General features: G+C 44.3%; 123 protein-coding genes, 2 other RNA genes, 2 pseudogenes and 1 riboswitch (2 of these 128 cut by a window edge). Of the genes and pseudogenes, 95 read left to right on the top strand and 32 right to left on the bottom strand.

All coding sequences use genetic code 11. From position 1 onward, the window contains the following. From AC1WMD_RS07440 to AC1WMD_RS07370, 15 genes and pseudogenes are all read left to right on the top strand, one after another. A protein-coding gene (locus tag AC1WMD_RS07440; protein ID WP_043904993.1) for an NAD(P)-dependent malic enzyme crosses the window boundary here: on the top strand, positions 1-931 show its 3' portion. It extends 281 nt beyond the left edge of the window; the window shows 931 of its 1212 coding nt (coding positions 282-1212); its start codon lies beyond the left edge, outside the window; its stop codon occupies positions 929-931. Between the two features lie 52 nt (positions 932-983). Then, positions 984-1226 (top strand): annotated as a pseudogene (locus AC1WMD_RS07435) (fumarylacetoacetate hydrolase family protein); the annotation flags it as partial. An 85-nt stretch (positions 1227-1311) separates the two neighbouring features. Then, complete coding sequence (locus AC1WMD_RS07430) at positions 1312-2094, top strand: IclR family transcriptional regulator (protein WP_043904991.1); 783 nt, start codon at positions 1312-1314, stop codon at positions 2092-2094. Between the two features lie 99 nt (positions 2095-2193). Next, on the top strand, positions 2194-4461 hold the full coding sequence (locus AC1WMD_RS07425; protein ID WP_494256509.1) for a DEAD/DEAH box helicase: 2268 nt from the start codon (positions 2194-2196) through the stop codon (positions 4459-4461). 5 nt (positions 4462-4466) lie between these two features. Next, the gene (locus AC1WMD_RS07420) at positions 4467-5771 is read left to right on the top strand and encodes a ribonuclease H-like domain-containing protein (protein ID WP_043904989.1); all 1305 of its coding nucleotides are present in this window, start codon (positions 4467-4469) and stop codon (positions 5769-5771) included. Between the two features lie 303 nt (positions 5772-6074). Next, positions 6075-6308: a CotD family spore coat protein gene (locus tag AC1WMD_RS07415; protein WP_494256508.1), complete on the top strand. Its 234-nt coding sequence runs from the start codon at positions 6075-6077 to the stop codon at positions 6306-6308. A gap of 64 nt (positions 6309-6372) precedes the next feature. After that, positions 6373-6915, top strand: coding sequence for an SLOG family protein (locus AC1WMD_RS07410; protein ID WP_494256507.1), 543 nt, complete (start codon positions 6373-6375; stop codon positions 6913-6915). Positions 6916-6987: 72 nt separating this feature from the next. After that, positions 6988-7284 (top strand): cell division regulator GpsB, encoded by a 297-nt coding sequence (gene gpsB, locus AC1WMD_RS07405; protein WP_043904987.1) that lies wholly within the window; start codon positions 6988-6990, stop codon positions 7282-7284. 117 nt (positions 7285-7401) lie between these two features. Then, an RNA gene (gene rnpB, locus AC1WMD_RS07400) (RNase P RNA component class B) lies at positions 7402-7798 on the top strand. 141 nt (positions 7799-7939) lie between these two features. Continuing rightward, the gene (locus AC1WMD_RS07395) at positions 7940-9655 is read left to right on the top strand and encodes a putative bifunctional diguanylate cyclase/phosphodiesterase (RefSeq protein WP_494256505.1); all 1716 of its coding nucleotides are present in this window, start codon (positions 7940-7942) and stop codon (positions 9653-9655) included. 23 nt (positions 9656-9678) lie between these two features. After that, positions 9679-10827, top strand: coding sequence for a THUMP domain-containing class I SAM-dependent RNA methyltransferase (locus tag AC1WMD_RS07390; protein WP_494256504.1), 1149 nt, complete (start codon positions 9679-9681; stop codon positions 10825-10827). A gap of 91 nt (positions 10828-10918) precedes the next feature. Further along, the gene (locus AC1WMD_RS07385; protein WP_186003853.1) at positions 10919-11089 is read left to right on the top strand and encodes a hypothetical protein; all 171 of its coding nucleotides are present in this window, start codon (positions 10919-10921) and stop codon (positions 11087-11089) included. 202 nt (positions 11090-11291) lie between these two features. Then, positions 11292-13232, top strand: coding sequence for an ATP-dependent DNA helicase (locus tag AC1WMD_RS07380; protein WP_043904984.1), 1941 nt, complete (start codon positions 11292-11294; stop codon positions 13230-13232). Positions 13233-13518: 286 nt separating this feature from the next. After that, positions 13519-15087 carry an SSO2105 N-terminal domain-containing protein gene (locus tag AC1WMD_RS07375; protein WP_494256502.1) on the top strand — a complete coding sequence of 523 codons (1569 nt, stop codon included), beginning with the start codon at positions 13519-13521 and terminating at the stop codon, positions 15085-15087. 221 nt (positions 15088-15308) lie between these two features. Then, positions 15309-16817, top strand: a complete 1509-nt coding sequence (locus tag AC1WMD_RS07370; RefSeq protein ID WP_043904983.1) for a carboxypeptidase M32 — start codon at positions 15309-15311, stop codon at positions 16815-16817. Positions 16818-16854: 37 nt separating this feature from the next. Here AC1WMD_RS07370 and AC1WMD_RS07365 read toward each other — a convergent pair whose 3' ends face one another. Genes AC1WMD_RS07365 through AC1WMD_RS07355 form a run of 3 tightly spaced genes read right to left on the bottom strand, consistent with a single transcriptional unit; the run spans position 16855 to position 19151 of the window. Continuing rightward, on the bottom strand, positions 16855-18504 hold the full coding sequence (locus AC1WMD_RS07365) for a b(o/a)3-type cytochrome-c oxidase subunit 1 (protein WP_043904982.1): 1650 nt from the start codon (positions 18502-18504) through the stop codon (positions 16855-16857). Beyond that, on the bottom strand, positions 18501-18974 hold the full coding sequence (locus AC1WMD_RS07360; RefSeq protein ID WP_043904981.1) for a cytochrome c oxidase subunit II: 474 nt from the start codon (positions 18972-18974) through the stop codon (positions 18501-18503). The genes AC1WMD_RS07365 and AC1WMD_RS07360 overlap by 4 nt, the downstream gene beginning before the upstream one ends. A 21-nt stretch (positions 18975-18995) precedes the next feature. After that, positions 18996-19151: a cytochrome c oxidase subunit 2A gene (locus AC1WMD_RS07355; protein ID WP_043904980.1), complete on the bottom strand. Its 156-nt coding sequence runs from the start codon at positions 19149-19151 to the stop codon at positions 18996-18998. 444 nt (positions 19152-19595) lie between these two features. Beyond that, a riboswitch (purine riboswitch) is annotated at positions 19596-19697 on the top strand. Between the two features lie 126 nt (positions 19698-19823). Here AC1WMD_RS07355 and AC1WMD_RS07350 point away from each other — a divergent pair. The 19 genes from AC1WMD_RS07350 to AC1WMD_RS07260 all read left to right on the top strand — a co-directional run bounded on the left by AC1WMD_RS07350 (position 19824) and on the right by AC1WMD_RS07260 (position 35150). Continuing rightward, positions 19824-20411, top strand: a complete 588-nt coding sequence (locus tag AC1WMD_RS07350; protein WP_043904978.1) for a xanthine phosphoribosyltransferase — start codon at positions 19824-19826, stop codon at positions 20409-20411. Continuing rightward, positions 20408-21715 (top strand): nucleobase:cation symporter-2 family protein, encoded by a 1308-nt coding sequence (locus tag AC1WMD_RS07345; RefSeq protein ID WP_043904977.1) that lies wholly within the window; start codon positions 20408-20410, stop codon positions 21713-21715. The genes AC1WMD_RS07350 and AC1WMD_RS07345 overlap by 4 nt, the downstream gene beginning before the upstream one ends. 774 nt (positions 21716-22489) lie before the next feature. Continuing rightward, positions 22490-23020 (top strand): GNAT family N-acetyltransferase, encoded by a 531-nt coding sequence (locus AC1WMD_RS07340; RefSeq protein ID WP_043904976.1) that lies wholly within the window; start codon positions 22490-22492, stop codon positions 23018-23020. A gap of 351 nt (positions 23021-23371) precedes the next feature. Beyond that, positions 23372-24352: a glycoside hydrolase family 17 protein gene (locus AC1WMD_RS07335; RefSeq protein WP_494256500.1), complete on the top strand. Its 981-nt coding sequence runs from the start codon at positions 23372-23374 to the stop codon at positions 24350-24352. A gap of 280 nt (positions 24353-24632) precedes the next feature. Then, complete coding sequence (locus tag AC1WMD_RS07330; protein WP_494256498.1) at positions 24633-25706, top strand: type III polyketide synthase; 1074 nt, start codon at positions 24633-24635, stop codon at positions 25704-25706. A 41-nt stretch (positions 25707-25747) separates the two neighbouring features. After that, positions 25748-26272, top strand: a complete 525-nt coding sequence (locus AC1WMD_RS07325) for an isoprenylcysteine carboxyl methyltransferase family protein (RefSeq protein ID WP_494256694.1) — start codon at positions 25748-25750, stop codon at positions 26270-26272. A gap of 90 nt (positions 26273-26362) precedes the next feature. Next, positions 26363-30052: a dynamin family protein gene (locus tag AC1WMD_RS07320; RefSeq protein ID WP_494256497.1), complete on the top strand. Its 3690-nt coding sequence runs from the start codon at positions 26363-26365 to the stop codon at positions 30050-30052. Continuing rightward, positions 30049-30795, top strand: a complete 747-nt coding sequence (locus AC1WMD_RS07315; protein WP_494256496.1) for a nucleotidyltransferase domain-containing protein — start codon at positions 30049-30051, stop codon at positions 30793-30795. Before AC1WMD_RS07320 ends, AC1WMD_RS07315 begins: the two co-directional genes overlap by 4 nt. 14 nt (positions 30796-30809) lie before the next feature. After that, positions 30810-31001 (top strand): hypothetical protein, encoded by a 192-nt coding sequence (locus AC1WMD_RS07310; RefSeq protein WP_043904970.1) that lies wholly within the window; start codon positions 30810-30812, stop codon positions 30999-31001. Further along, entirely contained in the window at positions 30994-31257 is a 264-nt protein-coding gene (locus AC1WMD_RS07305; RefSeq protein ID WP_043904969.1) for a YpbS family protein, read from the top strand. Before AC1WMD_RS07310 ends, AC1WMD_RS07305 begins: the two co-directional genes overlap by 8 nt. 12 nt (positions 31258-31269) lie before the next feature. Next, positions 31270-32106: a sulfurtransferase gene (locus AC1WMD_RS07300; protein WP_494256494.1), complete on the top strand. Its 837-nt coding sequence runs from the start codon at positions 31270-31272 to the stop codon at positions 32104-32106. Positions 32107-32173: 67 nt separating this feature from the next. Continuing rightward, the gene (gene ypzF / locus AC1WMD_RS07295; protein WP_166909330.1) at positions 32174-32326 is read left to right on the top strand and encodes a protein YpzF; all 153 of its coding nucleotides are present in this window, start codon (positions 32174-32176) and stop codon (positions 32324-32326) included. Positions 32327-32514: 188 nt separating this feature from the next. Continuing rightward, positions 32515-33030 carry a redoxin domain-containing protein gene (locus AC1WMD_RS07290; protein WP_494256492.1) on the top strand — a complete coding sequence of 172 codons (516 nt, stop codon included), beginning with the start codon at positions 32515-32517 and terminating at the stop codon, positions 33028-33030. A gap of 138 nt (positions 33031-33168) precedes the next feature. Beyond that, positions 33169-33300, top strand: a complete 132-nt coding sequence (locus tag AC1WMD_RS07285; RefSeq protein WP_017437392.1) for an FbpB family small basic protein — start codon at positions 33169-33171, stop codon at positions 33298-33300. Positions 33301-33355: 55 nt separating this feature from the next. Beyond that, a complete protein-coding gene (locus tag AC1WMD_RS07280) occupies positions 33356-33499 on the top strand; it encodes an acid-soluble spore protein N (RefSeq protein WP_043904966.1) in 144 nt (47 codons plus the stop codon). Between the two features lie 56 nt (positions 33500-33555). Beyond that, positions 33556-33786 (top strand): small acid-soluble spore protein Tlp, encoded by a 231-nt coding sequence (gene tlp / locus AC1WMD_RS07275; RefSeq protein WP_043904965.1) that lies wholly within the window; start codon positions 33556-33558, stop codon positions 33784-33786. A gap of 206 nt (positions 33787-33992) precedes the next feature. Beyond that, a complete protein-coding gene (locus AC1WMD_RS07270) occupies positions 33993-34409 on the top strand; it encodes an acyl-CoA thioesterase (protein ID WP_043904964.1) in 417 nt (138 codons plus the stop codon). 14 nt (positions 34410-34423) lie between these two features. Further along, complete coding sequence (locus AC1WMD_RS07265; RefSeq protein WP_494256490.1) at positions 34424-34723, top strand: hypothetical protein; 300 nt, start codon at positions 34424-34426, stop codon at positions 34721-34723. Positions 34724-34745: 22 nt separating this feature from the next. After that, positions 34746-35150: a hotdog fold thioesterase gene (locus AC1WMD_RS07260; protein WP_494256489.1), complete on the top strand. Its 405-nt coding sequence runs from the start codon at positions 34746-34748 to the stop codon at positions 35148-35150. Positions 35151-35360: 210 nt separating this feature from the next. Here AC1WMD_RS07260 and AC1WMD_RS07255 read toward each other — a convergent pair whose 3' ends face one another. Continuing rightward, a complete protein-coding gene (locus AC1WMD_RS07255; protein WP_043904961.1) occupies positions 35361-35648 on the bottom strand; it encodes a HesB/YadR/YfhF family protein in 288 nt (95 codons plus the stop codon). A 140-nt stretch (positions 35649-35788) separates the two neighbouring features. Between AC1WMD_RS07255 and AC1WMD_RS07250 the strand changes: the two genes are divergently transcribed. Next, the gene (locus AC1WMD_RS07250; RefSeq protein ID WP_186003852.1) at positions 35789-35926 is read left to right on the top strand and encodes a hypothetical protein; all 138 of its coding nucleotides are present in this window, start codon (positions 35789-35791) and stop codon (positions 35924-35926) included. Positions 35927-36193: 267 nt separating this feature from the next. Continuing rightward, on the top strand, positions 36194-37132 hold the full coding sequence (locus tag AC1WMD_RS07245) for a magnesium transporter CorA family protein (protein ID WP_043904960.1): 939 nt from the start codon (positions 36194-36196) through the stop codon (positions 37130-37132). Between the two features lie 19 nt (positions 37133-37151). On the opposite strand, the gene AC1WMD_RS07240 is transcribed toward AC1WMD_RS07245, so the two are convergent. After that, the gene (locus tag AC1WMD_RS07240) at positions 37152-37748 is read right to left on the bottom strand and encodes a DUF502 domain-containing protein (RefSeq protein WP_043904959.1); all 597 of its coding nucleotides are present in this window, start codon (positions 37746-37748) and stop codon (positions 37152-37154) included. Positions 37749-37929: 181 nt separating this feature from the next. Here AC1WMD_RS07240 and AC1WMD_RS07235 point away from each other — a divergent pair, with 181 nt between their 5' ends. The 5 genes from AC1WMD_RS07235 (at position 37930) to yodN (ending at position 42789) form a co-directional block, all read left to right on the top strand. Then, the gene (locus AC1WMD_RS07235; protein ID WP_043904958.1) at positions 37930-39369 is read left to right on the top strand and encodes an NAD(P)/FAD-dependent oxidoreductase; all 1440 of its coding nucleotides are present in this window, start codon (positions 37930-37932) and stop codon (positions 39367-39369) included. A 234-nt stretch (positions 39370-39603) separates the two neighbouring features. After that, positions 39604-40602, top strand: a complete 999-nt coding sequence (bioB, locus tag AC1WMD_RS07230) for a biotin synthase BioB (RefSeq protein WP_494256487.1) — start codon at positions 39604-39606, stop codon at positions 40600-40602. 106 nt (positions 40603-40708) lie between these two features. Further along, positions 40709-41608 carry an NAD(P)/FAD-dependent oxidoreductase gene (locus AC1WMD_RS07225; protein WP_043904956.1) on the top strand — a complete coding sequence of 300 codons (900 nt, stop codon included), beginning with the start codon at positions 40709-40711 and terminating at the stop codon, positions 41606-41608. Between the two features lie 200 nt (positions 41609-41808). Continuing rightward, positions 41809-42027 (top strand): YozE family protein, encoded by a 219-nt coding sequence (locus AC1WMD_RS07220; RefSeq protein WP_043904955.1) that lies wholly within the window; start codon positions 41809-41811, stop codon positions 42025-42027. A 117-nt stretch (positions 42028-42144) separates the two neighbouring features. After that, positions 42145-42789, top strand: a complete 645-nt coding sequence (yodN, locus tag AC1WMD_RS07215; protein WP_043904954.1) for a germination protein YodN — start codon at positions 42145-42147, stop codon at positions 42787-42789. Here yodN and AC1WMD_RS07210 read toward each other — a convergent pair. Next, positions 42771-42893, bottom strand: a complete 123-nt coding sequence (locus AC1WMD_RS07210; RefSeq protein ID WP_494256486.1) for a hypothetical protein — start codon at positions 42891-42893, stop codon at positions 42771-42773. The genes yodN and AC1WMD_RS07210 overlap by 19 nt on opposite strands. A gap of 134 nt (positions 42894-43027) precedes the next feature. On the opposite strand from AC1WMD_RS07210, the gene AC1WMD_RS07205 reads away from it, so the two are divergent. Further along, positions 43028-43210 (top strand): YozD family protein, encoded by a 183-nt coding sequence (locus tag AC1WMD_RS07205; protein ID WP_043904953.1) that lies wholly within the window; start codon positions 43028-43030, stop codon positions 43208-43210. Between the two features lie 16 nt (positions 43211-43226). Here AC1WMD_RS07205 and AC1WMD_RS07200 read toward each other — a convergent pair whose 3' ends face one another. Then, positions 43227-44315 (bottom strand): DUF2515 domain-containing protein, encoded by a 1089-nt coding sequence (locus tag AC1WMD_RS07200; protein WP_494256485.1) that lies wholly within the window; start codon positions 44313-44315, stop codon positions 43227-43229. A gap of 452 nt (positions 44316-44767) precedes the next feature. Between AC1WMD_RS07200 and AC1WMD_RS07195 the strand changes: the two genes are divergently transcribed. After that, positions 44768-45085: a YodL domain-containing protein gene (locus tag AC1WMD_RS07195; protein WP_043904951.1), complete on the top strand. Its 318-nt coding sequence runs from the start codon at positions 44768-44770 to the stop codon at positions 45083-45085. A gap of 118 nt (positions 45086-45203) precedes the next feature. Then, the gene (locus tag AC1WMD_RS07190; RefSeq protein WP_494256483.1) at positions 45204-45362 is read left to right on the top strand and encodes a hypothetical protein; all 159 of its coding nucleotides are present in this window, start codon (positions 45204-45206) and stop codon (positions 45360-45362) included. Between the two features lie 59 nt (positions 45363-45421). Here AC1WMD_RS07190 and yoyE read toward each other — a convergent pair whose 3' ends face one another. Next, on the bottom strand, positions 45422-45580 hold the full coding sequence (yoyE, locus tag AC1WMD_RS07185) for a protein YoyE (RefSeq protein ID WP_166909282.1): 159 nt from the start codon (positions 45578-45580) through the stop codon (positions 45422-45424). Positions 45581-45886: 306 nt separating this feature from the next. On the opposite strand from yoyE, the gene AC1WMD_RS07180 reads away from it, so the two are divergent. The 6 genes from AC1WMD_RS07180 to AC1WMD_RS07155 all read left to right on the top strand — a co-directional run bounded on the left by AC1WMD_RS07180 (position 45887) and on the right by AC1WMD_RS07155 (position 49477). After that, positions 45887-46294: a hypothetical protein gene (locus AC1WMD_RS07180; RefSeq protein ID WP_043904950.1), complete on the top strand. Its 408-nt coding sequence runs from the start codon at positions 45887-45889 to the stop codon at positions 46292-46294. Between the two features lie 309 nt (positions 46295-46603). After that, positions 46604-47314, top strand: a complete 711-nt coding sequence (gene deoD / locus AC1WMD_RS07175) for a purine-nucleoside phosphorylase (protein ID WP_494256482.1) — start codon at positions 46604-46606, stop codon at positions 47312-47314. A gap of 121 nt (positions 47315-47435) precedes the next feature. Then, positions 47436-48317 carry a M15 family metallopeptidase gene (locus AC1WMD_RS07170; protein ID WP_494256693.1) on the top strand — a complete coding sequence of 294 codons (882 nt, stop codon included), beginning with the start codon at positions 47436-47438 and terminating at the stop codon, positions 48315-48317. Between the two features lie 85 nt (positions 48318-48402). Next, the gene (locus AC1WMD_RS07165) at positions 48403-48609 is read left to right on the top strand and encodes a hypothetical protein (protein WP_043904948.1); all 207 of its coding nucleotides are present in this window, start codon (positions 48403-48405) and stop codon (positions 48607-48609) included. Positions 48610-48749: 140 nt separating this feature from the next. After that, positions 48750-49022, top strand: a complete 273-nt coding sequence (locus tag AC1WMD_RS07160) for a DUF6414 family protein (RefSeq protein ID WP_043904947.1) — start codon at positions 48750-48752, stop codon at positions 49020-49022. A 32-nt stretch (positions 49023-49054) separates the two neighbouring features. Then, positions 49055-49477 carry a GNAT family N-acetyltransferase gene (locus AC1WMD_RS07155; protein ID WP_043904946.1) on the top strand — a complete coding sequence of 141 codons (423 nt, stop codon included), beginning with the start codon at positions 49055-49057 and terminating at the stop codon, positions 49475-49477. 114 nt (positions 49478-49591) lie between these two features. Here the strand turns inward: AC1WMD_RS07155 and AC1WMD_RS07150 are convergent, their stop codons facing one another. After that, a complete protein-coding gene (locus AC1WMD_RS07150; protein ID WP_494256480.1) occupies positions 49592-49858 on the bottom strand; it encodes a hypothetical protein in 267 nt (88 codons plus the stop codon). Positions 49859-50351: 493 nt separating this feature from the next. Between AC1WMD_RS07150 and AC1WMD_RS07145 the strand changes: the two genes are divergently transcribed. From AC1WMD_RS07145 to AC1WMD_RS07120, 6 genes are all read left to right on the top strand, one after another. Then, a complete protein-coding gene (locus tag AC1WMD_RS07145) occupies positions 50352-51233 on the top strand; it encodes a cation diffusion facilitator family transporter (protein ID WP_494256479.1) in 882 nt (293 codons plus the stop codon). Between the two features lie 145 nt (positions 51234-51378). Continuing rightward, positions 51379-51468, top strand: coding sequence for a YjcZ family sporulation protein (locus AC1WMD_RS07140; RefSeq protein ID WP_260676063.1), 90 nt, complete (start codon positions 51379-51381; stop codon positions 51466-51468). A 19-nt stretch (positions 51469-51487) separates the two neighbouring features. After that, positions 51488-51619, top strand: a complete 132-nt coding sequence (locus AC1WMD_RS07135) for a YjcZ family sporulation protein (protein ID WP_088124164.1) — start codon at positions 51488-51490, stop codon at positions 51617-51619. Positions 51620-51721: 102 nt separating this feature from the next. After that, positions 51722-52657, top strand: a complete 936-nt coding sequence (rarD, locus tag AC1WMD_RS07130) for an EamA family transporter RarD (RefSeq protein ID WP_494256477.1) — start codon at positions 51722-51724, stop codon at positions 52655-52657. A gap of 135 nt (positions 52658-52792) precedes the next feature. Further along, the gene (locus tag AC1WMD_RS07125) at positions 52793-52891 is read left to right on the top strand and encodes a YjcZ family sporulation protein (protein ID WP_494256476.1); all 99 of its coding nucleotides are present in this window, start codon (positions 52793-52795) and stop codon (positions 52889-52891) included. A gap of 34 nt (positions 52892-52925) precedes the next feature. Next, positions 52926-53069: a YjcZ family sporulation protein gene (locus tag AC1WMD_RS07120; RefSeq protein WP_494256691.1), complete on the top strand. Its 144-nt coding sequence runs from the start codon at positions 52926-52928 to the stop codon at positions 53067-53069. Between the two features lie 319 nt (positions 53070-53388). Here the strand turns inward: AC1WMD_RS07120 and AC1WMD_RS07115 are convergent, their stop codons facing one another. From AC1WMD_RS07115 to AC1WMD_RS07085, 7 genes and pseudogenes are all read right to left on the bottom strand, one after another. Then, the gene (locus AC1WMD_RS07115; protein ID WP_494256475.1) at positions 53389-54750 is read right to left on the bottom strand and encodes an MATE family efflux transporter; all 1362 of its coding nucleotides are present in this window, start codon (positions 54748-54750) and stop codon (positions 53389-53391) included. Between the two features lie 183 nt (positions 54751-54933). Next, positions 54934-56199 carry a two-component system sensor histidine kinase NtrB gene (locus tag AC1WMD_RS07110; RefSeq protein WP_494256474.1) on the bottom strand — a complete coding sequence of 422 codons (1266 nt, stop codon included), beginning with the start codon at positions 56197-56199 and terminating at the stop codon, positions 54934-54936. 27 nt (positions 56200-56226) lie between these two features. After that, the gene (locus AC1WMD_RS07105; protein WP_494256473.1) at positions 56227-56439 is read right to left on the bottom strand and encodes a hypothetical protein; all 213 of its coding nucleotides are present in this window, start codon (positions 56437-56439) and stop codon (positions 56227-56229) included. After that, the gene (locus tag AC1WMD_RS07100) at positions 56417-57625 is read right to left on the bottom strand and encodes an alanyl-tRNA editing protein (protein WP_494256472.1); all 1209 of its coding nucleotides are present in this window, start codon (positions 57623-57625) and stop codon (positions 56417-56419) included. The genes AC1WMD_RS07105 and AC1WMD_RS07100 overlap by 23 nt, the downstream gene beginning before the upstream one ends. Positions 57626-57728: 103 nt before the next feature. After that, complete coding sequence (gene tnpB, locus AC1WMD_RS07095) at positions 57729-58877, bottom strand: IS200/IS605 family element RNA-guided endonuclease TnpB (protein WP_494256470.1); 1149 nt, start codon at positions 58875-58877, stop codon at positions 57729-57731. A 48-nt stretch (positions 58878-58925) separates the two neighbouring features. Then, positions 58926-59015: pseudogene (locus AC1WMD_RS07090) on the bottom strand (transposase); the annotation flags it as partial. A 246-nt stretch (positions 59016-59261) separates the two neighbouring features. Continuing rightward, positions 59262-60407, bottom strand: coding sequence for an MFS transporter (locus tag AC1WMD_RS07085; RefSeq protein WP_043904939.1), 1146 nt, complete (start codon positions 60405-60407; stop codon positions 59262-59264). Between the two features lie 86 nt (positions 60408-60493). Here AC1WMD_RS07085 and AC1WMD_RS07080 point away from each other — a divergent pair, with 86 nt between their 5' ends. Together AC1WMD_RS07080 and ilvA are read left to right on the top strand one after the other, a co-directional pair. Beyond that, positions 60494-61723, top strand: a complete 1230-nt coding sequence (locus AC1WMD_RS07080; protein WP_494256469.1) for an MDR family MFS transporter — start codon at positions 60494-60496, stop codon at positions 61721-61723. Between the two features lie 68 nt (positions 61724-61791). Then, a complete protein-coding gene (ilvA, locus tag AC1WMD_RS07075; protein ID WP_043904937.1) occupies positions 61792-63000 on the top strand; it encodes a threonine ammonia-lyase in 1209 nt (402 codons plus the stop codon). A 44-nt stretch (positions 63001-63044) separates the two neighbouring features. On the opposite strand, the gene AC1WMD_RS07070 is transcribed toward ilvA, so the two are convergent. Further along, positions 63045-63296, bottom strand: coding sequence for a DUF6154 family protein (locus tag AC1WMD_RS07070; protein ID WP_494256468.1), 252 nt, complete (start codon positions 63294-63296; stop codon positions 63045-63047). A 122-nt stretch (positions 63297-63418) separates the two neighbouring features. On the opposite strand from AC1WMD_RS07070, the gene AC1WMD_RS07065 reads away from it, so the two are divergent. After that, positions 63419-64204 carry a GNAT family N-acetyltransferase gene (locus tag AC1WMD_RS07065; RefSeq protein WP_494256466.1) on the top strand — a complete coding sequence of 262 codons (786 nt, stop codon included), beginning with the start codon at positions 63419-63421 and terminating at the stop codon, positions 64202-64204. A 47-nt stretch (positions 64205-64251) separates the two neighbouring features. Here AC1WMD_RS07065 and AC1WMD_RS07060 read toward each other — a convergent pair whose 3' ends face one another. Beyond that, positions 64252-64386, bottom strand: coding sequence for a hypothetical protein (locus AC1WMD_RS07060; protein ID WP_260676062.1), 135 nt, complete (start codon positions 64384-64386; stop codon positions 64252-64254). Positions 64387-64391: 5 nt separating this feature from the next. Beyond that, positions 64392-64640, bottom strand: a complete 249-nt coding sequence (locus AC1WMD_RS07055) for a hypothetical protein (protein ID WP_043904934.1) — start codon at positions 64638-64640, stop codon at positions 64392-64394. Positions 64641-64784: 144 nt separating this feature from the next. On the opposite strand from AC1WMD_RS07055, the gene AC1WMD_RS07050 reads away from it, so the two are divergent. Together AC1WMD_RS07050 and AC1WMD_RS07045 are read left to right on the top strand one after the other, a co-directional pair. Continuing rightward, a complete protein-coding gene (locus AC1WMD_RS07050) occupies positions 64785-65543 on the top strand; it encodes an alpha/beta hydrolase (RefSeq protein ID WP_494256464.1) in 759 nt (252 codons plus the stop codon). Between the two features lie 41 nt (positions 65544-65584). Next, entirely contained in the window at positions 65585-66097 is a 513-nt protein-coding gene (locus tag AC1WMD_RS07045) for a GNAT family N-acetyltransferase (RefSeq protein ID WP_494256463.1), read from the top strand. An 11-nt stretch (positions 66098-66108) separates the two neighbouring features. Here AC1WMD_RS07045 and AC1WMD_RS07040 read toward each other — a convergent pair whose 3' ends face one another. Further along, positions 66109-66654, bottom strand: coding sequence for a flavodoxin family protein (locus AC1WMD_RS07040; RefSeq protein ID WP_494256689.1), 546 nt, complete (start codon positions 66652-66654; stop codon positions 66109-66111). Between the two features lie 151 nt (positions 66655-66805). Here AC1WMD_RS07040 and AC1WMD_RS07035 point away from each other — a divergent pair, with 151 nt between their 5' ends. The 15 genes from AC1WMD_RS07035 to AC1WMD_RS06965 all read left to right on the top strand — a co-directional run bounded on the left by AC1WMD_RS07035 (position 66806) and on the right by AC1WMD_RS06965 (position 82043). Then, entirely contained in the window at positions 66806-67456 is a 651-nt protein-coding gene (locus AC1WMD_RS07035) for a TetR/AcrR family transcriptional regulator (RefSeq protein ID WP_494256461.1), read from the top strand. A gap of 128 nt (positions 67457-67584) precedes the next feature. Next, positions 67585-68727, top strand: a complete 1143-nt coding sequence (locus AC1WMD_RS07030) for an acyl-CoA dehydrogenase (RefSeq protein ID WP_043904929.1) — start codon at positions 67585-67587, stop codon at positions 68725-68727. Between the two features lie 53 nt (positions 68728-68780). Then, a complete protein-coding gene (locus tag AC1WMD_RS07025) occupies positions 68781-70415 on the top strand; it encodes an AMP-binding protein (protein WP_043904928.1) in 1635 nt (544 codons plus the stop codon). A gap of 74 nt (positions 70416-70489) precedes the next feature. Continuing rightward, on the top strand, positions 70490-71842 hold the full coding sequence (accC, locus tag AC1WMD_RS07020) for an acetyl-CoA carboxylase biotin carboxylase subunit (protein ID WP_043904927.1): 1353 nt from the start codon (positions 70490-70492) through the stop codon (positions 71840-71842). 23 nt (positions 71843-71865) lie between these two features. Then, the gene (locus tag AC1WMD_RS07015) at positions 71866-72078 is read left to right on the top strand and encodes an acetyl-CoA carboxylase biotin carboxyl carrier protein subunit (protein WP_043904926.1); all 213 of its coding nucleotides are present in this window, start codon (positions 71866-71868) and stop codon (positions 72076-72078) included. A 14-nt stretch (positions 72079-72092) separates the two neighbouring features. Beyond that, positions 72093-72992 (top strand): hydroxymethylglutaryl-CoA lyase, encoded by a 900-nt coding sequence (locus AC1WMD_RS07010; protein ID WP_043904925.1) that lies wholly within the window; start codon positions 72093-72095, stop codon positions 72990-72992. A gap of 16 nt (positions 72993-73008) precedes the next feature. Then, positions 73009-73791: an enoyl-CoA hydratase gene (locus AC1WMD_RS07005; protein ID WP_043904924.1), complete on the top strand. Its 783-nt coding sequence runs from the start codon at positions 73009-73011 to the stop codon at positions 73789-73791. Positions 73792-73818: 27 nt separating this feature from the next. Further along, positions 73819-75363, top strand: a complete 1545-nt coding sequence (locus AC1WMD_RS07000; RefSeq protein WP_409994241.1) for an acyl-CoA carboxylase subunit beta — start codon at positions 73819-73821, stop codon at positions 75361-75363. Positions 75364-75489: 126 nt separating this feature from the next. Then, a non-coding RNA gene (ssrS, locus tag AC1WMD_RS06995) (6S RNA) lies at positions 75490-75681 on the top strand. Positions 75682-75901: 220 nt separating this feature from the next. Then, the gene (locus AC1WMD_RS06990) at positions 75902-76237 is read left to right on the top strand and encodes a hypothetical protein (RefSeq protein ID WP_043904922.1); all 336 of its coding nucleotides are present in this window, start codon (positions 75902-75904) and stop codon (positions 76235-76237) included. Between the two features lie 561 nt (positions 76238-76798). Then, the gene (locus AC1WMD_RS06985) at positions 76799-77239 is read left to right on the top strand and encodes a MarR family winged helix-turn-helix transcriptional regulator (protein ID WP_043904921.1); all 441 of its coding nucleotides are present in this window, start codon (positions 76799-76801) and stop codon (positions 77237-77239) included. A 4-nt stretch (positions 77240-77243) separates the two neighbouring features. Continuing rightward, entirely contained in the window at positions 77244-77882 is a 639-nt protein-coding gene (locus tag AC1WMD_RS06980; protein WP_043904920.1) for an HlyD family secretion protein, read from the top strand. 10 nt (positions 77883-77892) lie between these two features. Next, positions 77893-79596, top strand: coding sequence for a DHA2 family efflux MFS transporter permease subunit (locus AC1WMD_RS06975; RefSeq protein WP_494256458.1), 1704 nt, complete (start codon positions 77893-77895; stop codon positions 79594-79596). 59 nt (positions 79597-79655) lie between these two features. Next, positions 79656-81797, top strand: a complete 2142-nt coding sequence (locus AC1WMD_RS06970) for a transglycosylase domain-containing protein (RefSeq protein ID WP_088124243.1) — start codon at positions 79656-79658, stop codon at positions 81795-81797. Positions 81798-81893: 96 nt separating this feature from the next. After that, a complete protein-coding gene (locus tag AC1WMD_RS06965; RefSeq protein ID WP_088124162.1) occupies positions 81894-82043 on the top strand; it encodes a YflJ family protein in 150 nt (49 codons plus the stop codon). A gap of 268 nt (positions 82044-82311) precedes the next feature. On the opposite strand, the gene AC1WMD_RS06960 is transcribed toward AC1WMD_RS06965, so the two are convergent. Both AC1WMD_RS06960 and AC1WMD_RS06955 read right to left on the bottom strand, forming a co-directional pair. Continuing rightward, positions 82312-82467 (bottom strand): hypothetical protein, encoded by a 156-nt coding sequence (locus AC1WMD_RS06960; protein ID WP_186003849.1) that lies wholly within the window; start codon positions 82465-82467, stop codon positions 82312-82314. Positions 82468-82681: 214 nt separating this feature from the next. Then, on the bottom strand, positions 82682-83887 hold the full coding sequence (locus tag AC1WMD_RS06955; protein ID WP_043904918.1) for a S8 family peptidase: 1206 nt from the start codon (positions 83885-83887) through the stop codon (positions 82682-82684). Positions 83888-84422: 535 nt separating this feature from the next. Here AC1WMD_RS06955 and AC1WMD_RS06950 point away from each other — a divergent pair. Beyond that, complete coding sequence (locus AC1WMD_RS06950) at positions 84423-84692, top strand: hypothetical protein (RefSeq protein WP_043904917.1); 270 nt, start codon at positions 84423-84425, stop codon at positions 84690-84692. Between the two features lie 234 nt (positions 84693-84926). After that, a complete protein-coding gene (locus AC1WMD_RS06945; protein WP_088124161.1) occupies positions 84927-85115 on the top strand; it encodes an NETI motif-containing protein in 189 nt (62 codons plus the stop codon). Between the two features lie 30 nt (positions 85116-85145). Here the strand turns inward: AC1WMD_RS06945 and AC1WMD_RS06940 are convergent, their stop codons facing one another. Next, complete coding sequence (locus AC1WMD_RS06940) at positions 85146-85319, bottom strand: hypothetical protein (protein WP_186003848.1); 174 nt, start codon at positions 85317-85319, stop codon at positions 85146-85148. 159 nt (positions 85320-85478) lie between these two features. On the opposite strand from AC1WMD_RS06940, the gene AC1WMD_RS06935 reads away from it, so the two are divergent. Then, the gene (locus AC1WMD_RS06935) at positions 85479-85694 is read left to right on the top strand and encodes a DUF6501 family protein (RefSeq protein WP_043904915.1); all 216 of its coding nucleotides are present in this window, start codon (positions 85479-85481) and stop codon (positions 85692-85694) included. A gap of 117 nt (positions 85695-85811) precedes the next feature. On the opposite strand, the gene AC1WMD_RS06930 is transcribed toward AC1WMD_RS06935, so the two are convergent. The 4 genes from AC1WMD_RS06930 to AC1WMD_RS06915 form a co-directional block, all read right to left on the bottom strand. Further along, the gene (locus AC1WMD_RS06930; RefSeq protein ID WP_043906577.1) at positions 85812-87023 is read right to left on the bottom strand and encodes an MFS transporter; all 1212 of its coding nucleotides are present in this window, start codon (positions 87021-87023) and stop codon (positions 85812-85814) included. 156 nt (positions 87024-87179) lie between these two features. After that, positions 87180-88322: a Ger(x)C family spore germination protein gene (locus tag AC1WMD_RS06925; RefSeq protein ID WP_043904914.1), complete on the bottom strand. Its 1143-nt coding sequence runs from the start codon at positions 88320-88322 to the stop codon at positions 87180-87182. Then, positions 88319-89845 (bottom strand): spore germination protein, encoded by a 1527-nt coding sequence (locus AC1WMD_RS06920; RefSeq protein WP_494256457.1) that lies wholly within the window; start codon positions 89843-89845, stop codon positions 88319-88321. The genes AC1WMD_RS06925 and AC1WMD_RS06920 overlap by 4 nt, the downstream gene beginning before the upstream one ends. 2 nt (positions 89846-89847) lie before the next feature. Then, on the bottom strand, positions 89848-90933 hold the full coding sequence (locus AC1WMD_RS06915) for an endospore germination permease (protein WP_043904912.1): 1086 nt from the start codon (positions 90931-90933) through the stop codon (positions 89848-89850). Between the two features lie 307 nt (positions 90934-91240). On the opposite strand from AC1WMD_RS06915, the gene AC1WMD_RS06910 reads away from it, so the two are divergent. Together AC1WMD_RS06910 and AC1WMD_RS06905 are read left to right on the top strand one after the other, a co-directional pair. Beyond that, positions 91241-92173 carry a DMT family transporter gene (locus AC1WMD_RS06910; RefSeq protein ID WP_043904911.1) on the top strand — a complete coding sequence of 311 codons (933 nt, stop codon included), beginning with the start codon at positions 91241-91243 and terminating at the stop codon, positions 92171-92173. Continuing rightward, positions 92154-93083 carry a DMT family transporter gene (locus AC1WMD_RS06905; protein ID WP_043904910.1) on the top strand — a complete coding sequence of 310 codons (930 nt, stop codon included), beginning with the start codon at positions 92154-92156 and terminating at the stop codon, positions 93081-93083. The genes AC1WMD_RS06910 and AC1WMD_RS06905 overlap by 20 nt, the downstream gene beginning before the upstream one ends. 44 nt (positions 93084-93127) lie before the next feature. Here the strand turns inward: AC1WMD_RS06905 and AC1WMD_RS06900 are convergent, their stop codons facing one another. Continuing rightward, complete coding sequence (locus tag AC1WMD_RS06900; RefSeq protein WP_043904909.1) at positions 93128-94384, bottom strand: sensor histidine kinase; 1257 nt, start codon at positions 94382-94384, stop codon at positions 93128-93130. Between the two features lie 204 nt (positions 94385-94588). Between AC1WMD_RS06900 and AC1WMD_RS06895 the strand changes: the two genes are divergently transcribed. The 4 genes from AC1WMD_RS06895 to AC1WMD_RS06880 all read left to right on the top strand — a co-directional run bounded on the left by AC1WMD_RS06895 (position 94589) and on the right by AC1WMD_RS06880 (position 98382). Continuing rightward, on the top strand, positions 94589-95266 hold the full coding sequence (locus AC1WMD_RS06895) for a YetF domain-containing protein (protein WP_494256456.1): 678 nt from the start codon (positions 94589-94591) through the stop codon (positions 95264-95266). Between the two features lie 126 nt (positions 95267-95392). After that, on the top strand, positions 95393-95809 hold the full coding sequence (locus AC1WMD_RS06890) for a GntR family transcriptional regulator (protein ID WP_494256454.1): 417 nt from the start codon (positions 95393-95395) through the stop codon (positions 95807-95809). Next, complete coding sequence (locus AC1WMD_RS06885) at positions 95775-96674, top strand: ABC transporter ATP-binding protein (protein WP_494256453.1); 900 nt, start codon at positions 95775-95777, stop codon at positions 96672-96674. The genes AC1WMD_RS06890 and AC1WMD_RS06885 overlap by 35 nt, the downstream gene beginning before the upstream one ends. Next, entirely contained in the window at positions 96649-98382 is a 1734-nt protein-coding gene (locus AC1WMD_RS06880; RefSeq protein WP_494256451.1) for an ABC transporter permease, read from the top strand. The genes AC1WMD_RS06885 and AC1WMD_RS06880 overlap by 26 nt, the downstream gene beginning before the upstream one ends. A gap of 45 nt (positions 98383-98427) precedes the next feature. On the opposite strand, the gene AC1WMD_RS06875 is transcribed toward AC1WMD_RS06880, so the two are convergent. Next, positions 98428-98652: a YczF family membrane protein gene (locus AC1WMD_RS06875; protein WP_043904904.1), complete on the bottom strand. Its 225-nt coding sequence runs from the start codon at positions 98650-98652 to the stop codon at positions 98428-98430. Positions 98653-98779: 127 nt separating this feature from the next. Between AC1WMD_RS06875 and AC1WMD_RS06870 the strand changes: the two genes are divergently transcribed. The 8 genes from AC1WMD_RS06870 to AC1WMD_RS06835 all read left to right on the top strand — a co-directional run bounded on the left by AC1WMD_RS06870 (position 98780) and on the right by AC1WMD_RS06835 (position 109109). Beyond that, on the top strand, positions 98780-100411 hold the full coding sequence (locus tag AC1WMD_RS06870; protein ID WP_043904903.1) for a spore germination protein: 1632 nt from the start codon (positions 98780-98782) through the stop codon (positions 100409-100411). After that, positions 100408-101616, top strand: a complete 1209-nt coding sequence (locus AC1WMD_RS06865) for a Ger(x)C family spore germination protein (RefSeq protein WP_043904902.1) — start codon at positions 100408-100410, stop codon at positions 101614-101616. Before AC1WMD_RS06870 ends, AC1WMD_RS06865 begins: the two co-directional genes overlap by 4 nt. A gap of 13 nt (positions 101617-101629) precedes the next feature. Further along, positions 101630-102733, top strand: coding sequence for a GerAB/ArcD/ProY family transporter (locus AC1WMD_RS06860; RefSeq protein WP_494256687.1), 1104 nt, complete (start codon positions 101630-101632; stop codon positions 102731-102733). Positions 102734-102917: 184 nt separating this feature from the next. After that, positions 102918-104366: a SpoIIE family protein phosphatase gene (locus AC1WMD_RS06855; RefSeq protein ID WP_043904901.1), complete on the top strand. Its 1449-nt coding sequence runs from the start codon at positions 102918-102920 to the stop codon at positions 104364-104366. A 42-nt stretch (positions 104367-104408) separates the two neighbouring features. Next, on the top strand, positions 104409-104858 hold the full coding sequence (locus AC1WMD_RS06850; protein WP_043904900.1) for an ATP-binding protein: 450 nt from the start codon (positions 104409-104411) through the stop codon (positions 104856-104858). Then, positions 104833-105264 carry an STAS domain-containing protein gene (locus AC1WMD_RS06845; protein ID WP_494256447.1) on the top strand — a complete coding sequence of 144 codons (432 nt, stop codon included), beginning with the start codon at positions 104833-104835 and terminating at the stop codon, positions 105262-105264. Before AC1WMD_RS06850 ends, AC1WMD_RS06845 begins: the two co-directional genes overlap by 26 nt. Positions 105265-105592: 328 nt before the next feature. Beyond that, a complete protein-coding gene (locus tag AC1WMD_RS06840; RefSeq protein WP_494256445.1) occupies positions 105593-107332 on the top strand; it encodes an ABC transporter ATP-binding protein in 1740 nt (579 codons plus the stop codon). Continuing rightward, positions 107313-109109 (top strand): ABC transporter ATP-binding protein, encoded by a 1797-nt coding sequence (locus tag AC1WMD_RS06835; RefSeq protein WP_494256443.1) that lies wholly within the window; start codon positions 107313-107315, stop codon positions 109107-109109. Before AC1WMD_RS06840 ends, AC1WMD_RS06835 begins: the two co-directional genes overlap by 20 nt. Positions 109110-109148: 39 nt before the next feature. Here AC1WMD_RS06835 and AC1WMD_RS06830 read toward each other — a convergent pair whose 3' ends face one another. The 3 genes from AC1WMD_RS06830 to AC1WMD_RS06820 form a co-directional block, all read right to left on the bottom strand. Next, the gene (locus AC1WMD_RS06830) at positions 109149-109793 is read right to left on the bottom strand and encodes an MOSC domain-containing protein (protein ID WP_494256442.1); all 645 of its coding nucleotides are present in this window, start codon (positions 109791-109793) and stop codon (positions 109149-109151) included. Continuing rightward, positions 109794-110807, bottom strand: a complete 1014-nt coding sequence (locus AC1WMD_RS06825) for an LLM class flavin-dependent oxidoreductase (RefSeq protein WP_494256440.1) — start codon at positions 110805-110807, stop codon at positions 109794-109796. It lies immediately after the preceding gene. A 211-nt stretch (positions 110808-111018) separates the two neighbouring features. Continuing rightward, entirely contained in the window at positions 111019-111645 is a 627-nt protein-coding gene (locus AC1WMD_RS06820; protein WP_494256439.1) for a hypothetical protein, read from the bottom strand. Between the two features lie 142 nt (positions 111646-111787). Between AC1WMD_RS06820 and AC1WMD_RS06815 the strand changes: the two genes are divergently transcribed. Then, a complete protein-coding gene (locus AC1WMD_RS06815; RefSeq protein WP_043904894.1) occupies positions 111788-112345 on the top strand; it encodes a thioredoxin family protein in 558 nt (185 codons plus the stop codon). Positions 112346-112543: 198 nt separating this feature from the next. Beyond that, positions 112544-112720 carry the 5' portion of a cold-shock protein gene (locus tag AC1WMD_RS06810; RefSeq protein WP_043904893.1) on the top strand. 24 nt of this gene lie beyond the right edge of the window, so the window shows 177 of its 201 coding nt (coding positions 1-177); its start codon is at positions 112544-112546; its stop codon lies beyond the right edge, outside the window.

Here is a 112720-nt window from a genome sequence, read left to right as displayed (position 1 = left end):
TTTATTTAAAGCATTTGCCGGCATTGACGCCGTGCCGCTTTGCATTAATACGAATGACCCGGAACAAATTATTCAAACGGTAAAATTGCTTGAACCGACATTTGGCGGCATTAATTTGGAAGACATTGCCGCGCCAAACTGCTTTTTGATCGAGGAACGCTTAAAGCAAGAGCTGTCGATACCGGTATTTCATGATGATCAGCATGGCACAGCGATTGTGACAGCCGCGGGGTTAACGAATGCATTAAAGGTCGTACAGAAGCGTTTAAACGAGTGCAAGGTGGTCATTAACGGAGCCGGCGCTGCTGGTATCGCGATTACGAAGCTGCTTCTTTCTATGGGAGTGAGCGATATCATTTTATGCGACTCTAAAGGGGCGATTTATGAAAATCGTCCATACGGAATGAATGCGATGAAAGAAACGATCGCAAAGCAAACAAATCGCACACGCGCCCAAGGAACGTTAAAAGATGTCATTAAAGGCGCTGATATATTTATTGGGGTTTCGGTTGGCGGCGCGCTCACGCCGGAAATGGTTCGCTCGATGAACGACAATGCTATTGTGTTTGCTCTCGCGAACCCGGTTCCGGAAATTATGCCGGATGAAGCCAAAGCGGCTGGAGCGGCCATCGTCGCCACGGGACGATCCGATCTGCCAAACCAAGTAAATAATGTCCTCGCTTTTCCAGGAATTTTTAAAGGAGCGCTACGGGTGCGTGCCTCTGAAATTAATGAAGAGATGAAGCTAGCAGCGGCTAGTGCGATTGCCGGCTTAATCGGACCGGAAGAATTGACGAATGATTATGTGATTCCAAATCCATTTGATAAGCGTGTAGTGGAAGCGGTAGCGGAGGCGGTAGCGCGCGCGGCCATCAGAACAGGAGTCGCCAGAAGCGGGGATATGGAAAAAGAACGGGAAAACGTTATGTGAAAGGAATGGCATCATGAAATTTGCTAGATTTACTGCAGATGGAAAAACATAAGCGAGATTAAACGGAGTCGAAAAGCAAAACAGCCCGACAGAACTGATGATTATTCCAATCAGCAAGATGATTTCTTATTTGACGAATGTGATGACATTGAAGCCGGGAGATGTTATTTTGACAGGAAGTCCCGTCGGCGCCGAGCTGGTTGGCGCCGGCGATGTGATTGAATGTGAAATAGTGGGGATCGGTACGCTGCGCAATACGTTTGTAGCGGCTCGGGAGCGGGCGAAAACATGTTAATGGCGCAAACTGTACCATTATATGTGAAATGCCCGGCTGTTGGTGTATAATGGCAGTGGACGAAGGAATAGTCGAGGTGAACACGATGGAAAGAGAAAATATAGTAAAATCTGTGAGCCGGGCATTACATATTATTGATATCGTTAGTTCGAAAAAAGAGGGGTTAGGCGTCACCGAAATCGCGAATCAAATGGATATTAATAAAAGCTCCGTCTATCGCATTTTATCAACGCTTGTTCAGTATGGCTATATCGAACAAGATAAAGAGACCGAGCGGTATAAACTTGGTTATAAATTTTTGGAAATTAGCTCCAAATTACTTGAATCAATTGACTTACGGAAAGAAGCAAAACCGTATTTACAAGAGTTAGAAAAAGAAACAAATGAAGTTATTCATCTTGTCGTGTTTGACCAAGGCGAGGTTATCTATATCGAAAAATTAGAAGGAACAGAAACGCTGCGCATGCATTCGAAAGTAGGAAAACGGGCGCCGATGCATTGCACCGCCGTCGGAAAAGCGATTCTTGCCCATTTGCCGCTTCATACAGCATTAGAGATCATCGATCGAAAAGGATTGCCCAAGCATACCGATTTTACGATTACGGACAAGAATGAATTTCTCAAAGAATTAGAAGAAGTGAAACAAAAAGGATATGCGTTGGATTTAGAGGAGAATGAGTACGGCATTCGCTGCATTGCTGTTCCGATTTTCGATTACTCTGGCAGCGTCGTCGCTGCCGTCAGCATTTCCGGACCGACGATCCGCATGACAGATGAGCGCATTCGAACATTACAGGAACGCATACAGACGATCGGCAAACAAATATCCGCCCGGCTTGGATTTCGGAATAAACACGTCCAGTCTTGATGACTGGGCGTTTTTTATGGTGAGAACATCGTTTTTCGTGGCAATTCCCTCATCGTTTCTATTAAAATAATAGAAGTGAAATCGTTGAGGTGAGCATGGATGAAGAAAAAGAACCTACATGAATTGATCGAACAATTGCGCAAAGATCCTAATGTCGTGTATTGGCATGAAATTGAGCCGCGGGAAGCCAATACGGTTCCAATGCCAGATAGCCTTGACGCGCGCCTCAAAGTGGCGCTTGAGAAGCGCGGCATTGCTTCGCTTTACACCCACCAGGCGGCAGCGTACGAAGCAGTGCGAAACGGCGAGCATATTGTCGCCGTGACGCCGACGGCTTCCGGGAAAACGCTTTGCTACAATTTGCCTGTATTGCAGGCGATTGCCGAAGCGGAACATAGCCGCGCACTTTACTTATTTCCGACCAAAGCGCTCGCCCAGGACCAAAAAAGCGAATTGCACGAAATCATCGAGGAAATGGGTGTGCCGATTTATAGCTATACGTATGATGGCGATACCGCCCCAGGCATTCGCCAAAAAATCCGCCAGGCGGGCCATATTGTCATTACCAATCCCGATATGCTTCATTCGGCAATTTTGCCGCACCATACGAAATGGGTATCTTTATTTGAAAACTTGCGCTATGTTGTCATCGACGAGCTCCATACATATCGCGGCGTGTTTGGCAGTCATGTCGCCAACGTCATCCGCCGCTTAAAGCGCATTTGTTCGTTTTACGGAAGCAAGCCGATCTTTATTTGCACATCGGCAACGATTGCCAATCCGAAAGAACTGGCCGAACATTTGACGGGAGAATCCATGACATTAATTAATAACAACGGAGCGCCGCGGGGAAGAAAACATTTTGTTTTTTATAATCCCCCGGTAGTCCATTCCTCTTTTAACATCCGTGCAAGCGCAACCGCCGAAGTGAACCGGTTGGCGAAACAGTTTTTGGAAAACGGCATTCAAACGATTGTTTTTGCCCGCAGCCGCGTGCGCGTCGAGTTGATTTTAAGCCATTTGCAGACGCTCGTAAAAGACCGGTTGGGACCGAAGACGATTCGCGGCTATCGCGGCGGCTATTTGCCGAAAGAAAGACGGGAGATCGAAAAAGGGTTGCGCAGCGGGGAAATTATCGGGGTGGTGAGTACGAATGCGCTCGAGCTTGGTGTGGATATCGGCCAGCTGCAAGTATGCATCATGACCGGGTACCCCGGCACTGTGGCAAGCACGTGGCAGCAGGCCGGACGGGCGGGAAGGCGCCATGGCGATTCCGTCGTCATAATGGTGGCGAGCTCTAATCCGATTGACCAGTACATTGTGCAGCATCCGGAATATTTCTTTGACCGCTCTCCGGAGACGGCTCGCATCAACCCAGATAACATGCTGATTCTCGTCGATCATCTCAAATGTGCAGCATATGAACTTCCTTTCCGAAAGGGAGAAAAGTTTGGCGACCTCGAAGTGGAAGAAGTGCTAGAGTTTTTAACAGAGCAAAAAGTCCTGCACTACCGCGCCGGTAAATGGTATTGGATGAACGATGCATTTCCGGCCCATAATATCAGCCTGCGCTCCGCTTCACAGGAAAATGTTGTCATTATCGATATTTCTGAAACAGCGAACCATCGCGTCATCGGCGAAATGGACCGTTTCAGCGCAATGACGCTGCTGCATGAGGAAGCGATTTATCTTCATGAAGGAGTGCAATACCAAGTAGAGAAGCTCGATTGGGAAGAAAAGAAGGCATATGTCCGCGAAGTGAGCGTAGAATATTTTACGGATGCGAATTTAGCGGTGCAGCTTCATGTTCTAGAAGAAGACCGCAGCGAGCAAAGGCAGCAGTTAAGCCTGCATTATGGCGATGTCTCTGTAAGGGCGATGGCGACGATCTTTAAAAAAATTAAATTATCGACATTTGAAAACATTGGTTCTGGACCGATTCATTTGCCGGAAGAAGAATTGCATACATCGGCGACATGGATCGAACTGGGAGATGAGCTGTCTGGCCTCGACGCGCCGCTGCTTGAACAAGCCTTGATTGGCATAGCGAATGTTCTCCGTCATCTTGTTCCAATGTTTGTCATGTGTGACCGGTCGGATATTTATGTTGTACCGCAAATAAAAGCACCGCATTCGGGAAGGCCGACGATTTTTATTTATGACCGTTATCCGGGCGGGGTCGGTTTATCGGAAGCCGTTTTTGAACGGTATGATGAAATGATGGAAAAAGTGAAGCAATGGGTGGAAAACTGCCCGTGTAAAAGCGGCTGTCCTTCTTGCATCGGCATTGTCGAGGGACAGCACCGTTTGGCGAAACAGCGCATCATTGCCTTTTTGCGACAATTGCTGGCCAATGAGAAAGGATGAACATGATGTCAATGAAGCAAAAACTAGCGAGATGGAAGGAGCAGCTGGCATCCCGCCACAGCGTCGCTTCCGAACAAGCAGACTCCTCCGCTCTAGGGCAGCACAGCTTGGAAATTCCGTTTTTGGATGAATGGCGAAACAAACAAGTGCAGCCGTTCTTTTTTGAAGAGGATTACTGCCTCATTCGCGAAGTGGTATACCCGCTCGATTATCGGCACGGACGCTACCAGCTTGGAGAATTGCATCATGTCCATCAGCGGTGGCAGTCTGCTCCTTTTGCCCATCCACTTTCTTGCAAAGGATTTGCAGCGAGCGATTTGTTTTTCTTTGATACGGAAACGACCGGGCTTAGCAGCGGAACAGGACATGTCATTTTTTTGCTCGGCCATGCCCGCGTGTATGCCGACCGGGTTGTCGTTCGGCAACATTTTTTGCCGCACCCGGGGGCGGAAGTGGCTTTGTACCAAAGTTTCCTATCGGAAGTCGATTATACAACACTCGTTACATATAACGGGAAAGCGTTCGATTGGCCGAAAGTAAAAACGCGCCATACGCTGATTCGCGATGCCGTTCCAAAACTGCCGGCGTTCGGTCATTTCGATTTATATCATGCCTCAAGGAGAATGTGGAAACAAAAACTCGAATCGGTTCGCCTTTCTGAGGTAGAAAAAGAAATATTGCAAGTGGAGCGGAAAGAAGATGTCCCCGGCTTTTTGGCGCCGATGATGTATGCCGATTTCCTGTCTACGCCGCATCCAGACCGCATTTTTCCGGTGTTTCAGCATAACGAGCGTGATATTTTATCGTTAATTTGTCTTTATATTCATTTATCCAATCAGTTATTGGACGCCGAAGAGCTAGACGATGCGCTCGAGCAGCTAGAAACGGCGCGCTGGCTAGAATCATTGGGAGAAACCGCTGCCGCCAAGCAAGTGTATCATCATGTCACCGAAAAAGAAACAAAAGAAGCGTGGCAGGCAAAATGGCAGCTGTCGCTTCTACATAAAAAAGAAAAGCAGTACGAAGAGGCCGCAGCGATTTGGTTGGAGCTATGGGAGCATGGAAGCGATACATGGAAGATAAAAGCCGGATTGGAGCTGGCCAAGGCGTACGAACATTATTTTCGCGATGTTTACGAAGCTTATCGCTACGCTACCAATGCCTATGAACGATGGAAAACGCTGTTCCGAACATATAAACAGGGGAACCGTGCTCAAGAGTCGGAGTGGACGAAACGACTCGAGCGCCTCAAGAGGAAATTAAATGATAAAAATATTTCCTTGGCAAGCGCAAAATGTGACAGAAAATAAAAAAAACTTACTTTTCTATTTCGAATCTTGTAGAAAAACCAAAAAATGTGTACAATTTCATCGGAATCAATAAAAATGAAACAATGGCGGGGAGAAAGCGATGCGGAGCATGTATAAAAAAATTTTCTATTTGTTTTTTATCGTCATATGCTTAACATTTGTCGTTTTTACCAATTTAACGTAATGTTAGCGTGCATTGTCGACAGACAGGAAAAATGGGTATCTATACTAGTACATGTCCGCTCCTTTCATCATAGGCTAGTATTGTAAAAAAGAAGCCTATGAAAAGAAAGGAGAATGGATATGTATTGCAGACCACAGGTATTAGCACCGATTGTGCATCCGCCAATATGTTGTGTACAACATCATTTCCAAGCAACGATCGTACCACACATTCATCCGTCGCATACGACACACGTCAACCATCATCTTTTCCAACATCAACATTATTTCCCGCATACGGAGTCAGTTGTCAACGAAGTAGCCAACCAACATTGCCATTTTCCTGGTCCTGCTCCGTTCCCATGGGGATTTTAATCCCGATGAAACAGGAGCCGCCAAGGCGGTTCCTGTTTTTTGCCATGAAAAGGGGGATAGAACAATGAGGGTGCTTGCGGTCACAGGATATAAACCGTATGAGCTAAATATTTTTTCAAATAATCATCCAGCTGTCTCCTATATCAAGGCAGCGATTCGCCAACGATTACTTTCCCTATTAGAAGAAGGACTGGAATGGATTGTTATTAGCGGGCAATTGGGGGTAGAACTTTGGGCAGCGGAAACAGCATATGATTTACAAGTGGAATACCCTCAATTACAAGTTGCTATTCTTACGCCGTTTTTGAATCAAGAAGAACGATGGAATGAAATGAACCGTGAATATTATGAATGGATTGTATCGCAAGCGGATTTTGTCGACAGCATTACGAAAAGGCCATACGAAAGTCCTGCACAGTTTCGCTGGAAAAATGAATGGATCGTTCGAAAAACTGATGGTTTGCTTATCGTCTATGACGAGGAAAAAGAAGGAACCCCGAAATATATATTAGAAGTTGCGAAACGAAGAGAAAATTATGCCATTTTTCCCATTACGTTTTCCGATTTACAAGCTATTATAGAAGAAGCGCAGATAAATGAACCGTAAATTGACAATCGATTTGATTTCTGAAAAAATAAAGTAAAGACCATAGCGGAATGTGGAATTGAGGTGAAAGTGATGTTAGCCGGTCGTATTAAGTTAACGCCAAAAGAAATTTTAGAAAAAGAGTTTAAAGTAAGCATGCGGGGGTACAATCAAGACGAAGTCGATCAGTTTTTGGACATTATTATTAAAGATTACGAAACGTTCCAACAAGAAATTGAACAGCTGCAGCAAGAAAACGCCCGCCTGAAACGGCAAGTGGAAGAGCTGCAAAAGCGGCCGTCTGCGCAAGCGGGAACAACGAACTATGATATTTTGCAACGGTTATCTAATTTGGAAAAACATGTATTTGGCAATAAATTATACGATTAATTTTTTATGAATGTCAAGCACTGTGTGTTGTATTGTAAAATACATATGATTGGAAAAATTTGCTATTGAAATAACCTGAAAAATAAACTATACTACAATGTGCAAACGACGTTAATAATGTTCGGGTAATCGCTGCGGCAGCATTGCCGTAGAGGAAAGTCCATGCTCGCACGGTGCTGAGATGCCCGTAGTGTTCGTGCCTAGCGAAACCATAAGCTAGGGCAGTCTGGCGCAATGCTGGGCTGACGGCGGGGAAAGAACCTAAGTCCCAGTGGGATATGGTTCGATTACCCTGAAAGTGCCACAGTGACGTAGCTCTAAGGGAAACCTTAGAGGTGGAACGCGGTAAACCCCACGAGCGAGAAACCCAAATGATGGTAGGGGCACCTTCCCGAAGGAAATGAACGGAGGGAAGGACAGATGGAGCTTTTCCATCTGTAGATAGATGATTACCGCCGGAGTACGAGGCGACAAGCCGCTTGCAGTACGAAGGTACAGAACATGGCTTACAGAACATTATTAACGTCGGAAATGGTATAATGAAAAAGCTCTCCTGCATAGGAGAGCTTTTTCATTGTTTAAAAAATGACTATAGTCACAGTATGAATATTTTTTTATAATTGGATAGTGATTAAGGGAAAGGGAGAGAAAATAATTGTATGATCATCAAAAACTAATAGATATACATACATTTGCTGAAATTGCAAAAAATGTTTTTGAATATTCTGGCGAAAGCATTATTATTACAGATGAGCAAAATAGAATTTTATTCGTCAATCCGGCATTTGAAATTATCACCGGATACAGTGCAGAAGAAGTAATTGGTAAAAATCCACGCATTTTGCAGTCTGGAATGCATAATAAGCAATTCTATGAAAAAATGTGGAATGATATAAAACAACATGGAGTGTGGAAAGGGGAAATATGGAATAAGCGAAAAGATGGAGAATTGTATCTTGAATGGCTGACGATTAGTGTGGTAAAGGACCAAAAGGGAAGTGTGACAAATTATGTGGCCCTTTTTTCCGACATTACAGAACATAAACGGAATATGGAGCGATTAACGAGACTAGCGCTTTATGATACATTAACAAACGTGCCGAATCGGCATTTGCTTGAAAAACGATTAGAAAGTATTATTCGAATGTCCAAAAAACACAATCAGTCATTTGCTTTATTATTTTTAGATTTAGATCGCTTCAAAAACATTAATGATACGTTAGGCCACCGCGTGGGAGATATATTATTGAAAGAAACGGCGCAACGTCTTAAAGGGCTGTTGCGAAAACAAGATACGATCGCAAGGTTTGGCGGTGATGAATTCGTCATTATTTTACCGAATTTAAAACATATTCGCGAAGCGGTATATATGGCGGAAAAAATTGTTGAATCATTGAAAAGACCATTTTGTCTTAACCATCAAGAAGTGTATATATCCACTAGCATTGGGATTAGTGTTTATCCATATGACGGAACAGATAAAGAAACGTTAATACGCATGGCCGATCTTGCGATGTGCCAAGCAAAAAAGAATGGAAGAAATCAATACGCTTTGTATCATGATGGAATGCATCGCAACGACAAACAATTGTTTCAACTTGAAACCGAATTGTGGAAGGCGCTTGATAGAGGAGAATTTGAACTTTACTATCAGCCGCAATTAGATATAAAAACGAAACAAATTCGTGCGGTAGAGGCGCTAATACGATGGAACCATCCAGAAAAAGGATTTATTTCTCCAGGAATGTTTATTCCGCTTGCCGAAGAATCGGGTTTAATTACGCCGATTAGCGATTGGGTTATGATGCAAGCATGCGAACATTTGAAACAATTGCAGTTGCATTATCCTTATGTAAAAATGAGCATAAATATTTCTCCTATCTATTTTCAACAAATTGATTTTTTGGAGAAATTGCAAAAAACGATAGAATCGGTAAACGTGAATCCGCGTTTGATCGAGCTGGAATTGACGGAAAGCGGCGTTATGCCTCGCGCTGAACAGTCAGTGGAGAAACTCACCATGTTAAAAATAATGGGAATAAGCATTGCCATCGATGATTTTGGAACGGGATTTTCCTCGTTAAGTTATTTGCATCGTTTTCCAATTGATATATTAAAAATTGATCGAAGTTTTATTAAGCAGTTAACTCATTATCAAGACGATTTTGCGATTGTAACAGCCATTATTACTATGGCACACAGTCTAGGAATTCGAGTGGTTGCTGAGGGAGTTGAAACGGAAAAACAGTATAAAACACTGAAAAAACAAGATTGTGATTTTATACAAGGATATTTTTTGTCTAAACCACTTTCGATTAGCGAATTGTATAAATTTTTAGATGAACAAAATCAATGGAATCATCAAGAGTGAAAATAAAAACCAGGAGGAATAAAATGGGATCTCTTGCTTTAATCGCTACAGCAGCGATGGGAGTAGAATCGATCGTTGCCGATGAGGTGCGCCGCCTCGGCTATGAGTGCCAAGTGGAAAATGGAAAAGTAACGTTCGAGGGTGATGAGCTGGCGATTTGCCGTGCGAATTTATGGCTGCGCACCGCAGATCGCGTGAAATTAAAAGTCGGGGAATTTAAAGCGACGACGTTTGAGGAGCTGTTTGAGCAAACAAAAGCGTTGCCGTGGGCGGACTACTTGCCGGTGAATGCCAACTTTCCGGTGATCGGAAAATCGGTAAAATCCACGCTTTTTAGCGTCCCAGACTGTCAGGCGATTGTAAAAAAAGCGGTGGTGGAAAGTTTAAAAAAACATTACCATGTTTCCTGGTTTGAAGAAACCGGACCGCTTTACCGCATTGAAGTCGCGCTTCATAAAGATATCGCTACGCTGACGATTGACACGAGCGGAGCTGGTTTGCATAAACGCGGCTATCGCGTCCACCAAGGGGAAGCGCCGTTAAAAGAAACGTTGGCGGCCGCGCTTGTGCAATTGACAAATTGGACGCCGGACCGTCCGTTTGTCGATCCGTTTTGCGGATCGGGAACGATTCCGATTGAAGCGGCGCTGATTGGGCAAAATATCGCGCCAGGATTTAATCGCGATTTTGTATCTGAACAATGGGGATGGATTAGCGAAAAAACATGGGAGCGAGCGCGGGAGGAAGCGGAAGATTTGGCCAACTATGACCAGCCTCTCGATATTTCCGGATTTGACATTGACCATCGCATGGTGGAAATCGCAAAGGCAAACGCACTGGAAGCCGGATTTGCCGATTTAGTGTCATTTAAGCAAATGCAAGTAAAAGATTTTCGCACGCGCAAAGAGTACGGCGTGATCGTCGGCAACCCCCCGTATGGCGAGCGGCTCGGCGAGCGTAGGGAAGTAGAAGCAATGTATCGGGACATGGGCAAAACGTTCTCTGCCTTAGATACGTGGTCCATTTATATTTTGACGGCGCATCAAGAGTTTGAAAAACATTATGGGAAAAAAGCGACGAAGCGCCGCAAATTATTCAACGGCTTTATCGAAACACATTATTACCAATATTGGGGGCCGCGGCCGCCAAAAGAAAAACCGAACGGTCAATAAAATAGGTGCTGGTGGCAATGAATAGAGACATTCCTTTCTGCATATAATACGGATATTATCATGAACTACTTTTTGCAGGAAGGGGATGAAAATGACATATTGTTCGGTTGACTGGATGAAAATTTCCAAAGCGCTTGACCGCACATACGAATGTTTAGTGCAGCAAAATGCCGATGACGAACATTTAAAACAAATTGAAGCGGCTAAAAACATGTGGAAACAAGCGTTTACATACCGCATATCCAGCACGTTGAAAGCATAAGTCGGATAAAAAAGTTTGCGCTCCGATCATCGGCGGCTTATATTATTTGACTTCTTGAGAACGATCAATCATAATATTATTTTGTTAGACTTTACAAAATCGCAAGCGCGCAGCAAAAAATCGTTGCGCGCTTATGTATGCATACATAACAATGTAGTGAGTAGGAAGTTTTTTATTTATTATTTTTGGAGGTTTTTAGACGATGAGCCGTGAGCGCTATCCTTTTACATTAGAAAAAAACGAGAATTTTTTTGATAAGTTAAGCCAGTGGATTGGCGATGTGTTTTATGACATTCTGCCGGAAGCCGGTTTTGAGCTGCGGGATGAACAGATTTATATGGCGTTCCAGCTAGAACGGGCGTTTCGCGAGAAGAAAGTGATGTTTGCGGAAGCGGGAGTCGGCACGGGAAAAACGATTGTCTATTTGCTGTATGCGATTTGTTACGCCCGCTATACGGGGAAGCCGGCTATTATCGCCTGCGCTGATGAGACGCTGATTGAGCAGTTGGTGAAAAAAGAAGGGGATATCGCGAAATTATCGAATGTGCTTGGTTTGCATATTGATGTGCGACTGGCCAAGTCCCCGGATCAATATTTATGTCTAAACAAACTCGAAGAAGTAACGACATATGATGACGAGGATATCGAGCTTTATGAGCAAATTTATGATGAGCTTCCAGCGTTTGTGCACGAAAATAAGCCAATGCAGGCGTTCTATCATTACGGAGACCGGAAAGAGTACGCCCATTTGACGGATGAGCAATGGAAAAAAATCGCCTGGGATCCGTTTCAAGACTGTTTTACATGCGAAAAGCGCCATCGCTGCGGACAAACGTTATGGCGGGAGTATTACCGGAAAGCCGCCGATTTAATCGTCTGTTCCCATGATTTTTACATGGAGCATGTTTGGACATATGATGCACGCAAACGCGAAGGACAACTTCCACTTTTGCCGGAAGCGAGCTGTGTCGTATTTGACGAGGGGCATTTGCTCGAGTTTGCCGCGCAAAAAGCGCTGACATACCGGATGAAAGAAACGACGCTCGAGACGCTGCTAACAAGACTTTTAGAAAACGATATCCGCGAAGAGCTTGCCTATTTAATTGAGGAAACACTGCAAATCAGCGTCCGCTTTTTTGATGAGCTGAAATTATGTGCAAAAGAAGTAGTCGGCTCCAATCGTCAAGAAATTACGTTTTCGCCGAAATTGCTCCGCTTGGCAAAACAATTGCACGGCAAAATAATGGAGATTGGCAACGAGCTCGTGTTTGAAAGTGAAACATATACGATTGATCACTATCAATTAAATATTGTTGATGAATATTTAGATCAAATTGAATATTCGCTTGATTTATTTATGAATAATGCCGATGCCATTACGTGGCTTGAGTCATCTCGTCAGGAAACTACCCTTGTCGTCATGCCGCGCACCGTGCAGGAAGTATTGCGCGAAAAAGTGTTCAGCAAGCGGATTCCATTTATATTTTCTTCGGCGACGTTATCAAGCGGCAAATCGTTTCAATATATTGCGAGCAGCCTTGGCATTGATGAATATTTGTCTTTCAGTGTCGACTCGCCGTTTGATTATGAACAACAAATGACGATTTTTATGCCAACATTTAGAAGTGATGAAACAGTATTTGCGCAAAAGTATGCGTATGCCCTCGAAAAAATTCATGAAACAGAAGGACGAGCCCTTATTTTGTTTCCGTCACGACAAGAGCTGCAACAATTTAAAGAGGCGGCGAGCGGCGAGAAGCAATTCACCTTTTTGTTTGAAGGTGATCGGGAAATTAGCGAACTTGTCGCCACGTTCCAAGCGAATGAAGAAACGATATTGTGCGCCGAACATTTATGGGAAGGCCTGGATATTCCAGGACCGTCACTATCGAACGTCATTATTTGGTCGTTGCCATATCCGCCGAACGATCCAGTTTTTCAGGCGAAACGAAAAGCGTATGAAGATCCGTTTTGGGGTGTCGACGTCCCGTATATGTTGCTAAGGCTGCGCCAAGGAGTGGGGCGCTTAATCCGCACCCATGAAGACCGCGGCATCGTATCCATTTTTGTGACAGATGACGAAAGTAAAAAAGTGATTGAAGCTATCAAAGAAGTGCTGCCGACATTAGTGAGGGAAGAATAATTTCTTCTCTCTTTTTTTATCGTAAAAAAGAGGAAAACAGCCCTTCATCATGGAAATATTATCAATGCAGCCAAAAGCACCAAAGGTATAAGCAGTTTGTTAAACATCTATAAAATCATGTAATATCTCCTGTTATTGGGCGTGGAGAGGTGGATGTTCTTCATCTTTTTCATCATCCCCTGTCTTTTGATAAAAAATCTTCTCCCCCTTCCTCATGTTAAAAGGAAATGAAGAAGATTTAGCGAATATATGTTCTTAAGTTCCAAACAAGGGGGAAGGCAAGGGGATGAAAACAGTTCGGGGGATGAAAATCGTTTCTCATGATGAATCGCAACTTCGTTCATTAGATGAGTTGATGCGCGTCTTTGGTTCCGCGAAGCGATACGCGTTCAACCGTTTGCTGGAGGGAAGGAACGCAAAAGACATCATCCAGCACCTTCCGCGCCCATTTCGGCTTAACAAACGGTTTGCCGAAGATGCGGTCTTGCTTGCTCAATCGCTGATTTCTTCCCAACGTGAGCTACTTCCAATAAGGCTGGAGGATGTGCAAGCGAAAATCGAAAAAAACGAAAAGAAAATCGATGAGTATCAACATGGTAGAAAAACACCGAAAAAAGTCGATCTTCCAACGTGTTTAGCCGGATTACACCGACGATTAGAAAAACTGAAATCAAAAGAAGCCGAGCTAAAGCACCATCTCGACCAAGGAACGATTCCACGTGTGATTTTTGGCGGAAAACAAAACTTTTACAAGCGCTTGAAAGGAAACATCACGAACGAAGAATGGAAAGATTTGCGTTCCAATCAGTTGTACGCCAGAGGCGATAAAAGCAAAAAAGGAAATTTAAATATCCGACTCACCTATGACGACAAGACGTACCAATGTTATGTAGAAATCGCCAATCCACTTGGGCAACAAGAAGGAAAACACGCTCCCCGCTTGAGGCTGCCTGTGTCTGTTCCTGAAAAATATGAAGAGGAAAGCATTGATCTCATCATGGGAGAACCAGTCGGAGTGAATGCAAAAGGAAAGCCCATTATCGAATATCAACCATATACCGTCGAAATCCAACGCAAAAACGGGGAATATTATGTCCATCTCATCTATGAAGAAGAGGTATATGGCAGGGAACTTACCGATGATGAACCGATTCAAGCGGAACGAATCGCTGGGATTGATATCAATATGGACCGCATCGCCGTAAGCATCGTTTCGAAACAAGGAAACTTTCTTCAATCAAAAGTATTTTACTGTCATGAACTCGAATATGTGAAAGCGAATAAACGAAACAACATCGTTGGAGAAACCGTTCGTGATGTGTATGATTGGCTGCTTCAAGAGAATGTTGGGGCAGTGGTCATCGAAAACATCCAACTAAGACAACAACATGATACGGACAAACGATTCAATCGCTTGACCCACCATTTCAAAAAGAGAAAACTGACTGACACCATCATTCGTCGGGGCTTAAGGCTCGGCTTTCGTATTAAAAAAGTGAATCCGGCATACACCAGCGTCATCGGACGTTTCAAGTATAGGAAAAAGTATGGGTTATCCGTCCATGAAAGCGCCGCTTTGGTGATTGGCAGACGGGGATTAGGGTATCAGGAACGATTGCCAAAAGAACTCATGGACATCATAAAAACGAAAGTAAAACGCCATTTGATTGCGGCGTTAGGGTCGATGGAAGAATCCTACAAGCAATCGAAAAGCGGCAAGAAACAATGCCAATATATCGCGATGATGTTACGCAAAATCGAGAATTTCAAACAAGAGCATGAATGGTCGTTATGGAATATCTTGCACAAATGTTGTTGGCTGAACCAATATCAAATTCAACTGAGGGAGGTGTAGACCTGGTTGCTAAAATCGTTGTCGTGTACTGACCGATGGAAGGAATGGTGCACGACAGGTGCCGTCGCTAACAGCGAGCCACGGGGTGTCTTTCACAGTAGGTGAATGACAAGGGGCTTCCCTTCCTGATGGAACTCGGTGAGAATCCGAGCGGCAAGCGATGTTTCCTGGTTCCATCGCGATGAGTCGGTTTTTATAGATTTTAGTAACCAGGCGCTACCATGATCAAAAAAATAGAACAACAATTTTTACAATATGTCAAAAAGATGATGAGTTATAATGAAGCGATCAGCCTTATGTACTGGGACTTGCGGACAGGGGCGCCGAAAAAAGGGATTGAGCAACGTTCGGAAGTCATTGGCATGCTTTCGCAGGAAGTATTTAAAATGTCCACATCGGAGGAAATGGCCGCGTTTATCGCTGAATTGTCGCCAAAACATAAGTATGAGCAGCTTTCGGAAGTGGCCCGCCATACGTTAGAAGAATGTAAAAAAGAGTACGAGCGAAATAAAAAAATTCCGGCTGAAGAGTATAAGGAATACGTCGTGTTGCAGTCGAAAGCAGAAAGCGTATGGGAAGAGGCGAAAGCGAAAGCGGATTTTTCCCTGTTTCGTCCGTATTTAGAAAAATTAGTGGAATTCAATAAACGGTTTATTGACTATTGGGGTTATGAAGGCAATCCGTACAATACATTGCTTGACTTATATGAGCCGGGAATGACGGTCGATGTGTTGGATGAAGTATTCGGCAAGCTGCGTGAGCGCATCGTTCCGTTGGTGCAGGAAGTCGTTGCATCTCCGCATCAGCCGGAAACATCATTTTTATTCCATCCGTTCTCGAAAGAAAAACAGCGCGCTTTTAGCTTGGAGCTATTGCAGGAGCTTGGCTATGATTTTGCGAAAGGCCGGTTGGACGAAACGGTGCATCCGTTTGCCATCGGTCTGAATCCGAACGATGTCCGCATTACGACGCGGTATGACGAACGCGACTTTCGCACGGCCATTTTTGGAACGATTCATGAATGCGGTCACGCCCTTTACGAACAGCACATTTCCGAGAAATTGATCGGGACGCCGCTATGCACGGGCACATCGATGGGAATTCACGAATCGCAGTCGTTATTTTATGAAAACTTTATCGCTCGCCATTACTCGTATTGGAAACGCAACTATGCCCGTCTTAAGCAATATGCTCCAGAGCAGTTTTCTGGTGTATCTCTTGATGCGTTTTACCGGGCGATTAATGAAGCGAAGCCGTCGTTGATTCGCATTGAAGCCGATGAATTGACATATCCGTTACATATTATGGTTCGTTACGAAATCGAAAAGCAGCTGTTCAATGGAGCGATCGAAGTCAAAGACTTGCCGGAAATTTGGAACGATAAATACGAAGAATATCTCGGCATTCGCCCGCATAACGATGCGGTCGGCGTGCTGCAGGATGTCCATTGGTCTGGCGGCAGCTTCGGCTACTTCCCGTCGTATGCGCTCGGCTATATGTATGCAGCGCAGTTCAAGCATGCGATGCTAAAAGACTTGCCGCATTTCGATGAACTGCTCGAAAAAGGGGAATTAACGCCAATTCGCGAATGGTTGACAGAGCGGATCCATCAATTTGGCAAAACGAAAAAACCGCTGGAAATTTTGCAAGAGGCAACGGGAGAAGGATTAAATGCCGACTATCTTATTCGTCATTTAGAAGAAAAATATAAAGCGATATACCAATTATGAAACAAATTCCCTCCTCGTTTGGAGGAGGGAATTTGTTCTACCATAATTTATATCCTTTTGACCCTGGCGGCGCGTTTTGAATCATATCGATGAATGGCACTGTATAGGCAATCAAAATGAGCGCGACCGTAATGCCAATCCATAGTTTCCAGTTTTCCATCGCAAGTGCAGCGCGTTCTTGCGGTTCTGCCGCTTCAGCGACAGGAAACTCTGTTTCTCCTTTTGGTGCGAAAAACGCTAAGTTGATGACGATAACAAGAACTAAAATAATGCCGATGAATAAAATCGTGCCGCCGACCGCTTGCGCGATTTGATATGGAATCCATTCAAGCGCTTGCGGCGAGTTTCCGTAAGTGGAGAATGCCGAACGGCGCGGCGCACCAAGCAAACCGGCAAAGTGCATTGAACCGGACATAAACGACATGCCGATCGCCCATACCACCGTTTGAATAATCGCCAAGCGGTTCATCGCTTTTGTCATGACGCGGCCGCTTAAATGCGGAATGAGCCAGTATGCGGCGCCGAAGAACGTAAGCACGACCGTTGTGGCAATCGTTAAATGGAAATGCCCTGTTACCCAAATCGTATTATGGACAACTTGGTCCATTTGGTGAGAAGCATTGACAATTCCGCCGGCACCGGCAGGAATAAAGAACAGCATACCGACAAACGGCGCGAAAAAGCGTGCATCACCCCAAGGCAGCTTGCGAAGCCAGCCAAATAACCCAGTTGCGCCTTTCGAACGTCCGTATGCTTCAAATGTCGCAAACATCGCGAACGCCGTCATTAGTGACGGAACGACTACCATAAGCGTTAAGACAACTTGTACGTATTTCCAAAACGGTGTAATCCCCGGTTCAAGCAATTGATGGTGGAATCCGACAGGGATCGATAAAAATAGGAACAGGATAAACGCTAAACGGGCTAAAGAATCAGAGAAAATTTTTCCGCCGATCACTTTTGGAATGACAGCGTACCAAACCATGTAAGCTGGAAGTAGCCAGAAATAAACGAGCGGGTGCCCGAAATACCAGAACAATGTCCGGCTGACCAGAATGTTTATTCGGTCAACGATGCCGAGCGACCATGGCAGCAATTGGAACAACACTGTTGCAGCAACGCCTAACGTGCAAATGAGCCATAAAATCATATTAACAACAGACATAAATGTAAGCAATGGGCTTGCTTTGCCATGGTTCTGTTTTTTCCAGCGTGCATAATGGGCAAAGATCGCGAAGCCGCTGATCCAGCTGCCGACGACAACAAGGGTTAAGCCGAGATAAAAGCCGGCATGTGCTTGCAAAGGCGCGTAGAAAGTATAAAGAACCGATGCTTGCCCAGTTAAAATGAAAAACGCTGTTATCGCCGTGCCGATCGTCATGGTCCAAAAACCGACCCAGCCCCAAAAGCGGACGCGGTTGGAAAACGTTCCAGACGTACGGCTTACTGCGGCGAATTGAAATCCGATAATAAAGAATGTTGTTAAGACGAGGCCAAGCAATACACCGTGTGTAGTTAAAATCGTATAATAGCTGATGCCTGCCGGCAGCTGAAACTTTCCGGAACGCACTAGCGTTTGCAATAATCCGGCTAATCCTCCTAATGCAAGGGCGATAAACGCGACATAAATATGCGCTAAAGCTAATTTTGCATCACGACGGTCTACTTTCATTGTTTCATTCATCATTTTTCCACCACCTTAATTCGTCCAGTCATCATATGGTGACCAGCACCGCAATATTCATTGCAAAGAATCGTATATTCGCCTGGTTTATTGAACGTCTTCGTAATGGTGTTAATATAACCAGGTTCGACCATCATATTAATGTTTGTACCAGCCACTTCAAAGCCGTGAATGACGTCTTTTGACGTCACATTAATCGTCACTTTTGCCCCTTTTGGAATTTCAATTTGGTTTGGCGTAAACGCAAAGGCAGATACGACAATATTTAGCTGGTATTCATTATCCCCGGTTTTGACTAATCCAGGTTTGTTAAACGGCGGTGTTTGATCTACCTTCTCAGGATCAATCGTCGTCAAACAGCTCGGCGGCTGGTTGCCTTCGGCGAAGGCGCTTACACCGACAATGGTCAGAAATGCAAAGAGAATGCCGATTCCGAATGTAAGCCAGATTTTTTCGTACTTGTGCATATGCATGTTATATCCCCTCCCTTATAGCTACATGCGATGCAAGAATAAGAAATAAACACTAACCCATGAGAAAATGATGAAAAACCCGAGCAAGAACACAGAAGCAAGCGTGCCTTTTAATGGTGTTTCTTGCTCTTTCATTTTTGTGGTTGTTTTTGTTTGATGCAATTCTGGTTTTGCCATCTTCTATACCTCCTCCCAGAAAAACTCATCTCTAACTTCATCATACAAAATCGTTTGTAAAATGGTAGGTGAATTTTACTAGTTCACAAATTGTTCATTCCTTACTTTATCACTATAATAATCTTAAAAAATTGATATAACAGTGATTTTTCTCACATAGGATGAGGAGAAATGTGAAAATATTGTGAACGGCCGCTTCCGTCATAGCAGGAGAACAAAAGTAATCGGATCCATCCTGCGGCAAATGGCGGCCTCAACTTGCCCTCGGCCGATGGTGGCAGACACCGCGATTCGATTTCTTATTAGCAAGAAAATCATCATCATTCGGATGCTAATGATAAGTGTTGATTATTATACGAACAATAAAAGCTTTGTAATAAAAAATGTTCGTAAATATATCAAAAATGCTTTCCAAACGCCAAAAAACATGGTATACTGCAAATAACTTCATCATGCTGACTCACTCATATAATTGCAGGAATATGGCCTGCAAGTCTCTACCGGCCGACCGTAAATCGGCCGACTATGGGTGGCAATGTCAGAACGGAATTGTCGGCAAATGCCGGATAATGGGCATTTGTCTCGTTTGTTTTGGCTTAAAAGACATTGCCTGACTCATGGAATGAGTGAGGACAGTGTTTTTTAAGCTTTTTTATTTAGAGGGGGAACGGTATGCGCGAATTAATCGAAAAGATCAAGGAAGAAGGAGAAGTGCTTTCAGAGCATGTGTTGAAAGTGGATCGCTTTTTAAACCATCAAGTCGATCCGCAGTTGATGAAGAAAATTGGTGAACATTTTGCCAATGAGTTTCGCCATGAGCGGATTACGAAAGTGCTGACGCTGGAATCTTCCGGCATCAGCCCGGCTTTGATGACTGCTTATGAGTTAAACGTTCCGCTGCTTGTGGCGCGGAAGCGGAAACCGGTAACGCTATCGGAAAACACATATAAAGCGAGCGTATATTCGTTTACAAAACGAGAAGAAACGGAAATTTTCGTTTCGCAGACGCTGCTTGACTGTGAAGACCGCGTGTTAATTGTTGATGATTTTTTAGCAAACGGCCAAGCGGCATTAGGTCTTACAGACATCGTGCAGCAGGCGAAAGCGTATGTCGCCGGCATCGGCATTGTCATTGAAAAAGCGTTCCAAGATGGCGGGCAGCTGCTTCGCTCCCGCGGTTATCGCGTTGTGTCATTGGCGCGAATTGCCTCGCTGCAAGGCAAAACGGTGAAATTGATCGAAGAGGTGATGTGCGAATGAAACCGTTGCAAATATTTTCATTGGGAGTTCAACATGTGCTGGCTATGTATGCGGGAGCGATTATCGTGCCACTTATTGTCGGCGGGGCGCTGCACTTGACGGCACAGGAGCTTACGTATTTAGTGGCGATTGACTTGTTTACGTGCGGGATTGCGACGTTATTACAAGTGTGGAAAAACAAATTTTTCGGCATCGGCCTTCCGGTTATGCTCGGCTGTACGTTTACGGCGGTCGGCCCGATGATTGCGATCGGACAGCAATACGGGTTGTCTGCCATCTACGGGGCGATTATTTCCGCAGGAGTGTTTGTCGTAATCATTGCCAAATATTTCAGCAAGCTGCGCGTGCTGTTTCCGCCGATTGTGACCGGTTCGGTCGTTACCGTTATCGGACTGACGCTCATTCCAGCGGCGATGAATAATATGGCCGGCGGGCAGGGGGCAAAGGATTTCGGTGACATCAGTAACATTGCGCTTTCGTTTGGCGTGCTCGTGCTGATTGTCATCTTATACCGCTTCTTTACCGGGTTTGTTCGTTCGATTGCCATTTTGCTCGGTATGGTTATCGGAACGCTGGCGGCGGCATTGATGGGGAAAGTGGATGTGAGCGCGGTGGCCGAAGCTTCCTGGGTTCACCTGCCGCACGTGTTTTACTTTGGTACTCCGACGTTCAACGCCACAGCGATCTTGACCATGATTTTAGTCGCGCTCGTCAGTTTAGTCGAATCGACCGGCGTGTATTTTGCGCTTGGTGATATTTGCTCCCGAAAATTATCGGATAACGATCTGGCGAGTGGCTACCGCGCCGAGGGGCTGGCGATGGTGCTTGGCGGCTTGTTGAATGCATTTCCGTATACGACTTATTCGCAAAATGTCGGACTTGTCCAGCTATCGGGAGTTAAAACGCGCCGCGTCATTTATGTGGCGGGGGGCATGCTGATTATGCTCGGATTGGTTCCTAAAATCGCTGCCATCGCGACGATTATTCCGGCGCCAGTGCTCGGCGGCGCGATGCTGGCGATGTTTGGCATGGTCATTGCCTATGGAATTAAAATGTTAAGCCAAGTTGAATTTACGTCGCAAGAAAACTTATTTATCATTGCCTGCTCGGTTGGCATGGGGCTTGGGGTGACTGCTGTCCCTAACTTATTCGCCGAACTTCCGGCAAGTATCCGCATTTTAACGGACAGCGGCATCGTCGCCGGCAGTCTCACTGCGATCGTGTTAAACATTTTGTTTAACGTGTTACCAGCGAAAAAAAGAGTGCAATCTGTTCCGTCACTCCGTGAACAACAAGTGTCATAATCCTCTTTAAATTAAATTATCCAACATATTAAAGTGAAAATATGTTAAAACGTCATCTACATTTTCTTATCATGTTGGTAGGGAAATGGAGATGACGTTTTTTATTTCTTATTAAAACGGAAGAGGGCAGCATTCAGAAATGTAGCAGAAAACAGAAGTAAACAAATGCGATTCGAAGGGTTCATGGCTTCCTACGCCTCCCTTGCATTCGATCATCGAGAAGATCACCTACAGGGGGATGTGTCTTCCGGTTTTAAACTTAGAATACGAGTATCAGGCATATCTGTTAATGGGTCGAACCGATAAGGCTAAGATGCTCTACAATTGGCTAACTGAGCATCGTGCCTAAATAATTTTATGTCTGTAACAACAGCAATTCCTCCGACCAATTCGCATTAGAATTGGTCTTTTAATTTTTGTTAGTATATCAACATTTTTATTGTTTTGGTGTATAAAATCGCAACTAAATTCACATACGGATTAGCAAAATGGTAATCATGATTGTCACCGAAAAAATTGATGTGCTAAAATGATTGCTAATTTATATACTAAAATGATTGTTATTTTGGTGAGTGATATTATTTCCTCAGCTAATTCATCCTCCTGTCATAATAGGATGATTTTTTGGAGATAATATGAAATTTTATGTTAATATTTTTGTAAAGGTTATTCCATTATAGGGGCAGTCTATTGAAGAAAGAAAAGGTTATTTTTGTCTACTTTTACTGTAAAGTAGAGAATAAATTTGAGTTTTATACCAAAAGGAGTGGGAGAATGTTTCCAATACTAGAAACAGAAAGACTGCTATTGAGAGAAATTGTTAAAGAAGATGCCCAAGGTATCTTCGATTGCTTTTCTAATAGCGATGTGACACGTTATTATGGACTAGACCCTTTAACAAGCATAGAGCAAGCAGAAGAGCTTGTTGAGTCTTTTGCAAAGAACTACAAAGAAAAACGTGGCATTAGATGGGGAATAGAAATAAAAGGTAAGAAAGGGATTATCGGAACAATCGGGTTTAACGCTTGGTCTCCTAAACATAAGAGAGCGGAGATAGGCTATGAGCTTCATCCAAAGTATTGGCGAAAAGGATATGCAACCGAAGCTGTTTCTGCAGTTATATCATATGGATTTAAAGAACTTGATTTAACTCGTATTGGAGCAGTTGTTTTTCTTGAAAATAAAGCATCTAATGAATTACTAACAAAACTAGGCTTTCAAAAAGAAGGGGTTCTGAGAAGTTATATGTATCAAAATGGTGTTCCATATGATACAAACGTTTACTCTTTGTTAAAATCAATTTAGTAGGGGTAGAGGGAGCATCGGTCGATTTTGGTATCATATCCCAGTAAATGGAAAATGACTTGAGAAACCACATAGGCAACTCAAGTCATTTCGTGTTTATACAGGAAACTCAGGGATAACACGCTCATATTCATTCTGAATTCTGTATTTCAAAATCCTGTTGACAATGAAGTAAATAATAATTTATTATTAGATCGGTTATAAAGTAAATATATATTTATCTTTTTTATTCAAATTAGGTATATAACGAATTAAAAGGTAAATATATATTTATTATTTCTATGTAGATAATAAACATATATTTATTGTTCAATTTATCACAACACAGTAAGAAGAAAAAGGAGTGTTTTTATGTATTCATCCGGGTTGAAGTTTGGGATATATCCGCTTAGTGTGGCCGGTACACCCACTGGTTTAGCTGTCGGACCTCAAGACAACTATGAGCAAATTCAACAGGCATTAAAACGCCTTCGAGGAGAATCTAAATCGCTGTTACTGAGAATTTATCTCGTTTATACGGGACCGACTGATTCGGAAGAGAAACTCTTATCGATCGTGGAGAAATATGTGCGTTTGGGATTAATGGGAGACTTGGTAGTAGGTTCTTTGGCTCCGAACATAGAGATGGATCACTGGCTCGGGCTTATTAGGAAAATAATTAGACAGTATGGTTCCTATATTGATTCACTGCAAATTACGAACGAACCCAACTTGGCCTTTATGGACGGAGCGAACCCTAACGTCCTGCAACTATTGGTGCAGGGGGTTATTGCAGCAAAAGAGGAAGCGCAAGCAGCGAATGTTCAAGTGGATATCGGATTTGGATCTGTACCGGATATCGGTCCGAAGGTGGTTTCGCATTTCTGGGAAAACCTTGCCGAACTTGGTGGAGAGGAATTCGTGAATTCATTGGATTATGTCGCACATAATTTTTATGTAGATGTATTTGAACCACCGCTCTCTTTGGAAAAAATTCCGGCTTCCGTCGAGCACCTGTTGCGCCGTTTTCGTGAAGTGAATCTCAAGACAGCTGGCATACCCGATTCCATCCCTATACGCATTACAGAAAACGGATGGCCTACCGGCAAAAACCCCTTTACAGGCAAAGACAGATCTTACGAACATCAATCTGAAGTACTAGAGACGATCATACGGACAATTTATATACTACGTCAAGAACTCAATATCACACATTATGAGCTTTTTGGTCTCAGGGATGCAGACAGTTCCAAAGATGATCTCTTTCATCAATTTGGCATCATGCGGGATGATTATACTCCGAAACCGGCGTTTTATACATTTCAGCGTTTGATACAGGAGTTAGGAATTTGAAAGTGTTCACAAAGGCATTTGAGGGGAATTTATAAAAAACACATTGCTATTAGTTCAAAAAAAACGCTCGGAATGAAAATCCGCGCGTTTTTTTGCGATTTATATGTATTTTTGTGTTAAATGTATTGCTAATTACCTTGTTATTTAGTGTATTTTTTAATATATTTTCCCTCCCTGGAGTAAACCCGTTACAATATGGCCGCTCTTTTTTTGTTTATGCATACGATGCCGGCGTTAGTAACAAAATAACGGTAAAGGAAATGGAAAGAGAGGTGTTTTTATGCCGGCGATTCTTTCGGTTGGAACGGCGACATTGCCATATAAAGTAAGCCAAGCAGAAACGAAGCAATATGTCAAGCGGCTGTTTTCCTCCAGCTTTCCCCATATCGACCGCCTGCTCCATGTGTTCGACAACGGAGAAATTGAGTCAAGATCGTTTGTAAAGCCGCTTGCCTGGTACCAAAAGCGGCATCGGTTTTCCGAAAAAAATGATTTATATATAGAAAGCGCGCTTCGTTACGGGTGTGAAGCCGTTCAAACATGCCTTAACAACGCGGCGTTTTTGTCAAAACCGATCGGATACGACGAAATCGAAGCGATTTTTTATATTTCGACGACGGGGCTGGCCACTCCGAGCATGGAAGCACGCATCATGAATATGTTGCCTTTTTCGCCGCATACGAAGCGAATTCCGATTTGGGGATTGGGATGTGCGGGGGGAGCGGCGGGTCTTGCGCGCGCCTATGAATATTGCCTGGCGTTTCCGCGGGCGAAAGTGCTGGTCATCGCGGCCGAGTTTTGCAGTTTAACGTTTCAGCCGGACGATCATTCGAAACGCAATTTTATCGGCACCTCATTGTTTGCCGATGGAGTGGCGTGCGTATGCATTGCCGGCGACGAGGCGGCCGGTGAAGCAGGACGGCCGCATATTATTGCCACGCAATCCGCGCTGATGCCGGACTCGGAAGATGTGATGGGCTGGGATGTCCGCGATAACGGCCTGTTCGTCATTTTTTCGAAAGATATTCCTTCGCTCATTCACACGTGGCTGCGGCCGCGAGTGCAGTCGTTTTTGCAGAAGCACGGGCTGGCGTTTGACGACATCAGCCATTTTATTGTTCATCCGGGCGGTAAAAAAGTCATTGAGGCGTATGAAGCGGCGTTTGGCATCGATAAAGAAAAAACCAACATATCCTTCCAGGTGCTGAAAGAGTTCGGCAACATGTCCTCGGCTACCGTCTGCGTCGTGCTCGAGCGCTTTATGAAACAGCCGATCCCAGCAGGCGATTACGGACTGATGGTGGCGCTCGGCCCGGGATTTAGCGCGGAAATGATTTTGCTCAGATGGGAGTGACAACAACCGTGTTTTACCTTTTTTTGCTGTGGATTGTCGGCATGCGCGTTATAGAACTCATCATCGCGAAACGAAATGAGCGGATCGTCAAAGCGATGGGGGCGAAAGAGTTTGGCGCGCGCCATTATCCATGGATCGTAGCGATGCACGTCTTATTTTTGCTTTCGTTTGCGGCCGAGTCATTATGGAAGGGGGCAGAACCTTCTCCATGGTGGCCGTTTCTTTTTAGTTTGTTTCTCATCGTGCAAGGATTGAGGATATGGACGCTATCATCGCTTGGTCGCTTTTGGAATACGAAAATATTAGTGCTGCCTCATGCACCGGTCGTTGCCAAAGGTCCGTATCGCTGGATCCGCCACCCAAATTATTTTATTGTTACGATGGAAATATGGCTCATTCCTTTTATGTTTCAGGCCTATTGGACGGCGCTCGTTTTCTCGATCGTCAATGGAATCATGCTAGCGATTCGCATTGCCGCCGAAGAAGAGGCGTTAAGGTCGCTGACGAATTATGGCGAACAGTTCGCGGCGCGCCCCCGCTTTTTCCCGTTTCGTCCCGTTAAGTAAAAGACGGGACATTTTATTTTTTTGTTGGGAAAAGTGTGTAAATACAGTAAAATGAATGTATACGATATTAACGCGTGAGGGGTATTGTACATGAGTTCACTGACAGGGCAAACGCCGCTAACACCATGGCTGCAAAAAATGATCCATATATACGACATATTCATCGCCGACGGCGATGAAACGAACGCGAAAAAAGTGCGGCAGCTGTTGGAAAAAACGGCAAAACGGGAATTTGTGATCGCGTTTTGCGGCCATTTTTCCGCCGGCAAATCGAGCTTGATCAACGCGCTGCTTGGCGAGCCGCTATTGCCGTCAAGCCCGATTCCAACCAGCGCCAACTTAGTAAAGGTGAAATCGGGAAAAGAATATGTGCGTGTTTTTTATAGACACGAGCCGCCGGTCGAATACGACCCGCCGTACAATGAGGAGCTGATTCGCGCCCAATGCAAAGACGGGGATGCGATTGAATTAATTGAAGTAAGCCGGCAGACTTCGCGCATTCCTAGCGGCATTGTAATGATGGATACGCCGGGAATCGATTCGACTGACGATGCCCACCGGCTTGCCACCGAATCGGCGCTGCATTTAGCCGACGTTGTGTTTTATATGATGGATTATAACCATGTGCAGGCGGAGTTGAATTTTCAGTTCACGAAAGAACTAACCAACGGGGGAAAGACGTTATACCTTATTGTGAACCAAATTGATAAACACCGCGAGCAGGAATTGCCGTTTCACACCTTTCGCCAGTCGGTGGAAGAAGCGTTTCGCGACTGGGGAGTAAAAGCGGAGCGCGTTTTTGTTACCTCGTTAAAGGAGCCAGACCATCCATATAATGAATGGAACGAACTGGTACACTGCTTGCATGCGCTATTTCGCGACAAAGACGGCCGGCTGCGGTATGGAGTGGAAACGGCGCTAAAGCGGCTTGTCGACGAGCATGTTCGTTGGCTGAAGGAACGGGACGAAGAGCAGGAACAAGCGCTGCGGATGCGGCTTTCCGAACTGGGAGGCGCGGAAGCGGAAGGGAAAGCGGCGCAGGAAAGCTTGGCGCGCCTGCAAGCGGAGCTGGAAGAGCTTGACGCAGCCCCATATCAGCTAGAAGAGGACTTTCGCCGCGAGCTGGACGGAATATTGGAACATGCTTACATCATGCCGTTTGAAACAAGGGAGCTGGCAAAAGCATATTTACAATCGATGCAACCGGATTTTAAAATCGGCCTTTTCTTTGCCAAGGCGAAAACGGAACAGGAACGTGAAAAGCGATTGCAGGCGTTTTATGAAAATGTAAAAGAAAAAGCGGTGGCGCAAATCGAATGGTACGTACGCCAGCTGCTGCTTCGTTTTAGCAAAGAACACGCCATCGATGACCTCACACTGCTTCGTGATTGCCAGCAATGGACGGTGACATGGGAGGCGGAAATGCTGACAAGTCTCGTCAAAAAAGGCGCCGGGGTGACCGGGGAGGCGGTGTTAAACTATACGAATGATGTCGCCTACGAGCTTAAAAAGCGGTATCGCGATGCGGCGCTGCAGTTGTTTGCCGCGCTGCTAGAAAAATGGAAGGAACAAGCGGGAGAAAAACGCCGTCAGTTAAAAAAGCGGCTGGCTATAGAAACAGAAAAGTATGAAGTCCTTTGTGAGCTGTCTTGCCGCAGCGAAGAGCGGGAACAACGGCGGCAGAAGCTAATGAACTTGCTTGCATCGGACCGTTGTGGAGAAGACATTGATGAAAAGCGACTTGTCGAGCTGACCGAACTTCCTGTTATGAGAAAGCAGCGGCATGAAGCGGCGGCGCTTGCTTCCAAACAGACGGAAGAAAAACAGCCGCCATCCGTTTCAGAGCAAGCGCTCGATCGGCCAATTGGATCGTCGCGCAAAAAAGTGCAGCAAGCGGTACACCATCTCGAAGAAACGGCAAAAACAATCGAAACGATCGGCATTATGAACCGGTTTGTCCCATCCTTAATTGAGAAAGCAAAACGATTGCAACACCGCACCTTTACTGTCGCGCTCTTTGGCGCGTTCAGCGCCGGCAAGTCATCGTTTGCTAACGCGCTGATGGGCGAACGGCTGCTGCCGTCATCGCCGAACCCGACAACGGCAACGATTAATAAAATTGCGCCGCCAACCGAAGCGAACCCGCACGGCACGGCCCTAGTGCAAGTAAAAAACAGCAAACAGCTGTTTTCTGACATCCAGGCGTCGCTCCGCTATTTTCAGCAGGAGGCGGAAACGTGGGAAGAAGCATGGACGATGTGCCAGAAAATAGCAGGTTTAGAAAAAGTGGAGCCGCACCAAAAGCCACACTATGCATTTCTCCGCGCGGTTCTTTCCGGTTATGAGCGCATGAAAGAGCGGCTCGGCCATACGTTCCGCATCGGGCTTGATGAGTTTTATAAATATGTGGCCGATGAAGCGACCGCCTGTTTTATTGAATGGGTGGAGCTGTACTACGACTGCGCTCTTACCCGCCAAGGGATCACCTTGGTCGACACGCCTGGAGCCGATTCAATTAATGCACGCCATACGGGTGTGGCGTTTGATTATATTAAAAACGCCGATGCGGTTTTATTTGTTACGTATTACAACCATGCGTTTTCCAAGGCAGACCGCGAATTTTTAATCCAGCTCGGCCGCGTCAAAGACACCTTTGCGCTTGATAAAATGTTTTTTATCGTCAATGCCGCGGACTTAGCGCGCTCTAAAGAGGAATTGGACGCTGTCTTGGCGTATATGAAAGACCAGCTTTCCCGCTTTGGCATCCGTTTTCCGCGCCTTTACGCGCTGTCAAGCCGTTTCGCCTTGGAGGAGAAAATGGGCAGTCCAACGAAAGGGCAATACGGCTTTTTAACCGAATCGGGCATTGGCACGTTTGAGAAAGATTTTATGCGCTTTATAACCGAAGAGTTAATGGAAGTGGCGATTCAAGGCGCTTATGCGGAAATCGAACGGATGCATCAAACGATAGTGGAATACATCCATGCCGCGCAAAAAAGCGGGAAGGAAAAAGCGGCCAAACGGCAGGCGCTGCTAGCGGAACAAGCAAAAATGCATGATATTCTCGGCAAGATAGCGGCCGGGCACGATTGGCAGGCGCTGATCCAGGAAACAGATGAACTTGTGTATTACGTCAAACAGCGCGTATCGCTGCGGCTTAACGACTGGTTTAAAGAAGCGTTTAACCCGGCTTCCTTAAGGGATGACGGGCGCGATATCCGCCGCGCTTTAAACATGTGTCTCGAAGAGTTGCTGCATTCGGTAGGTTTTGACTTGGCACAAGAAATGCGGGCGACGAGTTTACGAGTGGAGAAGTTTTTGAAAGAGCGGCTTCAAGATCAATTTGCTGATGCATGCCATAAGATGGAACAGATTCATCCAGGGATGCCGCTTTCCAATTTAGAGGCTGTTTCCTTTGTTACACCGGAATTTAGCAACGGGCTGGAGCACATGGACCGGTCAAGATTTGCAAAAGCATTATCGCTGTATAAAAACGCGAAATCGTTTTTTGAGCGGGACGAAAAGCGGGTAATGAAAGAGGAAATCGAAAAACAACTGCAGCAGCCAATCGATGAATACCTTGCCGCCCAAAAGCAACAACTGCTTTCCGCTTACGAAGGGCAATATAAAGCGGCAATCGATGAGCTAATCGCCGTTTTAACCCGCCAAGTTGACGATCATTTTACGGGTCTATACACGGCGTTAACGGATGCGCTCGATATCGGCCAGCTGCGCCAATGCGAAGCCGAATTAGCTCGTATATTGGAGGAACGAGGATGAACAAGGTCATCGAACGCGGGCTGATGGCGATCGAAAAACAGCAAGCGGTCCGCATATTGTATGCGTGTGAGGCAGGGAGCCGCTCCTATGGAATGGAGACGCCATCGAGCGATTATGACATCCGGCTGATTACGATGAAACCGGTCCGCGCGTATGTATCGGTTGTCAAACCGTCTTTGGCGTGGAGCCATTCCGCCCCGCCGTATGAATGGCACAGTTGGGATATTTTTAAGGCACTGGAGCTGCTTCGCAAATCCAATCCATCGCTGTATGAGTGGTTCTCGACGCCGATCGTTTACGCAAAGGACGATTTCTTTTACACGAAAATGAAGGAAATGATTGGTAAACATTACTCATTACGAGTTTTGGCCCATCATTACCATTGGCTGGCAATAAAAAATATTCATACTCTCACAAAAAAAGAAATGGAGCGAAATGCATATATAAAAACGTATGTACAGGCGCTGCGCGGCGCGCTTATGTTTCGCTGGATCGTGCGCCGCGGTACGCTGCCGCCGCTTCCGCTTGCGGAATTGGTCGACGGGGACGCGTCGCTACGCGAGCTTGTAGAGCGGCTGAAGCTGGCCAAACAAGGAGAACAGACAGATGTTCGCCTGTTTGCGCCGGAAACAGTAGAATCGCTTCTTGACGTTGATTTGTCGGTCATTGAAACGCTGCCGGCGGGGGAGCCGCTCGATGTCCGCATGCTTGATGAGTTGGCATGGACGCTATTAGGCGTATAAAAAGGGGAGATGGGATGAATCGGTTTCACGCGTGCGCCACGTGCATTCATTACGGAATGCAAAAGACGAAAAAAGGACTTTATACGTATTGTCAGCGGCTTGGCTATGAAACGAAGCCGTATTACCAATTCAACTGCTGGACGCCAAAGCCCAAGGTGCGAAAGCTAATGGAAAAAGAAATGCGAAAGGAAGATCATTATGACTGAAGTGCACCAAGCGATTACCGCCCATTTGCAAAAGCAGCATGCCATCCTTAAGCGGTTTGCCGAACTCGAACAAGAGCGGGAGCGCTATATTGAGGAAGCCGTGATGCTTTGCCAAAACGGGCAGCCGTTTACAGTCGAAAAAATTAACGCGGTGACTAAAAAGATAAACGAACTGGCAAAACAAGGGACAGTACCGGTGCGGAAATATGTGACGGCAGAAATGGTCAAGGAGTATGTGGAGCGCAGCAAAAAGTAGGGGGGAAGCAAAATGAAGCATATCGTTTCACAAGCATGGCTGGCGGAGCGGCTTAACAAGGAAGATGTCCGCATCATCGACTGCCGCTTTTATTTAAACGACCCAAAGCGCGGATTGGCGGAATATATCGAAGACCATATTCCTGGCGCTCTCTATTTTGACTTAGAAAAAGATTTGTCGGCGCCGGTTTCCAACCATGGCGGCCGCCATCCGCTTCCATCTGTGGAAGAAGTGGCGGAAAAATTAGGTGCGGCCGGCATTGATGAAACGGTGACGGTCGTAGCCTATGACGATCAAGACGGAGCGATGGCCGCGCGGTGCTGGTGGCTGCTTCGCTATCTTGGGCATGAGCGCGTCTATGTCCTCGATGGGAACTATACACAATGGAAAGAAAAAGGCTATCCTGTCACCGCCGAAATTCCGGCAGTACCGCCGCGTTCGTTTCAGCCGCGCCTGCAGCCGTCGTGGCTGGCGACCGTTGATGATGTGCGCCGCGCCGTCCGCAAAGGTTCAGCCGTTTTGATTGATTCACGCGAATGGAAGCGCTACGCGGGAATTGAAGAACCGATCGACCTTGTTGCCGGCCACATTCCGGGAGCGGTTCATATGTTTTGGAAAGATGGGATAATGGATGGCGGATATTGGAAAAATCCGAAACAACAGGCGCAGCGTTTTGCTTTCCTTCGCAAAGACGCCCCGATTATCGTATACTGCGGTTCAGGGGTAACGGCATGTCCAAACGTGCTTGCCTTAAAAGAAGCGGGCTATACAAATGTCCGTTTATATGCCGGAAGCTGGAGCGACTGGATTTCGTATCCGGATCATCCGATTGCGTTAGGAGAAAAATAGCAGTATATTTGTTGCTTGCGGGCCGATACTATGGATGTACCCCTGTTACAAAAAGGAGGGACTTCACATGGGCCGTACCAAACTTGGCAATGCCAATGCACAGCGAAACAATAACGCCAAACAAAAAAACGGATTTAATCAAGAATGGAATAGCGAATTTGCTTCCTATGCCGAGGTAGAAACGAAAAAAATGAAAAACGAACATAAAAATATCCGCTGAGCGGAAAGGGGCGTCTGATTGGACACCCCTTTTGCTTTTTTTCTGTGCCGTTTTATGTTTAAATAAAACGTAGCAAGGGCGTGTTGACGGATGCAATGTTCTACCTCGTTTACTTATTTGGATGAAAAACAAGGTCGTGTTTCACCGGAGGAGAATGAAATAAGCTTGAAGCAGGAGGGAAATAATAGATGAGGAAATTTATTGCCATTCTATTACTGCTCGCCGTTACCGGGTACGGCATTTGGAATGCGCTCGCGGCAGAAAAAACAAAAAAAGTTGGTCTATCGGTCGGGGATGTTGCTCCCGATTTTGCTTTGCAGACGTTGACCGGTGAAACGGTGCATTTATCTGATTTCCGTGGGAAGCCAGTCATCGTCAACTTTTGGACGACTTGGTGCCCGCCGTGCAAAAAAGAAATGCCCGATATAGAAAAGTTTTATCAACATTACCATTCTGAAGTAGGCTTGCTTGCCGTTCATTTAACATCGCAAGATACGGTCGAAAATGTAAAAAACTTTATCAACGACTATCAATTATCATTTCCAGTGGTGCTGGATAAAAAACAAAAAGTATTAAAAAAATATCATATTCAAACGATTCCGACATCGTATATTATTGATGGCAATGGGGTAATCCGGAAAAAAGTGATCGGCCCGATGACGTATAAGCAGATGGAAGAAATCACTGGGCCGCTCCGCCAATAAAAGCATCTTTCAAGCGAAAGGTGCTTTTTATTGTGGAAAAAGTAAAAGTTAACAGGTATTTTTCAAAAAGTTGTAATAATTTTTATCTTTTTTGGGAATGAATGAAATTAAAATAAGAAGTGAGAGGAGGGTTAAATGATGAGAAGAACCCGAAAAATAACATTTCAAGAATTAATTATGGAAAATAAACGCCAATTATTAAATGACCGCGAAGCAATGGAGAAAATCGAAAAAAAATTGGAAGAACGCATGCTTAAAAAAGCAGAATAAGCCATGCATAGCGGTCATCCGCGCGGACAGACTAGATGGTGAGGAGGCGAGGTTCATGAGCAATCCGAGAGGAAACCCAAAATATTTCAATCCGAACCATCTAGGCACACAGCCTCGTGCTGCTGGAGGAAATAAAGGGAAACAAATGCAAGACCAATCCGGACAACATGCTCAAGTAATTCAAACAAAAGGCGAATAATCGATTGTTCATATAAAGCATAAACATCGAATAACAAGCACGAAGGAGGAAGCGTGATGTCTCATCGTCCGAAACCGGATGACCGCAGCGACAACGTAGAAAAATTGCAAGATATGGTCCAAAACACGATTGAAAATATTGAAAAGGCAGAGGAAACGATGCAGTTTGCTTCCCCGGAAGAGCGGGAAAAAATACGCGAAAAAAATAAACGCCGTGAAGAGGCGATTGCGGCAATGCGTGCCGAAATTAAAGACGAAGCAGCGGCACGTGAAAACGGCTATCAATAATCATCAACTACGCGGAGTTGCCCTTTATGCTTGGGCAACTCCGTTTTTTATTATAACCTGGCAAGAAGTTTGCTTTTTTCGAAAACGATATAGAACGTCGGAAATGAAAATATGTAAAAAAAGGGGAGAAGGTCAATGGATCGAATATTAAATATGGTAAGATATAGTTGTATGCGGATGGAGGAAGAACACGGAGGGAGATAGACATGAAAATAGCCGAAAAACAAATTGAAGTGCGTTATGCGGAAACGGATCAAATGGGAGTCGTGTATCATGCCAATTATCTCGTCTGGATGGAAGTAGGACGAACGGAGCTTATTAAACAGTTAGGATTTCATTATGCCGATATGGAAAAAGAAGGAATTATTTCTCCTGTTATCGATCTGCAAGTTTCCTACAAAAAACCGCTTCATTACGGGGAAACGGCGACCGTTCGCACTTGGATTGACGCCTATGACGGCATCCGCGTCACCTATGGGTATGAAATTTTGACGCCGGATGGAGAAATAGCGGTAACGGGAAAATCGCAGCACGTTTGCGTTAAACGTGACACTTTTCGCCCGATTGTCATCCGCAAATATTTTCCTGATTGGCACGAAGCGTATGAACGGGCGAAAAAGTAAAGGAGATACATACAATGGCATTTGGTATTCGCAGGCAGGAGTTAATGGAATGGAAGGAGAAAGTAAAAAGAGGAGAAATTGCGTTTTTAACGCATTATTGGTATGATGAGCGGTTTCCGGAATACACGAGCGTGACAAAAGTAGGCTGTTCGGATATTGAAAAACTGGCAGCCTGGGGGAAACAATACGGATTGCGGAAAGAATGGATCCATCACCGCGGCGAGTTTCCCCATTTCGATCTGCTCGGGAAAACACAAAAGAAAATTTTGCAGCAAGAAGGGCTGACAGAACATTTGCAGAGGTTTCATTTATAGTCGATAAGGGGAGAGGAAAAAGATGGATTTGACGAATTTAAAAGAGATTGGAAACGGAACATTACTCGAAGCATTGGGGATTGAAATTATCGAAATCGGCGAGGGACGCGTCGTCGCGACGATGCCGGTCGACCATCGTACCCATCAGCCTTTTGGGTTGCTTCACGGCGGGGCTTCCGTAGCGTTGGCGGAAACGGTGGCGAGCCTCGGCGCCTATGCGCTCGTTGATCCGGAAAAAGAAAGCGTCGTTGGCTTGGAAATCAACGCCAATCACGTCCGCGCCGTCCGCAGTGGCACTGTCACGGCGACGGGGACGGTTCTGCACCGCGGCAAAACAACGATGGTATGGGATATAAAAATCGTCGATGAACAGGAGCGGCTTGTCTGCGTTTCCCGCTGTACGATCGCCGTCATCAAAAAAAGCTAGCGTTTTTGCCAAACACGCTAGCTTTTTTACAAGAATAACTGCCACGAAAGCCCGTGACATTAGTCATCAGGATAAAGTGACTGAATGATAAAATTATTCGAATTATGTTCGTCCATGAAAGTCTTGTGGAACAAGAGGGAGTGTCTATACGAAGGTATAGACGAAGCTCTTTAGTACACAAGAACCTGCCGACTTTAGTCGTGCAGAGGTTCAGTTAATAATAAACATAGGTTCATCTGTTTCTTCATTTATGTCAACAGTGAAGTTGTGATTATCAAAATACCATATATCCTGATCTTCTACAAAAAAAGTAATTCCATCAACCGTTGTTTGTGCAACTGGCTCTATCGGATCTTCTTTTGCTATACCGAGAGAAAATCCTTTTTGTACGGTGCTGCATCCTCCGTAGCGGGCAAAGAAGCGGATAGCATCTCCTGCTTGCAAATCCAATTCTTTTTTAAACCAATCCAATGCCTTTGGTGTGATGATAATGTCCATTATTTCTCCTCCTCAACTAATATTATAAAAAACGATATCCTTATTGTAAAAAGTTTCATGAACATTTCGTGACATTTTTGATTAAACTGCTTCTCGTTGACAAAAAGTAAAGAGAGAAAACAAAATGAGGAGGGGAAAAAGTGGAGAAAAAACGTCCATTTCCTTTAAGCTACGAATCGGATGGGCTGATGGGAAAGAAAACGAAAAAACAATCCGATCATGACAGAAAAGAAAAAAAGGAACGCGATTTTTTTAACACCACGCCAGCCAGTGAATAAAGTAGCCAGTAGGCTGCTTTTTTCTTTGGTAAACTACTATACAAATACGTCATTCAACGTTATTATTAATCGAGGAGTATTTTTTTGAAAGGAGTGACGTTTTCGTATATGAGTAGTCGAAGTTCGAGCGAACCAGAGCCGGAATATAGCGGGGAGCTTTGTCTTCTTCTTTTTCGATCGTCGCAGCTACTCATCGTACGAAAGCGAGCTCCGATCGGAAAAGGAGAAGCGCAAACTTCCTCGCGGTGAAAAGGAGGAAGGATGCGTATGATGAAAATGTATTTATCGGATGTAAACGGAAAAATGAAGGAAATCGATGAAATTAAAAATGGCTGCTGGATTAATTTGGTGGCGCCAACGGAAGACGAAATCCGTTATATTGCTAATCATCTTGATATTCCAATCGACTCGATCACAGACGCGCTTGATGATGAGGAACGTTCACGTGTAGAAAAAGAAGATAATCACGTATTGATTATCGTTGATATTCCGATTCCCGCAAATGATGAAGTTGATGGTCCAATGTATGAAACGATTCCGATCGGCATGATTATTACGAATACGTGCTTTATAACAGTTTGTCTACAGCAAAACCCGATCTTCGAGGAGTTTTCGAAAAACAAAATTAAAAACTTTTACACGTTCATGAAGACGCGTTTTGCTTTGCAAATGTTATATGTGATTTCTACTTATTATTTGCGCTATTTAAAACAAATTAACCGGAGAACGAGCGAAATTGAAAAAGAATTGCATCAGTCGATGAAAAATAAAGAATTGTTTTCGCTCCTCAGCATGGAAAAAAGCTTAGTCTACTTTATGACATCGCTGAAGGCGAACAATATTGTCATGGAGCGGCTGCTACGCCTGAATTATTTGCGCATGTATGAAGATGATCAAGATTTGCTACAAGATGTCATTATTGAAAATAAACAAGCGATTGAAATGGCGGAAGTATACAGCAGCATTTTAAGCGGAACGATGAACGCGTTTGCTTCGGTCATTTCGAATAACTTAAATATTGTAATGAAGTTTTTAACAGCGATTACGATTGTGATTTCCTTGCCGACGATGGTCGCGAGCTTCTACGGCATGAACGTGCCGATTCCGTATCAGCATTCGCCGTATGCATTTATGGTGGCGATGATGATTGCTGCTTCGTTGTCAACTATTACCGCGCTTATTTTCTGGAAAAAACGATATTTTTAACCGCCAAAAGGGCTGCCTGTTATGTGTCAGGCAGCCCTTTCTTTTTGGATGATGCCATTCCGCCGGAAAGCACAAATTTCATCGCTTCTTCCGGCTTCATATCAATGACCTCTACTTGTTCTTTTGGGACTAAAAAAGTGATGCCTGCCACTTGAAACGTCTGGGGAACGTAGACGGCAACGTGGTCTTTGAGCGGATCGAGCCAGCTTTCCACTTCCTCGGATGTAATGAAGCCGATGCATTTCAGTTCCGTTTTTGGCAAGGTGACGAGCACAACTTTGGAAAAAGACCGTTTTTCGCCGACAAACGAAGAAACGGTATCTTTAATGACGGAATAAACGGTTTTAATGAGCGGAATGCTTTCTAGCAACCGGTCAAGAAGACGAATAATTCGGCCGCTAATATATTGCGTCGACAGCCAGCCGCAGACGGTGATAAGAACGATCGTACATAAAATGCCGATCCCTGGTATGTAATCGTCTTGCAAGTACGGACGCACATACTTGCCAAGCAGCCCGTCTAAAAAGGCGAAAACTTTATAGCATACGTACACCGCTAAAATAATTGGAACAATCGTGATGACGCCGTTGACAAAATTTTTTACGAAAAACCGCATTGATTTCCTCCTCTCTTTTTTGCTACTTTATCAACTTATCAGTTTTTGTCTGTAAAAACAAGATAGTAAAATAACGAACATTATTTATATATCATTTATAGAAAGTTCGTATTTTATATTGACGAGTAGGAAAATAATTGATATAGTTACAAATGGAATATGGGAAGTGGGGGATTGACAGATGAAGAGCCATTACGATGTCATTGTCGTCGGCGCAGGCCCGGCAGGCATTTTTACTTGTTATGAATTAACGTTGAAACTTCCAGGGGCGAACGTCCTGTTAATTGATAAAGGACACGATATATACAAGCGTAATTGTCCGATTCTTCAGAAAAAGATTGAAAAGTGCCCGCCGCCAGCCGGCAAAAAAGATTACGCTGGCTGCGTGCCGGCATGTTCGATCACGAACGGCTTCGGCGGGGCCGGAGCCTATTCGGACGGCAAATTTAATATCACTAGTGAATTCGGAGGCTGGATGACCGATTATTTGCCGGCGTCCACTGTGCTGGAATTGATCCGTTATGTCGATGAAATTAACTTAAAACACGGGGCGACGACATCGATTACCGATCCAATGACAGAAAAAGTGAAAGAAATTGAGCGCCGCGCTTACGCCGCTGGGCTGAAGCTTTTGCGCGCCTATGTCCGCCATTTGGGGACGGAGCAAAACTTAGAAATTTTAAAAAGCATTTTTGAATATTTACATGAGCGGATTGATATGCGTTTTAAAACGGAAGTGGATGATATTATTACGGAAAAAACGAACGATGGGCATCGCGTGACAGGTGTAATCCTGAAAAACGGCGAAACGCTGACGGCGGAGAAAGTCGTCATCGCACCGGGGCGCGACGGCTCGGTGTGGCTGAGCAAAATATTGCGGAAACGCCGCTTGCGCATGATCAACAATCAAGTCGACATTGGCGTGCGTGTCGAAACATCAAACATTGTCATGGAAGAGATTAATGAACATTTGTACGAAGGAAAATTTATTTTCAACACGTCGGTCGGGACGCAAGTGCGCACGTTTTGCAGCAATCCGTCAGGGCACGTTGTTGTTGAGAACCATTCCGGCATTATGCTCGCAAACGGCCACGCTTATAAAGATCCGAAACTTGGCAGCAACAACACCAATTTTGCGCTTCTTGTATCACACAAATTTTCCGACCCGTTTGATAAGCCGAACGAATACGCACATGAAATTTCGCGGCTCGCTAACGCTTTATCGAACGGCGGCATCATCGTGCAAAAATACGGCGACATTTTAAAAGGCAGACGTTCTACGGAAAAACGGATCAAAGAAGGATTTATCGAACCGACATTGAAAGAAGCGGTGCCCGGTGATTTAGGGCTTGTGCTTCCATACAATACGATGAAAAGCTTAATCGAAATGACAGAGGCGCTGAACCACGTCACACCGGGGCTCGCTTCGGAACATACGCTCTTTTACGGTGTCGAAGCGAAGTTTTATTCAGCGCGCCCGAAATTAAACGACCGGTTTGAGACGGAAATTTCCGGCTTGTACGTCGGCGGCGACGGCGCCGGCATTACGCGCGGCCTCGCTCAAGCGAGCGCCTGCGGCGTATGGATCGCCCGCGATATCGTAGAAAAATTAACAAAATAATAGTAAAGGATATGCTGTCCCGCATGGACGCATATCCTTTTTTATACGATCGTTCGTTTGCTCGAACAACCACTTTAGGAGAAGGAGGGAAATGAAATGTTGAATAAGGCGATAAAACTGATCGAAGCAATATAAAGTATGGAATTAATAGTTAACCTTAATAAAATTTCAGTTGACAATTTAACTCCCCTTTCGCTACGATAAATGTAACGATGTGGAAAGGGGAGAGGAAAAATGGCAAATTGGCTGGAATTAGCCGATCGCGTGTTGGAAGGCTACGAACTGACCGATGAAGAAGCGCTGGCGATTTTAGACTGTCCGGATGAAGAGCTGCTGCTGTTGTTGCAAGGGGCGTATCGCATTCGTCGCACGTATTACGGCAACAAAGTGAAACTTAACATGATCATTAACGCCAAATCGGGGCTGTGCCCGGAAAACTGTGGATATTGCTCCCAGTCCGCCGTTTCAACGGCGCCGGTGAAAACCTATAAAATGGTCGATAAAGAAACGCTCCTGCGCGGCGCGGAAGAAGCATACCGCCTGCGCATTGGCACGTACTGCATTGTCGCGAGCGGCCGCGGTCCGAGCGAAAAAGAAATCGATACCGTCGTTTCCGCGGTCAAAGAAATTAAGGAGCGGTTTGGGCTAAAAGTTTGCGCTTGCCTTGGCATTTTAAAGCCAGAACAAGCGGCGCGCCTCAAAGAAGCGGGAGTCGACCGCTATAACCATAACATTAATACGTCGAAAGAACATCATCCGAACATTACGACTTCCCATACATACGATGATCGTGTGCAAACGGTGGAAACAGTGAAAGAAGCGGGCATTTCTCCATGTTCGGGCGTCATTATCGGCATGAAAGAAACAAAACAAGATGTGGTGAATATGGCGCGGAGCTTGCGTGTTCTTGATGCTGATTCGATCCCAGTCAACTTTTTGAATGCGATTGATGGGACGCCGCTTGAAGGAACGAATGAATTGGATCCGCGCTACTGCTTGAAAGTGCTGGCTTTGTTCCGCTACATGAACCCGACGAAAGAAATCCGCATCGCCGGCGGGCGTGAAGTCAATTTGCGCTCGCTGCAGCCGCTCGGCTTATATGCGGCTAACTCGATTTTTGTCGGTGATTATTTGACAACAGCCGGTCAAGAGAAATCGGCTGATTATCAAATCCTCGAAGATCTCGGCTTTGAAATTGATTTTTCTGCAGAAGAGCAAACGATTTGCTCCTAGTTTATCAATGCTGTCTCCTGTATATGGAGACAGCGTTTTTTTATGCATGAATAGGAACAAGCAGCAGACAATAAAAGATAAAAGCGATAATCGGGAGTGAAACAACATGTATGAATGCATTATTATCGGGGGAGGAATTGCTGGATTGCAGGCGGCGATTCAACTCGGCCGCTACCGTCACCGCGTTTTGGTAATTGACGCCAATAACGGCCGTTCTACCCTTTGCCGTGCGTACCATAACGTGCTTGGCTGGCCGGACGGGGTAAGCGGGGAGATGCTGCGTGCGCTTGGAAGAAAGCAGGCGGAACAATACGGCGTGCATTTTGCCGATGATGAAGTAATCGCCGCCGAGAAAAAAGGCAACGTATTTGTTTTGTTCGGAAAAAGCGGAAATACATATGAAAGCGAGCGCCTGCTGTTTGCAACAGGGGTAAAAGACCGGATTCCGCCGATTCCAAATCTGATTCCATGTTTAGGGACAAGCGTTTACGTGTGCCCGGACTGCGACGGATATGAAGTCACCAATAAAAAAGTGATCGTGCTTGGCGCGGGCACTGCCGGGGCCAATATGGCCATAACGCTGTTATATTGGACGAAAGACATTATTTATATTAATCACGACGGCGAAGAGCTATCAGCAACATGGCAGAAACAGCTGCAGGAGAAAGGGATTCGTTACCTTCGCGAGCCGATTGCATCCGTGCTCGTCAAGGAAGGTCCAGAGTTTTCCGGTGTCCGCCTGCAAAACGGCAACGAAATTTTCGCGGAGCGCGGTTTTATTGCCTTTGGCCATAACAAAGTCAATACGGATTTAGCAAAACAGCTTGGCGTAGAGCGATTAGAAAATAAACACATTCCGACTAATCCGCGCACGAAACAAACCAATGTCCCTAACATTTGGGCGGCGGGCGACATCGGCGTTCATTCCGAACAAGTAACGATCGCCATGGGCGAAGGCGCACAAGCGGCAATATGGATTCATAAAAGCATTATTGCGCAACAATGAGGAAAAAAAGCAATGAAAGCGTCTTTTTTATCATTTTTTCTCATGAAAACGATTTCTAGTGCGTACTATTTCAATACAAAGAAGAGTTAGAAACGGGAAGGAGTGGTATTCCTAATTTTTTCTAGAAAAAATGCTTCACAAAATGAAAAAAACTCATTAAAATGACAACAAAGAAATAGGAAGGAAGAGGATGGGGAAAGATGGCAAGATCATTTTATCGTTATTTATTGAAATTCCGTGACGGCAAAAGAGAAGACCCGTTTGTGCGCTTTGCCAATGGAGCGTATTATGATCATAGTTTTCCGAAATCATCGGCAGATTATGACGAAATTAGCCAGTATTTGGAGCTAAACGGTGATTATTTAGACAGCATGATCGTATTTGATGAGCTTTGGGAACAATTTATACAGGAGGCATAATATTGCTTCCGCCCTTTCGTGAAAGCGCTGTCATATGTTTTTCCGCGGCGCTTAAGGTGTCCACTCATTGGTATATGCATATAATGTATTATCACTGCTTTAGGTGGGGGGATATGAATGAGTGGCCCAAAGCGCCCAAAATTTTCGGTCGGGGATATTGTCGTAAACACACTGTACGGAACGGTTGGCACGATTACCGACATTCAACAAATCAATGATACATTTTTATATGAAATTAACCATAGCCGCAGCTTATTTATGGAACATATGTTAGTATTGTTATCCGACTTTGACGGCGATTTATGGATTACAGAAGAAATAGAAGTGGAGCTGCCGTTTTTCTTGGGTGAAATTGTCCGCGTCCGCGACTACGGCGACCATTTATTTAAAGTGGTTGGAGTGCGCACGGAAATTTACCGTTATCATGGGGAGGGATGGGAAGAAACGATCTATGAATTACAACGGTTAATCGACGGCTGGGAAATTGAAGTCCATATGGAAGATATGATCCCGCTAGCGGATGATGAAGAAACTTCTATTATTCTCATACAAGATATTGTTCTATCTGCACCAATGAAAACATATGCTCTTCTTTCTTCTGCGGAAGAGGCGGCAAAGTTGCCATCTATTGATGAGCTGCTTGATATGTATAACGATTACAAATTCCTATATGAATGGTTTCACGATGAACAGTATAAACAGATGATGGAAACGGTTGTAAAACGTTTACAAATGATGGCTAATTACCATAATAGAAATTGATATAAAATAAACAGGAAGTAAGGAATCCCGGCAACCATCACTATGACTGCCAAACCGTTTACAACTGTTTCCATTATTTTATCTGCCATTGTCTGCTTGTCCATGTTCAATTCCCCCGTGATCGTTTTTGTTACTACATATATGGCCAAGCCGGGAAAAATAGTACATCGATAAGGAATTTTGTTTGACATAAAACGGTACAATGTTACATACAACATTACAAAGGGGGCGAGAGGTCGTGAAGGAAATCGAAGTGGTCATTGATACGGAGGAAATTGCTGAATTTTTTTATCATGAATTGATCCGCCGCGGTTTTGTGCCAACGCAGACGGAATTGGAGGAGCTGGCCGATATTACGTTTGATTATTTGCTGGAAAAATGCATTATTGACGAGGAGCTGGACATAGAAGACGACGAGTAATGCCACTCGTCGTTTTTTATTGGACAGCGATTGCTGCTGTTCGCATCATCTCCACGTTATGCATATAATTGGCGGTTATATCTTTATGTTTGACGGCAGGAATGGTTTCCATCATTTGAATAATCGTTTTGTCGGTAAACCAGTCGCGGCGGTCGGAAAACGAATGAAAAATATCCGGCCAAACCGCCTCTAAACGTGGGCTGTAAATGCGTGACGAATCCGTTGCTTCGGCGGAGAAACATTGCGGCCAAAAGTCTGCCCGCGAGCCGGTATGGGCCACTTCACGGGCAAATTGATATGCCCGCTTTGTGAGCCGTTTTTCGAAAAACAACATACTGTAAAGCGTTTTACCGATATGAATGCGGTGATGGACATCGGCAAAATCGCGAACAGTTGTGCCGGCAAGACGAACGCGGCGCCCCGCTTTATAAGGAATGAGCACATCGTTAAAGCCAAGCCATTGCTCAGCAATAAACGGCATGGTCGAAAGCACGTGCGTTTGGAAAAATGGATTTTCGATGACGCGCTTTTGAATATATTGCTGTTCGTTAATAATTAACGCCACGGTGATGACCGGCGCATCTTTCGTTTCCCAAAAATATTCCCAAAAGGGCTTCATAAAGGATGATACAGCAAAACAAGGAAGCAAATGGAATAGTGGTTTTTTCTTTTGTTTGCTTTCTTCATACAGCAAAAGCTGCGGATAGGCGTCACGAAAAATAAGCGCATTTGCTCTTTCTAAAAATAAAAAGAACGGGTTGATCTGCTTTTCGGGAAGAAGGCGGGGAATGACACTTCCACGTAAATCGGTCATATTCCATCCGCCGTTTCGTGAAACGATATGTGCCAAAAATGCCCAATGCACTTCAGGATGAGCCTGAAAAAAATTAAAATAGGCTGCCGTCCGCGTAATATTATTGCGATTATATTTCGCCGTTTTTTGGCGAATGGAGCTGACGATTTGCCGCTCTTCATCGGTGAGGCTGATCGAAGGCGGCGGATTTTCCCAGCGGCGAGCAAGGTCGAGCAAAAGATGTGAAGAAGCGATCGGGATGTGATGGCGGTATAAAAAAGAACGATAGATGTATTGGATTGGATGGATCATTTGCAGGAACGTGCGAATTTGGATAATTCAGTTCTCCTCCTTTGCTAGCACATCTTGTATTTTCATTTTTTCCGTTCGATCATCATTTATTCGGGCGCAGCCAATCCATGCCTCTAGCAAATCCTAACAGTTTGGAATAAGATGTTTGCCAAAAAGCAGAACCGGTACTGACCAAAGCAGCATACCATTTCAGGCGTGTTGATTGACCAACAAGAATCAATGTTTCGGCAGGCCAGTGCTTGCCGACTGGGCATGCGGCACGCAGAAAAGCCAGGCGCATCTGCTATTTTAGCCGGATATATCGGCTTTGTGAAATTTCAACAAATGGATCATCAACACTCATGATACCATTCGACAAAACAACAGCAATTTTGCTAAAGGAATCGACATGGCTAATCACAAATATTATGGAATAAATACTAACATTTGTCTGGCAAAAGGAGAGTGGAACGATGGTACGTTTATTGATGAAAAAAATGCTTCATGTCCATCGCGCTTATGATGTCACCATTTTTCAGACGCCGCATTTTGGCCAAACAAAAGGATATCGGCAAGTATATAGGCTGACGGTGAAAGCATCAAGCCACCATGAAGCATTGTCCTATCTTTATCGTATGTTTAACGTAGCGGATTTAATGCCCGAAGATTATCATGCCCGTTTTATGGGTACCGGAGATATTGTACTTATTGATGAAGGAATAAAGGGACAAGTGTACTACAGGCTATGTCCAGAAGGGTGGAGAAAAATCAATCGCCTTCATGTTTGCTGATTAAAAATTCAAAAAATTCTACACAAAGAAGAATAGATAATGGTATAATGGAGAAAAAAGTCGAATAGTTTGTGCGAATTTTGGAAACGGATAATAACGGAAAGGGGGGGACGATTATTTGGAACGCAACAAGAAGGAGCACGATTACCCAACAATAGCGCCGGGAATAGATGACGACGAAGAGCTGAACGAAAAAGCGACGAAAGAAGAAATGGCTCGCGGGGAGTATACAAAAGTGGTGACACTGTCTTTTGATGAAGTGGACCCATCAACATGAAAACCCTTGTTATTGCACAAGGGTTTCCATTTATGATTTTTTACGTAGTGAAGCCTTATTTATGACTCTGGGTTGTCATGATGCCCTGGTCCGTTTTTCCGTCCTCCTGTGGCAGAGTATTCTTTCGCATGTGCCGCATCCTCTGCGATTAGTGCTTCCTTCGGAATATGGTTATTCTTTTTTTGTCCGTTAATACGGTTGCGATGTTTTTTACCCATAAACAGTTTCCTCCTTGTTTACAAAAGTATATAGCTACTTCACCCCGTGACTCGAGCCATCGGATGAAGTGGAAAACGGTTCTGAACTGGTCCAAAGGGCGCTAAACACCAGTGTTTACCATGATCCTTGACGGAACAAGAACGAGTGCCTGCACACACGAATAGGAAAAGCTCTTTAGTACGCCAGAACTTGCCGACTTTCGTCGTGCAGAAGTTCGATATGGTCACTGTTAGTTTGCGCAGCAAAAAGCGGTTCATTGATGGGAAATTTTTACGGTAAAGCGTGAAGGGGAAGGGGAATCGAGGATGGCCGCACTTTTTATTTCCATGTTGCTTTGCGTAAGCTCTATTGCTGTTTTGTTATTGGTAAAGGAACAAATAGAAAGAATGTTTTTTCGTTGGAAAGACGTACTTTTCCTGCATGTGATCAATGTACTTGTTGCCGGGTTTATGGTCGCCGTTTCTTATTATAAATTAAGCAATATAGAACTCCATTTGTCTACGATGGCATCTACCCGGCAGTTTTTGTATGTGTTTATCGGAGCGCTGGAACTTGTCCTTCCTATCTACCTGCTCGGCTGCTGGCTTATTCGGAAACAGAAGGGGCGGGAGAAAAAGTATACGCGTAGCAAAGATAAAAAAGTACTGTATATTAACGAGAAATATTTAGCGCGCCGCCGTGACCATAATGATTATCATTCAAAAACGTCTTAAAAAGGGAGAAAGGCTCTCCCTTTTTAAAACTTTGTTTTTTCTTTTTTCGACGTGGACGGCTGGTTGTTGGAGCGAGAAGACGGATTTGTTTTGTTTGCGTATTCGACAGCTTGTTCGAGCTTCTTTTTCATTCGTATGTCCCTCCTTGTCCGATCGTTGGTGAAACCAAAATGGGGGAAGGTGCATACACAGTATGCCCATCACAATTATTTTTTACATATAATGATTACTGCCATTTTCAACAAATATATGGTATGATAAGAAAGGTATAAAATGCGGCGCTGAAAAGGCGAATAGGAGGTATATACATTGAGCGTACATATCGAGGCAAAACATGGGGAAATTGCCGATAAAATTTTGCTTCCGGGCGACCCGCTTCGCGCGCAATATATCGCAGAAACATTTTTAGAAGGGGCGGTATGCTACAACCGTGTGCGCGGCATGCTTGGGTTTACCGGTACATATAAAGGGCACCGTATTTCTGTACAAGGAACGGGAATGGGAGTTCCTTCTATTTCTATTTATGTCAATGAACTGATTCAAAGCTATGATGTGCAAACATTAATTCGTGTCGGAACGTGCGGAGCGATTCAAAAAGACGTGAACGTTCGCGATGTCATTTTAGCGATGAGCGCGTCCACGGACTCGAATATGAACCGCTTGATTTTCCGCGGACGCGATTATGCACCGACGGCGAATTTTGAACTGTTACGTACGGCGTATGAAGTCGGTGTCGAAAAAGGGCTTGCCTTAAAGGTGGGCAATGTGTTTACCGCCGATATGTTTTATAATGATGAGCCGAATTGGGAGACGTGGGCACGCTACGGCGTGTTGGCGGTCGAAATGGAAACGGCGGCCTTATATACGTTGGCGGCAAAATTCGGCCGTAGAGCGCTGTCGGTATTAACGGTCAGTGACCACATTTTGACAGGGGAAGAAACGACAGCACAAGAACGGCAAACGACATTTAATGAAATGATTGAAGTGGCGTTGGAAACAGCGATTCGCGCTGAAGCATGAATCGCCTAAAGATGCCGTCCTTTGCCGATGTGCGGCACCCGCTTCGTCGTTGCCGCGATTTTCTTGCGAAAAGGGAAGGACGGTATTTGCCGTATATTGATTAGGAAGAAAAGGTGAAATGATGAAACAGCTATGTCGAGCAATAATCGTTTTATCACTTGTTTTTTTCAGCGGGTGCAGCCAGCCAAACGGTGCGCCTGACGGACAGGAAAAAAATTTGCCGAATGCAGGAGAAAATGATGCATCCCATCCGCAAAACAAGAATAATAGCGGGAAGGAAACGGTTGAAAACATAGAGGCGCCGCCGACGAACGAAAATAAAAACGCGCCGAAGACAGAGGAACCAACCGATCCGGAATTATGGCTGGAAGCGAAATATTGGAATATTGTCGAAGTGCATAATGGCATGAAAGTCATTATGAACCCAGACAATATACTGGCGCTTGTCAATAAGGAACAATCGCTTCCCGCGACGTATAAGCCGAATGATTTAGTTGTGCCGCGCGTGCCGTTTTCTTTTGCGGAAAAAAATGTAGACAAACGGTATATGCGGGCGGAAGCGGCAGCCGCATTGGAAGCGTTATTTGCCGCGGCACGCAAAGAGGGAATCGAGCTGGTAGCCGCATCCGGATATCGCTCCTATGAGCGGCAACAAGCGATCTTTACGGAAGAAGTCAAAGAAAAAGGAAGAGAAAAAGCTGTTCAAGCCGTTGCGCTGCCGGGGCAAAGCGAGCATCAGACCGGATTGGCAATGGATATTACAAGTCCGTCGGTCGGCTATGCGTTGACAACAGCGTTTGGAGAAACGAAGGAAGGGAAATGGGTGGCTCAACATGCCCATGAATATGGTTTTATTATCCGCTATCCGAAAGGAAAAGAAGCGGTGACCGGATACCAGTATGAACCATGGCATCTTCGTTATGTCGGCAAAAAAGCGGCGAAAGTCATATTTGAAAGAAACATAACGCTTGAAGAATATTTTCGCATTGTTAGAAAGATGTAAAAGGGCGATACAAAAGGTAAGATATAACTAAGACCAAAAAATGCCTTCTTTCATGTTGTAAAACATGGAAGGAGGTGTTTTTATTTTGGCCAAAACAAAAACGAAAAAATATACGAACAAACATTCTGACAAACCTTTCACTATTGACGATGCCCGAAATTTTGTATTAAAAGTAAAAAAACTTGAAGGCTGCACGGAATCAACGTTAAGAAATAAAAAAAGAGTTCATTCACATTTATTCAGGCATATGGCAAGTGGGTTATTTTTGCCTCAATGCAGATTTAAAATCTAAATTTTCTAATTATTAAATTCAGATGTATTACTTTTCTTATTATTCTTAAGATGGTAAAATTTAACTTGCAAATGATTAATTTAGCAGATGATTCGGAATATAAAGCGAGGGCATAAAATACAATTTGGGGAAGATAAGATGTGTCTGAAACAAAAGAAATTTTACCAATAACTATTTATCTAAATCAAAAAATAGTGTTTGATTTGTTGGCTGTAATTGATGATGGTTTTTCTCAAGTAACGAAATTAAATATCTCTAATCAAGAAGGAAAAAAGAATGGAGTAGATGGTAGTGCGGAAATTGGAATAAGTAATGCATTTGGATTATGTGGAGTTAAATCAAAGATAAATGCAAGAAAAGAAGCAAAGTCAGAAGAAAAAGTTCACACTCCAACGTCTCTTGTAAGAAGCTAAGTTCTTTTTTTATTGAGGGGGGGACAGAAGGTATGGAATTTTTGGAGTTGAAAACTAAAAATGAATTTCTAGCATCATATCCTGTGATTACAGATTTTTGCCCGGAATTAAGCCAAATTGAGTACCTGGATTACATTCAAGAAATGATAAACGATGGATATCGCCTTTTTTCTCTAAAAATAGAGAAGAAAATTGTTACGGTTGCCATCGTTGCAATTCGAACGGATTTGTCAAATGGACGACATTTATGGATTTCTGAACTTGTAACATCATCCTTAGAACGATCGAAGGGTTATGGAAAAGTAATGATGAACCATTTAAAAGAATTTGCTATAGAGCAAAAATGTAAAAAGATTATTCTTTATTCAGGTTTAGCCCGACATCGGGCCCATCATTTTTGGGAAAAACATATGGGATTTGAGAAACGTGGTCTTGTGTTTAAACTTGACATATAGATAGAAGCTCTAACTTTGTGGATATATCCACAAAGTTAGAGCCTCAGCTTGTCGACTTTGTCGACAAGCTGAAATGGATTGCTTCTTTGAAAGCAATCCATTTTTTATATATTATTACCAAAACAAACCGATTAAAGCGATGGCGACGATGGCAGCGAGGGCGATTCTAGCACCCCATCCCCACCCCCATCCCCACCCCCATCCCCAGCCGGCGAAGGCGTAGCCAAATCCGCCGAGGTTGCGTGGGCCGACCGGCGCAATATAAACGTGGGTTGGAGTGACATGGGTGATCCGTCCTACATGGACGTTTCCAAATTTATCATGGATCCGTACAACTCGACCGCGGTAGCGGCAACAAACATGGTACCAATGCGGCGACATTTATCCCCCTCCTTTGTAAATGTTACACTCACAGTGTACGTAGGGGAAGATGGACACGTCTGTACCAATGACTATTTTTGATAAGAAAATACACAATAACCGAGCTGATCGCCATATTGTTTCGTCATTTGTCGGCAGGTTTCGATCATTTTTAATATCGGCAAGGACATATTGGCCGTAATGAGAAATAGGGGTTGCGCGGCAGTGGGCTGACTAGCCGACGAATACGTTATGTCAATATGCTGGAATTTTTTTCTGCAATTCGTTTTCCTATTCTTGGTTGGTATGCAAATGGAGAAAACCGTAAAAGGCGATGATTTTTTGCTTTTCTTTACCGTACGAAGTTTTACAGCAATTTGCCTTTATTCAAAAAAGTTATCTGAGTCGGAAAAAATTTGCCTGTCTCTATACTCCTTCCGCTAGTCAACTTTCTTGCTGTAGACTTACACGATTTTTTGCTGGTACACTGATAAATGCAGAAATGATAACTAGGTTGGTGAAGTGTGTGGAAAGAAAAGGTAACGCAGAAGCGGGAGCTTTCATTAGCATCGTTGTCTACATAGCCTTAGCCGTCAGCAAACTGCTTGTTGGTTCCATTGCCCATTCCGATGGGGTAAAAGCGGACGGGTGGAATAATTTGAGCGACATCATTGCTTCCGCTGCCGTTTATATCGGGATGAAAATTGCGAAAAAGCCACGCGACCACAATCATCCATACGGCCATTCGCGGGCGGAAAATATTTCTTCTTTAATTGCGGCGTTTATGATGATGTCCATCGGCATCGATGTTATGGCGGAAGGAGCAGCGGCGCTGTTCCGGCCGGAAAAGAGGGAAAGCGCGCCGGAATTGCTTGCTATGCTTGTTGCCGTTGCCTCCGCTTTTGTGATGCTATTTGTCTATTCTTTTAATAAGCGGCTGGCGAAGCGAACCAATAGCCAGGCGCTTGCCGCCGTCGCAAAAGACAACTTGTCCGATGCGCTTGTCAGCATTGGAACGGTCGTCGGCATCGCAGGCGCGCAATTCAAGCTTCTATGGCTGGACCCGCTGGTTGCGGCGATCATCGGAGGAATTATTTGCAAAACGGCCTGGGAAGTATTTATGGAAACATCCCATACATTAACCGATGGATTTGACGAACAAATGTTGACGGTATACAAGCATGAAATTGCCGCTATTGATGGAGTGAAAGATGTTGCCGATATAAAAGCGAGAATGCTGGGAAATGACATCGTTTTGGAAGTAACGATCCATGTCGATCCGCATTTAACTGTAGTCAAAAGCCACAAAATTGCCGACGAAGTGGAACGTTTGATGAAAAAACGCCATAACATTGAAATGACACATGTCCATATCGAACCGGACAAGATCCCTTAACCGCCTTTTTCCAAGCGGTTAAGGTTTTTTTATAAAGATGGGCAACGCTTCTGCCCATCTTTTTTCGTGAAATTGGGCGATGGCCCGACCGTGGGAGTGGGCGAATGCATATAATGGCGGTGAACAGACAAAGGAGGTGCCCGCCGTGAGCGGCATATTCGACAGAGGTCATACGATTATTGTTGTACTGTTTATTTTATTAATTATTGTCGGTTGTGCGTGTGTAATTTATTGAGGAAAGGGGGGAGAGGACGATGTGGGGCTATGGCGGATACGTGCCGCATTACTATGGCTGCGGATACGGAGGATATCGCTACGGCTTTTCCTTTGCTTTAATCGTCGTGCTGTTTATTTTGCTGATCATCGTGTTAGCGGCAATTAGATAATAGGAAAAACGCCTGCTCTTTACAGGCGTTTTTTCTTGGAAGGAAACATAAGATGGGGTTATAATGAAACGAAAGCAATAAAAGTAAAAGGAGATAGAGCAAGTGAGTCAATCGCACGAAGAAAAAATTGGAATCATCTATACGGCGTTTTCGTATTTGTTATGGGGCGTACTGCCGTTATATTGGAAACTGTTAGAAGTTCGCCCGGCTCTGGAAATTTTAGCGCATCGCATCATCTGGTCGTTTCTGTTTATGATTGGACTGCTGTGGGCTACCCGGCAGCTGAAAGCGTGGCACCATCAACTGTTCGCCATTTGCAGGCAGCCAAAATTAGTGGGGGGAATCAGCGCAGCTGCCATTTTAATCAGCGCAAACTGGTTTATATACATATGGGCGGTCAATCATGGTCATATTGTCGAGACAAGTTTAGGCTATTATATTAACCCGCTCGTGAGCGTTGTATTGGGGATGATCGTGTTAAAAGAGCGGCTTAACGTATGGCAGTGGATTTCTTTTGCGCTCGCCTGCCTCGGAGTCTGTATCATGACCTTTCAATACGGTACATTCCCATGGGTTGCGCTGTCGCTTGCCTTTTCGTTCGGATTTTACGGACTGGTAAAAAAACTGACAAGCTTCGATGCTGCCATTGGTTTGACGCTCGAGACGATGGCGGTGACACCAATTTCCTTTATTTATCTTCTACTTCTGTATAACGATGCCCCTTCTTTGCTGTCATCGGTGACAATTTGGCAAGGGGTATTGCTGCTTGGGGCTGGTCCAGCAACCGCGATCCCGCTTCTATATTTTGCAAAAGGGGCAAGACGAATTTCCCTAACGATGCTAGGTTTCTTGCAATATATCGCACCGACGATAAGCTTACTACTCGGTGTGTTTTTGTTCCATGAAGCGTTTACGAAGGCGCATGTGTATGCGTTTAGCTGCATTTGGGGGGCGCTCATCATTTTTTCTTTCGCTAAAACAAAACGAATGCAATGGTGGCATGACAAGCTGATGAAACGAAATTCACTCGGAGTGTAAAAACGGATTGGAAAAACCAGTCCGTTTTTTTGTTTTCCTAGCGGCTTGGCAAATACCCATTTTTATAAAAACATCTAACCATTTAACCGCCAGTTGAATAGTCTACTAGTACAAAAGTGAAGGAGGTGCTTTCAAATGGGTGCAGCTTACGGCGGCGGATTTGCGTTAGTCGTTGTCTTGTTCATCTTGTTGATTATTGTCGGATGTGCGTGTATTGGTGGCTGGGGGTACTAAAAACCAGTGATTTTGCACAAGGAGGTGAAGAATGATGCCATTTGGCTTATTCGGCTGGGGCGGCGGCCCTTGGGGCGGCTATGGCTACGGCGGCTACGGCTATGGCCGTGGTTCTAGCTTCGTGCTTATTGTCGTCTTGTTCATCTTGCTCATCATTGTCGGAGCAACATGGTGCTAATGGTTAACTAGTCACATCGACAAATGGGAAGAGGCTAAAGTACAGCTTCTTCCCAATATTTTTAGATAGCAAGAAAGTTAAATGATATACATGTAACTTGAGTATTTTCATTGAAGAAATTGCAGTGAAAGGGGAAGTGAAAGAGGAACTCATTCGTCACCTTTCCCGCTTGGTTATTTACAACAGATGGACGAAAGGAAGGAATGAAGCGTTGACCGCGCATATACATACTTTTAGGAACGGGAACTAGAAAAAGGGAAAATCGACCGTATACGAAAAAGCAGCGTTAAAGAAAGAAGGCTGACATCTTGAATGTATGTCAGCCTTGTTCGTTTTTGCATCCGTAGCGGCGCTGGATAGAAAGGAGGCGGAAAAAGAGAAATATCGCGCCAGCAGCAAGCCCGGAAATCAGCCCAATCCAGTAGCCAAACGCTCCTAGAGAAGTAAAGTTGGCGAGCGTGTAACCGAGCGGAAGCCCAATTCCCCAGTAGGCGACGAAGGCGGCCCAAAACGTGGCATTAACATCTTTGTAGCCGCGAAGCGCTCCTTGGATGGGAGCGGCAACTGCATCGGAAAACTGGAAGAAAATCGCATACAATAAAAATTGTGCCGTCAGCGCCAAAACATCAGGCTCATTCGTATAAATACGGGCGATATCGGCACGGAAAAAATAAAGCAAAAGCGATGTTACGACTGCCGTCGCTACCGCCATGCCGATGCCAAGATAGCTGTATTGCTTCGCATCTTGATAGCGATTCGCCCCGACCTCGAAGCCGACGGCAATGGTCAAAGCGGTCGAAATGCTGAGCGGGATCATATATAGAAACGAAGCAAAATTCATAGCGCTTTGATGGGCAGCGATCGTCGTCGTACTAAATTCGCTCATCAGCAACGTAACGGCGGCAAAAATGCTCGTTTCAAAAAAAATCGCAAAACCAATCGGCATGCCAATTTTCAAGAGCTCTTTCCACGCAGCTAAAGAGAGAGGATAAAAACGCGTAAACAGGCGGTAGCGGGCAAAACGATGAAATTTTTGGACAATCATAACGGCGATAAAAAAGCAATACCAGTAGGTAATGGCGGTTGCATAGCCGGTACCGACGCCGCCGAGCTTTGGAAATCCGCATTGGCCGTAAATAAGCAAGTAGTTGAACAAAATATTGATTGGCAGCGCCGTTAAGGTGATAAACATCGTAATTTTCGTCTGCCCGAGCGCATCGATAAAGCAGCGCAAAACATAGTAAAGAAAGAGCGGGACGATGCCAACGGAAAGGGCCATTAAATAGTGGAAAGCGACGTGCCGCACCTTGTTGTCTAGGTTCATATGGTCCAAAATCGGGTGCAAAAGGATGGCGCCTATGGCAATGATAAAAAGTGCGATCACACCCGCTAAATACATCGCTTGGATAACCGCATGGGGAATTTGTTCATGCCGCTTCGCTCCAAGATGCTGGGAAACGATGGGAGTTAGCGCCAGCAAAATGCCGCTCATTCCGGTAAACACCGGAACCCATAAGCTGGATCCAATCGCGACTCCCGCCAAATCTTTGGAACTGGCATGACCTGACATAGTGACATCGGCAAAATTCATTGCATATTGGCCGACTTGGGTGATGAATACGGGAAGAAAAATATGTAGTAATTGAACGATTTTCTCTCTATACGTCATCGTCTGCTGCATCGACAACAGCCTCTTTTCTATAAAGATTGCACTATTAATATAGGATAATAGAAAAGAAAGGGAGAAACAAGAATGAAATCTTTTTCTTTTTAAGATGTTTTTATTAAACGTTGTTCTAAATGCAAAATGTAGAAAAAGAAACTATTATTAAAATAAAAGTATAAGCAAAAAGCTGTCCCGTTATTATAGGGACAGCTTTTTGTCGTCAATGGGTAGCTCAATGAGAAAACATGTACCGTTGCCATCACTTTGTACTTTCATCGTTCCTTTGTGAATTTCGATAATTTTTCGCGATAGTGGAAGCCCAAGGCCAGTACCTGTTTCTTTAGTGGAGAAAAACGGATCAAAAATATGATCGATCACTGTCGGCGGTATGCCCGGACCATCGTCGCAAAATTGAATTTGCGCTATGTTGTTCGATCGTTTGCTGGAAATGGTAACATTCATTGTCTTTTTTACTTTTGCTTCGACTGCATTGCGGAATAAATTTAAAAACACTTGTAGCAACTGTTTTTTATCACCGTTTATTTCATACGGATCCAGCTGTTTATCTAAGTCAAAATAAACATTGACATTATTTAGCAACGCTTCACTTTGCAGCAGCATTCCTACATCTTCTAAAATAAATTTGTTGAGTCGGATTTTTTCCATTTTAATATCCGCAGGCTTTGCGATGCTTAAGAAGTCGGTAATAATGCTGTTGGCGCGATCTAACTCGGGAATAAGCAGGCGATCGATAAGCGAAATAATTCGATCCGGAAGATCGCTTTTCAAAAACTGTAAATAGCCGCGCACCGTCGTTAGCGGATTGCGAATTTCGTGGGCAATCCCGGCGGCGATGCGGCCGGCGACAGCAAGTTTTTCGTTTTCCTTCATCAAGTTTAACGATTGGAACATGCTGATGACCCGTTTGATCGAGCCGTCGTCATTATAAATAATGCGTGTATTAATGATGCCGTAAAAGCGGTCTAGTACTTCCTGATTGTAGATTGGTTCCTTTTTTTCAATGGACTGTAACGTCACAATCAGCTCATCGGGCAGCTGCAATAATTCGCGGATATGTTTTCCAATGATCGCGTCGCGGTTCACCCCGGTATCGTTGGCCGCTTGCAAGTTGCAAAGCGTAATGATGCCGTTGCCATCGACAAACACAATGTGATGGGGAACAAGGTCAAAAATCGGCGTTAAAAATGTCTCGATTTTCTCAAACGGTATGTCGCGATAAAAATCAATATCCCATTGTAATTCCGTCTCTTTTGCCGGCGAAGCAGGGATCGGTTTCATGATTGGCGCTGCTTTTTCGCGGCTTTTTTCTAATTTTATTCCTGTTTTGTAATCGGTGAAAACAAATGGAAACGGGATTTTTCTAATAAAATTTTGATAAAATTGTATTTGCTGTTCTAATTCCGCTGTTCGCTTTTTCAGGTGTTCGTAAGATAAATCGTCCATTATCCCAAACTCCTTATTGAACATTCATTAGTTATTGTACAAAAATATATTTATTTTGGCTATCATTGAATGAACAATTTTTTCATATTGGCGGTAATGACGGCGGCGATTGTTTCGCAATCTTTGTTGTAATTCCAGTTCCCGATAGCTGGAGCGCAAATCAGTGGCTGCCCAGTAATCCCTGCTTTTTATGTTTTCTTTCATATGGCTATGCTGGTCAAGAGGAAGGTGGGCGTCCATCGCGAACGCTCACCTTTTGAATGTCCTCTTGCAATAAACGAAGAAATTTTCGCATCTCTTCTTCGGAAGGAAAAACGGCCTGCGCCTGCCGTTCGTTTCCGCCGCCTTTTCCGCTTGATAATACAAGCATTTCTTTGAGCTGCTTTCCGATGTGCAGAGAAAGGGAAGGCGCTTTGACGATCACGATGCGCTGCTCTAATGTTGTAGCCAGCATCGCCGTTTTTTCATAGCGGTTGGCAATCATGTTGGCGATAGTTTGTATGTCCTTTAACGTATATTGTTCATAAACGCGTACGACGACCTGTTCTTGCCCTGCTTGTTGAGCGGCGTTTTCCGCTTCTGTTGCAAATATGATCTCTTTATATTGTTCAAGCTGCTTTTGCATCTCTTTCTTTTCTGCTTCCCATTTGCCGAGAACGTCAAGCAGCATATCCCGATTCGTTCCCAGTTGCAAAGAAGCAGCGGTTACGATACGATGGGACAGCTGATAGTCAGTAAGCGCGCGTTTGCCGCAAACAAAGGAGAGGCGTGTCATTCCGCGATGGCGTTCCGTTCTCAACAGCTTAATTATGCCGATTTCCCCCGTCCGTGATACATGCGTGCCGCAGCAGGCGGAAACATCAACCCCTTTTATTTCGACAATCCGGATATTTCCTTCGATTTCAGGAAGCTTGCGAAGCGGAAGCTGGCGTGCTTCTTCTTTTGTTACGTAATAGGTTTCGACAGGGATGTTAGCGTAAATCAATTCATTGGCGCGGTTTTCGATGGCTGTAAGCGCCTGTTCTGATAAAGACGGGACGTTTAAATCAATCGTTATGACTTCATTGCCCATATGGAATCCGACAGTATGCGCGTCAAACAGTTCGATGCACACGGCAGACAATAAGTGCTGGCCGCTATGTTGCTGGGTATGGTCGAGACGGCGTGCCATATCAATTTGACAACGAACAGTCGATGCGTCAGGAAGGGAAGAAAGACGATGATATACTTCTTCATTTTTTTCGAACACTTCTAGCACAGGGATACCGGCGATTGTGCCGTTGTCGCATGGCTGTCCGCCGCCTTCGGGATAGAACGCCGTTTCCGCTAATGTGACAATGTATGTATCTCCGTCTTTTTCTGCGCTTGTGATCGTGGTTGTCCATTCGCTAGTTGTTGGGGAAGTGTAATACCATTTTTCCGTCAATTTGTTTCATCCTTTCCCGTGTCGTTTTGTTTTTATATAAGCAAATTTTGAACGATTGACCACTCCCCATGCCTAAAGGCAGGGGATTCTTGGGTAATCCCTTCTACCGAAGAGAAATGGACCAAGCTCCACCCGCCGGCCCAGCGGTGAATAGTCTTATCCCTTCTTGCAAGATGTTTATAGCTGCGTTTACGTCCCGGTCATGGTGCGCTCCGCAATTCGGGCATGTCCACACCCGCAAGTTTAGGTTTTTGACTTCTTTGTTTTGATAGCCACATTCAGAGCAACGTTGTGAAGATGGAAATTGTTTGTCCATTTTTACGATGGTTCTGCCATACCATTTCGCCTTATATTCCAACATATCTACAAACTCAGACCAAGACGCATCTGTGATTGATTTTGCCAGATTATGATTCTTCACCATATTTTTTACTTGCAAGTCCTCCAAACAGATCACTTGGTTTTCGTCAATCAGTTTGGTGGACAACTTATGTAGGAAGTCACGTCTTGCATTTACGATTTTTTCATGAATTCGAGCCACTTTTAAGCGTGCTTTGTTCCAGTTAGAACCGCCTTTTTGGCGGCGAGATAGGATTCGTTGCCACCTAGCTAGCTTCTTTTCGTACTTTCTGAAGTATTTTGGTGCATTGATTTTTTCGCCAGTAGAGAGAATTGCGAAATCTTTTAAACCAAGATCAACGCCGACTGCCTTTTTGGAAGTTGGTAATGGCTTGATTTCGGTTTCACAAACGACCGATACGAAATATTTTCCTGTTGGGGTTCGACGGATTGTAGCAGAAAGGATTTTTCCTTCGACTTCTCTTGATTTCGCAAACATTACCCATCCTAACTTTGGTAGTTTGATCTTATTTCCAACTACTTCAACCGTTGGTTTTCCTTTCTTCGGGTAATTGCATTGACTGGTGTAAGACTGGACAGGGTTTTTCTTGCTTTTGAAGCGCGGAAGGTCATTCAGTTTCTTAAAAAAGCGTTGAAATGCGTCGTCTAGATGTTTCAATGCATTTTGCAACGCTGTAGAATCCACTTCTTTTAACCAATCAAGCTCTTTTTTTAGCTGGGTCAGCTGCTTTGCGCAAACATGATAGGTTAAACCTTTCCCTGTTTGCTCGTAAGCTTTGTTCCACTTTTCTAAAAAGTGATTGAAAACAAAACGACAACAACCGAACATCTTGTTCATTAATATTTCTTGCTCTTTTGTAGGGTAGATCCGGAACTTAAATGCTTTGTGCATAAGATTCACTTCCCGCTTCTTGTTTGTTGAGACTCAATATATTGGAGGAACAAGTACTTTCTTACGATACTTCGGACAGAATACGACATGATACTTGCAGTCATACACAATGTTTCGGTTATTTTCAACTTTTCTCATATTGCTTACCTAATGAAATTTTAATATAAAACGATTGAAGAGAGGTTCTGAAAGAGCGAAAAAAGATAAAAATATTACGCAAATCGAAATGTTGTGATAAAATTCCAGTTACGTATAGTGATATTTTACCATTCAATATTATAACAAAAAATGTGAATATTTATAATTTTTTATTAAACTATGTTCTAAATCAACAATTAAAAAAGGGGAAGATTTCCCCTAAGATAACGTCCGGTGCCTCTCTCTTCATTGTTTAGAAAATAGGTGGTAACAAACGAGAGCACAAATAGATAAGCCAATGCCAAAAAGATAAGGAAGTTCAATCATTTTCGTAAACATCCAGCCGGCAGCTACAGGGCCGACGATGCGTCCGAGTGAGTCAAAGGAAGAGAGAAGCCCGGCGGCGCGCCCTTGGCCGCTTGGCGCATGTTTTGTGACAAGCGCTGATACACAAGGACGGATGACGCCGTTGCCGACACCAAATATCGATAAAAAGACGGCAGCGGTCAGAAAATTATGAACGAGTAAAATCAAGGCAAATCCGATCGCAGATACGATAATGCCGCCTTGAATGACACGGCCTTCACCAAATTTGCGAATCAATTTGCCGATAAGCCCCCCTTGGACAATGGCGCTCGCAAGGCCCATAATCATAAAAATGTAGCCTAGCTGTGCGGAATATAATCCGGCGCGTTTGGCAGCAAAGTAGGCGAATGTCGCTTCCAGTCCGGCGAGGGAAAAGGTGATAAACCATTGAAGAAGGTATAAATATAAAAGCGGTCCTTTCAACGTGCGCCAAAGCGTTTCGTTTTTGCTGGACACTGCCGATTGTTTATCTGCTGTCAATGATTCTTTTAAAAAGACAAGAACGAGAAAAGCAGTGACGGTGGAAAGCCCGCCAGAAATAAAGAAAGGGGTATGTAAATTCACTTTCGAAAAAATGCCGCCAATCGCCGGGCCGAAAATAAAGCCAAGCCCCGTAGCCGCACCGATCGCTCCCATCGCTTTTCCGCGTTCCTGCGGCGTAGTGACGTCAGCGATATATGCCATTGCCGTCGGCATTGTGGCTGCCGATAGCATTCCGCCGATAATACGGGCGATAAACAGCATGGCAAGCGTTTTAGCGATGGCAAATAAAAAGAAGGAGAGCGATAAACCGGCGATGCCGATGAATAAAATTGGCTTGCGCCCGTAGCGGTCCGACATTTGCCCCCAAAACGGGGCAAACAATAATTGCATCAGCGAGTAAATCGCCATCAGCAGCCCTAACTGTGTCGGAGTCGCACCGACGTCTTCGGCTAAAAAGGGGAGTACAGGGATGATAATTCCAAATCCTGACATCACTAAAAACATAATGGCAAATAAAAGGGGAAGAAATCGATTCTTTTTCATATTATTCCCTCCGAACGTTCGTTACTTTTCTATCATAATGAAGTTTAAAACGATTTGCAAAACATATATGTGCTAGGAGGAAACATATGCGAAACATTCTTACGTTACACCCAATCAGCTTACATATTATCATCGGCACGCTATTTGCGAGGACAGCAATGTTTATGACGATCCCGTTTTTGTCGATCTATTTAACCAAGGTGAAAGGAATCAGTCCTGTGGAGGTTGGGGCAATTATTGGGATTAGCGCCTTTGTTAGTTTATTTGCCGGATTTATCGGCGGGCATTTATCCGATCGGTTTGGGAGAAAGCGGGTCATGCTTGTTTCCATTTGGCTATGGGTGCTTGTGTTTATCGGTTTTGCCGTGGCTGATCACGTTGCAATCTTTTTTCTTTGCAATGCTTTTAATGGTATATGCCGTTCTTTTTTTGAACCTTCTTCACGGGCGTTATTATCCGATTTAACCGATCAAAAGAAAAAATTGCTTGTGTTTAATTTACGCTATGCAGCGATTAACGTCGGCGCCGCTGTCGGCCCGTTGCTCGGTTTAAAAATGGGAAGCGCTTCTTCTACTTCGGCGTTTTGGCTTACAGCTACTATTTATATGCTGTACGGGGCATCGCTATTGTTTTTGTTCCACCGCTACGGAGATTCTCAAGCCGTTTCTGCGCATTCGTCGAGAGAACGCGTTACATTGCGAAGCGCGTGCAACGTGTTAGCACATGATAAAATTTTTTTATTTGCTATGATTGGCATGATTTTAGGAACCGCAGGTTATTCACAATTTAGTTCGACGCTTCCGCAATACTTATCCAGCGCACCGCAGTTTCAAAATGGGGTTGAGTTATTTTCATATTTAATCGTTGTTAATGCTGTTTCCGTATTAGTCATGCAGTATCCGGTCTCGCGAATCGGAAAATATTTTTCTCCGATTGTATCGATTATGTCAGGAACGTTGACAGTAGGTTGCGGCTTGTTCTTGTTTGGGGTTGTCGATGAACCCGCTTTTCTTGTTGCGGCGATGGTTGTCTTTACAATGGGCGAAGTGATGATGTTTACCATGTCGGATTTATTTATTGATCAAATCGCTAAGCCGCATATGAAAGGTTTATATTTTGGGGCAATGGGATTTACATCGATTGGAAATGCATTTGGACCAACATTAGGCGGATGTTTCCTTTCTTTATTTGGTGTATCACATGGAATCTACATATTTGGTTTACTGGCACTTCTAAGCGTTCTAGGATTTCCGTTTCTTTTGTACGCTTTCCACTTAATGAAGGAAAAAAAACGCTATATGCAGTATAGTTTGTAGCACTACTCATTTTTCTTATATAATGATTAGTGTGATAGCTGAAATGAGATAGTTAGGTGATGAAAACGATGCTAACGTTAAATGATGTACTAGAAGCAAAAGAGAAAATGAAAGGAGTTGTTCATCAAACCCCGCTCGAGCATTCGCAAACGTTTAGCAATTTATCCGGCAATAATGTGTATATGAAATTGGAAAACTTGCAAAAAACCGGTTCGTTTAAAGTGCGGGGCTCATTTAATAAAATTATGTCGTTAACAGAAGAAGAACGAAAACGCGGGGTGATCGCCGCATCGGCAGGAAACCATGCCCAAGGGGTCGCCTACTCCAGCAGCATGATCGGCATCCCGTGCACGATTGTCATGCCAAAGGGAGCGCCATTAAGCAAGGTCGAAGCGACAAAAGGATACGGAGCGGAAGTGATTTTGTATGGCGATGTGTTTGATGAATCGCTCGAGTATGCGCTTGAGCTGCAGCGGCAACGAGGGATGACATTTGTTCATCCGTTTGATGATTTAGCGGTCATGGCAGGACAAGGCACGATCGGCTTGGAAATTCTCGAGCAGATTCCGGATGTCGATGTTGTTCTATGCCCGGTTGGAGGCGGCGGCCTCCTCGCTGGTTTGGCATTTACATTAAAACAGTTAAAACCGTCGATTCAAGTATATGGAGTCGAATCGTCTGCTTGCCCTGGAATGACGGCGGCGCTACGTCATAAAAAGCCGGTAACGATTACTTCCTCTGATACGATTGCTGATGGTATCGCAGTGAAGAAGCCAGGAAATATCACGTACGAATATATTGAGAAATACGTAGATGGCGTCGTTTGCGTCGAAGAAGCAGAAATTTCACGGACGATGTTATATTTGCTGGAGCGGAACAAGCTGTTAGTGGAAGGTTCCGCGGCGTGCCCGCTGGCGGCGCTGTTGTATCAAAAGCTGCCGTTTACCGGAAAAAAAGTCGTTGCTATATTAAGCGGGGGCAATGTCGATGTCACTCTCATTTCGCGAATCATTGAACGCGGGCTCGTCGAATCTGGACGGTTTGTCACGTTTACGACCGTTATTTCTGATAAACCTGGCCAGCTAAATAAATTGTTGCGCATTATCGCAGAGCTAGAAGCAAATGTCATGTCGATCCACCATCAGCGCATCGGCGCGAAAGTATTGCCGGGACAGGCGGAAATTCATTTTTCGCTCGAAACGAAAAACGAGGAGCATATTCATCAAATTCACCAAGTGTTGTTAAAAGAAGGATACGATGTGGAGTTTTTTCGATAAAATAATCTCAGGGATGGCGTAGCCACGCCATCCTATGTTGTTTTTCAATGAACGATTGGCATATCTCGTAGTTTTGTTTGTCCGATTCCATCCTGCGCCATTTTCGCTTTTAGGCTTTCGAGAATGTAAAGCCCCACCATCCCCATTAATTCCTCATCGGTCATTTCTTGAATGAGCTGCAGCAAATCGTTGCGGTCGAGCTCTTCCAAAATCGACATCGTCATCACTTCCGCATCTTCTTCATCGCCTGTGAGTCGGTTTTTATAGTATTCATATAGCTCGTCAACAAATTTCATTCGTTTTTCCTCCATCTGTTTCGTTTATCATCAGTTTGCATAAAATTTATGTATATGATGATTGCCTAATTTTGGTTCAGTATAGTATGATAGTAAAAATCTAAAAAAAGAGGGGGAGAGAGATGATTCGGCGTCTAACAAAGCATGACCATGACCAGCTTTTTTCATTTCTGCAAAAAGAACCATCGTTTAATTTATTTATTATCGGTGACATCGAATCGTTTGGGTATGATGCCGATTTCCAAGAAATTTGGGGAGAATTGGACGAAACAGGCAGTCTAAAAGCAGTGCTGCTTCGGTATTATAATTCTTTTATTCCGTATGCGCAAGGAGATTTTGATGTCGAAGGGTTTGCCGCGTTGATTCGGCAAACGAGCGATTCTTCTTTCATGCTTTCCGGTAAGTCGGCTATCGTGGAGCGGTTTGAACAATGGTTGCCGCTCGAAAATAAGCGTGTCATGTATTTTTGCGAATGCGATACAGATGAATACGCGAACGAAATGGATCACTCAATAGAAATTAAAGAGGCTACGCTTGAGGACGTAGATCGCATTATCGAATTGCGACGGCGCATTGCCGAATTCGTCGTTGGCCCGAACACAAGAGAGATGCTCGTGAAAGGGATGGAGGCGAAGACGGCAAGAACGTATTACATCGAGAAAAATGGTAATATAGTTGCTTCTGCATCCACGTCAGCGGAAAATTCGTTATCCGCGATGATTGTCGGCGTCTGTACCGATGAAGAGCATCGCAAAAAAGGATACGCAAGTGCTATTGTTGCAAAATTAATTCGAGACTTGCTTTCCGAAGGGAAAACATTATGCTTATTTTATGATAATCCAAAGGCAGGCAGCATTTATAAACGCCTTGGTTTTCGCGATATCGGTACATGGACGATGTATCTCTAGAAAAAGGTGGGCTTACTTGACTAGGGAAGTAGGCCCACCTTTCATGATTATTGCCCGTCCGCTCCGTTTGGTGTAACCCGACGGATATGCTGATCGCCTTTTTCTCTTGCCGATTTTGCTTTGTCGTTTACAAGCTGCTTTTGATCAACTGCCGATGACGGAGTTTGCTTTTCATTTGCCATGCCTCTCACCTCATTTGTAAAGATTTCGCACGTTGAATAAACATCTCAGCATCCTCAATTAATCCGCATGTGCCGCACTGCACGCGATAGCTTGGACCGCGATATGGAAGATGGAACGGTTCTAAAGTTTCGTTCGTATACTCTTGTTCAATTTCGCCTGTTTGTGGGTTAAGCTTTACTGCTCGCGGATGTTGCTCGATTAAATGAAAACGGGTTCGATTCGTTTTGCAGTTCGGACATAACATCGGTTCCAAAAGAAGCCACCTCCATCTTTATGTTTTGGAAAAACCGTCATGATTATGTATAAAATTGTGGAAATCACCCATATGTCATAGAGGAATGCCATAAAAATATAGCGAACATAGTAGTGGATAAAAAATGAAGAGAGGAGAACGAAGGTGCAAAACGCGATTACTTTGACTCATCGAGGCATGACATTGCGTGGGATGGAGCATATCCCGGAAAAAGCGCTGGATGAAAAGATCCCTGCGGTTATTTTGTTTCACGGCTTTACCGGCACGAAGCTAGAACCGCACCGTTTGTTTTTAAAAATATCGCGCGCGCTTGAGAAGCAAGGAATCGCCAGCTTCCGCTTTGACTTTTTGGGCAGCGGGGAAAGCGACGGCGACTTTGAAGACATGACCGTATCGAAAGAAATAGAGGAAGCGCATGCGATTGTCGACTTTGTCAAACGCGATGAGCGCATTGACCCGTCGCGCATTTACTTGCTCGGCCTCAGCATGGGCGGGCTTGTTGCCAGCGTCGTTGCCGGCGAAAGACCGAACGATGTCGCCAAACTAATTCTTATGGCGCCGGCGGGAAACATGCATGAGCTGATTGCGGAGACGATTCGGCAAGGGAATATCGATGTGACCGCTCCGTATTTTGACCATGGGGGCAACTTAGTCGGACGTGCATTTTTGGAGGATTTACAAACGATCAACGTATTTGAGCGAGCCAAGCCGTACGACGGCCCTGTGCTGCTTATTCATGGAACGAAGGATGATGTCGTACCGTACCGCGTCAGCCATATGTATGAGCAATTATGCTATGGCAGCCGCGCCACCGTCCATTTGATAGAAGGAGCGAACCATACGTTCGACGGACATCGCTGGGAAACGGAAGTCATTGAGACGATTCTCGAGTTTGTTTCTTAAAGAGGGAGGCCAATGGAGATGCAAGAGAGGAGTGTTGAAAAATGTTTCCCATCGAAACAAAACGTTTGCAGATCATTCATTTTTCTATGAACTGTCTTGAAGCCGCTATGGAAGGAAAGGAAGCGTTGAAAAAGGTTTCTGGGTATGATGTCGCGGCAGAGTGGCCAAACCGCGATTATGCGGAAATATTGCCGTGGCTTTTAGAACAATGGAAGAAACATCCTGAACAACAAAAATGGAGCGGACTAATCGTTCATAAAGACGACCACATGGTTATTGGAGAAATCGGAGGAAAAGGAGCTCCGGATGAAAACGGGGTCATTGAAATCGGATACGGGATTGTGCCGACATATCAAGGGCAGGGATATGCAACCGAAGCGGTTATTGCTTTTGTACATTGGTTGCAGCAATGCCCGGAAGTGAACAAGGTCATTGCCGAATGCACCCAAGATAATATCGCCTCTAAACGTGTGTTAGAAAAAGCTGGGTTTCGACGAAAATGCGAAAATGACGGAATGCTTTTTTGGGAGCTAAAGGACAATTCCCCGACATAAAGCGGGGAATTTTATAGCGAGCGAAAAAATTGGTTCCAGTATTTCGCTTGGCTGATGGCTCGATTGTCGTGCAAAACGTCCCCAGGAGCGTTTCCTTCTCCGATCACATAGCCGATGTATTCAAGACCGATAAATTGAAAAATGTACTGAAACTGTTGAATGAGCGGAAGACCTTTTATATATGGGTTGTCACCGCCACAAATCACGACAAAGCCTTTTTTCTTTTTCATTTCTTCTTTAAAAGAAAAGCGTGTATCCCGTAAACTTTGTGACCAGCGATCGATAAATTGTTTCATATGCCCGCTCATTCCATACCAATAGATGGGCGTCGCAAATACAAGAACATCATGCTGGCGGACGAGTTCAATCATTTGATCATAATCATCGTCAACTTTCGTAAACCCTGCCGGATCATGACGTTTGTCGACAATCGGCTGAATGAAAAAATCTCTTATATTGATACGAGTGCAAGAAACGCCTTCCAACATCACGTCTGTCAGCTGTTCGGTATTTCCGTTTTCTCTTGAACTGCCGTTTAACACTAATATTTTCGCCATCATATCGTTCCTTTCTTTTTCGTTACATGATTGATGATAAACGATAATTGACATTTCCGGCAACTATTCTGTATTTTATAACTAAAAGTAAATAAAAAATATTTCATTTTTTCAGAAAATGATGGTAACATAAAAATAAAGGAGATTTATCATGACAGAAAAACCGCTAAAAGACCGAATTGTCGACACTGCTCTTCACCTTTTTGAAAAATATGGGTATCACGGCGTGACCGTTGACCGTATTGTGACGGAAAGCGATACGTCAAAAGGCGGCTTTTACCATAACTTTAAGTCAAAAGACGAGCTGCTTTATCACATTCACGACGTATTTATTACGTATGCTTTGAACAAGGCGCAGGAAGCGTATGAAAATTACACAACCCCGACAGAGCGCTTATATGCCATTATCCAGTCGTTTGTTAAAGTGTTTCATTTATATAAGCCTCACATTACCGTTTTTTATCAAGAAAGCACATATTTAAAGCCGGAATACTCGGAAAAGATTAACCGAAAACGCGATGAATTCAAACAAGTCATTTTTCGCGTCATCAGGGAGGGGATCGAAGCGGGAGAATTCCGTCCTGAACTATCTGTGGAAATTACCGGCATGTCGATTATGGGCATGGTCAACTGGACGTATAAATGGTATAACCCGGAAGGTCCGCTTTCGATCGAACAAATCGCAAAATACTTTGCCGATTTTATTTTGCATGCCGTGCTGCGGGAAGAAATGAAGGAAAAACCGTCCATTTCCCGATTTTTGCTGCCGCCTTTGTTTCATTCGTTTTCGGAGGAGAAATAATGTGTGTGTAAAGAAACCAACTAGTCGGTCTTAATAGAAGCAGAGACAGTTGTCACCTGTTTCTATTGCAAACGACCAAAACCGACTAGTCGGTTTTAAGATAAATTATATCTAATGGGGGAGAGAGAATGAATTTCGAATTAACAAAAGAGCAGCAGATGATTAAAGAGATGGTTCGTGACTTTGCGGAGAAGGAAATTGCGCCATACGCGGCGAAATGGGATGAAGAAGCGCATTTTCCGATTGATGTGTTTAAAAAGATGGGCGAATTAGGGCTTTTAGGCATCCCGTTTCCAGAAAAATATGGCGGTTCGGGCGGAGATACGATTTCCTATGCCATTGCTGTTGAAGAGATCGGCCGCGCTTGTGGCGGCACCGGATTAAGCTATGCTGCTGCCGTTTCCTTAGGCGCAAGCCCGATTTATTATTTCGGTACGGAAGAACAAAAGCAAAAGTGGCTTGTGCCGATGGCAAAAGGAGAAACATTGGGAGCATTTGGCTTGACCGAACCAAACGCTGGATCTGATGCGGGCGGCACACGCACCACCGCGGTATTGGATGGCGATGAATATGTCATTAACGGTGAAAAATGCTGGATTACTAATGCCCAATACTCCAGACAGGTGATTGTCACGGCGGTAACAGGAAAAGATGAACGCGGTAAAAATATTATTTCCGCCATTATCGTTCCAACGGATACGCCAGGGTTTACAATCCGCTCGAACTACGACAAAATGGGCGTCCGTGCTTCCAATACGTGTGAGCTTGTGTTTGAAAACGTCCGCGTGCCGAAAGAAAACGTGCTTGGTGATCCGCAAAAAGGGTTTAAACAGTTTTTGTACACGCTTGATGGGGGCCGCATTTCCATTGCCGCACTGGCGGTTGGCATTGCTCAAGCGGCATTTGAGAAAGCGCTTCAATATGCGAAAGAGCGCGTCCAATTTGGTCAGACTATTTCAAAATTTCAAGCGATCCAATTTAAGCTTGCCGATATGGCGATGGAAATTGAACTCGCTCGCAATATGGTGTATAAAGCGGCATGGCTCAAGGATCAAGGAAAACCGTTTACAAAAGAAGCATCGTTCGCGAAACTGTTCGCTTCGGAAATGGGCTTCCGTGTCTGCAATCAGGCGATTCAAATTCACGGCGGCTATGGTTATATGAAAGAGTATGGAGTCGAACGCCATTTGCGCGACATTAAATTAATGGAAATCGGGGAAGGAACGTCCGAAGTTCAGCGTTTGGTCATCGCCCGTCAACTTGGATGCTAGATGTAGGGAAATGCGCATATAAATGAATTTGGACAAAGGGGAGGAAACGGTCTATGTTGACGGTCACGGTGGGGAAGCTGCTCGAGGAAAAAGCACAGTTGTATCCGGATCATGAAGCGGTCGTTTATGCAGATCGCGATTTACGGATGACGTATAGGCAATTCAATGACTATTGCCGTCTAGTGGCGCGCGGGTTGATGCGTCTTGGCATTGAAAAAGGAGAAAATGTGGCGATTTGGGCAACCAATGTGCCGGAATGGATCGCCTGTCAATTTGCGACCGGAAAAATGGGAGCGGTACTTGTTACTGTCAATACGAACTACCGTGCCGCAGAACTAGAGTATTTATTAAAACAATCCGATTCGACGACGCTCTTTTTAATTGAACAATATCGTGACTCTTCTTATGTGGATATTGTTTACGAGGTTGTTCCGGAGCTGCGCACAAGCGAGCCTGGAAAGCTTCAGTCCAAGCGTTTGCCAAAATTGAAAAATGTCGTGTTCATTGGGGAGAAACGCTATCCGGGGATGTTTACGTGGAACGACATTCTTGCGATGGCGCATGATGTGACGGAAGAACAGCTTGATGAACGGATGAACTCGCTCGATCCACATGACGTTATCAACATGCAGTACACCTCGGGAACGACAGGATTCCCAAAAGGCGTGATGCTCACTCACTACAATATTGTCAACAATGCCTATTATGTTGCGCAATGCATGAAGCTCACCAAAAATGACCGCCTCTGCATCCCAGTTCCGTTCTTCCATTGCTTCGGCTGCGTGATGAGCACGTTGGCATGCGCTACGGTTGGGGCAACGATGGTGCCGGTGCAGGAATTTAACCCAAAACGAGTGCTGCAAACCGTGCAAGCTGAAAGATGTACGGCCTTGCACGGGGTGCCGACGATGTTTATTGCCGAGTTAAACGATCCTGATTTTGAAAAATATGATTTATCAACGCTTCGCAAGGGAATTATGGCCGGCTCTCCATGCCCGATTGAAGTGATGAAAGCGGTCATGGAGAAAATGGGAATGAAAGAGATTACGATTGCTTACGGTCAGACAGAATCATCGCCGGTGATTACACAGACAAGAACGGATGACCCGATTCACTTGCGCGTGGAAACGGTCGGTCGTGCGCTGCCAAATGTCGAAGTGAAAATCGTCGAGCCGGGCACGAATAAAGAAGTGCCGCCAGGTGTGCAAGGGGAATTGTGCACGCGCGGCTACCATGTGATGAAAGGCTATTATAAAAACCCGGACGCGACAAAAGAAGCCATTGATGAAGATGGCTGGCTGCATACAGGCGATCTGGCCACGATGGATGAAAACGGATATTGCCGCATTACCGGACGTTTAAAAGACATGATTATTCGCGGCGGTGAAAACATTTATCCGCGCGAAATTGAAGAGTTTTTATACAAACATCCAAAAATTTTGGATGTTCAAGTCGTCGGTGTGCCGGATGAAAAATATGGGGAAGAAGTGATGGCGTGGATTATTTTAAAAGAAGGACAAACGGCAACCGCAGAAGAAATTCGCGAGTTTTGCCGTGGGAAAATCTCACGCCATAAAATCCCGCGCTATATCGAATTTACCGATTCGTATCCGATGACTGCCTCCGGAAAAATACAAAAGTTTAAATTGCGCGAAATGGCGAAACAGCGTCTCAGATTGACGAAGTAAACAATGTCTGGCGAAGCGGCGCATTATTTCGCCGCGCCGCTTTGGAATAAAACAACGATGCAAAGGGTGATGGGATGTTTGCAAAAATATTAATCGCCAACCGCGGGGAAATCGCGGTGCGGGTGATTCGCACTTGCAAAAAGTTAGGAATACAAACGGTGGCGGTTTATTCGGAAGCGGATGCCGACTCACTTCACGTCAAGCTGGCGGATGAGGCGTATTTGATCGGCAAGCCTCGCGTGAGCGAAAGCTATCTAAATATCGAAAAAATTATCGAAGTGGCAAAAGCGACGAAAGCGGAAGCCATTCATCCAGGGTATGGGTTGTTATCGGAAAACCCACAATTTGCTCGCCGTTGTGAAGAGGAAGGCATCGTCTTTATTGGGCCGAAAGCGGACGTCATTGCCAAAATGGGAAGCAAAATTGAATCAAGAAAAACGATGACAGAAGCTGGCGTTCCGATCGTTCCAGGCATTTCGTTTCCGCTAAAAGATGTCGATGAAGCGGCGAAAACAGCAGAAGAAATTGGCTATCCAATTATGTTAAAAGCTTCAGCAGGCGGTGGCGGCATCGGCATGCAAATCGTGCGCGATGAAGACGAGCTCCGCAAAGCGTTCGAAGGAAACCAAAAACGCGCTGCTTCGTTCTTTGGAGACGGGGCGATGTATTTAGAAAAATATATCGCTAATCCTCGTCATATCGAAATCCAGCTCCTTGCTGACGAACATGGAAACTGCATTTATTTATGGGAACGGGAATGTTCGATTCAGCGCCGCCATCAAAAAGTCGTCGAAGAGGCGCCGTCGCCGTTTTTGGATGAGGAAACACGGCGGAAAATGGGAGAAGCCGCCGTCAAGGCTGCCAAACATATCGGCTATACGAACGCCGGGACGATTGAATTTTTAGTCGATGAACAGAAAAACTTTTATTTTCTTGAAATGAATACGAGGCTGCAAGTCGAACACCCGGTTACCGAAGAAATTACCGGACTTGATTTAGTCGAAGAACAATTGCGCGTCGCCGCGGGGGAACCGCTTCGTTACAAACAGGAAGATATTTGCCGCGACGGCCATGCGATCGAAGTGCGCATCTACGCCGAAGATCCGAAAACATTTTTCCCATCACCAGGGAAAATCACAACCTTTGTGTTGCCGCAAGGAGAATATGTGCGCAATGAAACGGCGGTACAAAGCGGGATGGCGGTCACGCCGTTTTACGATCCAATGATCGCCAAACTCATTACGAAAGGAAACGACCGCCAAGAAGCGATCAAACGCATGCTTGCGGCGCTAGAGAGCTATCAAGTCGAAGGCATTAAAACGAATATCCCAATGCTAAAAGACGTGCTTTCCCACCCTGCGTTCCAAGCAGGAGATACAACCACCAACTTCGTCGAAAAACACTTGCAAACAACAACGACAAAATAAGAAGAAATGGAGGAAGAAACACAATGAGTCAAGTAGTCGCATCAATGGCGGGAAGTGTATGGAAAATTGTTGTCTCTGTAGGAGATCAGGTCGAAGAAGGGCAAGATGTGGTGATTTTAGAGTCGATGAAAATGGAAATTCCGATTGCAGCGGAGTCTTCGGGAGTTGTCAAACAAATCTTTGTACAGGAAGGGGACTTTGTGAACGAGGGCGACGTTCTGCTTGAACTAGAGTAAGAGGTGGGATGAACATGGGCAGATGGCCAACACGCGTTACCATCAAAGAAGTCGGTCCGCGCGATGGACTGCAGAATGAAAAAGTACAAATCGCAACAGAAGATAAAATTGCCTGGATTAATCAATTGTCGAAAACAGGCTTAACATATATTGAGGTCACTTCGTTTGTCCATCCAAAATGGATTCCGCAGCTTGCCGATGCATTGGAAGTGGCGACGAGAATTGAACGGGTGCCAGGCGTGACGTACGCCGCGCTCGTTCCGAACCAAAAAGGATTGGAAAAAGCACTGGCCGCGCAAATCGATGAAGTTTGCGTGTTTATGTCCGCAAGCGAGACGCATAACCGTAAAAACATCAATAAATCGATCGCGGAAACGTTTCCGGTGTTAGAAGAAGTGGTGAAAACGGCAAAGCAGGAAGGAAAAACGGTGCGCGGCTATGTTTCGACCGTCTTTGGCTGTCCGTATGAAGGAAGCGTTTCGGTCGAACAAGTCATCCGCGTGTCAGAACAATTATTTGCCATGGGGATCGATGAGCTTTCGCTAGGAGATACGATCGGCGTCGCCACCCCGAAACAAGTGCAAGAAGTGTTGGAAGCCGTCTTGCAGCGCTTTCCAAAAGAAAAGCTGGCAATGCATTTTCATGACACGAGGGGGACGGCTTTAGCCAATATTCTTGTTTCGTTGGAAATGGGAATCACGACATTTGACAGTTCGCTTGGCGGATTAGGGGGCTGCCCGTACGCGCCGGGCGCTTCCGGCAATGTCGCTACCGATGATTTAATCTATATGCTTCACGGCATGGATATTGCTACCGGAATCGATGTCGAACGGCTTACAGAAGCAGCCCTCTTTATTCGCGATAAAATCGGGCGTCCGCTTTCTAGCCGTTATTTGCAGACGATTTCGCGATAAACAAAGGAGGAATAGGATGTCAACATTGGTTTCATACGAGCTGCAGGAAAATGGTATTGCAATAGTGACGTTAAATCGACCGGAAGCGGCAAATGCGCTGTCGACTGCGCTCTTAAACGCGCTGTCCGCGCTTCTTGGCGATCTTGCTTTCCGGAAGGACGTCCGCGTTGTCATTGTGACGGGAGCGGGGGAAAAAGTCTTTTGTGCCGGAGCGGATTTAAAAGAACGCGCCGGCATGAATGAAACGGAAGTACGGAAAACGGTCGCCCTCATTCGCGAGACGATCAATCAGGTAGAACAGCTGCCGCAGCCGGTCATCGCTGCCCTAAATGGCTCGGCGTTCGGCGGCGGGCTGGAGCTCGCCCTTGCCTGCGATATTCGCGTGGCGGTAGACACGGCGCAACTGGGGCTTACGGAAACGTCTTTAGGAATCATCCCTGGCGCAGGTGGAACGCAGCGACTTCCACGCCTGATTGGAATCGGAAAAGCGAAGGAATTAATTTTCACCGCCAAGCGCATTAGCACCCAAGAAGCGGCACAAATCGGCCTTGTCGAATACGTGGTGCCGCGCGCGCAATTAATGGAGAAAGCGCTGGAAATCGCCACGCAAATCGCTGCCAACGCACCGATCGCCGTAAGGCAAGCAAAACTGGCGGTTAATCGCAGTTTAGACGTCGATTTGGTGACTGGACTGCGCCTGGAGCAAATGGCATATGAGGTGACCATTCCAACAAAGGACCGTCTTGAAGGATTGCAGGCGTTTAAAGAAAAACGAAAACCGGTCTACAAAGGGGAATAGGAGGAAGACACCATGGGAAATGATGTCATGAAAAAACAAAATGCAGCACTGACAGAGCAATTGCAGGAACGAATCCGGCAAATTGAACAAGGCGGAGCGCCAAAATACCACGAAAAAAACGCGGCGCAAGGAAAGCTGTTTGTCCGTGACCGCTTAAAATTATTGTTGGACAACGGACTCGAATTTGAAGACGCACTCTTTGCCAATTGTCTTGCTGATGGGCTTCCTGCTGACGGCGTTGTGACCGGGGTGGGAAAAATCAACGGGCAGACCGTTTGCGTCATGGCCAATGACTCAACGGTGAAAGCAGGCTCTTGGGGAGCACGGACCGTTGAAAAAATTATTCGCATCCAAGAAACGGCGGAAAAGCTACGCTGCCCGATTCTTTATCTAGTCGACTCAGCGGGCGCGCGCATTACCGACCAAATTGAAATGTTTCCAGGCCGGCGCGGTGCAGGAAGAATTTTTTATAACCAAGTGAAATTATCGGGAAAAGTGCCGCAAGTCTGCCTCTTGTTTGGTCCGTCTGCGGCCGGGGGCGCATATATTCCGGCGTTTTGCGATATTGTCATCATGGTCGAAGGAAACGCCTCGATGTATTTAGGATCGCCGCGCATGGCGGAAATGGTGATCGGCGAAAAAGTGACGCTTGAAGAAATGGGCGGCGCCCGTATGCATTGCACCGTTTCCGGCTGCGGTGATGTGCTTGTGAAAACGGAAGAAGAGGCGATCGCCTATGCCCGTCGCTATTTATCCTACTTCCCGGCCAATTACAGCGAAAAGCCACCAGTTGCGGAAGCGAAGCCGCCAAAAGCGTTTGAAAAAACGATTGAAGATATTCTTCCGGCGAACCAAAACGCCCCGTTTAACATGTACGATTTGATTGAGCGCGTGATCGATGAAGGGTCGTTTTGCGAAATTAAGAAGCTGTTTGCGCCAGAGATTATTACCGGACTGGCGCGCTTAAACGGCCAGCCAATCGGCATTATCGCCAATCAGCCGCGCGTCAAAGGCGGGGTGCTGTTCCACGATTCTGCTGATAAAGCGGCGAAATTTATCACTCTTTGCGATGCGTTTAACATTCCGCTTCTCTTTTTAGCCGACATTCCAGGTTTTATGATCGGTACGAAGGTCGAGCGCGCCGGCATTATCCGCCACGGAGCGAAAATGATCTCGGCGATGTCGGAAGCGACGGTGCCGAAAATCTCGATCATCGTGCGGAAAGCGTACGGCGCCGGGTTGTATGCGATGGCCGGACCAGCGTTTGAACCGGACTGCTGTTTGGCGCTTCCAAACGCGCAAATCGCCGTCATGGGGCCGGAAGCGGCTGTTAACGCTGTGTATGCGAATAAGATTGCCGAATTGCCGGAGGAAGAGCGTGCAGCCTTTGTCGAACAAAAACGTGAAGAATACCGTCGCGATATCGATATTTACCGTCTTGCATCGGAAATGGTCGTAGACGGCATTATCGCTCCAAATCAACTGCGCGATGAACTGATCCGCCGCTTTGACGCGTATATGTCGAAATATATGACGTTTTCAGAAAGAAAGCATGGCGTCTATCCAGTATAGGCTGAACGAAAAGCGTTAACCTTGCTACAATAAATATATATGCTGTTTATATAAGCTGCCAAAAAATGAATAAGTCGACCACTTGAAAAAAGAAGAAAGATTATGTATGATAATAATCACCAAAAACAACCGCTGCGTTGTACGTTGAAGAATGAAGTTTCAACCGATGGCAATAAAAAGGGAGTTCTACATTGAAACGGGAATGTCATGCCTCCTTACACGCTAGGTTAGAGGACGACAGGAACGTTTCTGCGAACACCCACCTGGTAGAGTGTGGTTGAGAAACTGCATTCCACCAACGGCAAACGCGGCACCATACACATGCATGTAAAAAGCCGATCTCTCGGGTAGAGATCGGCTTTTTACGTATATGCTGTCAAAAATCGAAACAATCAATTATGGAATAAGAATATGCGGTGTTATGAAGCAAGTGTTTCCATGCATGATCTTCCTTCTCTAAGGCACATTAATAAATGTTCGAAAAGAATTATTATCTTTTCGAGCGCATGGGAAATTCGAAAAGAGGAGTGTAAAGATCATGAATCGCTTACGTCTATTTAATTTTGGGCGTAATAGAGGAATTTGGAACCAATTGTTGCGTTTAACAGGACGCCGGAGCAATAACAACGCCATATGGACTATATTAAGTTTAGGCTTTGGAATTGCTGCGACAGCTGTTTTCAGCATGAGAAGAGGGCGCAATGCTCAGTATATGATGCCAAAACCGATTCAGCGTGCGATGCAAGGCATAAACAGCTTTATGAATCAACGAAAGAGAACGCCAAGCTTAGCGACTGTGGAATTTTCTGGAGAAATAGCAGAAAAGCCAAAAAACCCTCCAATTAATCATAGTCATTACCAACAACAAAAATAACTTGGCGCGGTCCGTCACTCTCCTGATATTCTCTTCGTGCGATCTCTTCTGTGCGGGCAGCAGTAAAATAGCCATGCTTTTTTATAGAAACTCTGCTGATCATCTAATGGGACTAAAACAGATAAAGTCAACATATTTGCCTTCCTTGGCAAACAAGGATTGGATGTTTAATGCGAAAGCGAAGATATACTTTCTCATCTGTCGCTTATCAAAAAGCTCTTCCCGCACGGAAGGGCTTTTTAATTTGCCACACTTTTTTCGTTGTGTTGTACTTTTTTATTTCGTATACATTTTCTTCATGTGTTGATGAAATCTCTTCTAAATGAGATAAACAAGAAGGTGGAGCAAGACTTCGGCCTTCTAAACAATATCTAACGAATTATTCCCCCGACATTTTACCGACATTTCCCCCATAAAGAATATATCTTGTGATTTTTGTTCTAGACACAATTTGATTCATTGGATTTTTGTATATTGTCATGTTATAATCATAATTCGAATAGAAATAGTTCGTATTAAAACTATTTCTATTAAATATTATATAGTGAGGAGGGGGGATCAATGGAAGGTATTCAAAGAGAAATTATGTATTCGGTTTTCCGAATGCAAAAGGCGTTATACCGGCTTGTCCGCGAAGATGCGGCGCGGGTAGGAATTACGGAAGTGCAGTTAATGATTCTTTACACGTTATGGAAAAAAGAAAATATCCGGCTGAACGATTTGGCGGAAAAATTAAATTTAAGCAACAGCAATGTCAGCGGTACGGTCGACCGTCTTGTTAATGCTGGTCTAGTTGTTCGCGAAATTTCAAAACATGACCGCCGCGCAGTCATATTAAGTTTGACGGATAAAGGAAGAGAAACGATTAAAAAGGCATTTAATCACGAATCCGTGTTAATACAACGATTAAAAAGAATCGAGCAAGCCTTTAATGAGGAAGAGATTTTACAATATTTATCCATCCAGCGAAAAATGAAAGACATTTTATTGGGGGAGGAGTAACAACGTGAACGCAAAACGCTTAATTATATTAAATATTATCGTTCTTATATTGCTTGTAGGCGGCGGTTTTGCTGCTTATTATTATGTCAATGAAGCAACCAACTACATTAAAACGGACAACGCCCGTATCGACGGCCAGGCGATTACGATTGCTGCGCCATTTTCCGGAAAGCTGGCTTCCTGGTCCGGAAGCGTTGGAAAAACGTTTAACAGCGGCGATAAAATTGGTGAAGTATCCGACGGCGAGCATAATATTCCGGTAACTGTTCCGCATCATATGACGATCGCCCAGCAAAATGCGGTGGAAAATTCGTTCGTCGCAGCCGGCATGGCGTTGGCGCGCGGCTATGATCTGGATGATTTATGGGTAACGGCCAACATTGAAGAAACGGATATTGAAGATGTCAAAGTAGGCCAAGATGTCGATATTTACGTGGATGCATACCCGGATCGCAAGTTTAGCGGAAAAGTAGAGAAACTTGGATATGCGACGGCCAACACATTCAGCCTGCTTCCAAGTTCAAATGCGACCGGGAACTATACGAAAGTGACGCAAGTAATTCCAGTGACGATTTCCATTGACAATTACAACGGGGCGGGATTAGTACCAGGAATGAACGTCACCGTTCGCATTCATAAGTAGGTGATGGCCTATGTCAATGTTTTTAACTGGCTATATTATCTTTTCCATCCTCGTTCTTACCGTGCTGAATATTGTGCTAAGAAGACGAAAAAACGTCCCCGTCCCGTCTAGTCTGGGACGAGCGGAGATGGCACATGCACATGGCATGACGGCAGATAGCGGAGAAAAGCCGCTGAAGACAGCAGCGACATCGGGACAACAAACAACGTTGGAAAATATTAGTGGTAATCGTGCTAAAATAGTAGCCACGATCATGCTTGGAGCGTTTGTCGCGATTTTGAACCAAACGCTCATTAATGTCGCGCTGCCGCATATGATGCATGATTTCAATGTGGAAACGTCAACGATTCAATGGCTTGTGACAGGGTACATGCTCGTTAACGGCGTGCTGATTCCGATCAGCCCGTTTTTAATTGCCAAATTTCCAACAAAAAAACTGTTTTTATCAGGGATGTCGCTTTTTGCGATCGGAGCGTTTATTTGTTCGATTGCTCCATCTTTTTCCGTTATCTTGACCGGCCGTTTGATCCAAGCGGTAGGGGCGGGAATTATTATGCAGTTGATGATGGTCATTATGCTAACTATTTTTCCGCCGGAAAAACGCGGGGTAGCGATGGGAACTGTCGGGATTGCGATAATGTTCGCGCCGGCGGTCGGTCCGACATTATCGGGATGGATCGTGGAACATTACACGTGGCGTCTTTTGTTCTATGTCGTATTACCGATTGCGATTGTGGATATTGTGCTCGCGTTTCTTTGGTTAAAAAATACACCGAAAACAGGAAATCCGCTTTTGGACTGGCGCGGCGCAGTTTATTCAACGATCGGCTTTGGCGGCGTGCTTTACGGATTCAGCGAAGCCGGAAGCAACGGCTGGGGACAGACGAATGTAATAGTGTCCATTATCATTGGTGTCATATTCTTGATTTTATTTACATGGCGTTCGTTAACGGTGGAAAATCCAATTTTGAATTTCCGTGTGTTTAAATATAATGTATTTACTTTGTCCACCATCATCGGCTGCGTCATTAACATGGCCCTGTTTGCCGCGATGGTGCTGCTTCCGGTCTATTTGCAAAACCTGCGTGGCTTTACGCCGCTTGACGCCGGTTTGCTGCTCTTGCCTGGCGCGATCGTGATGGCGATTATGTCGCCGATTTCCGGTTGGATTTTTGACCGCATCGGCGCGCGCATGCTCGCGATTGTCGGTTTAGTTATTACGGTCGTGACAACATGGGAGTTCAGCAAGCTGACGATGGATACGCCATACAGCCATATTTTGGTACTTTACATTTTCCGCATGTTCGGCATGTCGATGTTGGGGATGCCGATTATGACGGAAGGGCTAAACGCATTGCCGCGTCATTTATACAGTCACGGAACGGCAATGGCGAACACGTTGCGGCAAGTAGCGGCATCATTGGGAACGGCTTTCCTCGTTACCGTCATGTCTAACCGTGCGAAGTTTCATGCGGAAAATTACCGGAACGAGATGACAGAAAACAATCCGTTCTTCATGGATATTGTCGCGCAGTTAAAACATGCGATTCCTAGCGATGAAGCAGTCGCGCAGCTTTTATATGGCATCGTACAGCAGCATTCTGCTGTCGAGGGGATTAACGACGCGTTTTTTGTCGCGACCGGACTTGCTGTGTTGGCGCTCATTTTATCGTTCTTCTTAAAAGGAAAAAAGAAAAATGCTCCATCAGCATGATGGAACGCTGGCGCAAATGGCCGCATCTCGGCCATTTGCGCTATTTTTTTCGATGGACGATGTACGGAAAAAGGCGTGTTGCTTCGAATTGTATAACGTTGATAGAGCAAGGGGGGATTTCGTTGGAACAAAGCCGATGGCAAAAAAGAAAAAACAAGCGAAAAACGTATTGGAAAATAGGGGGGATTATTTTAGCGCTCTTTCTTATTGGCAGCTACATGGCCGTTCAATCGTATATTGCAACTAGGGATATTAGGGAACTTGATCATCCGCTGCCTGCTCCAACTATTATTTATGATCAAAATGGTCGCGTTGCAAGCAAAATTTCTTCATCCAAGATGGAAGCCGTATCCATAGAGCACATTCCAAACCACTTTTTAGAAGCGGTCGTTGCCACGGAAGACCGCCGTTTTTATGATCATGAAGGAATTGATTATTTCGGCATTTTACGGGCTCTCATCCGCAATATGAAAGCTGGAGAATGGGTGGAAGGCGGAAGCACCATTACACAGCAGTTAGCGAAAAACGTCTTTTTAACGAACGAAAAAACATTGCGGCGCAAATGGGAAGAATGGTTTATCGCGAAAAAAATCGAGCGAACGTATTCGAAAAAAGAAATTTTAGAAATGTACGTCAACCGCGTTTACTTCGGCGAAGGAGCATGGGGAGTGCAAAGCGCTGCGAAAACGTACTTTGGTAAAGACGTTTCTAAATTAACCGTCAGCGAAGCGGCGTTGCTTGCCGGGCTGATTAAAGCCCCGTCCGCTTTATCGCCAGTCAGCCATTATGAAAAAGCGATTGCCAGAAGAAATGTTGTACTTCAGCTGATGAAGGAACAAGGCTATATCGATGAGCAAACATTTTTGCGCGCCAAAAACGAAAAAATAGTGGTTCAAAAAGAAAAAAAACCAGACCGATACAAGGGTAAATATCCGTATTATGTGGATCAGTTGATCGAAGAGGCGATCGCGCGCTACCATATTACGCAAAATGAAGTACTTTCTGGGGGGCTACATATTTATACAGAGTTGAATCCCCGCATGCAGGAAGGGTTAGAAACGGTTTATCAAAACGACGCATTATTCCCAAAAGGAACGGACGATCGGCTTGTCCAAAGCGGTGCGGTGCTTCTTGATCCGAAAACAGGCGGGATCAAGGCGTTAATTGGCGGACGCGGCGAGCATGTATTCCGCGGATTTAACCGGGCGACACAACTAAAACGCCAGCCGGGGTCGACGATGAAGCCGCTCGCTGTGTATACGCCGGCGTTAGAACAAGGGTACCATATATTTGACGAATTAAAAGATGAGCCGGTCGAGTTTAACGGCTATCGCCCGGAAAACTATGATCATACGTACCGCGGAAGCGTTACGATGTATGAGGCGGTTATTCATTCGTTGAACGTTCCGGCTGTATGGCTTTTGAATGAAATTGGCGTAGAAAAAGGAATTGATGCGTTACAACGTTTTGGGATTCCTTTGGACAAAGAAGATCATTCTTTAGGAATCGCATTAGGCGGAATGCAGCAGGGCGTGTCCCCATTGCAAATGGCCGAAGCGTATTCCGTGTTTCCGAATGACGGCGTGCGAACAGACGCGCACATTATCACGAAAATCGTCGACCAAAACGGCAACGAAATCGCGAAATGGAAACAACATGATGTGCGTGTCACATCAAAAGAAGTGGCGCAAAAAATAACATTTATGCTCGAAGGGGTCGTAAAAGAAGGAACAGGAAAACTCGCGCGCATTCCTGGAAGGGCGTTAGCGGGAAAAACAGGCTCGACCCAAGTTCCGTTAGACGGAGTAAATGGGGTAAAAGATCAGTGGATGGTTGGCTATACTCCTCAGCTTGTCGGAGCTGTCTGGCTTGGATATGATCATACCGATGAGCGCCATTATTTACAAACGACAAGCAGCCAAACGGTCGCCGTTATTTTCCGTGAAATCATGGAAAAAGCACTCGAAGGCACGCCAGCGCAATCATTCGCCTACCCAGCTTTAAAGAAAGAACAGAAACAATGGCAACAATGGCATAAACAACAAAAAGAAGAGGAAGAAAAACGAGAGAAAGAAGAAAAATGGGAACATGAACACGGCCCGAAAGAAAAAAGAGAGAAGGAAAAACGGCCGCACCACTGGCATGACAAACATGAAAAGAAACAAAAAGAAAAAGGAAAAGGTCATAAACATGATGATTAAAACCGGATTGGCGTCATTGCCAATCCGGTTTTTTCGTTCTTATTTTTTTGTTTCCGTCGTATATATTAGACAGGCAACAGAAAAAGGGGGATGTCTATGGCTTATTTCGGTTCCAAAGGTTGGCTCGTCCAACAGTTGAAAGAGGCAGGAATTCGCCGCCATCCGGCGGAAAGAAAAAAATTAGAAACATATAAAACAGCTGTTTTATATGGGCTGTACCAAAAATATGTAAAGCAAAATCGATAGCCGAACGACGCAATCGTTCGGTTTGTTTTTTGTGTTGAAATAGGTAATGTAAACACAAAAGCGCAACACACTTGTTCCATCAAGGGGTTACGCTTTATTTTTTAGCATTTGACCACATTTTGACCACATTCTTTAACTTCGTGAAGTTTTCAATGCCAGGAAATAAAAGATGCTCGTTGACGTGCCAACCCTGAAAACTGGGTGGCTTGCTTCCCGTGGCCAGATTATGATTTTCCGTTTTAAGGAAACACAAGAGTAATTATGTTTACTAAGAATTGCATTCATTTTTTTCAGGGGAATCAGGACTTTTAAGTTCCATTTCAGCAATGTATCTCGGTTTTCTTGATACTACCACTAAAGAAATAATGAAGCTAATCCCTAAGATAGATGATAATGTCCATGCGAAAAGTTCAATTGGTGCCATTACCTGATGTCCTCCTTTTTTGGTGTTATGTAAAAGATATGCCGACATGTTCGTCCATGTGCCTACGGGGATAAACTAATTCACAATTCCAAGAATATGTCGTAATTTTTCCAAAAGATTGAATGAAGAAACCGTGCCCTTGGCATTGGACACGGTGTCGTTATTTAATAATGAAATTTTTTAAATTCTATGTTTTCGTTTAGTCAACTAATATTTAATATGTTACAGCACTATAAGAATTGATTCTTCCATATTTGAAGTATGTTCCAGATCCGGAGATTTTATCTGCTGTTTGCTCGATGGCTTGACGAATTTCTACGTTATTCCGTCCTTGACTCGCTAATAAGGCTGCAAGACCAGCTACATGAGGGGATGCCATGGAAGTTCCCGACATATAGGCATATCGGTTACGAGTAATAGTTGAGGCAATGTCTACACCTGGAGCTACGACATCTACCCATGTTCCATAGTTAGAGAATGATGCTAATCGATCATATTGATCTACTGCACCAACTGCAATTACATTTTCATAAGAAGCCGGTTCAAATGTTGTAGAGACTCCATCATTTCCGGCTGCGGCAACTAATACAGATCCCTTATTCCATGCATAGTTTACAGCATTCTCTAATGTTGTTGTATGACAATCACAACCGAGTGACAGGTTAATGACTTCAGCACCTGAATCAGCAGAATAAACGATTGCATCGGCAATATCACTTAGAGTACCACTGCCATTTCGATCTAAAGCACGCACAGCCAAAATCGTTGTGTATGGGGCCATGCCGGCAATACCTGTGGCATTATTTGTTTCAGCAGCTGCTATTCCAGCTACATGCGTACCATGATTATTTAAATCCATTGGGTCGTAATCATTATCTACGAAATCATATCCTTTAATGACTTTTCCATCTAAATCAGGATGTTTATAATCTACACCCGTATCAATAACAGCAATCTCTTGACTGCTACTACCTCTTGTAACATCCCAAGCATAATCGGTATACGTATTTTGCGGACCATATTGATAACTCTGATAGTACGTATCATTTGGTGTCCAAGTTGCATTAAATAAGTAGTTTGGCTCCGCGTATTCTACTAACGGGTTATTATTTAATGCTTTCACAACAGCTTCTACATTTCCTACTTTTAGTACATGAAATTTGGATTTGACTGGATCATTATCTGGAACCACCGTTGCCCCAACTCCTTTTAATACCTTTGCCTTTTCTTCAGCATTTACTTGATCTTTAAATTGAACAATGACTTCTCCTGGGACATATGCTCCTTTTCCATGAGACACTTTAATTTCGGAAACGGTTTTTGGGGGTTCTGCCTCATCATTAGGGGCTGCTTCTACAAGGAATGGAAAAAATAACATAGAAACAGCAAAGGATAAACTAACAATTTTTTTAAACTTCATAGAAATATTCCCCCTTTAAATAAAATTATGGTATTACTTTTACGTTGAAGAAGGGGGAAGAATGAAAATTTTTTTCTCAAAAATCTCGACATTTATATACTAATATAACATAATTTTTTGTAAAATAATGGTATTTTATTAGGGATTCTTAGCTATTTTATTCGTAAGTAATATGCTAAAACATTGCTGATGCGCTTCCCATCAAAGACGAGGGATCGTTTAAAAAAATGCTCTTAAAATACCCATTTTTTAACGAGTAGCTACTCGCTTTGAGTAGTCTCTTTTTTGTTCATCATAAAAGAGGAAGGCGGAGCAAGACTCCGGCCTTCTGAATAAGTTTTATCTAACAAATTATTTCCCGACATTTTACCCACATTTTACCCACCAAAAATACATCTAACATGATATGTTGTGATTTTTAGTTTTTAAAGAAATGTTGATATATCAATATTTTAGGCATATTTTTATTCATTTTGATTTTTGTGTATTGTTCGGATGTAATCATAAACAAAGAAATCAAATAAGGGGAATCATAATGATAACCATCAACATAGACGAAAAACAAATAGAAAAACTGTTCTTGGATGAACTCAAAAAACGGCTCGATCAGTTAGAACATCGCCACACGTTTTGGGATATGAAAGAGCTTTGTCGTCAAACATGCATGAGCGAGAACAACATCAAAGAAAAGTTCTTTTACGATCCGCGTTTTCCAAAGTACAAAATCGGCGGCAAGTGGTACTTTCCAGCAAAAGAATGTGAAGAGTTCTTACTCACATGGATCAAGGAGCAACCAACAGTTTAAAGAAGTGAAAGAAGATGATGTTTATAAAAAAAGAAGGCGAAGTAAGGCTCCTGCATTCTTGACCACGTGACCACCGAATTGACCACAAATACTACAAAAAATAATAAAGATGTATGGTTTTGTGCAATAATTGAGTTAGCTAATTGCTTGAATTTAGCGCGAAATAAATGAATCTGTAAAAATGCGAAAGTCGTTAATCAAATAGGTAACATAAAAGTGAGGAGGGTGATGGCTATGAAAAAAAGATTTATCGTCGAAGAACATGAAACGATTGACGAATGTCTGGAGCGTATAAAAGCAGAAGGATATCGTCCCATTCGCCGTATTGAACAGCCGATTTTCCGTGAAGTGAAGAAAAATGGGGAAATGATCATTGAACCGTGCGGAAGAACGATAACGTTCGAAGCGGTCCGTAACGAATAAACCAGAATCCCCTTATAAAGGGTATTCTGGTTACTCTTCTAATTCCCGTATTTTTTTCGCTTCATCATGATTCCCGGTCGGATTGCCGCTTGATGCTTCGTATCCGACTCGATATACGTAGTTTTTTGGCGCGTTGATTACATTATCCATGTTGTATTGCTCTAAATCTTGTTGGAATTGACGTTTGCTCGGGTGTTTTTCCATCGTGTCTCCTCCCTTATTTTCAAAACTTCTATTTATAGCATGCCCAACAGCACTCCCTTTCATCAAAATTGTGAATGACCATTCCTTTGATATTGCAGCCAAAGCGAAATATCGCTAAAATGGGAATAGTAATGAATGACAAAAAAAGGGGAGTCGAACATGATTCATCATACTTGGTTAAAACGCCCAACGTTGAAAAAAGTGAAATGTGTACATACAAATGCGGAAAAATACATCGTTAATCATGTGTTAACACCTGGAAAAACGTATGAAGTAAAAAATGAAACTGAAGAATTTTATTTTGTCATTGACAACACCGGGAAAATCGGCGGGTTTTATAAAGACTATTTCGAGGAAGTACAAGAGGCGAAGTAAGAGAAGTTTAGGGCAAGTTCAGCCTAACATGTTCTACAAGTAAAATAATCATTGCTCGGTGAATGCAGCAAACCAATGAAGGCTGTCTTCGTTTCTTACGGAAGACAGCCTTTTTGCCTATTGGGAAGCGAACGATTTTTCTTTCGGCAACCACCATGTGAGTACCCCAAGCAGCGGAAGGAAGCTGCACAATATCATAAGGACATTTAAATTATACAAATCAGCAATTTTTCCAAGAACAACGGCCCCAAGCGCTCCCATCCCAAACGCAAGGCCAACGATCAGCCCCGACGCCATGCCGACATTTCCGGGAAGCAATTCTTGGGCATACACGACAAATGTGGAAAAACTTAATGATAAAATAAAACCGGCAAGAAAAACGACAGGCAGTACCCATGCAAGTGGAAGGTACGGAAGCATGAGGGCAAACGGTGCCGTACCGAGCGTCGAAAACAACATCAAATTTCGTTTACCGAATCGATCCGCTAGTGGCCCGCCTACAAATGTCCCGATGGCTCCGGCGATCATAAATACAAACAAATAAATCTGTGCTTCTTGAATCGGCACGTGATAGTGCTTCATCAAATAAAATTGATAATAGTTGGAAATGCCGGCGGAGTACCATGACCGCGCAAACACTAAAAAGATTAATAGTATTAAGGCGAAGATGATATTTCGTTGGTTTTTGACACCGCCTTTTCCTGCCTTGGTTTGTTTCTGAACCGTTCCGTATTCTTTAAGACGGAGCGAATACCATCGTGACACGCGAAACAAAAGGACGATGCCAAAAGCAGCAATCACGGTGAACCAAGCCGCGCCTTTTTGCCCAAACGGAACAAAAATCAGTGCTGTAAATAGCGGGGCAAGGGCATTTCCCGTATTTCCGCCCACTTGATAAATGGATTGGGCAAATCCTCTTTTTGCCCCTGCAGCAAAATATACAACGCGCGACCCTTCCGGATGGAAAATTGCTGAGCCGAACCCTACAAACAAGACGGATAATAACACAAAGAAAAAATGCGGCGCAAACGCGAGCCCTACCATACCAAGCAAGCTCGCCGCCATTCCGAGCGGAAGAAAGTAAGGCGAGGGGGTTCGGTCCGTAAAAAAGCCAACAACCGGCTGCATCACCGAAGAAGTCATATTTAAGGTAAAAGCGATCCATCCAATTTGGGTATACGTTAAATTCATGGATGTTTCTAAAATCGGAAACAACGCCGGAACAACCGCTTGCATCGAGTCATTTAATAGATGTCCCACGCTGATGGCGATTAAAATGGGATATACGGTTCCTTGCATCCTCGCGACACGTTGGACGTTTACTTGCATTTCTCCATCCCCCTTGTTATTTTCAAAAAAAATCCCCTCCGCTGAAAGCGAAGGGAGCCATTTATTCTTTATTCCATTATAACCCATTTGGCGATGGTTGCAATAAAAAAGGTTTTTTACAAACAGCATATGTTTCACGTTCTAACCTAGTTTGTTTTATCTAAATTTCTGTTTCCCAAATGTATCAATGGAAATTTTAACTTTAATCTTTTTTAAATTTTCATCTGTTAATGGAATCTTTCCGTTTTCGGAAAATTTCTTCCAATCTTCTGGTTTTTTGCGATACATCGCTTCCGAGAGATTAAGGATATCTATATCGTATTTTAGCCCCAACTTGTAGAGGCTTCTTATTTCATCTTCCACTGTCTTTTGCGCCAAGCGAACTAATTGTTGTTCCGTTAATTTTTCCCTTAACTCAAGCACACTTCCATTGGCGGATACCTTGATGTTAAATACAGGAGTATTTCCTTTGATTTGGTAGGAAATGTTTGACTTCGGTTGAAGAACAACGACCGATGCAACGACTTTGTCTCCTTTTTTGACATAAACGGGAGTTCTGCTTATTCCTTTTTCCATCCATCTGATTCCCCGCAACTTAGAGCGATCAAAACATTTTTGAAGTTCATAATCGTCAACAAAGCACACTCCTTTTAAATTTAACATCGGTTTTTCTTTTTTATCTTCCTCCCAATTGCGCGTAGTAATGTTGAGATAAGGAAGTCGCACTGTTGTTGAAGCTTCATTGGTATCAGCTACAAAGCGATGTAAGCGAATCGGCCGAATAAATGAACTTTGCTGAAAAATCTCTTCAGGGTTAGATAATAAAGAATAGTAAGGGGATGAATGCAAAACTGGTGCAGCCCCAAAAAAAAGTTTTGTTAACGGTTCGTCTGTCGCATAAATCCATAGTGTAGGCCTAATTTCGTTATATCGGTCTAAAATGTCTAAAACGTCTTTTAATACTATTTTCTTCAGTGCTCTTTTCGTAAACACGATACTTTTCACATGCGCCCATGATACCATTCGTTGAATAGAATGATACAGATTGTCGGTTGCGATATTAAACGTTTCGCCTTTGGCTTTTCCAACGGCAATGCCTGATTTTTCTCCGGCACCTCCGCTCTCGACTTTCGCTAATCCGGTGAAGCTAGTGAACGCCACATAAACGATAAACCGATTATCCTTATAATCAACACCGATTGTACTGACATAAATCAGATGATCAATATTTTGCGCTCCCCAGCATCCTGTTAACAAAAATATAGAGATCATAAAGGGAAAGGCGATTTTGCATTTCAATTCGCTTCCCCCCTTGGTGTATCGTCCTGCGGTTTTACCAAACCGGCTCTCTTTTTGAATATTTTCCAACCATTCGGGATTAAGACTTTGAAAATATCCCTGGTTGGAGGAGAGAGCGGAGTGAGATAAGGTATTCCAAATATTGTTAAATTTGCTGTATATGTTAAAAGTATAAATAAAGAAGCGATAAATCCAAATAACCCTAGTACAGAAGAAGCGGCTAAGACAATAAAACGCAATAACGTCACGGTTCCTGCTAAGTTTTGATTGACTAATGTAAACGATGCGATAACGGAAGTGGCCGCAACAACAAGGCTTCCCGGTGTGAATAAGCCAGCGTTGACAGCCGATTGCCCAATAATTAATCCGCCGACAACCGATAACGTTTGACCAATCGCTAACGGCAAGCGCATGCCCGCTTCTTTAAAGATTTCGAACAAACCCACCATGATAAACATTTCTAGTGGAACGGACAACGGCACTCCTTGCCTGGAAAGCACAACCGTTCCTAAGAGAGTGAATGGTATTTCTCCTGGATGAAACGATAATAAGGCGGTCCAAAATCCGGGTAAATAAATAGCCGCGGAAATTCCCATGAAGCGAAGGATTCTCTGAAAAATAACAAAGATAGGTGTTGTAACGTTATCTTCCGATGTATTCAGTAAAAACAATAAGTTTCCCGGACCAATAATGACGGTAGGAGCACCGTCTAGCAAGATGACAAATCTTCCATTTAATAAACAATTGGCTGCAAAATCCGGCCGTCCTGTGTAGGCAAACAACGGAAACAGCGAGAACCGTTTGTCGCCAATCATCTCTTCCAATTGATTGGTGCTCATCAGGGAATCAACATTTAACTGTAAAATTCTTTTTTTCACCTCATTAATCATTTCGCGGTTCGCTATGTCCTCGATGTACATTAATCCGACTTTTGTTTGGCTTCTTGTTCCGACGATAAATTGTTCATAACAGAGCTTATGGGATTTAATTCGCTTGCGGATGAGCGCGACGTTTTTTGAAATTTCCTCAATAAAACCGTCTTTCGCACCACGAATCGACACTTCCGTGTTGGGCTCTTCCGGGGTGCGCATCGGCGGATTGGCAAGCGTAAGGGAATATAAAACATCCGCTTCTTGAAAGTAGACTAATAAATCACCGTTAAAGAGAAGATAGTTCATATCATCAATCAGCACTTCTTTTCCAAGCAGCTCCATTGGCATTAGTTTGTTTGCTTCAATTTCCTCCACCGTTTGGCAAGGATATTCACGGCACATTTCGCGAAACATTGGAAATATGACCTGTTTCATCTGCTGAGTGTCACACAGCTCCTCGCAATAGACAAACACTAAGGTAAGCGTGCCGCTTGCGGTTTTTGCCGGTTGAATCGTCGAGGTAAGAATCGCGATATCTTTACAGTTCGAAAAATGATCCCGCAAAGTTTGCTCGGAAATGATAAGCTTTTCCTGTCCGCTATGATCATTTCGATTATTTCTGACTTGTGGCGCTCTTGAAGGAATTTGCATGATTAAGCTCTCCTCTTTTTGAAATATGAAATGAGTGCCAATATCCCAATAAACAAAGAGAGAGATAAAATGGATAGTAGCGAAAGCGGTAAAACAAATTGATATAGCAAATCTAAAAATTTATCGTCGCTGATCGGAATCCATGATAATAAAAAAATGGTGATATAAATAATGATCAAAATCCATAATCGTGCTTTTTTATCCGTTACATGAAATAGCTCTGGTATGAGCGCAGTAGCTAGGGAAATTCGGATAAACGCTCCAGACATCCACTGATAAACAGCAAGAAAATCAAGATATTCAATGTACGTTCCTAAGCTGATTAATCGCCATTCGTCAAAGGCCGGGTAACGTAAATTCGCTGCTTCTTTCGGGCCATATTCAATAATCGCACCAATTGTTGGACCAATGCTTAAGCTTGCGACGAGAACACTAATGATTAACAGCGCTTTAAAAGAAAAGCGAGCTTGAAGATGATGTTGCATGAATAAAATAAGAAAAATTTCCACATATCCGGCGCCGGCATAGATCATCCCTTTGAAAACAGGAGTAAAGCCATTCTCCATGATCGGCTTTAACAATGAATAATCTTTATGCGGTGTAGTTGCGATCGCAACTAAAATTCCAAAAATAGTGACAAATGGTAAAAGAATGACCGCTGTCTTTGCGATGGACGTTATGCCATAATATGCGTTATAAAAGCACATCACGGTTAAGGTTAACAAAATGACCCAATCGGGTGTACGCGTTAAGTAGGTAGTAGTAGTAAACGTAACCGTGTCGTTGAGTGTAACATAGCCGATAACCAGTAATAATAGACTTCCAACAATAGCCACGAAATATGCAAAGGCATGATTAAATTCTGTTTTTAACCATAAGAATAAATTCATTTGATTGGATTGCTTCATGACAACATACAAAAGCGGAAGCCATAATGGCAATGCAACAAGGGTCATGATTGCTGAAATCCACGCATCACGACCGGCTGCGTCTAATAGCAACGGGATCACAATGACATGATTCATTAGCCCGATGGATAACATAAACACACAAACGAGTTGAACTGTATTTAACCGAGTATTATTCACAGCGGACACCTTTCTTTAGGTGAATGACTAATCATGTCACTATTTTTTCCAAAGGCGGCATACCTATTCTTTTTCGTAACATACATAATAATGTGAAAAATATTAATGTGTATTTGGTGATTATTTGATACAATGAAACAAAATGGAATGATATAGAGAAAAGGGTGGGAGCGATGAGAATGTATTTCGATTTGTTTGAAAACGATCAACCTGCTGTTCGCTTTTAAGACGGGGGGAGCAGCTAATAATCGCGCCTCGTCTTAGGGAAGATGGTTTTTTAATCCCTATGAGACGGAGGTTTGTTTCTATGAAAAATACATTTTTCGGCGCGTTCTATTTATCGCTAGCAGCCAGCATTTGGGGCGGAATGTACGTCGTCAGCAAATATGTCCTCGATTTCGTTCCGCCGTTTACGTTAGTGTGGCTTCGTTATGTCATCGCGTTCATTGTTTTATTTGGGATATTAAAAGCCCATCAATATAAAACAAAAACGAGCATATCCATTCGAAAACAAGATTGGCTTTTGCTAGGGTGGATCGGTTTTATCGGTTATTTTGTTTCGATATCATTGCAATTTATCGGCACCAAATTATCCGATGCGCATACAGGGGCTTTAATCACGTCGGCAACTCCGGCGTTTATTGTCTTGTTCGCAAGATTTGTCCTAAACGAGTCAGTCACCTTGAGGAAAGCTTTTGCACTTTTGCTGGCTACCATCGGGGTTGTCATCGTCATCGGTTTGGACAATAGCGGGGGACAATCATTTTGGGGAAATATGATGTTAGTTGGGGCGGCGCTGACATGGGCGCTTTTATCGGTCTATGTGAAAGTGGCATCGAGCCGTTTTTCCATCTTAACCATTACGACTTATGCGATCTTTTTTGCATTGATATTTACAACCCCCGTCATGATTTGGGAGTTGCAAATACAAGAAATCTTCCTTCCGAGCACGCCGGTCATATTGGGGATCCTTTACCTCGGCGTTGTTTCAACCGCGGGGGCGTTTTTTCTTTGGAATAAAGGAATGGAAATGATGGATGCTGGGATTGGCTCGTTATTTTTCTTTTTTCAACCGCTTGTCGGCGCTGTGTTTGGCTTTTTGTTTTTACATGAACAGATAACCGTTTCGTTTTATTTAGGTGGGTTGCTGATTATCATAGGGGTGTTTATTGCCGTTATGCCTCCTATCCATCAACATCAGTCAAAAGAAGGAGAGAATCATGCTCGCACAAGTCTCTAATCGAATAAAAGGACTAATGATGGTTATCACCGGTGCAACGCTTTGGGGATTATCAGGAACAGCGGCGCAAGTGTTATTTCAGGAAAAGCAAATAACCGCAGAATGGCTTGTCGTGGTGCGAATGATAATGGCGGGAAGTGCGTTGCTATTGTTTGCGGCATGCAAACGGATGGCGGTATTGTCGATCTGGGCCAACATCAAAAGCATCGTAAGCTTACTATTGTTTGGGCTTTTCGGCATGCTTGGAGTACAATATACATACTTTGCATCGATCGCCACAGGCAATGCCGCTACGGCGACATTATTGCAATATTTAGCTCCTGTCTATATCGTGTTATACGTCATGGTGGCTCAAAAGCATCGTCCGACGAAAGAAGTGGCGCTTGCAATTGTATTGGCTCTTTTAGGGACTTTCCTATTAATTACAAACGGTTCAACCGGGGAATTAAAAGTGCCATTTATATCTGTCGTTTGGGGAGTTCTTTCTGGTGTTGCCTTAGCATTTTATACGTTATCTTCGGCACAGATGCTGAAAAAGTGGCACTCCATCATCGTTGTCGGCTGGGGAATGGTCATCGGCGGGGGAGGCATGTGTTTCGTTTTTCCACCTTTTCCTCTGCCGGAGGTGCGCTGGGATGTGGAGACATGGCTGCTTATCGTGTTTGTCGTTGTATTCGGCACTTTATTTGCGTTTTTATTATTTATCGAAAGCATCCGCTACTTATCGCCGACGGAATCAAGCTTGCTATCTAGCGTAGAGCCGCTATCAGCCGTAGTAGCCTCGATTGCTTTTTTGCATGTCCCGTTCGGTCTGTTTCAAGCCGTTGGTGCTGTTTGCATTATGGTGACTGTTCTCTTGTTATCTCAGAAAAAAGAGAAACAACCCTCAAACTCGACATCTATGTCATAAGAAAGGGATGTGGACTGGTTCCACATCCCTCTTTTTCGGATAGATCAGTTCGCAGCCTTAGGAAACGTTATTGTTAATGTGGTTCCTTTATTTACCTCGCTTTGAATATGCAACGTTCCCTGCATCGTTTCAATCATCTTTACCGCTATCATTGTTCCAAGACCGGTTCCTTTTTCTTTTGTACTAAAGTATGGCTCACCAAAACGGCTCACTTGTTCCGTGGTCATTCCCATACCTGTGTCTTTAATCGTAATGATGACATGATTTCCATGCAAGCGGGATGAAATCGTCAATGTCCCGCCATTTGACATGGCTTCGATGCTGTTTTTTATCAAATTCAAAAAACATTGTTGAAAGTACTGAATGTTTCCAACCATCGCACTAGGTTGCAGCTCTTCAACAATTTCAATCGAGTTCATATGGGCCATTGGCGCTAATATCTGAACTACCTTTCGCAACTGGGCATCTACCATGAGGCGTTCCACCTTGTTCGATGCTGGTTTGGCAAAGGTTAAATAATCGTTAATGATCGTTTCTGCTCGATTAATTTCGTCTAAAGCAATTTGAATGTAGCGATCTTTTGTATCTTGTGGAAGAGAAGGGGTTTTTAATAATTGAATAAATCCTTTGACAACGGTTAATGGATTGCGAACTTCGTGTGAAATACTGGCCGCGAGTTGACTAACCACTTCCATTTTCTCGACTTTTACTAGTTTGGAGCGCATCATAATCGCTTCTTTTAATGTCTCCATAATATACACGACAAATAGCATCCCAATGGGAGGAAGTAAAATGAAGTAAACGATATAAGAGTCCGTTACTGGAAATTTAGCGATGATGATGGCGAGAAACGTGGTGAGAACCGCCAGAAAAAAGGTCAACCAGACCGACATAGAAAGTTTGTTTTTACGTTTTAATGGCTTAAAGGTTGGCGAAACGAGGGCCGTAACAATAAACATGGTTATGTACACAATCGCGGTAAGATACTCAAACCCGTAAATCAGAGAGCGAGCAGCGAGCAAAATCAAAAGCAAAATAAAGCCAACGATTCCACCACCATACAGTGTGCCTACAAGAAAAGGAATTTGTCGTAAATCATGGATACAACGCTCATCAATGTAAATAGGAAATTTCATGCATAAAATGATCGGAAACCCCATGCAAATGGCAAGGAGAGTATTTCTGTATGATGTTTGTTTTTTAAATATCTCCCCGTGGTCATAAATAAAATAAAAAACAAATACGCTCACTAAAATATAAAACAAATTGTTTAATACATGCTGATTTATATATGCCCCCATATAATATCTCCTATCTACGAAAATTTAACACTATTATTATACGGAAAGAATGGGGTGGAAAAATAGCTTTTTTATAGGGGAATAAACATGGTTCGTTCACCCGATATGTTTTGGCTTCCGGCGGTAAAACTTTAATGTGACATAATTCAGCATATTGTTGTTCATAATGAAACTAACGAGTCGTGATCAGGATGGTGGCAATAGATGAAATGGGTGCATTTAACAGTAGAGCTTGTGACAGGGTTTGTGCTTTTATTTCTCGTTGTGAAAGTAGCCGGCAAAAAACTGATCCATCAAATAAGCCCATTTACGTTTATTTCGGCGCTCGTGTTAGGAGAGCTGTTAGGAAACGCTCTATATGATGATCATGTCCATCTTTGGTATATCATCTATTCGATATCGTTATGGGGAGCGCTATTATTGCTTGTCGAATACATGAATCAAAAATGGCTCCTGTTTCGCCGCTTTAGTGAAGGAAAACCGACAGTGTTAATTCGCAATGGGATCATTGACTATGAAGCGTTGAAGAAAAGCCGGATGACGCTCAATCAGCTGCAAAGTTTGCTTCGGCAAAGCGAAACATTTTCATTGCGGGAAGTTGCTTTTTGTTATTTAGAAGCGAACGGTTCGATCAGCGTCTTGAAAAAATCAAAATATCAAAAAACGACGCGGGAAGATTTTCAGCTGCCTCCGCAGTCGGTTTACGTTCCGATTACGCTCATTCGCGATGGAAAGTTGCTTACCGATGAGCTTCGCGAGCTTGGTAAAGATGAAGAGTGGCTGCAACGAGAGCTCCGTGCCTATGGGGTGACATCATATCAAGAAGTTTTAATTGCTGAATGGTTAGAAGGGGACGGCTTGTTTGTGCAAACGTATTCGTGACGTAAGGAATGTCATTCCTTACGTTACGTTTTTTTACATTTATGAAAAGTACTTGCTATTTGTCTGTTATAAGTGTACTATTATTAATAGTACAGTTCATACAGATAATGAAAGGAGAAGGGGGATTTGTTTGAGTTAGATGTCCGCAGCCGCCAGCCGATTTATGAACAGCTCGTTGAAAAAATGAAAGAAATGATCATCCGCGAAATATGGAAACCGCATGAGCAGCTGCCATCCGTACGGATGATGGCGAAACAATTAACGATTAATCCCAACACGATTCAAAAAGCGTATCGGGAATTAGAGCACCAAGGGTTTATTTATTCGATTCCCGGAAAGGGAAACTTTGTTTCTCCGCAGGCGAAACCAGCAAGCCAAGAAAAAATCGAAGCCATTCGTCACGATATTGTCCGTCTGGCTGCCGAGGCGTTTTTTTTAGGAGTGACCAAAGAGGAAGTACTGCAATGGATCGAACAAGCGGAACAAGGGGAGAGAGGGGGAGAAATAGATGATTCACTTGACGAACGTAACGAAAACGTTTGACCGCTTTCAAGCGATTCGCGGAGTGAACATGACGATTGAAAAAGGAAGAATTTACGGCCTGCTCGGATCCAATGGCGCGGGAAAAACGACATTGCTAAAGATGATGGCTGGCATTATCCGTCCCGATCATGGCACAGTGCTCATTGATGGGGAAGAAGTATGGGAAAATCCAGAAATGAAGCAGCGAATCATGTTTTTGCCGGATCATGTATATTTTTTCCCGCAAACAACGATCGAGCAAATGGCCTCGTTTTACGAAAGTGTCTATCCATCTTTTAATCGGGAGCGGTTTACAAGATTACAAGAAATATTTTTACTCGATCCGCGCAAAAAAATTCACCAGTTTTCGAAAGGAATGCAGCGTCAAGCCGCGTTTTGGCTTGCCTTTTCGACGATGCCGGACGTGCTCGTTATGGATGAGCCGCTTGATGGGCTCGATGCGGTCGTGAGACAAAAAGTGAAAAACATTATCGTCCAAGAGGTCGCCGAGCGCGAAATGACGGTGGTGATTTCTTCGCATAACTTGCGGGAGATGGAAGATCTTTGCGACTGTATCGGCATTTTACATGAGGGAGAAATGCTGTTTGAAAAAGAGCTCGATGCGATGAAAACTGATATCCATAAAATTCAAGTCGCTTTTCGCAACGGAATTCCAAAGCAATTTGCCGAGCCGCTTGATATCGTTTACGAAGAGCAGCGCGGCAGCGTCCTTCTCCTCATTGTGCGCGGTGAAAAACAGGAAATTATTTCCTATATCAAGCCGTTTCAACCGCTCATTTTCGATATTCTGCCGCTTACGCTCGAAGAAATTTTTATTTACGAAATGGGGGATGTCGGCTATGCCATCGAAAATATTATCGTTTAACCGCGGGATTTTTGTGCAAAATCTTCGTAATGTCGGCTGGATTGGTATCGTGCATTTCTTGCTGTGGTTCGCTGCCATTCCGCTGCAATTGTTGATGGCTTACTCCCAGCAGAAAGACGGCGGCATTTATCCGGAATGGGGAAGCTTATACAGCATTTCCGCACCGTTTCAAACGATGATCGTTTTTACGCTGCCGGTGTTATTAGCCGCACTGTTATTTCGTTACATGCAAGGGAAACAATCATCTGATTTTATGCATAGTTTGCCTGTGCAGCGGACGGAGCTGTTTTGCCAGCAAGCCGTGTTTGGAGCGGTACTCATTGTTGTTCCACTCATGCTTATTTCATTGTTTTCCGCCGTTTGTCGCTATGGATTAAGTCTTTCAGTGCCGCTAACCATCGGTGACATCATCCGCTGGACGTGGGAAACGGCTATCATGGAACTGTTTGTTTTTGCCGCTTCTGTTTTTGTTGGCATGATGACAGGCATGTCGACGCTGCAAGTCGTATTTACTTACATTTTGTTTTTATTCCCGGCAGGCATCACGATTTTGTTGTTAACCAATACCTCGTTTTTATTGGTTGGTTTCCCTGCCGATTATTATTTGTCCAAAAATTTAGAGGAAATCGTACCGTTTTACCGCTATGTAAATCTCGAAGCAGAACCGTTGACAGCGGGCGAATCGCTTGTTTATCTGCTTTTGATTATGTTGTTCCTTATTTTCGCGATTTGGCTGTACCAAAAACGGCATAGCGAGGCGGCGACGCAGGCGCTGGCGTTTCCGGTGCTCCGTCCGATCTTTAAGTACGGCGTCGCGTTTTGTACGATGCTCGTCGGTGGTTTTTATTTCGGCGCTACGCAAAATCAGTTTTCCTGGATTGTATTCGGATATATCACCTTCTCATTCATCGGCTTTTTCGTTGCCGAAATGATTATCGAAAAAACGTGGCGCGTTTTCCATAAGTGGAAAGGGTACGCTTATTTTGCCGCGGCGATGGTGGTCATTGGCATGTTGGTTCATCTTGATATAACCGGATATGAAAAACGGCTGCCGGCGCTAGAGGATATCCGCCAAGTTTATTTCGGCAGTTCCGTCTATGATTTTGTCGAGAATGGCCAACGTTCGTATGTGCCGTTTGAGCAAGAAAACCAGTTTTTAAAGGAAAAAGAAAATATTCGCGCTGTCTACGCATTTCACCAACAGCTAGTCAAAGATCAGCCAAGACCGTTTCCGTTTGAGCCGTATCGACAAGTTGAGTCGCAGCGACAAGTGGTCATCGGTTATGTGTTTAAGGACGGCAAGCGGATGATTCGGAAGTACAGTGTGCCTTTTGAACCGTATCTTTCCTATTATAAACCGATTTTAGAATCGAAAGAGTATAAGAAAAATTATTATTTATTGCTCCGCGATCAAGGATATTCGCCGATTCGCCAAGTCGCCTTCCGCACCCCAGAAACGGGCGAGAAAACGTTGACGATCATCGAGCCGCAGCAGATTGATTCGTTTATCGAAGCGTTAAAAGCCGATTTAATGGAAGAGCCGGCAAGTGCAATGGTGGATAGCGGCAAAGTATGGCAGGGGGACATCGAGCTTTTGCAAAGCGACGGCGATACCATTCATCTCATGTGGAAAAAAACGTATACTCATGTCGAAAAATGGCTCAAAGACCACCATCTGCTCGAAAAAGCCCGGGGGAGTGCGGAATGATCAAAGAGGGTGTCTCAAAAGCTATTGTTTTGGGACACCCTCTTTTTACGTTTTTTTCTGCTTTTGAAGTAATAGCGTCGCTAACACATCGAGCACCCATAACAATAAAATGAAAAATAAAATAAACATTTCCGGTGTTTCCATGACACGAAAAGGGTTCAAGACGTTGTTCATTGATTGACGTAATGTAAAGCCCATTAATACATCCATTTCAATGGCGACACCGATTAAAACGCTGCCAATAAACAATGAAATACCTAATAGCTTCATCCAATTCCACCTACTGTCGGGTTTTTCTTTAGTTTTTGTTTCCTACAAGGAAACCATTCTTTGATCGTATATTCAAACTTTTCGTTGTCTATAATGGCAAGTAAAGAGTTGGAGCGAGGGGAAAACGATGCTGTTTCAGTGGGCATTGCGAAAAAAACAACAGGAAAAAAAGAAAACGACAACACAACAAGAGCGTGATCAAAGCGGTCAAGCGCAAGATGTTCCACATGAGCCGATTCATTCGCTGCTGGATGTTAATATTGATATCATTCGCCATACGACTGGGAACAGTTCCGATATTGTCATCCGTCGTTTTGCGATTGGGCAAGAACGGTCGATTCGCGCCGCGCTTATTTTTATTGATGGTCTTGCCGATGAAAAAAATGTATATCAATTTTTGTTGGAGCCGCTTATGACAGCAACGTTTCCGCTTTCTTTATCCCCGAAAGATACGTTTTGCTTTATGGAAAAAAAACTAGCTGCTGTTGGCAAAATCGAGCGCATCTTTGAGTGGTTTGATTTATTTTTAGCACTTATGTCAGGAGAAACGATTATTCTTCTTGATGGAGTGCCGTTTGCTTTAAGCGCAAGTACGAAGGGGGGAGAATATCGAGCGATTGAAGAACCGCAAACACAGATAGCTATTCGCGGCCCACGAGATGGGTTTACGGAATCGCTGCGTGTGAACACGACTCTTATTCGCCGTCGCATTAAAAATCCGAATCTTTGGCTCGAAACAATGAGAATTGGCGAAGTGACAAAAACGGACGTTGCCATTATGTATATGAAAGGAATTGCCAACGACGAAGTCGTTGAAGAAGTTAAAAAACGGCTTCGCAACATACATATTGACAGTGTTCTTGAATCGGGATATATCGAACAATTAATCGAAGATCAAACATTTACTACTTTCCCTACCACGTATCATACAGAGAGACCGGATGTGGTAGCAGCAAACCTTCTCGAAGGAAGAGTAGCCATATTCGTCGAAGGAACTCCATTTGTGCTAATTGCACCAGCTTTATTTATCCAATTTTTCCAAGCGGTTGAAGATTATTACGCTCGCTTTGATATTGCAACAGCACTTCGATTTTTGCGTGTTCTTGTTTTCTTTCTCTCACTTGTTGCACCGGCGATTTATATTGCAGCAACGACGTTTCATCAAGAAATGATCCCAACTCCACTTGTCATTGCGATTGCCGCCCAACGGGAGTCGGTTCCATTTCCAGCGTTTGTCGAGGCGTTGGTAATGGAAGTAATATTTGAAATTTTGCGGGAAGCAGGGGTGCGCTTGCCGCGTGCCGTCGGCCAGGCTGTTTCGATTGTCGGGGCACTTGTTATCGGACAGGCGGCCGTAGAGGCAGGGTTTGTTTCATCAGCAATGGTTATTGTCGTTTCCATTACGGCAATCGCCAGCTTTGCAACCCCTTCGTTTGCGATTGCAATTTCTGCGCGCCTCATTCGTTTTGCACTTATGTTTCTTGCAGCAATGTTTGGGTTTTATGGAATTATTATGGGTATTTTGGTAATGACGATTCATTTATGCAGCCTTCGTTCCTTTGGTGTTCCATATATGTCACCGCTTGCTCCGTTTATCCCGTCCAACCTGGGCGATACGCTTTTCCGCTTGCCGACATGGGCGTTTAAAGAGCGTCCGCGTTTAATCAACCAGAAAAATATTATTCGTCAAGGGAAAGATCAGCGGCCTCAGCCGCCCGCTTCCAATCGCCAGGAGAAAAACGAGGGGGAGCGATCATGAAACGAAAAATGGCCGTCATCCTTTTTCTTCTGTTATGCGTAACCGTTCTTTCCGGATGTTGGAGCAAAAAAGAGCTGACCGATTTGGCATTTGTCATCGCAGTCGGGATTGATAAAACGAAGGACGGAAAATATATGATAACATTTCAAGTCGTCAACCCAGGAAACGTTGCTGGTTCGACACAGCGAGGTGGAGGCAGTGGCGGGGTGCCGGTTTCCATCTACAAAGCAACAGGAGATAACCTCGTCGAGGCAAGCCGACAAGCGTCTAAAAAACTATCGCGGCTTATATATTATGCGCATACAAACTTAGTGGTTATTAGTGAAGAAGTGGCAAAAGAAGGAATCGACGGGTTGTTTGATGCACTCGAAAGAAATAGTCAATTTCGTACGACAGCAATGGTCGTGATCGCCCGTCATCATTCAGCGGAAGATGTTCTGAAAATATTAACGCCCATTGACAAAATTTCAGCAAATCAAATTATAAAAACATTACAATTTTCTGAAAAAGTATGGGGGCAAACGATGAATGTTGATGTAGGAAAAATAATTAACGATCTCGCTTCATCAGGAAAAGCACCAATCATTAGCGGTGTGGAGATTGTAGGAAGTGTGCAAAAAGGGAAACGGCAGACGAACGTGCAAGCTTCTGAACCTGATGCGCGATTAAATATCAATGGTTTAGCTATGTTTAAAGATGATAAACTTGTCGGATGGATTTCTGGCGAAACAGCGCGTGGAGTGTTATGGATTCTTGATAAAATTGAACAAACGGGCGTTACGATTGAATGGAAGCAGAAAAAAGAAGAAACTGCCTATAAAGTCGTTCGTGCCAAAACGAGCGTAGCGGCGCATATGAAAAAAGGAAAACCGTCCATTTCCATTCATATTCATGCAGAGGGAGATATCGGCGAAGAGTTTGTCTCTGTTGATTTTACAAATCCTAAGCAAATTTTTGCATTAGAAAAAAAAGTGGAAAAAAGTATAAAGAAGGAAGTTGTCAAAGCGGTAGAAGAAGCAAAAAAAGCAAAAACGGATATCTTTGGGTTTGGAGATGTTGTCTATCGTTCCTATCCGCAGCAATGGAAAACAATGAAATCAGATTGGGATGATCGCTATTTTCCGCAACTAGAGGTGCATGTCACGGTAGATGCGTTTATTCGCCGGACAGGATTACGGACTAGATCGTACATATTTGGACAGTGAGGGCGGTGAAATGATGGAACGAGCGAAGATAGACGCACGGCAATTACTTGTATTAATCGTACTGTTTGAACACGGAAGTGCTATCGTTATTCCGCTTGGTGTAGGTGCCAAACAAGATGTTTGGCTTGCGATATTATTAGGTTTAACATTTGGTTTATTATTGTTTTTCGTTTATTACCGCCTCTATCGTTACTATCCAAATGCCCCATTGACTACGTATGTACAAGACATTACTGGCCCTTGGATCGGTAAAGTTTTGGCGTTTGTATATATTGTTTATTTTCTTTATATTGCTTCCCGGGTGCTCCGTGATTTTGGCGAGCTGTTGTTAACGTTTGCGTATCCAGAAACACCGCTCTTTATTTTAAATGCGATTATGATATTAACGGTGATGTATGGCGTTTATAAAGGTATTGAGGTCATTGCGCGGACGGGGGGATTGTTTCTTACTTTGCTTTATCTGCTCGCAGTATCTGGGTTTATATTAGTCATTTCCGCAGGATTGGTGGATATCCATCGGCTGCAACCGGTGCTTGAAGAAGGATGGCAACGGGTATTGAAAGTCGTGTTTACGGAGACGCTTTACGTTCCATTTGGAGAAATGATTGTTTTTACGATGTTATTTCCATATATGAATAACCCGGAAAAAATGAAACAAGCCGCGATAACAGGTATGGTGCTAAGCGGTCTTAATTTGGCAATGATTATGACGATCAACGTTGCCGTACTTGGCGCGGATGTTGTCGCCCGTTCTACATTTCCACTTTTAGACACGATACGGAGAATTCGAGTTGCGAATTTTTTGGAACGTCTGGATGTACTTTTTATGATTGCCCTTATTATTGGCGGATTTTTTAAAATATCCGTATTTTTTTATGCTGCGGTGATCGGAACAGCGAATTTATTTCGTATTCAAAATTATCAGCGTCTCGTATATCCGCTTGGGTTAATGGTTTTGTTGTTATCGATCGCCATTGCGAGCAACTATCCGGAACATATTATGGAAGGATTAAAAATCGTTACCCTTTATATGCACATCCCATTACAAATCATTGTTCCGCTCTGCCTGCTTCTTATTGCCGCCATTCGTCATCGCTATTTCAACCAGCAATCATGAAAATAGGAAAAAATAGCTATCTTTTTTTCCAAAGAAAAAGAAGGAAAAAGAGAAGGAGAAGCGAATTTACATTAAAAAAGAAAAATCTCCGTTTCAAAGTAATGGTTGCCTTGGGATCAAAAGGTGACCTTTTATCATGAAGTGGGGCAATAAAAGAGAGATTACGATGAAAAAGGGTTGAACAATGGTGAAGTTAAATGTACAGGTGATCGAAAAAACGTTTAACCATCGTGTCAGTGGCGGAATGATCATTACCGACCGCAACCGATTGATTATAGCGGTGAATGACGAGATAGCGGAACTGACCGGTTATACGAAAGAACAGTTAATTGGCCAATCCGTTCATATTCTCCTTGCGGATGAGCATATCGTCCAAAAGTGTGAATGGATTTGGGAGTCCGTGTTAGAAAGCGGTTATTGGCAAGGAAAAGTTGATTATTGCATGGATAATGGCCAAAAATGCACCAAAATGCTAACGGTGTATGCACTTTCTGGCGCGACGGAGGAATGTTACGTCTGGTGTCTTGCCGATGCGGAAACACCAGTTTCGGAATCAGAGCAAATGCTGCGCGCCATATATCAAACTGCCCCGCTGGCCGTCATTCCGCTATGCAAAAATATGACGGTAAGAGACTGGGGGCATGCCGCCGAATCGTTATTTGGCTGGAAGCGGGAGGAAGTCATTGGCCGAAGTTTGTTTTCGCTGTTTTATAAGTACCCTCATCATATAGCAATGTTTTCCTATCCGTTAAAAAAGAAAAAAGCTGGGGAGTACATAATCAAGAGAAAAGACGGAACATTGATCGACGTCGAGTATGCGCTCATTCCGGTGACCGATTCAGATGGAAACGTTACCGGATATATCGTGATGCTTGAAGATATTACAAGGTGGAAGCAAAAAGAACTCGAGCACAAACGGCAAGTGGAGCTTGCGAAAAAAATTCAGCAAAGTTTACTGACTCCCCCGATTCAAAACAATGTAGTAACGATGGATGCGGTTTATATTCCGTCGGACGACTTATCTGGCGACATATATGCATGTTACCAAATTGACCGGGATCGTTATGGAGTCATTATTATTGACGTAATGGGGCACGGCATTTCCTCTTCGCTTGTCAGCATGCTGCTTCGTTCACTGTTAAGGGGGCTGATTGTGCGTGTCATCGATCCTGTGTATGTTGCTACCGAACTGGAGAAACATGTGCAAAACTTGTTTCCGGATGATGTGAATGAAATCCGCTATTTGTTTTCCATGATTTATTTAGTGATCGATACGAAAAGGAAGCAGATCGAGTATACCAACGCCGGACATCCCGCCGGACTGTTAGTTTCCGAGGACGGAGAAATCATCGAATTGGATAAGGGCGGATTGGCGATCGGCAGCCCGTTTTCACTCCCGTTTGAAAAAGAGGTGATTCCTTACCGGAAGCGGACAAGACTATTTTTATATACCGATGGGATTTTAGATGAAATCGACTCCTCTATTTTGCGAAGTATGAATAAAATTCGTACGTATACGAAAATGTACAGCCATTTATCAGACAAACAGTTTTTGCATATGTTGATGGAAGAGGGGAAATCGCCGACAAGCCCTGTCGATGATATATGTTTGCTATCTATTACGGTCCAGTAACAGGATAACTTCCAAATTAACTATATCAGTAGGTGCAAAACAATGTACGAAATAACGATGCGATGCAAAGCGACGGAAGAGGCCATTGATTTTTGCGATTTGCTGGCGAAGCAAATCGCCCACTTTTTTTCCCTTCATGATCGCGATATGTTTGTCTTATCGGTCCATGAAGCGGTTGTCAATTCCGTAAAGGCAGTGAAACAGCTGGGAAAAAAAGTAGATGACGATGCGTTGATCGTATCCTGGCGAATTACAGAGGAAGAGGTAACGGTGACGGTGACCGATGAAGGCGGCGGGATTCCGATAAGAGAAATCGAACGATTGAGGCGGGAAAGTTTGGAAGATGTCTTGCTTGCCGAATCCGGGCGCGGTCTTTTACTGATCAAGGAAACGATGGACGCAGTGTCATTCGAGCCGCATGCGGATGGCAAATGCGCGATCGTAATGAAAATGAGGAGAGGACAGAATGGATCGTCGGATATCCACTTTTGAATTAGTAACGGTATCGGCAGAAACGTACGCGAAAATATGGTTAAAGGGAAAATTGGTTTACCATACGCAACAGGCAGCGAGACAAAAAATGGAAATGGTGTTGGCGGAAATCGACAGGAATATCCTAATAATGGACGTCAGTCAACTTCTTTTTATTGATAGTACGGGATTAGCGTTATTGATTCACTTTTTCAAAAAGGCGGTTTACCAAAACAAACAAGTCGCATTGGTCGTCTCCACCAATAAAACGGTAGAAAAGATATTGGCAATTGCAAAATTCGATAAATTGTTTCCGATTGTGGAGCAGGAAGAGGATCTTGTTCGGTTATTGGCTTCGCGGACTAAGCAAATTTCCAGCCAGGAAATGTTGCTAGAAATGTGGCAGAACCATTGTATACAAAACTAAAAATATACGAAAAAATCGTATTCGTACGACACTCCCCTTGTTCATTTGCGACCATTGTCTTTTTCCATAAAGGATCAAAAAATTGTAAATTGCTTTTTTGGCAAATAAAATAAAAATTACAAAAGTATACACCACGAAAGCCCGTGACTTAAGTCTTGGGATGAAGTGGAAAACGGTTTTGAACCGAGCCGACAGGGCGCTAAACACCAGTGAGGTGCTTGCCCATGAGACTTAACGGAAAGTGCCTGCACCCAACTGTAGGAAAACTCTTTAGTACGTTAGAGCCAGTCGCGTGAAGGTTCAGATAATAGGTACGGGGAGTGACAACATGTGGCAAATATTATTGTACTTAAAACCGTATCGCAAATGGATGATTGTCGCTTGGACGCTCATGATCATTGAGCTGTTAGTCGAATTATGGCAACCGCTGTTGATGGGGAAAATTATTGACGATGGAGTTATGAAACAAAACTTGTCTGTCGTTTGGACGTGGGGCACGGTGATGCTTGGCGCTTCGCTTTTAGCGTTTACATCAGGAATTGCCAACTCTTTTGCTGCCGCCTACGTTGGCCAAGAGTATGGCTTTTCGCTGCGAAAGCATCTATTCAAAAAAATTCAGTCGTTTTCCTTTGCCAGCATCGAACGGCTTTCGACCGCTTCCTTGATTACGCGGATGACAAACGACGTGACACAAGTGCAAAACATGGTATTTATGAGCTTGCGCATCGCCTTGCGCGCTCCGCTTCTTGTTATGTTTGGCGTCGTTATGTCATTGATTGTGCATGTACAGCTAGCGCTCGTGTTCGTTGTGGCTGTTCCGATATTAGTGGCATTTTTGCTATGGATGATGAATAAATTAGCCGCCTCATTTTCCATCGTCCAGCAAGCGCTTGATCGTGTCAATAACGTCATGCGCGAAAATTTGGCGGGAATGCGTCTCATTAAAGCGTGGATGAGAGGGGCGTACGAGCAAGAACGATTTATGACGGTGAACGAGTCATTAATGCAGCGGACGATGGACGTCTTGCGCTTAGTGGAAACCATTACGCCTGTATTGCTATTCGTAATGAATATGGCGATTATTGTTATTCTTTTTGTTGGACGAGTCGATGTTCAAACAGGGAGCGCCACAGCAGGGCAAGTAGTTGCCGTTGTCAATTATGCGACCCGTATTACGGCGGCGTTGTCGATGTTTACGTTTATTACGATGGCGTTTTCCCGAGCCAAAGCATCAGCAAGCCGGATTGCGGATGTCCTTCAAACGGAAGTAGAAATGAAAGACGAGCTTGAGGCCGTTGCAGCGCCTATCCGTCAAGGAGAGATTCGGTTTGAGTGCGTGTCTTTTCGCTATCCGAACAGCCGCGCCCTTGTGTTAAAAGATATTTCATTTGTCGTTCGTCCGCACGAAACGGTGGCGATTTTAGGAGCGACCGGTTCGGGAAAGACGTCGCTGCTGCAGCTGATTCCCCGTTTGTACGATCCGGCCGACGGACGGGTATTGATCGATGGTGTCGATATTCGGCGCATGAATCAAGAACAGCTGCGCACCGCGATTCGTTTTGTTCCGCAGGAAGTGCTGCTTTTTTCCGGGACGATTGCGGAAAACATTCGTTTTGGAAATGCCAATGCCTCTATGGAAGAAGTGATAAAAGCAGCGAAACACGCGCAAATTCATGATACGATTATGAACCTTCCTGACGGGTACGAGACAGTGATCGGGCAAAAAGGAGTGAACTTGTCGGGCGGACAAAAGCAGCGCCTCTCGATTGCCCGGGCACTTGTCGGCCATCCGAAAATTTTATTGCTAGATGATAGTACGAGCGCGCTCGATTTAAAAACGGAAGCGAAGCTGCTTAAAGCGCTAAAGGAATATACGTGCACGACATTGATTGTTACGCAAAAAATCCGCACGGCAATGGAAGCGGATGTGATTTTCTTGCTAGAAGATGGCCGGTTGCTCGCAAAAGGAAGCCATGACGAGCTGTTAGAAACGAGCGAACTGTACCGAAAAATCGTCGAATCGCAGTTTGGAAAGAAGGGGCATAACGATGTTACGACCACGGCATAGTACGCCGCTGACGATGGGCCAAAAACGGAAAGCGAAGGATAATATTGGCACACTAAAGCGGCTTTGGTCATTTGTTTCGCCGCAAAAAGGTTGGCTTTTGGCAACAGTAATAATGGTCATCATTAGTTCCGGCTTAAGCCTGCTCGGCCCATATGTCGTCGGGAAAGCGATTGATATGTATATAGTAGAAAGGCGGACGGACGACTTTTGGCTGGTGCTTGCGCTTCTCCTTTTTATTTATGTCGCTCTGTCCGCCTCGACGTTTCTGCAAAACTATTGGATGATCGGTGTTGCGCAAAAAACGGTTTATGCGATCCGCAAACGGCTGTTTCGTCATTTTCACGAACTGCCGATTTCGTTTTTTGACAAGCGCCAGCAAGGCGAATTAATGAGCCGTATCACCAATGACATTGATAATATGAGCCAAACGTTTAACAGCACGGCGATCCAAGTGATCTCGAGCATGCTCACGCTTGTTGGGGCGATTGGGGTGATGGTTTGGCTTAGCCCGTTGCTTACGCTGGTGACCTTGCTGGTCGTTCCGCTGATGTATGCGGGGATGAAGTGGATTACGAACCGGACGCAAAAGCGGTTTCGCGAGCAGCAGCGTTGTTTAGGCGAAATGAACGGATTTATCGAAGAAGTCATCTCCGGACAAAAAGTTGTGAAAATGTTTTCGCAGGAGCGGAGAATGATCAACGACTTTTGGCAAAAAAATGAACAGCTAAAGCGCGCCGGGTTTTGGGCGCAGACATATTCCGGTTTTATTCCGAAGCTGATGAACTTTTTAAACAACTTAAGCTTCGCACTCATTGCCGGCGTTGGCGGGCTTTTGGCGCTTAAAGGAATCATTTCAATCGGAGTTATTGTCGTCTTTGTCGAGTATGCCCGTCAGTTTACCCGTCCGCTCAATGATTTGGCCAACCAATGGAATACGCTGCTGTCCGCACTGGCCGGCGCGGAGCGGGTGTTTGAAATTTTTGATACGGCCAAAGAAGAGCGGGATGAAACGGGAGCGATTTCTCTTGGCCACCTGCAAGGGAAGGTCGAATTTGACCATGTCGTTTTTTCCTATGATCAAAACCGCGACGCTCTTCGTGATGTCAGCTTTTCTGTCTCCCCTGGAGAAACGGTGGCGCTTGTCGGCCCGACCGGGGCGGGAAAAACGACGGTTTTGCAGCTGTTAACCCGTTTTTACGACCCTGACCGCGGCCATATTTTCATCGATGGGCACGATAGCCGTTCTATTAAGCGCGCTAGCTTGCGCGCCCATATGGCATTTGTTTTACAAGATACGTTTTTATTTGAAGGGACGATTCGCGACAATATTCGTTACGGAAGGTTAGAAGCGAGCGACGAGGAAGTGGAGCAGGCGGCGAAATGGGCGAATGCACACTCGTTTATCACGAAGCTGCCGAACGGTTACGATACAGTGTTGAAGCAAGATGGCGGCGGCATCAGCCAAGGTCAAAGACAGCTGTTGGCAATCGCCCGCGCGATGGTGGCAAATCCGTCGATTTTAATTTTAGATGAGGCGACAAGCAATATTGATACGGTCACGGAAATGCAAATTCAAGAGGCGCTAGAGCGGCTGATGAAGGGGCGGACATGTTTTGTCATCGCCCATCGGCTTAACACGGTGCAACATGCCGACCGCATTCTTGTGTTGAATGAAGGAAAAATTGTCGAACAAGGGACGCATGAATCACTGCTAAAGGCAAAAGGGTTTTATTATGAGCTGTATCACAGCCACCTGCGAAAAGAGGAAGTATCATAAAAACGACTTGTACGCGTGCTGTACAAGTCGTTTTTATGATTAGTTAGCGACGGCGGAAAGTCTTGCTATAAACACTTTACGCCAGCTTTCTGATAAAGCCGGTTCCGCGATGATTTTTTGCATCGCCTCCACATTTGTTTTTTCTATATAGTAAATGCGGTTTACATAGCGAACGGATAAAGGTGTTTGGCTGCGTTCAATGAGTATGAGCTTGTCTCCCTGTTGAATGATTCCTTCTTGTAACACGCGAAAATAAAAACCTGTGCGTCCTGTTTTTTGCAAAACTAGCGGAAGGTCCGGCAAACCGTGCCGTTTGGCGAGCTTAAAGCAAGGCTGTCTCGGCTGAGACAGTTGGATGACGGCCGTGCCGATGGAAAAGATATCACCGATGCATGCTTCGTCTTCCGTCAGTCCTTTTAGCGTAAGGTTTTCTCCAAACGCGCTAGGAGAAAATGGACAGTGATACTGTTTTTCCCACTCGCTAAAATGCTCGGACGGGTAAGCACAAATCGCTTTGTCATATCCGCCGTGATGTACTAAGTCCGCTTGCCCATCTCCATCGAAGTTGAGCTTCGTCACGAAGAGCGGTTCCAACACAGGTTCTTTAAAAATTCCTGTTATGAGCGGTTTTCCATCGACCATTACCGTTTTCGGCTTTCCTACATTAACAGAAATTACTTTCATCTATTTTCCTCTCCCCCAAAGTTCTTCCGCGATTAATCGGAATGATGTTAACTTGTCTGCAAAATCATAGGTAATCGTTACAAGCATGATTTCTTCTGTTTCATAAGCCTCGCTGAGCCGAAACAGCTGTTCTTTTATTTGTTTTGGCGAACCGACGATCATCCGTTTGCGGTTTTCGACAACCCGTTTGCGCTCAAACGGACTGTACGGGTAAGCCATTGCTTTTTCCGGGCTTGGCGTGCCGTTGGACACCATGCCTTGTTCAATCATCAACAGTGATAAATCAAGGCTTGATGCCACCCATTCCGCTTTTTCTTCCGTTTCGGCGCAAATGGTGAACACAGCGACCATATTGCGCGGTTTATCCAAATATTTCGATGGCACGAACCGTTCGCGGTACAATTTCGTATAATATTCCCCACCTTCGCCGTTAATAAATTGGGCGAACACATACGGCAATCCTTTTTGCGCGGCAAGGAGCGCGGTGGATGAGCTCGAGCCGAGCAGCCATACATCGGGTGCTGTCCGCACGTTTGGTGTCGCCTTTAGTCCATGCAATGGATGTTCTTTCGGCAAATCATTATGTAAATAAGCAAGCAAATCGTCAATCTGCTCTGGATAGCGGTCTATATCTCTTCGTTTTCCTTCCTGCAAGGCGATTGTCGCAATCGGCATACCGCCGGGAGCACGACCGACTCCGAGATCGACCCGGCCGGGATGGAGGCCTTCGAGCACTTTAAAGTTTTCCGCCACTTTATAAGCGCTATAATGCGGAAGCATGACTCCGCCGGAACCGATGCGGATGCGCGACGTTTTCGCGCCAATATGGCCAAGGAGAACCTCCGGAGATGAACCGGCGAGGCTGTTTGTATCATGGTGTTCCGACACCCAAAAACGTTCATAGCCAAGCTCTTCCACAAATTGCGCGAGCCGGACAGTATTGGCGAGCGCTTCTTCCGCCGTCATTCCCTCCGCAATCGGGGATTGGTCTAGCACGCTTAATTTAAGGGTCATGGTAAAACATCCTTTCGCTATCGTGCTTCATGTTCCAAGAGGGGTTAATTATTTCTTATTATGCGCTGCTAGGGAAAAATTGTCTATTGATTTGCCTGTTAGTAGGTAGGGATTTTTATATCGAATCGATGCTGCTTTTCATTTTTATTTCAGCGATTGCAGCTAAAAAAGAAGAACACGCCCCGCTAGGCTGCTGTTGGGGCGCGCTTATTTATAAATGTACGAGCTTTTCTTCCTGCTCCGGTTGTTCTAATGCTTTCTTTCGTTCAAGTCGTGAAAATAACGAATGCATCAGCTGCTTCATTGTGTCGACGATAAAGGAGCACCGTTCGTATAACGCTTCTTTTAAGCTATCGAGCTGGCGCGTCATTTTGTATTGTGTCGCTTCCTGTGCTTCCAGCCGCTCGATGACCGTTTCCTGAAACACGTGCTGCAGCTCTAATTTTTCGATTAATGTTTGATATAGTTTCTCTTGCCCTTCTAAACGAGCGAGCAGCCCTTGGTATAAATGTTCTTGCGCGGCGAGTTGCTGCGATAGTTTTTTTGTTGCCTCCTCTTGCAAAACAAGGGAGTCGGTAATTGTCTGCTTGGCCGTTTCGTCTTGTTCCATTCGTTCATTCCATCGTTCATATAGCTGTTGTTGCTGCTCGTGTTGGGCGGAAACGGAACGCTGCAGTTCTGCTAGTAAAGCGGAAAGTTCATTGTAAAGCCGCTGTTGTTCCTCTAATACTTGCTGGGTGGCGGACCGGCGGTAATAGAAAATAGGATGTGATGAAGCGGGAGGGGTTCCTTCATAGACGCGCGGAGTCAATTTCTTGTTCGTATAAATGAAAGACATGCCCGACACTCCTTTCCATCTGTAAATACCTATGTGACATCATATGCAGCTATTCTTATTTCGGTTAGGCACCAAGTTTGTGATGCCGTCTCATGCTTTGGTATAATAAAATAAATAGAAAATTTGGAAAGGATGTGGATGTATGCCAGCAGTCGAGTCCAATATGTTTCCATTAGGGCAAAAAGCGCCGTCGTTTGAACTGGTGAACGTGGTTGATGGCAAAACCGTCCGTTTGGAAGAGGTAAAATCGGATGTTGCAACGGTGATTATGTTTATTTGCAATCATTGTCCGTTTGTGAAACACGTGCAGCATGAACTCGTCCGTCTTGCTAACGATTATCAGCCAAAAGGAGTCACGTTTATCGCCATCAATTCGAACGATGTGGAAAAATATCCGGAAGACTCGCCGGAAAATATGAAAAAAGTAGCCGAAGAATTAGGCTATCCGTTCCCATATTTGTTTGACGAAACGCAAGAGGTGGCAAAAGCGTACCAAGCGGCGTGCACGCCGGACTTCTATATCTTTGACCGCGACTTAAAATGCGTATACCGCGGCCAGCTTGACGATTCACGGCCAAACAATGGCATTCCGGTTACAGGGGAATCGATTCGTGCGGCATTAGACGCATTATTGAATGGCGAGCCAGTGCCGGAAAAACAAAAACCAAGCATTGGCTGCAGCATCAAATGGAAGGAATAATTTCCATCATTTCTTGACTTTCTTTTGCCCATCGAGTATTATTAACAAAGCACCATTTCGTTCGTCGTATAAAGGATCATCATAAGTCGTGCCTTGCGAATAGGGGGCCTGCTTATATGTTCCCTTGCTTGCGTAAGCGCACGGCTTTTTTCTTTATTGCGGTAGCGATGGTCAATATTTATTTTTGGAGGAATCACAATGAACACAGGAAAAGTAAAATGGTTTAATGCCGAAAAAGGGTATGGATTTATCGAAAAAGACGGCGGAGGCGATGTTTTCGTTCATTTTACCGCTATTGAGGGCGAAGGGTTTAAAACGTTAGAAGAAGGGCAATTTGTTACGTTTGACGTTATCGAAGGAAACCGCGGTCCGCAA

It is taken from the genome of Parageobacillus sp. NEAU-HV-2, from assembly GCF_059115485.1.
Note: the sequence above shows the minus strand (reverse complement) of the source record. Positions and strands in the feature narration are given on the sequence as shown.

Excerpts from the sequence above, each read along its gene's own strand:
- AC1WMD_RS07430 (WP_043904991.1), top strand. The coding sequence starts at position 1,312 with ATGGAAAGAGAAAATATAGTAAAATCTGTGAGCCGGGCATTACATATT.
- AC1WMD_RS07425 (WP_494256509.1), top strand. The coding sequence starts at position 2,194 with ATGAAGAAAAAGAACCTACATGAATTGATCGAACAATTGCGCAAAGAT.
- AC1WMD_RS07420 (WP_043904989.1), top strand. The coding sequence starts at position 4,467 with ATGTCAATGAAGCAAAAACTAGCGAGATGGAAGGAGCAGCTGGCATCC.
- AC1WMD_RS07415 (WP_494256508.1), top strand. The coding sequence starts at position 6,075 with ATGTATTGCAGACCACAGGTATTAGCACCGATTGTGCATCCGCCAATA.
- AC1WMD_RS07410 (WP_494256507.1), top strand. The coding sequence starts at position 6,373 with ATGAGGGTGCTTGCGGTCACAGGATATAAACCGTATGAGCTAAATATT.
- gpsB (WP_043904987.1), top strand. The coding sequence starts at position 6,988 with ATGTTAGCCGGTCGTATTAAGTTAACGCCAAAAGAAATTTTAGAAAAA.
- AC1WMD_RS07390 (WP_494256504.1), top strand. The coding sequence starts at position 9,679 with ATGGGATCTCTTGCTTTAATCGCTACAGCAGCGATGGGAGTAGAATCG.
- AC1WMD_RS07385 (WP_186003853.1), top strand. The coding sequence starts at position 10,919 with ATGACATATTGTTCGGTTGACTGGATGAAAATTTCCAAAGCGCTTGAC.
- AC1WMD_RS07380 (WP_043904984.1), top strand. The coding sequence starts at position 11,292 with ATGAGCCGTGAGCGCTATCCTTTTACATTAGAAAAAAACGAGAATTTT.
- AC1WMD_RS07375 (WP_494256502.1), top strand. The coding sequence starts at position 13,519 with ATGAAAACAGTTCGGGGGATGAAAATCGTTTCTCATGATGAATCGCAA.
- AC1WMD_RS07370 (WP_043904983.1), top strand. The coding sequence starts at position 15,309 with ATGATCAAAAAAATAGAACAACAATTTTTACAATATGTCAAAAAGATG.
- AC1WMD_RS07365 (WP_043904982.1), bottom strand. The coding sequence starts at position 18,504 with ATGATGAATGAAACAATGAAAGTAGACCGTCGTGATGCAAAATTAGCT.
- AC1WMD_RS07360 (WP_043904981.1), bottom strand. The coding sequence starts at position 18,974 with ATGCATATGCACAAGTACGAAAAAATCTGGCTTACATTCGGAATCGGC.
- AC1WMD_RS07355 (WP_043904980.1), bottom strand. The coding sequence starts at position 19,151 with ATGGCAAAACCAGAATTGCATCAAACAAAAACAACCACAAAAATGAAA.
- AC1WMD_RS07350 (WP_043904978.1), top strand. The coding sequence starts at position 19,824 with ATGCGCGAATTAATCGAAAAGATCAAGGAAGAAGGAGAAGTGCTTTCA.
- AC1WMD_RS07345 (WP_043904977.1), top strand. The coding sequence starts at position 20,408 with ATGAAACCGTTGCAAATATTTTCATTGGGAGTTCAACATGTGCTGGCT.
- AC1WMD_RS07340 (WP_043904976.1), top strand. The coding sequence starts at position 22,490 with ATGTTTCCAATACTAGAAACAGAAAGACTGCTATTGAGAGAAATTGTT.
- AC1WMD_RS07335 (WP_494256500.1), top strand. The coding sequence starts at position 23,372 with ATGTATTCATCCGGGTTGAAGTTTGGGATATATCCGCTTAGTGTGGCC.
- AC1WMD_RS07330 (WP_494256498.1), top strand. The coding sequence starts at position 24,633 with ATGCCGGCGATTCTTTCGGTTGGAACGGCGACATTGCCATATAAAGTA.
- AC1WMD_RS07325 (WP_494256694.1), top strand. The coding sequence starts at position 25,748 with ATGCGCGTTATAGAACTCATCATCGCGAAACGAAATGAGCGGATCGTC.
- AC1WMD_RS07320 (WP_494256497.1), top strand. The coding sequence starts at position 26,363 with ATGAGTTCACTGACAGGGCAAACGCCGCTAACACCATGGCTGCAAAAA.
- AC1WMD_RS07315 (WP_494256496.1), top strand. The coding sequence starts at position 30,049 with ATGAACAAGGTCATCGAACGCGGGCTGATGGCGATCGAAAAACAGCAA.
- AC1WMD_RS07310 (WP_043904970.1), top strand. The coding sequence starts at position 30,810 with ATGAATCGGTTTCACGCGTGCGCCACGTGCATTCATTACGGAATGCAA.
- AC1WMD_RS07305 (WP_043904969.1), top strand. The coding sequence starts at position 30,994 with ATGACTGAAGTGCACCAAGCGATTACCGCCCATTTGCAAAAGCAGCAT.
- AC1WMD_RS07300 (WP_494256494.1), top strand. The coding sequence starts at position 31,270 with ATGAAGCATATCGTTTCACAAGCATGGCTGGCGGAGCGGCTTAACAAG.
- ypzF (WP_166909330.1), top strand. The coding sequence starts at position 32,174 with ATGGGCCGTACCAAACTTGGCAATGCCAATGCACAGCGAAACAATAAC.
- AC1WMD_RS07290 (WP_494256492.1), top strand. The coding sequence starts at position 32,515 with ATGAGGAAATTTATTGCCATTCTATTACTGCTCGCCGTTACCGGGTAC.
- AC1WMD_RS07285 (WP_017437392.1), top strand. The coding sequence starts at position 33,169 with ATGAGAAGAACCCGAAAAATAACATTTCAAGAATTAATTATGGAAAAT.
- AC1WMD_RS07280 (WP_043904966.1), top strand. The coding sequence starts at position 33,356 with ATGAGCAATCCGAGAGGAAACCCAAAATATTTCAATCCGAACCATCTA.
- tlp (WP_043904965.1), top strand. The coding sequence starts at position 33,556 with ATGTCTCATCGTCCGAAACCGGATGACCGCAGCGACAACGTAGAAAAA.
- AC1WMD_RS07270 (WP_043904964.1), top strand. The coding sequence starts at position 33,993 with ATGAAAATAGCCGAAAAACAAATTGAAGTGCGTTATGCGGAAACGGAT.
- AC1WMD_RS07265 (WP_494256490.1), top strand. The coding sequence starts at position 34,424 with ATGGCATTTGGTATTCGCAGGCAGGAGTTAATGGAATGGAAGGAGAAA.
- AC1WMD_RS07260 (WP_494256489.1), top strand. The coding sequence starts at position 34,746 with ATGGATTTGACGAATTTAAAAGAGATTGGAAACGGAACATTACTCGAA.
- AC1WMD_RS07255 (WP_043904961.1), bottom strand. The coding sequence starts at position 35,648 with ATGGACATTATCATCACACCAAAGGCATTGGATTGGTTTAAAAAAGAA.
- AC1WMD_RS07245 (WP_043904960.1), top strand. The coding sequence starts at position 36,194 with ATGATGAAAATGTATTTATCGGATGTAAACGGAAAAATGAAGGAAATC.
- AC1WMD_RS07240 (WP_043904959.1), bottom strand. The coding sequence starts at position 37,748 with ATGCGGTTTTTCGTAAAAAATTTTGTCAACGGCGTCATCACGATTGTT.
- AC1WMD_RS07235 (WP_043904958.1), top strand. The coding sequence starts at position 37,930 with ATGAAGAGCCATTACGATGTCATTGTCGTCGGCGCAGGCCCGGCAGGC.
- bioB (WP_494256487.1), top strand. The coding sequence starts at position 39,604 with ATGGCAAATTGGCTGGAATTAGCCGATCGCGTGTTGGAAGGCTACGAA.
- AC1WMD_RS07225 (WP_043904956.1), top strand. The coding sequence starts at position 40,709 with ATGTATGAATGCATTATTATCGGGGGAGGAATTGCTGGATTGCAGGCG.
- AC1WMD_RS07220 (WP_043904955.1), top strand. The coding sequence starts at position 41,809 with ATGGCAAGATCATTTTATCGTTATTTATTGAAATTCCGTGACGGCAAA.
- yodN (WP_043904954.1), top strand. The coding sequence starts at position 42,145 with ATGAGTGGCCCAAAGCGCCCAAAATTTTCGGTCGGGGATATTGTCGTA.
- AC1WMD_RS07210 (WP_494256486.1), bottom strand. The coding sequence starts at position 42,893 with ATGGACAAGCAGACAATGGCAGATAAAATAATGGAAACAGTTGTAAAC.
- AC1WMD_RS07200 (WP_494256485.1), bottom strand. The coding sequence starts at position 44,315 with ATGATCCATCCAATCCAATACATCTATCGTTCTTTTTTATACCGCCAT.
- AC1WMD_RS07195 (WP_043904951.1), top strand. The coding sequence starts at position 44,768 with ATGGTACGTTTATTGATGAAAAAAATGCTTCATGTCCATCGCGCTTAT.
- yoyE (WP_166909282.1), bottom strand. The coding sequence starts at position 45,580 with ATGGGTAAAAAACATCGCAACCGTATTAACGGACAAAAAAAGAATAAC.
- AC1WMD_RS07180 (WP_043904950.1), top strand. The coding sequence starts at position 45,887 with ATGGCCGCACTTTTTATTTCCATGTTGCTTTGCGTAAGCTCTATTGCT.
- AC1WMD_RS07170 (WP_494256693.1), top strand. The coding sequence starts at position 47,436 with ATGAAACAGCTATGTCGAGCAATAATCGTTTTATCACTTGTTTTTTTC.
- AC1WMD_RS07155 (WP_043904946.1), top strand. The coding sequence starts at position 49,055 with ATGGAATTTTTGGAGTTGAAAACTAAAAATGAATTTCTAGCATCATAT.
- AC1WMD_RS07150 (WP_494256480.1), bottom strand. The coding sequence starts at position 49,858 with ATGTCGCCGCATTGGTACCATGTTTGTTGCCGCTACCGCGGTCGAGTT.
- AC1WMD_RS07135 (WP_088124164.1), top strand. The coding sequence starts at position 51,488 with ATGTGGGGCTATGGCGGATACGTGCCGCATTACTATGGCTGCGGATAC.
- AC1WMD_RS07125 (WP_494256476.1), top strand. The coding sequence starts at position 52,793 with ATGGGTGCAGCTTACGGCGGCGGATTTGCGTTAGTCGTTGTCTTGTTC.
- AC1WMD_RS07120 (WP_494256691.1), top strand. The coding sequence starts at position 52,926 with ATGCCATTTGGCTTATTCGGCTGGGGCGGCGGCCCTTGGGGCGGCTAT.
- AC1WMD_RS07115 (WP_494256475.1), bottom strand. The coding sequence starts at position 54,750 with ATGCAGCAGACGATGACGTATAGAGAGAAAATCGTTCAATTACTACAT.
- AC1WMD_RS07110 (WP_494256474.1), bottom strand. The coding sequence starts at position 56,199 with ATGGACGATTTATCTTACGAACACCTGAAAAAGCGAACAGCGGAATTA.
- AC1WMD_RS07105 (WP_494256473.1), bottom strand. The coding sequence starts at position 56,439 with ATGGACGCCCACCTTCCTCTTGACCAGCATAGCCATATGAAAGAAAAC.
- tnpB (WP_494256470.1), bottom strand. The coding sequence starts at position 58,877 with ATGCACAAAGCATTTAAGTTCCGGATCTACCCTACAAAAGAGCAAGAA.
- AC1WMD_RS07085 (WP_043904939.1), bottom strand. The coding sequence starts at position 60,407 with ATGAAAAAGAATCGATTTCTTCCCCTTTTATTTGCCATTATGTTTTTA.
- AC1WMD_RS07080 (WP_494256469.1), top strand. The coding sequence starts at position 60,494 with ATGCGAAACATTCTTACGTTACACCCAATCAGCTTACATATTATCATC.
- ilvA (WP_043904937.1), top strand. The coding sequence starts at position 61,792 with ATGCTAACGTTAAATGATGTACTAGAAGCAAAAGAGAAAATGAAAGGA.
- AC1WMD_RS07070 (WP_494256468.1), bottom strand. The coding sequence starts at position 63,296 with ATGAAATTTGTTGACGAGCTATATGAATACTATAAAAACCGACTCACA.
- AC1WMD_RS07065 (WP_494256466.1), top strand. The coding sequence starts at position 63,419 with ATGATTCGGCGTCTAACAAAGCATGACCATGACCAGCTTTTTTCATTT.
- AC1WMD_RS07060 (WP_260676062.1), bottom strand. The coding sequence starts at position 64,386 with ATGGCAAATGAAAAGCAAACTCCGTCATCGGCAGTTGATCAAAAGCAG.
- AC1WMD_RS07045 (WP_494256463.1), top strand. The coding sequence starts at position 65,585 with ATGTTTCCCATCGAAACAAAACGTTTGCAGATCATTCATTTTTCTATG.
- AC1WMD_RS07040 (WP_494256689.1), bottom strand. The coding sequence starts at position 66,654 with ATGGCGAAAATATTAGTGTTAAACGGCAGTTCAAGAGAAAACGGAAAT.
- AC1WMD_RS07035 (WP_494256461.1), top strand. The coding sequence starts at position 66,806 with ATGACAGAAAAACCGCTAAAAGACCGAATTGTCGACACTGCTCTTCAC.
- AC1WMD_RS07030 (WP_043904929.1), top strand. The coding sequence starts at position 67,585 with ATGAATTTCGAATTAACAAAAGAGCAGCAGATGATTAAAGAGATGGTT.
- AC1WMD_RS07025 (WP_043904928.1), top strand. The coding sequence starts at position 68,781 with ATGTTGACGGTCACGGTGGGGAAGCTGCTCGAGGAAAAAGCACAGTTG.
- accC (WP_043904927.1), top strand. The coding sequence starts at position 70,490 with ATGTTTGCAAAAATATTAATCGCCAACCGCGGGGAAATCGCGGTGCGG.
- AC1WMD_RS07015 (WP_043904926.1), top strand. The coding sequence starts at position 71,866 with ATGAGTCAAGTAGTCGCATCAATGGCGGGAAGTGTATGGAAAATTGTT.
- AC1WMD_RS07010 (WP_043904925.1), top strand. The coding sequence starts at position 72,093 with ATGGGCAGATGGCCAACACGCGTTACCATCAAAGAAGTCGGTCCGCGC.
- AC1WMD_RS07005 (WP_043904924.1), top strand. The coding sequence starts at position 73,009 with ATGTCAACATTGGTTTCATACGAGCTGCAGGAAAATGGTATTGCAATA.
- AC1WMD_RS07000 (WP_409994241.1), top strand. The coding sequence starts at position 73,819 with ATGAAAAAACAAAATGCAGCACTGACAGAGCAATTGCAGGAACGAATC.
- AC1WMD_RS06990 (WP_043904922.1), top strand. The coding sequence starts at position 75,902 with ATGAATCGCTTACGTCTATTTAATTTTGGGCGTAATAGAGGAATTTGG.
- AC1WMD_RS06985 (WP_043904921.1), top strand. The coding sequence starts at position 76,799 with ATGGAAGGTATTCAAAGAGAAATTATGTATTCGGTTTTCCGAATGCAA.
- AC1WMD_RS06975 (WP_494256458.1), top strand. The coding sequence starts at position 77,893 with ATGTCAATGTTTTTAACTGGCTATATTATCTTTTCCATCCTCGTTCTT.
- AC1WMD_RS06970 (WP_088124243.1), top strand. The coding sequence starts at position 79,656 with ATGTACGGAAAAAGGCGTGTTGCTTCGAATTGTATAACGTTGATAGAG.
- AC1WMD_RS06965 (WP_088124162.1), top strand. The coding sequence starts at position 81,894 with ATGGCTTATTTCGGTTCCAAAGGTTGGCTCGTCCAACAGTTGAAAGAG.
- AC1WMD_RS06960 (WP_186003849.1), bottom strand. The coding sequence starts at position 82,467 with ATGGCACCAATTGAACTTTTCGCATGGACATTATCATCTATCTTAGGG.
- AC1WMD_RS06955 (WP_043904918.1), bottom strand. The coding sequence starts at position 83,887 with ATGAAGTTTAAAAAAATTGTTAGTTTATCCTTTGCTGTTTCTATGTTA.
- AC1WMD_RS06950 (WP_043904917.1), top strand. The coding sequence starts at position 84,423 with ATGATAACCATCAACATAGACGAAAAACAAATAGAAAAACTGTTCTTG.
- AC1WMD_RS06945 (WP_088124161.1), top strand. The coding sequence starts at position 84,927 with ATGAAAAAAAGATTTATCGTCGAAGAACATGAAACGATTGACGAATGT.
- AC1WMD_RS06940 (WP_186003848.1), bottom strand. The coding sequence starts at position 85,319 with ATGGAAAAACACCCGAGCAAACGTCAATTCCAACAAGATTTAGAGCAA.
- AC1WMD_RS06935 (WP_043904915.1), top strand. The coding sequence starts at position 85,479 with ATGATTCATCATACTTGGTTAAAACGCCCAACGTTGAAAAAAGTGAAA.
- AC1WMD_RS06930 (WP_043906577.1), bottom strand. The coding sequence starts at position 87,023 with ATGCAAGTAAACGTCCAACGTGTCGCGAGGATGCAAGGAACCGTATAT.
- AC1WMD_RS06920 (WP_494256457.1), bottom strand. The coding sequence starts at position 89,845 with ATGCAAATTCCTTCAAGAGCGCCACAAGTCAGAAATAATCGAAATGAT.
- AC1WMD_RS06910 (WP_043904911.1), top strand. The coding sequence starts at position 91,241 with ATGAAAAATACATTTTTCGGCGCGTTCTATTTATCGCTAGCAGCCAGC.
- AC1WMD_RS06905 (WP_043904910.1), top strand. The coding sequence starts at position 92,154 with ATGCTCGCACAAGTCTCTAATCGAATAAAAGGACTAATGATGGTTATC.
- AC1WMD_RS06900 (WP_043904909.1), bottom strand. The coding sequence starts at position 94,384 with ATGGGGGCATATATAAATCAGCATGTATTAAACAATTTGTTTTATATT.
- AC1WMD_RS06895 (WP_494256456.1), top strand. The coding sequence starts at position 94,589 with ATGAAATGGGTGCATTTAACAGTAGAGCTTGTGACAGGGTTTGTGCTT.
- AC1WMD_RS06885 (WP_494256453.1), top strand. The coding sequence starts at position 95,775 with ATGATTCACTTGACGAACGTAACGAAAACGTTTGACCGCTTTCAAGCG.
- AC1WMD_RS06880 (WP_494256451.1), top strand. The coding sequence starts at position 96,649 with ATGCCATCGAAAATATTATCGTTTAACCGCGGGATTTTTGTGCAAAAT.
- AC1WMD_RS06875 (WP_043904904.1), bottom strand. The coding sequence starts at position 98,652 with ATGAAGCTATTAGGTATTTCATTGTTTATTGGCAGCGTTTTAATCGGT.
- AC1WMD_RS06870 (WP_043904903.1), top strand. The coding sequence starts at position 98,780 with ATGCTGTTTCAGTGGGCATTGCGAAAAAAACAACAGGAAAAAAAGAAA.
- AC1WMD_RS06865 (WP_043904902.1), top strand. The coding sequence starts at position 100,408 with ATGAAACGAAAAATGGCCGTCATCCTTTTTCTTCTGTTATGCGTAACC.
- AC1WMD_RS06860 (WP_494256687.1), top strand. The coding sequence starts at position 101,630 with ATGGAACGAGCGAAGATAGACGCACGGCAATTACTTGTATTAATCGTA.
- AC1WMD_RS06855 (WP_043904901.1), top strand. The coding sequence starts at position 102,918 with ATGGTGAAGTTAAATGTACAGGTGATCGAAAAAACGTTTAACCATCGT.
- AC1WMD_RS06850 (WP_043904900.1), top strand. The coding sequence starts at position 104,409 with ATGTACGAAATAACGATGCGATGCAAAGCGACGGAAGAGGCCATTGAT.
- AC1WMD_RS06845 (WP_494256447.1), top strand. The coding sequence starts at position 104,833 with ATGGATCGTCGGATATCCACTTTTGAATTAGTAACGGTATCGGCAGAA.
- AC1WMD_RS06840 (WP_494256445.1), top strand. The coding sequence starts at position 105,593 with ATGTGGCAAATATTATTGTACTTAAAACCGTATCGCAAATGGATGATT.
- AC1WMD_RS06835 (WP_494256443.1), top strand. The coding sequence starts at position 107,313 with ATGTTACGACCACGGCATAGTACGCCGCTGACGATGGGCCAAAAACGG.
- AC1WMD_RS06830 (WP_494256442.1), bottom strand. The coding sequence starts at position 109,793 with ATGAAAGTAATTTCTGTTAATGTAGGAAAGCCGAAAACGGTAATGGTC.
- AC1WMD_RS06825 (WP_494256440.1), bottom strand. The coding sequence starts at position 110,807 with ATGACCCTTAAATTAAGCGTGCTAGACCAATCCCCGATTGCGGAGGGA.
- AC1WMD_RS06820 (WP_494256439.1), bottom strand. The coding sequence starts at position 111,645 with ATGTCTTTCATTTATACGAACAAGAAATTGACTCCGCGCGTCTATGAA.
- AC1WMD_RS06815 (WP_043904894.1), top strand. The coding sequence starts at position 111,788 with ATGCCAGCAGTCGAGTCCAATATGTTTCCATTAGGGCAAAAAGCGCCG.